Genomic DNA, 115,343 nt, shown 5'->3' with positions numbered 1-115,343 from the left:
CTGGCGACGCTGCCGCCCCCGACGCAGGGCGTGACGACGCTGCAAATCATGGGGATACTCGCGCGACTGGGGCTGCGCGATTGTGCGCATGGGAGCGCGACGTACTACCACCGGCTCGTCGAGGCGGTGAAGCAGGCGTTCGTCGATCGCGACCGTTATGTGGCGGACCCCGAATATGCCGATGTCCCGGTGAGCGCGATGTTGTCCGATGCGCATCTGAGCGCGGCTGCCGCGCGCATTGACGATCACGTCGCGCTCGACTGGCCGCATCGCTTTCGTGAAGGCGATACGGTCTATTTCGCCGCGACGGACGCCGCCGGGCGCGCCGTCAGCGTGTTGCAGACGATCTACTTCGATTGGGGCAGCGGCGTGATGGCGGGCGACACCGGGGTGCTGTGGCACAACCGGGGGGCGGCATTTCGTCCGGCGGGAAGTGCACATCCCAATGCGTTGACGCCGGGCAAGCGACCGTTCCATACGCTCAATCCCGGCATGTATCTGGAAGGCGGACGCCCTCGTCTGCTGTACGGCACACAGGGTGCGGACGGCCAGCCACAGACGCTATGCGCGTTGCTCACACGGTTGATCGACTATGGCATGAACCCGTACGAAGCGCTTTCGCAGCCGCGCTTCTTGCTGGGCCGCACGTTTTCGGACAGCCGGGACAATCTGAAGCTGGAGTGCGACGCGGGAGACGACGTGTTCGCCGCGTTGACGCAGCGTGGCCATGCGTTGGCCGCGCTGCCGAGGCACAGCCCGCTGGCGGGTCAGGCAGGGGTCATTGCGATGGATGTGGACGGACTGGCGACGGGGGCGCACGATCCGCGCAGCGATGGTGCGGCGTTGGCCGCCTAGCGGTGGGTCAGCGCGGGCCGTCGTTGTCGTCCAGATCCGAGTCATGCGCCGGGCTGGGTTCACCTCTGGTCGCGGCGCGTTTGTGTTTGACTTGGTAGGCGGTCATAACGAGGGTGGCGACCATATCGAGCGCGGGGCGCGTCTCGCCATTGCGGTCGGTCCACACCTTCGGCGTGAGCGAGCCGGATATCGACACGTTATCGCCGTCTTCGAGCGCCAGCAGCGCATTGCTGGCCGTCTCGCTAAACGCGATCACATTGACGAAGATCGCGTCGCCATCACCGTCTCCGCCCGTCGCGCGAACTTTGGCGGTGACGAAGGCGTGTCCATTCTGTCCCGTGCGCTGCGCTGCCTTGCCGTACAGTTTGCCGCCAACCAGACCGTCAATCATCGTATTTCTCCTGAGCGATTCGGCTGAGCGTCTCGCGAAATGGTGCATGTGTGATCGCCCCGGTATTGCCGGAGCGAGTTTGATGTGCGCTCATGTTGCCCTATGTTTCCCTGGCCGTCACGAAGACTTGTCAGCGGCGCGGAGAACAAAAAAACCGCGAAGAAGTGCTCGAGGCTCTTGCCTGCATCAGGGATGCGCAACATTTCACATAAAATATTCTTGTAGTTATCTCTACATTTTTGTAGAGTTAGTTGCATGAACAAAATCGACTGGCTCCTTCTCGTCCTGACCTTTCCCTCAGACAACGCTACCGCGCGCATGCGCTTTTGGCGTGCGTTGAAAGCGAAGGGCTGTGCCGTCCTGCGGGATGGGGCATATCTTTTGCCATTTTCGGACGAGCGACTCACTGAACTGGATGACTTGGCCGCTGGTATCAATGACGCGGGCGGTAATGCCCAATTGTTGTTGGTTTCCGCACGGGATGACGAGCAGAGGGGCTATTTGCGCTCACTTTTTGACAGGTCTGCCGAGTACGCCATATTCCAGCGAGACGTCGCGGAAGCGAGGAAAAGTCTTGGCGCTGCCGAAGCCGATGTCGAAAAGCAATTGAAGCGGCTGAAGAAGGACTTCGAGGCGATTCAGGCCATGGACTTTTTCCCCAACGAGGCATCGGTGGCGGGGCAGGCGGCGCTTCAGGAGTTCGTTGCGCTCGCCAACAAAGTGCTGTCACCGGGTGAGCCTCACGCGGAAGACGGTGTGATCCGTCCATTGCGGCGGGAGGACTATCAGGGCCGTACTTGGGCGACACGCCGACGTATGTGGGTCGACCGGGTCGCAAGTGCTTGGTTGATTAATCGATTCATCGATACGAAGGCCACTTTCATCTGGGTCGAATCACCCGCGACGTGTCCGGCAGATGCGCTGGGCTTTGATTTTGACGGCGCCGCCTTCACTCACGTTGGCGACATGGTGACGTTTGAAGTCTTGGTTGCAAGTTTCTCGCTGGAAGACGTTCCCGGAATGATTGCGCTTGGCCGGATGATCCACGCTTTGGATATCGGTGGGTTTGCGATTCCGGAGGCAGTCGGATTTGAAGCTGTTGTCGCGGGTGCACGGCAAAGGGGGCTTGACGATGAGGCCATGCTGACCGAACTGGGCAGTGTGCTGGACTCGATGCTAGCCCACTACGCAACACCTCAAAGGAAAAGCTGAACGGGGGGATCGTGAGTACTGTTGCGAAGACGACGGAACGGTATTCGCTGGCGCAGCTGGTCGGCTACATGCTTCGATTGGGCACATTTGGTTTTGGCGGTCCTGTTGCCCTCGCCGGCTATATGCGACGTGACCTCGTGGAGCGGTTGGGCTGGATTTCAGAGGCCGACTACAAGGAAGGGATAGCGCTCGCGCAGCTCGCCCCCGGGCCGATGGCAGCGCAACTCGCCATATATCTCGGCTACGTGCACTACCGGATTCTTGGGGCAACGCTGGCCGGCATTGCATTCGTCATTCCATCGTTCTTCATGGTGGTTGCGCTTGGCTGGGCCTACGCGCACTTCGGTGGACTCTCGTGGATGCAGGCCGTGTTCTACGGCGTGGGCGCGGCGGTCGTCGGAATTATCGCGATGAGCGGCTACAAGCTGACTCGGAAGACCGTGGGTTCCGACAAGCTTCTGTGGGCAATCTACCTCACGTTGCTCGTCACGACGTTCGTTACCGAAAGCGAAATCGCCTGGCTATTTATTGCGGCGGGCATCATTGGCTGGCTTTGGCGTGCGCCGCCGAAGTGGTTGAACAAAGGCTCCGTGAACGGGATTGCGGCGGCTTACGTTCCAGTGTCTTCAGGGCTGTTGAGCGGCATCGATGTGCCGCTGCTTGCGCAAATCGGCATCTTCTTCGCGAAGGCGGGGGCGTTTGTCTTCGGGTCTGGGTTGGCGATTGTGCCTTTCCTTTATGGCGGAGTCGTAACCGAGCACCACTGGCTGAATGAGCGGCAGTTTGTCGACGCCGTAGCGGTGGCGATGATTACCCCGGGCCCGGTCGTGATCACCGTTGGCTTCATCGGATATCTGGTCGCGGGGTTCGCTGGCGCATGTGTTGCGTCGCTGGCAACCTTCTTGCCTTGTTATCTGTTCACCGTTTTGCCGGCACCGTACTTCAAAAAATACGGGCACTTACCGGGCGTCAAGGCGTTCGTTGACGGCATTACGGCGGCTGCCGTTGGCGCTATCTCCGGTTCGGTTCTCGTTATCGCAAAGCGTTCGATATCTGATATCCCGACCGCGCTCGTGGCGGTTGTCACGGTGCTTCTGCTCTGGCGTTTCAAGAAGCTTCAGGAGCCGGTGATTGTCGTGGCCGCCGCCATCTTTGGTTTGATTGTCTATCCCATGATGCATTCGCATTGAAGTTGCGGGCGTACCGAGACGGAGGATGCAATGGAATCGCGTCGCAAGTTTGTCAGGCAGGCGAGTGTCGCCACGGCAGGCATCATGCTTTCAAGTGCCCATGCCGAGACGGCGTTGTCCAGCGGTGGTTACGTCGACACATTGGTAGGTGCGGACGGCAAGTATGCAGCGGCACCTCTGCCGTTTTCCCTTGACGCGCTTGAGCCACATATCGACGCGCGTACGGTTGAACTTCACTACAACTTTCACCACAAGCCAGCGGTGACGGCCGCAAACAATGCTGAAGCGGCGCTCGCAAAGGCGCGCGAGACCGGGGACTTTGCGCCGGTGAAGTTTTACGAGAAAGAACTAGCGTTTCAGTTGTCGAGCCACGTGCTGCATACCATTTACTGGACCAGTATTTCTGGCAAAGGTCAGGAGCCGACGGGAGAACTCGTCAGACTGATTGACCGTGACTACGGATCGTTCAAGCAGTTCAAAGCCCAGTTGCTTGCCGCAACGATCGCTGTGGAGGCGTCAGGATGGGGGGTGGTCGGCTTTCACACGGCTACCGGACGCCTCATGACGCTCCAGTGCGAAAACCATCAGAAGCTGGCTGTTTGGGGTGTTCAACCAATACTGGTGTTGGACGTCTTCGAGCACGCCTACTACCTGAAATATCAAAACCGCCGCGCGGAGTACGTCAAAGCGATCGCTGAGATACTGAATTGGGATAATGCGGCTCAGCGCTTATCGGCGATCAGCCTCGCGCGCCGTTGAGGCGGGAAACTCACGCCAGCGCTATGCGCCTACGCCGAATTTACGCCGAATAACCGGGGAAGTATTGCCAGATGAGGCTGTTTTGGTGCCCAGGGCGGGACTCGAACCCGCACGCCTCTCGGCGCTACCCCCTCAAGATAGTGCGTCTACCAATTCCGCCACCTGGGCAGGGGACGGCGATTGTAACGGGAAAATCGGATTTTGTGAACGCCTCGCATATGAAGCGTTCACATCGCCGCTCGGCCTTTTCCCCGATACCGCGCCGCCCTCGCCCTGTCCTCAAGCGGCCAGACGCTGCGACGAGCCCACCACCGACAGCGACGGCGCATGCGGCGCGCCAAAGCCGTGCGAATCGTTGCGATGCCCCTCGCGCAGACGGAAGCGTGCCACCGTTTCGGCAAGCATGCGGGCCTGTTCGCTCAGCATCGCCGACGCGGCCGCCGACTCTTCGACTAGCGCCGCATTCTGCTGCGTCGCCTGATCCATCTCCGAGACTGAACGGTCGATCTGGCTGATGCCAGCGCTCTGTTCGGTCATCGCCGCGTGGATTTCACTCACCAGACGCTGCACTCGCGTAATCCCGTCGACGATCTCGTGCATCGTCGTACCCGCAGCCTGTACGCGTTCCGTACCGCTCTTCACGTTGTGCACCGACGTCTCGATGAGCGCCTTGATCTCTTGTGCCGCAGCGGCGCTGCGTTGGGCCAGCGTGCGCACCTCACCTGCCACCACCGCAAAGCCACGTCCCTGCTCACCCGCGCGCGCCGCTTCCACCGCGGCGTTGAGCGCCAGAATGTTGGTCTGGAACGCAATGCCGTCGATCACACCAATGATCTCCGTGATGCGCTCCGACGACTGCGTGATCGCCGCCATCGTGCCCACGGCATCGGTGACAACCTGGCCGCCCCGCGCGGCGGCAGCGCTCGCCTCGTTGGCCAGACGCGTCGCGTGCTCGGCGGTGTCGGCCGTCTGCTTGACGCTGGAGGTCAGCTCCGTGAGCGCAGACGATGTCTCCTGCAACGACCCTGCCGACGCTTCGGTGCGCTGCGACAAATCGCGGTTGCCCATTTCGATCTCGCTCGTCGCCGAGGTCATCGACGACACGCCCGAGCGCACATCGAGCATTACCGTACTGATCTTGTCGACGAATGCATTGAACGACGTCGAAATCTGCGCCACTTCGTCGTGGCCGATGACGTCCAGGCGCTGCGTCATATCGCCGTCGCCCGAACCGATGGTGTCCATGGCGTCGCGCACGGTCGACAGACGCTTGAAAGCGCGCGACGTGAAGACCGACACGATGGCCAGCGAGATCAACGTCAGCACGATCAGCGTGATGGCCGTTGCACTCAGCACATGCGTCAGGCCGGCCGTGGCTTCCGCTTGGTCGAGCGCGACCACCAGATACCAGTCCGTGCCGGGAATGCGCTTGGCCTTGAGCAGCTTGGGGGCTCCCGAGAGTTCCATGGCGACCGGTGCGGCGTCGTCGGCGGTCATGCCCTGAAGCGAGTCGGCGGTGAGCGCGGCGGCCACCTCCGTCGACGGCTTGAGCGAGAACTTGTTGTCCGGGTGGGCGATCACCTGCCCGTCGCTTGCCACAACCAGTGCGAGGCTCGACGGCGTGGGGTGCACCGCCTTGACGATGTCCTGAACACCGGTGAGCGGCACGGCGCCACTGACCACACCGGCAGTCTGGCCGTCACGCACGATCGGCGCGGCAAAGGCCACGTACAGAATGCCGGTCCCCGAATCGCCATACGGCTTGGTGATGGCCAACTTGCCCGCCGCGACTGCGCTCTTATACCAGGGGCGGGTGGTCGGGTCGTAGCCCGGCGGCGTGGTGTTGGTGGTGGAGAAGAATGTCTTGTCCGACCAGCCGACGGTCGTGATCGGGAAGTCGTTGGTCTTGCCCATGAGCTTCACGAGGCTCGGGTCCCCTTTCTCGACGACCTGCGACGTCGCCACGACCGCCTGCGCCTTGTCGGCCGACCAGCGCTCAATGGCGCTTGCATTGCCGTTGGCTACGGCCGAGAGCGTGTGCGCAATGCTCGACATCATGCTGTCGCGCACGATCACGTAAGTCGTAATGCCAGAGAGAATAAGTGCCCCAACCACCGTCAAGCAGGTGATGAGCAGAATCCGGGTTCGCAACGAAGTGACTTTCATGGGCTTTCATCGGTAGGCTCGCAAGCGAGCCGTTGAATTGGGGGGTTACCGCTCCGGCAGTACCGCGGGTGCCATCGCATCGATACATGACTGCTTCACTCTTTGCGCTTACGGCGCATTGGGGCAGTAACTTTAACGAGTGCAGATCAAAGCGCATGCGGGCCCCACTCGCGTAACGCCAGCCGCCACGCCGGCAACATCGCGAGACTGACCCCGACAGCCAGGCCCAGCGCGGGGTACAGCCCGGTTTCCGCCGGCGGCACGGTGCCCGCGAGGGAGCCGAAGATCGCAACACCGAGCGCCGCACCCGCTTGCCTCGCAGTGTTCAGAACGGCGGCTGCGACCCCCGCCCGCGCCGGTGCAACCGTCTGCAACGCCGGTGCTGTTGCAATGGGTGAAACAACGCCGGACGCCGCACCGATGGCCAGCATGGGCAACACGGCGAACGCATACGGCACATTGGCCGTGACGAACGCCAGCCCGACGGCTCCCGCCGCGTAGGCGACGAACGCCCAAAGCACCGGACGCACCGGACCGAAGCGACCCGCCAGGCGCCCCGCCATCACCGCGCCCGCGAGACAGACCGGCACGTTCACCAGGAAGATGCTGCGCCAGCCGAGCCAGTGGATCAGCACGCCGCCGACGAGCGGGCCGGCGGCCAGTGCAACGCCGCCCAGTCCAACCCATCGGCCGATGGCGCGTGTCCGCTCGGCGGGGTCGGGCGTCGCCTGATGAATGAGCTTGAGCGAGCACGGCACGAGCAACGCCGCACCGATACCCTGAAGCGCGCGGGCGGCGATGAGCATCGACGGCGAGCGTGCGAGTGCGCAGCCGAGCGACGCCATCATGAAAATCAGCAGGCCGGCGAGATAGCCCCGCTTCGCACCCCATCGGTCGCCGAGTGTGCCGCCCGTGAGCAGCAGACTCGCGAACAGCAGTGTGTAGGCGCCGACAACCCATTGCAGCCCGGTCATCTGCACATCGAAGGCATGGGCTAGCGGCTCAAGCGCGACATTGACGATCGACGTGTCCAGCAGAACGACGACGTAGCTGACGCATGTGGCGTTCAGAATCCGCCGCATGTTGGACGCATCGTGTTGTACGGCGCTGATGCGCTCAGGAGATCGCGTGCCGCAGTCGGTATTCATGGTTTTCCAGCCGGTGATGACGATGGCCGGAGTCTAGGGGCGCGCGACGCGAGGATGTTTCGACGCGAGATGAACTATCGCGGCGCGCGCAAAGCGAAACGGTGTGTCAGATGGCGCGTTGGGGCGCGAAATCGGCGAAGGCGACCGTCGTGGCATGGCAGGCGCGTGTGAGATCCGGATCGTGGCTGGAAAAGAACACGCAGCGATCTTTACCCAGTGTGGTGAACAAGTCGATGAGGACAGCGCGCGCGGCGGCGTCCAGGCCGTTGCCGGGCTCATCCGCGATGATCACGCGTGGCGCGCCAATCAGCGTTGCGCTCAGGAAGAACTTGCGGCGCGTACCAAGCGACATTTGCTCGAAGCGCTTTTCCATGTGGGGTGCCAACCCGAAACGATGGGCGAGATCGAGCACGCCCGCATCGACGCTCGTCTTTTTGGTCGACGCCACGAGGTCAAGCAGCGCGCGCCCTGTCTGAAACGGATACGCGAGGCAATCGTCGGGCACATACGCGAGCACGGATTTTGCGGCCAGTGGCGCTTCGCGCAGGGAATGCCCATCGAGCCAGATATCGCCACCATCCGCATCGACGGTGCCCGCGAGCATGCCGAGCAGGGTGGACTTGCCGCTGCCGTTTTCGTCGTTCAACGCCACGCAACCTGCGTTTGCGTTGAAGTGCAGATTCTCGAAGAGGGTACGGGTGCCGAAGCGTTTGGTGAGATTAGCGAAGCGGAGCATGAGCGAAGGAAATCAGTGAACGAAGTACGGCCAGACGGCGGCGACCCACAACGCGGCAAGTGTCGCGCCAAGCAGCACGGACTGGCGTGGAGCAAATCGCTGCGGCAAGCGCAGCACTGCCACGAGCGGTATGCCAGCGAGTAAGAGCGGCGGCGTCTGCCAGAGCGGCATCGCGCCATTGATCGCGAGAAAGACAGGGCCGATGACCCCAAACACGAATGCAACACATAGCACCGTTGCGATATCGGCGAGCGTCTGCCAGATCGGCCGGCGTGGCAGCGAGCGGGTAAAGTGCGCCGCCCGGTGGTGGGCTTGACTCAACTCGCGGAAATGCATGGCGGCGATCACAAGGATCACGGCCTGAGCCATCAAGACGAGCGCCTTGGCACGGATGTCGAACGCCCAGAGCGCGCTGAGATAGCACGTCGCGGCGGCCGTCGCGGCCATCAGCGCGCCCCGGCCGGTAACCGTGCTCGCATGCGAGCGCAGTATCCCGACCTGCACCCACCCACTCGGGGAGAGCAAGCCCGCAGCAGGAGCGATGGCCTGCAGCGAGCCCAGTCGCCATTGGCGCGGCGCTGGAACGGCCGGCACGCGGATCAACGTCCACACCGAGACGCCCAGCGCACCTGCGAGCATTGAGAATGCCAGCGAGCCCGATGTTTGCAGCCCCGCCACGAGCAGCGCATTGGCCGTGACGAGCGGCACGGCGTTTCGCAGGCTTCGATTGAGCACCGCCAGTTGCGCGCCGAGTGTAATGAGCGTCAGATCGAGCACATAGAAGGAAGGGATGCCGTTCTCGGGTGTGAAGGCGAGCGCGACGAGCGCTGCCGCCACGCTGAGCAACAGCGGTGTGCTGGCGAGCGCCACCACCGCCGCATCGACACCCCGCAGGCGCCATGCGGGAACGGGCAGCGACCGGGTGAAGGTGGCGAACGAGCCGCCGGAGATGGCACGTCGCTGCGCGAGTACCCACAGCACGCCAACGGCTTCAAGCGCGTGCACCCAAAGGAACTGCCATTCGACGCCGCGCGCTGGGGCGAGCGTGGCGAGCACAGGGGCTCCGAGAATTCGCGCTTGCGCGAAAACCGGCATCGACGGGAGCACCAGCATGATTGTCAGGCAAAGGACTTGCCAGTGCCTGCGCAGCACTCGCGATGTCTCCAGGGCGTACCAATGCAATCGAAGGGACAGCATCACGCGCAACTCCGGCACACAGTGGGGGTTATTTCAGGTAGGCCTTGATGACATGCAGCACCGGGTCCAGCTCGGCCTCGCGATTCGCCAGTTCAGGCTCGTTGACGAGATGATCGACGAGATGCCCTTCGATGACGGCAGCCATCAGGCCGTTCACGGCGCCGCGAATGGCGGCGATCTGCTGCAGGATCTCGACGCAATCGCCCTCTTGGTCCAACTGGCGCTCAAGCGCCTGCGTCTGCCCTTGAATGCGACGAACGCGTGCCAACAGCTTGTTCTTGTCTCGAATCGTATGCACGGGCGGGTCGCGCTCCTGTTTCAGGTTGGCCAAATCGCGAAAAACTCTAACACAAAAATACTATAGGGGAGTATATTGGCGGCCGCCGTCCCTTCTCTTTTCCATAGTTCGTGAGATGTCACATGACCGAGTTCTCGACCCTACTTCAGCAAGGTAACGCCTGGTTGTTCGTCCCCAGCGCCATCTTGCTCGGCGCGCTGCATGGGCTGGAACCGGGGCATTCCAAAACGATGATGGCGGCGTTCATTGTCGCCATTCGCGGCACTGTGGGGCAGGCGGTGCTGCTCGGTCTGTCGGCGACGGCGTCGCATACCGCTGTGGTGTGGCTGGTCGCATTTGCCGGGCTGTACTTCGGACGCAACTGGGACGCCGACGCCTCCGAGCCGTACTTTCAACTCGCGTCGGGTGTCCTGATTCTGGCAGTCGCCGGCTGGATGCTCTGGCGCACGTGGCGCGACAACGCTCGGGCGCATGCGCACGACCATGACCATGATCATGATCATGATCATGATCATAACCACGGCCACGACCACAGCCACGACCACAGCCACGACCACGGCCATGACCACGGCCATGACCACGGCCACGCTCACGCGTCGCATTCACATTCGCATGGCGTCGACCTGTCCTCGGATGATTATCAGGATGCCCACGAGCGTGCCCATGCCCGGGACATTCAGAAGCGGTTCACCGGCCGCGAAGTCACGACCGGCCAGATTGTCATGTTCGGCCTGACGGGCGGCCTGGTGCCGTGTCCGGCATCGATCACGGTCTTGCTGCTCTGCCTGCAACTCAAGCGCTTTGCGTTGGGTGCGGGGCTAGTGCTGTGCTTCAGCATCGGGCTTGCGATGACGATGGTCGCGTCCGGTGCACTGGCGGCGCTCAGCGTGCGGCATGTGTCGCGCCGGTGGAGCGGCTTCGGCGACTTCGCGCGCAAGGCACCGTACTTCTCGGGCGGCCTGATCATTCTGGTCGGGCTGTACGTCGGCTATCAAGGCGCGGCTCATCTCTTCTTCAAAGGCTAGCCGGAACACTATCGCCGGCCGTGAGCGATTTCCCGGCAGCGTTGCCGTAGCTGTGCAAGAATCGATGCATCCCGTACCTGACCCACGAGGTATGCGCCATGACCGATCACAAAGCCATCGCCCCCGACAGCACGGCAGCGCGCGTAGCACTATGGCGTGCGCTGCATCTCGAAGTCGACGCCACGCCACACGTACTCACCGACGACATTGGTCTGAAGCTGCTTGAACCACCGGACGATTGGCGTGAGCGCGGCGACATGGACCCCGAGTTCACGCGCCCATTTCGCGCGTCCATCGTTGCCCGTGCTCGCTTCATCGAAGACCTCGTGATGGAGCAACTGCGGCACGGCGTCACCCAGTATGTGATTCTTGGCGCGGGCCTCGATAGCTTTGCGCAGCGGCACCCCGAACTCGCCGCATCGCTCACGATCTTCGAAATCGACCGCCCGGGGCCGCAACGCTGGAAGTACGACCGGCTTATCGCATTGGGTTATGGCGTGCAAGACTGGCTTCACTTCGTACCGGTGGATTTCGAGGCCGGACAGTCGTGGCGCGACGCCCTCTTGCAGCACGGCTTCGACGCCAGCCGGCCAGCGGTGATCGTCTCCACAGGCGTGAGCATGTATCTGACCCGTGAGGCGAATGCGTTGACGTTGCGCGAAGTGTCGTCGTTCGCGCCCGGCTCTACGCTGGCCATGACGTTTTTGCTGCCGCTGGAGATGGCCGACCCCGAGGTGCGTCCCGGCCTCGAGATGGCAGAAAAAGGGGCACGCGAGAGCGGCACGCCGTTCATCAGCGTCTTCACACCGCAGGACATGATGGCGTTCGCCCGGGAGAATGGCTTCAAAGACGCGTCGCATGTGTCGGCGGCGACCCTGACCCAACGCTATTTCTCGAACCGCGACGATGGCTTGCGCCCACCGGCCAACGCCGAAGAACTGCTTATCGCAACGACGTAAGCACGCGCCGGTCTCCTTCATCCTGTCGGGCGAAACCGGCAGGATCGCGATATGCCGCGCTGCGGAGTTCCCACAAAAATAACCACGGAGTCGTGTGGCATGACGCTGACCTTGCCGCTGCGCGGATGAGTGCCGGAGCGCCGATTACTCGCCCATCAGAAACGGCGGTCCGAAACGCGTGGCGATGTGCTCCGTCGACTCGAACAGTTCGCGCAGCACCTGGCTGGTACACGTCGGTTGCACGTAGAGATAGAACGCGACGTCGGGCAGGCGGGGCAGACCGTCCGCCTCCGAGAGTACGCGCATGTTGGCGTCGAGCAGCTCGGTCGTGCGGGCCGTGACACCGAGGCCCGCACTGATCGCCGCCTTGATGCCGGTCAGCGTCGGTGAGATGAAGCTCGTGCGCCAAGCGATACCCGCTGCGTTCAGACGTTCGATGGACAGCCGCCGGAACAGGCTCAACTCGTCGGCCATCACGAGCGGTACCGGGGCGGCCGAGTTGAAGATGAAATCGTCAGCGCAGATCCACACCATCGGCGACGTGCGCAGCTTGATCCCCGGAAATCCTTCGTCGTAACGTGTCGAGATCGCCAGATCCAGTTCCTTGTCGCGCAGCGCATCCATGAGGTGCGGGCTACGTCCGACGTTGATCTCCAACTGCAACTCCGCCGAGAGTTTCGACAGCCGTCGCAACATGCTGGGCAGGATCGAATCGGCCACATCGTGCGGCGAGCCGATGCGCAGTTTCTCCGCCGGGCCGCGCGTGTGCATGACCTGCACGGCCTGATCGTTGAGCGCAAGAATCTTGTTCGCATAGGCAACGAGCCGCATGCCGTCGGCCGTCATCGTCTTCTGCCGCCCCTGCTTCTCGAATAGCGCACACCCCATTTCCTGCTCCAGCCGCTGCATCTGCTGTGTGATGGCGGACTGCGTGCGACCCACGCGCGCGGCGGCCGCCACGAAGGTTTCGTGCTGTGCAATCGCCACGAAAGTACGCAACAGATCGATGTCGAGGTTTCGCATGGTCGTTTGGGCCGATACTTCAGAAACACTAATGTTTTTAAGATAAAAATTAAATTGTTCTCAGGAATTTTGGTCGATAACCTGCCTAACACTCAAGCAATATTTATGTGACCGGGGCGGAAGCCGGCGTTGACCGGTCCCCCGCTAATCGATTCGCCCCCTCAGGTCGAACTCAAGGAGACTCAGGATCATGTGGCAAAGACACCTTGCAGCCGCGCTGTTCGCGACACTCGCCATGACGGGCGTCGCGCGCGCCGACCAACTGGCTGACATCAAGGCTCGCGGCACGCTCGTTTGCGGCACGCAGAACGCCAGCGAACCGTATGCGTTCCCCGACGCCGCCACGCGCAAGATCGTCGGCTTCGACGTCGACGTGTGCCGCGCGATCGCCAAGGGGCTCGGCGTGAAGCTCGAACACCGTGCCCTGTCGACCGACGCCCGTATTCCCGAACTCAAGACGCGCCGCGTCGACGTGCTCGCGGCCGCTGTCGCCTGGATGCCTGCGCGCGCCGCACAGGTCGACTTCAGCGACCAGTACTTCGTCGCGCCGATCCGCGTGCTGGTGCGCGCCGACTCGCCGTTGCAAACGCTCGATCAACTCGCGGGCAAGAAGATTGCCGCGTCCGAGGGTTCCAGCTCGGCCGCCGTGTCCGTCACACGTCTGCCCGACTCGAACCTGCTGACCTTCCACGACATCTCGTCGGCGTTCCTCGCGCTGCAACAGGGCAAGGTCGAAGGTCTGGTGGCGGGTCAACTGATTCTGGCGCGCTTTGCCAACGAAGCGGCGGCCAAGGGCGGCCAGCAGTATCGCTTGCTCGCCAAGCCGGTCTTCGAAGAGCGCTGGGGCGTGGTGATGAACAAGAACGAACCGGCATTGCTCGCTGCTGTGAACAAGATCCTGCTCGATTACGACAAGTCGAACGGCTTGCAGGAGAGCTTCGACAAGTGGCTCGGCAGCAAGTCGGTCTACAAGTTCACGCGCGACTATAAGGTCGAGCCGATCAAGGTGCAGTAAGCGAGACGACGCGCAATGTTCGATCTCTCGTTTTTGCTCGAAGACGGCTACCTGAAGCTGCTTCGCGACGGTGTGCTGACCACGCTCCGGCTGTTCGTGGTGTCGGGCCTGCTGTCCATCGTGGTGGGCATCACGCTCACCACGCTGCGCGCCCTGCCGGTCAAGCTCTTCAAGGGTTTCGTGATCGTGGTGGTGGAGTACCACCGCAACGTGCCTGTGCTGGTGCAGATCCTCGTGTGGTATTTCGGCGTGCCGCAACTGCTGCCAGAAGGCCTGCGCGACTGGATCAACGCAGGCAACACCGAGTTCTTCTTCGCGACGATCGCGCTGTCGCTCAACGCCGGCGCGTTCATTTCGGAAGACCTGCGCTCGGGGTTGCGCGCGATTCCGCACACGCAACAGGAAGCCGCGTGGTCCATCGGTCTTACGTATTTGCAGTCGTTCCGTTACGTCATCCTGCCGCAGGGCATTCGCGTGGCATTGCCCGCATTGCTCAATCAGGCACTGCTGCTCTTCAAGAACAGTTCGCTGGCGATGGCGATCGGCGTGCACGAATTGCTGTACCGCACGCGTCAGATCGATAACCTGACCTTCCGCACCTTCGATGTGTTTCTGGTGGCGACGATCCTGTATCTGATCGGCACGCTGGCCTTGATGGCGCTCTCCGAGCACTTCGCCAAACGCCGCACGGCGCCCTCGGGAGTCTGAGACGATGTACGAGATTTTGCATGACTATCTCGCGTTGTTCCTCGTCGGGAGCTGGCCTAACGGCCCGCTCGGCGGCGTGGCGATCACGCTCATTCTCTCGGCGCTCGGGCTGGTGATCTCGTTCCCCATCTCGGTCGTGATCGGCATGGCGCAGGTTTCGCCGTGGCGCTGGATGCGTCGCGTGGCCGGCGTCTGGACACGGCTGGTGCGCGGCATTCCGCTGCTGATGATCATCTTCTGGGCGTACTTCGCCGTGCCGCTGCTCGTGGGCGCCGAGGTGTCGGCGTTCACCACGGCCGTGTGCGCGATTATCGTCTACGAAAGCGCCTTCTTGTCGCAGATCGTGCGCGCCGGCCTTGAGGGCTTGCCGCGCGGACAGATGGAAGCGGCGCGCTCGAACGGGCTGTCGTGGCTGCAAAGCATGCGTTACGTGCAATTGCCGCAGGCGCTCGCGAACATGCTGCCGTCCATCGTCAATCAGTTCGTGTCGATCATCAAGGCGACATCGCTGGCGTATGTGATTGGGGTGCCCGAGCTGACGTACTCGGCCGCACAGGTCAATACGATCGTGCTGACCAAGCCGCTGCAGACGTTCCTCGTGCTCGCAGCTTTCTATTTCGTGTTGTGTTTCGCCATTTCGCGCTTCGCTGGCTGGCTCGAGCGTCGCATCGCCCGTCAGCGCGCGGGGTTGGCGTGAACGCAGGATTCAAGAAGGAGAACGCGATCATGAGCATGCTCGCATTCGAGAATGTCGATAAGTTCTACGGCGAACATCATGTCCTCAAGGGCATCAACGCCACCATCGGACGCGGCGAAGTCGTTGTCGTTTGCGGGCCGTCGGGCTCGGGAAAATCGACGCTGATTCGCACCGTCACGCGGCTCGAAGCTATCCAGAAGGGACGTATCCTGTTCGAAGGCCAGGACGTCACCGCGCGCGACGTGAAGCTCAATCAGTTGCGCGCCCGTATCGGCTTCGTGTTCCAGAGCTTCAACCTGTTTCAGAACCTGTCGGTGCGCCAGAACCTGATTCTCGGGCCGACGAAAGTGCTGGGCATGTCGCGCGACGAAGCGGTCGCTCAGGCGCAGACGCTGCTCGCCAAGGTTGGCCTCGCCCATAAGATCGACGCCATGCCCGCGAACCTCTCGGGCGGTCAGCAGCAGCGTGTGGCGATCGCGCGCGCGCTCGCCATGAAGCCGCCGCTCATGCTGTTCGACGAACCGACGAGCGCGCTCGATCCCGAGATGGTGCAGGAGGTTCTGCAAGTCATGCGTTCGCTGGCCGGCGATGGCCTCACGATGATGATCGTCACGCACGAGATGGGCTTCGCACGCGATGTGTCGAGCCGCGTCTGGTTCATGGATCAGGGCGAGTTGCTCGAAGACTCGCCGCCCGCAGAGTTCTTCAGCCGGCCGAAGCATGCGCGCGCCCAGCGTTTCCTGCAAGACGTGCTGCGTCCGTCGCCGATGATCGGTATGCCGATCGATGCCGTGCCCGCCTGACGGCGAGCCCACAAACATACGACAGCGCCCCGAGCGGGCACTTCGCAAAACAAAGTACTACGGAGAAGACTCTCACCATGTCCACGCCCACCGTTTCCGAACAACGTCAGAGCGTCGTCAGCGACGCGATCAACGCCATGAAGGCCGCACTGGCGCCCGAGGGCGAGACGCGTCCCGCGCTGGCCGCCGTGCTCGATCAGGTCAAATCGCTCGCCGCGCGCACTGCGCTGTGGAGCGAGGCCGATTTCCCGCCGCCGACCGACGGTGAATTGCAAGCGCGCTATCTGATTCACGAAGATGCCGACAAGACCTACGCGCTGTATCTGAACGTCATGCGTCCGGGCAAGAAGATCACGCCGCATAACCACACGACGTGGGCCTGCATCGCGGCGGTCGACGGCGTGGAATACAACTACGTCTACCGTCGTACGGACGACGGCAAGACGCCGGGCGTCGGCACGCTAGAAGTGAGCGACACCGTCGTGGTCGATCCGGGCAATGGCATTGCGCTGGCCTCGGAAGACATTCATGCGGTCGAGATCAAGGGCGAAGCGCCGATTCGTCACCTGCACATGTATGGCCGCGCGCTGGAAACGCTCACCGAGCGCATCACCTTCGATCTTGCCAAGGGCACGTATCAAGTGATGGATATCGGTGTGAAGACTCGCCGCTAATTCCGCAGTGACCGCCGGAGAAGACCGGCGGCGAAATTCCTGACGGCGCGAACGGACTTCGCGCCACCCGCATCACATCGCCCCTGCGGGGGGTGCGGGCCCGCTCATCCCTACGCTTTGGCAATGGCCTGGCGAAACCTGACACCGACGCAACGCTATGACCTCGTTCACTCCTCAATTTGTGCCGTCCGCCCGCCTCAAGGAATGGCTGCACGATGGCGCCGAGATCGCCGTGTTCGACGTGCGTGAGCACGGCCAGTACGGCGAGGCGCATCTCTTCTACGGTGTGACGCTGCCCTACAGCCGGCTCGAAATCGATATCGTGCGGCTGGCCCCGCGTCGCGATGCCCGCGTGGTGGTCTACGACACCGACGCGAGTGTTGCCGTGCAGGCAGCGCAGCGTCTGGCCGCACTCGGCTACACCGGCGTGTACGTGCTCGAAGGCGGCACCGATGCCTGGCAACAGGCCGGCTTCACGTTGTTCGCTGGCGTGAATGTGCCGTCGAAGACGTTCGGTGAACTGGTGGAGATGGCGTATCACACGCCGCGCATCACGGCACGCGACCTGGCGGCGATGCGCGAGCGCGGCGACGACCTGGTGATTCTCGACGGCCGTCCCGTGAGCGAGTACCTGAAAATGACGATCCCGTCGTCGATCTGCTGCCCGAACGGCGAACTGGGCTATCGCATCCGTGAACTGGTGCCGAACCCCACCACGCCTATCGTCGTGAATTGCGCCGGCCGCACACGCAGCATCATCGGCGCGCAGACGCTCATCAACCTGGGTATTCCCAATCCGGTCATGGCGCTGGAGAACGGCACGCAAGGCTGGTATCTGGAAGACCTGCCGCTAGAGCATGGCAGCACGCGCCGCTATCCCGATGCGGTGGCGCCGTCCAGCCTCGCGCAAATGCGCGAAGCGAGTGGCGCGCTGGCCGAGCGGTTCGCGGTGCCGGAAGTCGATGCGTCGACCTTCGCGCAATGGGCATCGGACACGTCGCGCTCGTTGTTCCTGTGCGATGTGCGCACGCCGGAAGAGTTCGCCGCCGGGTCGCTGCCGGGCGCACAGCATACGCCGGGCGGTCAGTTGATTCAGGCGACGGATCAGTACGTGGGCGTGCGCCATGCCCGCGTGGTGCTGTTCGATAACGACGGTGTTCGTGCACCTATCGTCGCAAGCTGGTTGCGCCAGTTGGGCCACGACGCCTATGTGTTGCGCGATGGACTTGCCAGTGGCGCGTCGCTGCCGGTGCGTGCGCCGGCTGTCGAGACGACGTTGCCCGAGATCGATGTCGCTGCGCTTGCCGGTGCGCTGGCCGATGGCAGTGTGACCGTGGTCGATGTGCGTTCGAGCATGAGCTACCGCCGCGAGCATGTCGCTGGCGCGCAGTGGGCGATTCGTCCCCATCTGCCGAATCTGAGCGCGTCGCGTAACATCGTGCTCATTGCGGACGAGCGCGGCGTCGCAGAACTGTTCGCGGCCGATTGGCGCCGTGCGAATGCCGGCGACCCGCGTACGGTCTCGGTGCTCGCTGGCGGCTTCAAAGCATGGGCCGCGGCCGGACACCCGGTCGAGAGCACGCCCGACCTGCCGCCGGACGCCGAGTGCATCGACTATCTGTTCTTCGTGCACGACCGTCACGACGGCAACAAGGCGGCGGCGCGGCAGTATCTGGCGTGGGAGACGGGCCTTCTCGCGCAGCTCGACGAGAAGGAGCGCGGTGCTTTCCGTATTGGTGAGTCTGCCGCCGCGAAGTAAGCTCCGGCACTGGCGTGCGCGTTCTTTTGCGCACGCCACGACACGGCTTTCGAATCGTTCGAATCGTTTTCATCCACGCCCCCGATCATGTCCCGACAATCGCCCCCCAAACGTCTCGCCACCCGCTTAGTCAAGGGCGGTACACATACCACTGTCGTCGGCGGACGCGCCGTCAATCCGCCGGTGGTGCGCGCATCCACCGTGCTGTTCGACACCATGGACGACATGAACGATGCTCGCCGCCGTCGCGGTACAGAGCGCATGTTCACCTACGGCGCTCGCGGTAATCCGACCGGCTTTGCGCTGGAAGACGTCGTTGCCGAGTTGGAAGGCGGCTATCGCACGCGTCTCTTCCCGACGGGGCTCGCGGCGATCTCGATGGTGTTTCTCGCCTACGCGCGTCCGGGCGACCACGTGCTGATCTCAGACTGCGTGTATCAGCCGTTGCGTCACTTCGTAGAGACGTTTCTGAAACCGTGGGGCGTGCACGTGACCTACTTCCGCGCCGACGGCAGCGACGCCGAAGCGCACTTCACGGCGGGCACCAAATTGGTCTACGTGGAAACGCCGGGCTCGCTCGTCTACGAGATGTGCGATATCCCGGCACTGGCCGATCTTGCACACCGTCGCGGCGCGCTGCTTGTGGCCGACAACACGTGGGGCTCCGGCGTGCAGTGCCGTCCTCTCATGCTGGGGGCCGACGTCTCGATCATGGCCGCGACCAAGTACCTGAGTGGTCACTCGGACGTGATGATGGGCACCGTGACCACGACGCAGGAAGTCTGGCAGACGCTCTCCACCATGGCCGATGCGCAAGGGGTGGCGGTGAGTCCGGATGATGCTTATCTTGTGCTGCGCGGCACGCGCACGCTGGCGGCCCGTTTGCAGATGCATGAACGTCATGCGTTGGAGATCGCGCACTGGCTCGAAAGTCTTCCCGACGTCGCCCGCGTGTTCTGTCCGGCGTTGCCGACGCATCCGGGCCACGCATTATGGCAGCGCGATTGCCTCGGTACGAACGGGCTGATTTCGTTCGAGTTCGCCAATGCCACGACGGCGCAAGCGGATCGTTTCGTCGACGCGCTCGAGCTGTTCGGCATCGGCGCGTCGTGGGGCGGCTTCGAGAGTCTGGCGACGGTCACGAACATTGCAGGCACGCGCACGTGCGAGGACTGGACGTCGGCGGGGCCGATCGTGCGTCTGCACATCGGCCTGGAAGATCCGCAGGACCTGATCGAGGATATGACGGCGGCGCTCGAGCAGGTCTTCGGGAAGTAACGCGCAGGCGTCTTCAGGTGTCAGAACACCACAGGCGCTATCACTTTCGTGAAGCTGCGGCAGTGCGTGTGCCGCCGTCGAGCGTCGTCAGGATGTGATGCGCCGCGCGGATGCGCTCGCCCATCGGGTAGTTCTTGTTCGCCAGCAGCACGATGCCCATCTGCTTCGACGGAACGAACGCGACGTAGGTGCCGAAGCCACGCATCGATCCTGTCTTGTTGACCCATGCGGCGGGCGTCGGCGCCATGGGGGGCGAGAGTTCACGCGCGGGCGTTGATTCGCGCGCCATCCGGGCGGAGTTGCCTTCGAGTAGCGCATCCACGCTGACCGGATACGGATACTGCTCCCAAACCAGATCCTGCGTCATCGGCTTGTCGGCGAAATAGCCGGTGTGTGTCGCGTGGATTGCCTGTTGCAGTGAGTTGTCGCGCACGGGCGTTCCGAGGTTGGCTCGCACGAACCGCAGCAAATCGCTCGCGGTGGTTTTCACGCCGTAGGCTTCCTTTTCGAACACCGCTGGCGTGACGCGCACGGGCTTGTCGTCTTTCCCGTAACCCCATGCGTAATTCGCCTGTTGATCTTCCGGCACGCGGATGAAGGTGTGTTTCATGTCCAGCGGTTTGAAGACGTGCTCGGTGACGAGCGTGGAGAAGTCGCCATGCATGGCGCGCGCAGTGATCCAGCCGAACGCGCCGAGGCTCACATTCGAATAGGTGCGCACGGTGCCTGTCGGCTGCGCCGGTTTCCACGCCTTGAGGTACTGGAGGATCTGGTCGATGTTGTGGATATCGTCGGGCACCTGAAGCGGCATGCCGCCAGTGGTGTGCGTGCCGAGATTCACCAGCTTCACGTCACCGAACGGGGTGCCGGCGAGTTCGGGCACGAAGCGGCTGGTCTTGTCCGTGAGCGAGAGCGCACCGGTGGTTTGCGCGTAGGCCGCGAGCGTTGCGGTGAAGGTCTTGCTGACGGAACCGATTTCGAAAAGCGTGTCGGCTGTGACAGGCTTCTTGGTGGCTTTGTCCGCTACGCCATAGTTAAAGACATAGGTCCGGCCGTCGAAGACGACGCCGACCGCCATACCTGGAATGTTCTGCCTGGCCATGAGCGGGGTGATTGTCTTGTCGACGAGCGCTTTGATTTCGGCTTGCCGGGGCTCGGTGGGGGCTGCGGCACCGCGCTCGGCAGCGTAACTATGGGCGCTGAACGCCATCCAACCAATGGCGGTCGTCGCCGCGAGCGCGGCACAAAGGGTGAGGTAGGGTCTTGTCATCGAGGGTCGTCTCCGTGTGGGGAGGCTCTTCGGACGGAAAGGCGCCGAGGCGATTCAGCGTCACTGTAAAGCGGGGCGAGCCATGCCCGAAGCGTAATCGCATATGGGTGTCCATAGGCGATATGGCCTCGTAACGGACGTAACCGATGTAATGGATGCAACGCGGGGCGCATAAGGCGCGAGTGCATCATGCACTGCGCCTATCGGTCTGTGCTTCCCCGTTCGGGTGCTGCTTAATCGAACGTCAGGCGAATGTCCTTCAGCACTTCCACATCTCCCATACACAATTCGCAGACATCGCCAGATGTCGACGGGCAGCACCCGGGGTAGGTTCAGAGAGGCAGGAATGTGGGAGGCAATGCTCCACTGAATGCGGAGCGTTGTCAGAAGGGACAGATGATCGTAGACCAGGACGAATCGGGGATCGGGGATCGGGGATCCGTCCCGCCGGGTGCGGGTGCAGCGTCCTTGATGAAAACACGACTTCGCGGAGTACACCCCGGCAGCAGATCCGCGCGGGGTGCCGGTCGTCGTCTTACGCCGGTTCGAGTTCGCGGCTCAGCGATGCACGCATGACGCGAATGGCGTCGGCCGAGATCATCGCGTCGGCGTTGAGCGGCGGTACGTCACCGAATAGCGGGCGGTAGACGAAGTCGCCAACGTCGATCGTCTCACCCGTCAACGCACAAATGCCCGGATGATGCGCACGGCGAATGCGCCAGATCTGCGCACCGTAGTTGCCGCCCGTCGCGTCGTTCCACGACACGGTAATCGTCAGTTCGCTGGAGATCTCCAGCACCCGGACGCTGGGCGCGCGTCGCGTGTAGGGAATGACCGGCTGGCACACGACGGGCTCGGCATCGAGCATCGCAACGGTGTGCTGCCAGACACCCTGAGTCCGCAAGGCGCTGCGTGACGTGCGCGAGGCACGGGAGGTCGGGGATGTCCCCTGGGCGCGGCTGCTGCCGCTTCGGTTGGGGCAATTGGTTCGGTCGCTTCGCATGGTCAGGCCAGCCGGATACGCGGCCCGCGAAGGCCGCCGAGTTTTTCCGCGCCCAGCAGCACTGTAGCGCGGGCAAACCCGTGCAGTGCATGCTGATGGCGTCGGTACAACATGGCGTGGCTCCATTGCGCAAACTGTCCGCGCACGATGCCACCTTTGAAAAAACCGAAGCGCCCGAGCGTGCCGAACGCGTTGTAGTCAGACAGCGATACCAACGCACCAGGATCGCGATAAGCGAACGGCGGAATTGCGCGGCCTTCGAGCCACGCACCAAGGTGACGGCCCAGATGCGCCGCCTGCTGGGTCGCCACCTGCGCCGTCGGAGGCAACGGGCATTCGCCCTGCGCAAGCGTGAGCGATGCGCAGTCGCCGAGCGCGAAAATCCGCTCGTCCTGCGCGGTTTGCATCGTATTGCGCACCACGATCTGGTTGGCATCGTTGGTGATAAGCCCTCCGATGTCCCGCAGACAGTCCGGGGCTTTCACGCCCGCCGCCCAGACCAGCAGATCGCCGGGAATCAACTGACCGTCATCTCGATAGAAGCCGTCGCGGTCCGCACACACGACGCGTGTGTCCGTCAGTACACGAAAACCCAGACGTTCAAGCTGTGCCTGCGACGCCTCGGACACGTCGGGAGGGAACGCCCCCAGCACACGCGGGCCGCTCTCGACGAGCGTGAGCTTCAGACGCTCGCAAATCTGCGGATCGCCGTAACCGGCGGCCAAGGCAAACGTGCGACTCAACTCGACGGCAAGTTCCACACCCGTGGTGCCGCCGCCGGCGATCACGACACGCAACGCGTCGTCGCTCACGGCACTGCGTAACGCCTTGCAGCGCAACGCCGCATGGAAGGCCTCGGCCTGCGGCTGACTGTCAATGAAATGGCAGACGTCGCGCACGCCCGGCAGACCGGCATCGTCGGCTTGCGAACCGAGCGCGAGCACGAGCGCGTCGTATGGCACGCGACGCTCGCCCAGCAGACGCGAGCCGTCCGGCGCTTCCATCTCCCCCAGCACGACCTCCCGGCGCGAACGGTCCAGCCCGCACATGCGACCCGCCTGATACGTGAAGCCGTTGCTGCATGCATGGGCGAGATACGTCACCTGTGTGTGCGCGCCATCGCGCGTGCCGGCCGCCACGGTATGCAGCATCGGCTTCCAAAGGTGGGTAGGATGACTGTCGACAAGCGTCACGCGTGCAGCACCGGCACGCCCGAGCGTACGGCCCAGACGCGTTGCCAGCCTCAGGCCGGCGATACCGCCACCGACAATCACGATCCGGTTTGCGCGAGACATTTGGGGGGAAATGTCAAATTCAACAAGTGATGAATAAGCGCATAATAGCGAGCGTGGCCCGGGCGTGTCAAATAGCAAATGTCTGGGCAGGCAGGTGCGTTCGGGTCGGGTAGACTTGGCGCATTGCTGTTGCGAATTCGAACACCCCATCGCTCAATGACTCCGAACAAAGCCGTCCCGCAAGCCGCTCCGCCCCGCAAACGCGCACGTGGGCGCCCCACGTGCGATTGCACGCATGGTGCCGACGCGTTGTTACTCAACGCCCGGCGCATCTTCGCGCAGCGAGGGTTCTATGCGAGCAGCGTGCGGCAGATCGCGGAGGCATCCGGTGTCGACGCGGCGCTGATTTCGCACCACTTCGGCTCGAAGGAGGCGCTGTGGGTCGCAGTCGTCGATCAGATCGCATCCCTTACGCACTCGCTCATCGAGCAGACCGATGCGCTGCAGCACTCACCGCTGGGACCGGCCGAGCGTATCGAACAGGCGGTACGCGTGTTCGTGGATGCGGTATTCGAGAATCCCGACGTCGGCATGTTCTTCTCGACCGCAGCGACCGAAGAAGGCGAGCGGCTCGACGTTCTCACGCAACGGCTGGTGCGTCCGTATCGCAACGTGATGGTGCCGCTTGTGGCCGATTGGCTCGAAGCGCAGAAGCGCCCCGTGGCGGACGCCGACGTGATGTTCTTCATGCTCACGTCCGCCATCAGCAAGACGGTTTCGTACCGCCACATGATGGGCCCGTTCCTGCCGCCCGAAGGTATGGCCGATCTCAAGCGCACGGTGCTCGATTGCGCCATGGCGTTGATTCGGCAGTGATCCGGGGATGAAGGGGCGCGCAGGTGTCGTAGGCGTCGTATAAGATAGCGCCACCCGGGCCGACTCCCGGCCCGTTTTCTTCTTACGGTGCCCCCCTATGTCGAACGAAATCAAGCGTCTGCATACCAACGCTCGCATGAGCCAGATCGTGATCGCCAACGGCGTGGTGTATCTGGCCGGTCAGGTGCCGGACACGACCAACGTGCCGGTCACGCAGCAGACCACCGAAATCCTCACCCGTATCGATTCCTTGCTCGCCGAAGCCGGCGTCAACAAGTCGCGTCTGCTGACCGCCAACATCTGGCTGTCCGACGCCAAGCACTTCGCCGAATTCAACGCCGCGTGGGACGCCTGGGTGCCCGAAGGCCACGCACCGACGCGCGCCTGCGTGCAGTCGCCGCTCATGCGCGCCGGTCTTGATGTCGAAATCTCCGTCACCGCGCTGGCTTAATCGCACTGCACGAGCCAGACTCACCGCCGCGCACCTCGTTTGCATCGCGCGTGAGCCTTGCTGCGCCCCCCGCTCCCCCTGACTGTCTGACGCAACGCTCATGAGATTCGACGCGCTAGTGCTTGGTGCCGGAATCGTCGGTGTGTCCGTCGCCGTGCATTTGCAGCGGCGCGGTCTGTCGGTGGCGCTCGTCGACCGCAAGCCGCCGGGCAACGAAACCTCGTTCGGCAACGCCGGGCTGATTCAGCGCGAGGGCGTGTATCCATACGCCTTTCCGCGAGACCTCGGCACGCTGCTGCGCTACGCAGGCAATCGTTCGACGGACGTGCGATATCACCCCTCGGCGATGGCCACGATCGCGCCCTTTCTCGCGCGCTATTGGTACCACTCGGCCCCGAAGCGGCACGCGGAGATCGCGCGTCACTACGGCACACTCATCGCCCATTGCGTGACGGAGCATCGCGAACTCATCGCGGCATCCGGTGCGCAGGATCTGTTGCGTGAGGGCGGTTGGGTCAAGGTCTTCCGCACGGCTGCCGCGATGGATGCCGCCCAACGCGATGCCGAGCGGTGGCGCGAAGAGTACGGCGTGCCGTTCGAGCGGCTTGACGTCTCCCGTCTGCGTGACGACGAGCCCGCGCTCACGCACGCGCTCGTGGGTGGACTACGTTACACGGCGTCGGATTCCGTGAGCGATCCGGGCGCGTTGGTGGCGGCGTATGCACGCCACTTTGCGTCGCTGGGCGGCCGCGTGTTCAACGGTGACGCTACGACTTTGCAGCCGCAGTGGTCGGTGCAGACGCAGGAGGGGCACATCGAAGCGCGACGCGCTGTCATCGCACTCGGACCGTGGGCCGATACGGTGACGTCGGCGCTGGGCTACCGTCTGCCGCTCGCGGTCAAACGCGGCTATCACATGCATTACCGCGCACAACCGGGCGCCCGGCTCAATCAACCGGTGCTCGATGCCGAGCACGGTTTTCTCATCACACCGATGACGCGTGGCATCCGGCTCACCACAGGCGTGGAACTCGGCCTGCGCGACACGCCGCCCACGCCGGTGCAACTGGCCGCCGTCGAACCCCTCGCGCGTGAGACGTTCCCGCTCGGCGAGCGAGTTGACGCCGCGCCGTGGCTCGGCCGACGCCCCTGCACGCCGGACATGATGCCGATCATCGGCCCTGCGCCTTCTCATCGCGGACTGTGGTTCGCGTTCGGTCATGCACACCACGGTCTGACGCTAGGGCCGGTCACGGGCCGCCTGGTGGCCGAGATGATGACGGGCGAGACGCCGGTCGTCGACCCCGCGCCCTTCAGCGCGCTGAGGTTCTGAGTTGCGGGCCGGCGGCGTTGCGCTTATTGCGGCATCTCTTCCGGCGAATCGACGCCCGGTGCGTGTGGCGCGTCTGCGCCCGCCTCGGGAATGTCGCCGCCGATCACACTGATCTCGAACAACGACTTGCCCGCAAGCGAGCGCGCCCCCGGATCTTCCGGATAGGTCTTCAGCAGCGGCAGGATCACCGAGCCGCCGATGACGTCGCGCCGGCTGTTATCCGCCGGCGACAGCCCCCACACGTTCTGATAAGTCATCGGCACGCTTGCGCCGTCGCGCTGGACACTGCCCAAATACAACATGATGTGTCCGTTGATATGAATCAGCGTCATCAGCGCACGGCCGCGCTCGGTCAGCGTGCGCAGTCGCGTATCGATATCCGCCGCGCGCAGATCGGTGCGTTTCCCCGCGCGTAACTGATCCGACGAATGGCGGGGAAGCCACACGCCGAAGGGGGCGAAAAGACTGCGCGTTTCGGCGGAGCAGTCGTTGTAGAACAGCGTGTTGCCCCAGCCGTAAGGACGCCCGATCTGTTGTTTCATTACCTGCGCCATATGACGGGGGGTGAGCGTCCACGGCATCGGCACGATGGTCGACGTGTCGAGCACGGCGGTGCGAATCTGCGCCCGCCGATGGATGTCGGCCACGGGGAACATCGCCGCCTGCCGCCCGTCGCGCAACGACATGAGCGGCAGCACGGTGCCGATCGGCGCAAAGGTCCGGTAGACAGGGGGTGTGGTGCCGGACGATGTGTCGGCAAGTGCTGCGTCGGCGCGCACGATGGCGCCGAGGTTGCGCATTGCGGCGTCGCGCCAGGTCGCGACGAAACGCTCGTCAACCGACGCCACCGTGCGGGCATCCACCCAGCCGGTCAGATCGGGTGAATAGACGAGCAGCCACGCGCCATCGGCGCTGCGGGCGAGCGTGTACACCGGCGTGCCGGGCCGCAGTGCCGAGTCTTGCAGCGCGTCGAACGGATAGCCCTCGCCGGCCTGACGGAAATCGTAGAACGCCGGATCGTTGGTCGGCAGTTGGCGCACCAGCGCGTTGTCGACCGTGATGCCGCGCCGGCGCAGATCGTATTGCCAATCCGCGTGATCGGCAGTGAGTTGTGCCAGCGCCATGTTGGCTTCGATCGCACGATTCCACGCTGCGGTGTGCGGCTGGAAGTTCTCGCCGTAGGTCGTGCGCACGCCGGGGGCGCTGTTGTCGAAACGTCTCACGCGGTGGCCCTGCGAGTCGGCGATCTGCTGCGCACCGGCGGCATTGAGCAGCGATGTCGAGAGCCATGCGCCGTTCCACGGCGACGGGTCGCGCGGCGCGGTGCCGAAGTAGCGCGCACGGAAGGTGTCGAAGCGCCGGCTTTGTGCCTGCGCGGAAAGCAGCGGCTGATCGTAGCCGGGGGCGTCGGGCCGAATCCAGTGATCGACGTCCTGATCGTAATGCTCGATGGGGAAACGGTCGACGTTGTAGCGGGTGAGCGTCGCGGTTGCCGTTGGCGGCGACGATGCCGGGGGAGCATGCGGCGCGCTCGCGCAGGCGGCGAGCATGGTGAGCGGCATGAGGCATGCGAGGAAGCCGGCGCGAAGGCGCGCATTCCCCGGCGTTCGACCCGGCGGGATGTGTGTGGCGGCGTGCAGGATGGCACTGCGTGCGGCAAGGATTGCACCCATGGCGTGCGAAAGAGAGCCCGGAAGCCGCCATGCTACTCCATCGATGCGGGGGCAATCCCGGGCGTTCGAATTAGGAACACCGGTAATGGGGGAATCGATTATGCTGTACAAATATACAGTACAATCGCAGCGTGCCGGGCGAAGCGCAGGATGCTGCCAGCGACTGTCTTATCGGCCTGATACAGTAGTTCCCCCGAGGCGCGCATGCGCGCTGTCAGATGTCACGCTGTTTATCTTCACGCTGTTCATTGTCAATCAAGCGGCCCTGATACCAAGTGGACAAGTCATCCCCGAAACCCGACCCATCGGCAAACCACGCCATTCGCATTCGTGGCGCCCGCCAGCACAACCTCAAGAACCTCGACGTCGATCTCCAGACCGGTGAGATGACGGTCGTGACCGGTCCGTCCGGTTCCGGCAAGTCGAGTCTCGTCTTCGACACGCTGTTTGCCGAGGGCCAGCGTCGCTACGTCGAAACCTTCAGTGCTTACGCGCGCCAGTTCCTCGACCGCATGGATCGTCCGCAGGTCGACCATGTGGAAGGCGTTCCGCCGGCCATCGCCATCGATCAGACCAACCCCGTGCGCAGTTCGCGCTCGACGGTCGGCACGATGACCGAACTCAACGATCACCTCAAGCTGTTGTTCGCCCGCGCGGCGGCGCTGTTCGATCGCGAGACGGCGCAACCCGTGCGTCACGACACGCCTGAGACGATCTACGCCGACTTGATGGCCCGCACTGCCCAAGGCGATCCGCGTCTGGTTGTCACGTTCCCGGTCGAATTGCCGGGCAGCGTTACGGCGGATGAAGTCGAGCAATGGCTGTCGGCGTCGGGCTACACGCGCGTGCAGGCCGAGCGGGAAGTCGCAACGGCCGACGGCACCCGAAAGGTACTCGATGTCGTTGCCGACCGGTTCCGCTTGCAGAACACCGAAAAAGTGCGCGCGATGGAAGCCATCGAGTCGTCGCTCAAGCGCGGTCGCGCGCGGGTGAACGTCTACGTGCTGGCCGACGATGGCGAGCCCGATATCTGGCGCTACTCGCAGGATTTGCACTGCCCCGACAGCGACCTGCACTACGCCGACCCGCAACCGGCGCTCTTCTCGTTCAATTCCGCCTACGGCGCGTGCGAGGCCTGTCGCGGTTTCGGCCGCGTGATCGGCGTCGACCTCGGTCTGGTGATCCCCGACGAGCGCAAGACGCTACGGGGCGGTGCGATCAAGACCATCCAGACACCCGCCTGGAAAGAGATTCAGGACGACCTGCTCGAGTACGCCGGCCGTGCCGGCATTCCGCGCGATACGCCGTGGTCGAAGCTCTCGCCCGAGCATCGCGAGTGGGTCATCGAAGGCGATGCCGACTGGAAAGGCGAGTGGAACAAGCAGTGGTACGGCATTCGCCGCTTCTTCGGGTATCTCGAGTCGAAAGCGTACAAGATGCACATCCGCGTGCTGCTCTCGAAGTACCGCAGCTACACGACCTGCGAGACTTGCGGCGGCGCTCGCCTGAAGACGGAAGGCCTGCTGTGGCGCCTCGGCTCGAAAGAGAACGCCGACGCCGTGCTGCCGCCCGCCCAGCGCTTCATGCCGCGCGGGGTGTCGTGGTCGCGCGAGCAACTCGAAGCGCTGCCGGGCCTCACCATGCACGACCTGATGCTCATGCCGATTTCGCGCGTGCGTCAGTTCTTCGATTCGCTTACCTTGCCGTCGAGCCTGCTCGACGATGCCCTCAAGCTGTTGCAGGAGGAAGTCGGCACGCGTCTGAAGTATCTGTGCGACGTCGGCATCGGCTACCTCACGCTCGACCGCCAGAGCCGTACGCTCTCGGGTGGCGAAGTGCAACGTATCAACCTCACGACGGCGCTTGGCACGTCGCTCGTCAACACGCTCTTCGTGCTGGACGAGCCGAGTATCGGCCTGCATCCACGCGACATGGACCGTATCGTCGCCGCGATGCATCGTCTGCGTGACGCGGGCAATACGCTCGTGGTGGTCGAACACGACCCGGCGGTGATGCTCGCGGCCGACCGCGTGATCGACATGGGACCGGGGCCGGGCGAGCGTGGCGGTCAGATCGTCTTCGATGGCACGCCCGAGGAAGTACGTCACGCCGACACGCTGACCGGCAACTATCTGGGTGGACGAAAGCATGTGGCGAATGCGTCGAACTGGCGGGCGCGTCCGGTCGATGCCGGCACACCGCGTCTGACGTTGAGCGGGGCTCGCGAGCACAACCTCAAGCATGTCGACGTCGAGATTCCGCTCGGCCGCCTCGTGTGTGTGACCGGTGTCTCGGGCTCGGGCAAGTCGACGCTGGTGCAAGACGTGCTCAATCCGGCATTGGCGCGTCACTTTGGCAACCCGACCGAAGCGCCGGGCGCACACGACGAACTCCTCGGTGCCGAACAACTGTCGGGTGTGGTGTTCGTCGATCAGTCGCCCATCGGCAAGACGGCGCGCTCGAACCCGGCAAGCTACGTGGGCGCCTTCGACGAGATTCGCAAACTGTTCGCGGCCGAGCCGGTGGCGCTGCAACGCGGCTACTCCGCGAGCACCTTCAGCTTCAACTCCGGCAACGGACGCTGCCCGACGTGCGGCGGCTCGGGCTTCGAGCACGTGGAGATGCAGTTCCTGAGCGACGTCTATCTGCGTTGCCCGGACTGCGACGGCAAGCGTTATCGCGCCGAAGTGCTCGACGTGAAGATTCGACGCGCCGTGCCGGGCGAGGCGATACGCGAACTGAGCGTGTCGGACGTACTCGAGCTGACGGTCAATGAGGCCGTCAAGCTGTTTTCGTCGGATCGCGATGTGCTGCGGGTGCTTCAGCCGATCGTGGACGTCGGTCTCGAATACGTGAAGCTGGGGCAGCCCGTGCCGACCCTCTCGGGCGGCGAAGCGCAGCGTCTGAAACTGGCGGGCTTCCTCGCGGAAGCTGCGCAGAAGAAGACCGCGAGCGGACAGAAGGTCGCGCATCGCGGTCGTCTTTTCATCTTCGACGAGCCGACGACGGGGCTGCACTTCGACGACATCGCCAAGCTCATGCGGGCGTTCGGCAAGTTGCTCGATGGCGGTAACTCGCTGCTCGTCATCGAACACAACCTCGACGTGGTGCGTGCCGCCGACTGGATCATCGACCTCGGGCCGGAAGGCGGCGAAGGCGGTGGCGAAGTACTGTGCGCGGGCACCCTCGCGCAGGTGATCGCGTGCGAGGGTTCGCATACCGGACGCGCCTTGGCCGACTACGAACGCACGGTGGTCGCGCCGGGGCAAGCGGTGGCGGCGGCCAGACCTGCTGGCGACCCCGGCATGCCGCTGCAAACGGCGTTGCGTGCAGCGCGCGCGCATCGTAAGCCTGCGGGTGGCGATGATATTCGTATCGTCAATGCACGCGAGCACAACTTGAAGTCGCTCGACGTTGCGATTCCGCGCGGCAAGTTCAGTGTGATTACCGGTGTTTCGGGGTCGGGTAAGTCGACGCTCGCGTTCGATATTCTCTTCAACGAAGGGCAGCGCCGTTATCTCGAGTCGCTCAATGCTTATGCGCGGTCCATCGTGCAGCCGGCGGGGCGCCCGGAAGTGGACGCCGTGTACGGCATTCCGCCGACCGTCGCCATCGAGCAGCGTCTGTCGCGCGGCGGGCGCAAGAGTACCGTGGCAACGACGACGGAAGTCTGGCACTTCCTGCGTCTGCTGTACGTCAAGCTCGGCATTCAGCACTGCATTCATGACGGTGCGCCTGTCACAGCGCAGAGTCCGGATTCCATCGTTGCACAACTGATGCGCGACCGTCGCGGCCAGCACGTGGGCTTGCTCGCACCGCTGGTGGTGGGCCGCAAGGGGATTTACACCGATCTGGCGAAGTGGGCCAAGGCGCGCGGGCATTCGCACCTGCGTGTCGATGGCGTGTTCTTGCCGGTCGATCCGTGGCCGAAGCTCGATCGCTTCCGTGAGCACACGATCGAACTGCCGGTGGGCGACGTGGTGATCACGCCCGAGAACGAAGGCTTGCTGCGCACGTTGCTCGCGGCGGCGCTCGAGTTGGGCAAGGGTGTCATGCATCTGCTCGCCCCGCTCGACGGTCTCGGCGACACCATGTCCAATGAACAGCCGGGTGAAGGCGTGGGCGAGATCGAGGTGTTCTCGGTCAAGCGCGCGTGCCCGGTGTGCGGCACGAGCTATCCGGATCTCGATCCGCGCATGTTCTCGTTCAACAGCAAGCACGGCTGGTGTTCGACGTGTGTGGGCACGGGTCTCGCGCTTACGCGCGAGCAGCGCGAAGCGTTCGACGACACGGTGCTCAATCAGGACAACCGGGGGCGTGAGCATTCGCTGCCGTCGCAGGAGCAGGAGCCGGAAGACGTGGGCGATCAGCCGTGTCCGGATTGCCACGGTGCACGGCTCAATACCGTCGCGCGTGCGGTGACGTTCGACGAACACGCGATCTCCGACGTCGCGCAGTGGACCGTGAGCGACGTGCGCGCGTGGATTCAGCAACTCGAACTGCACGGGCGCGATGCGAGCATCGCGCGCGATCTGATCAGCGAGATTCAGGGGCGTCTGGAATTTCTGGAGGAAGTCGGGCTCGGCTACCTCACGCTCGATCGCGCCGCGCCGACGCTCTCGGGCGGCGAGTCGCAACGCATTCGTCTGGCGGCGCAGTTGGGCAGCAACCTGCAGGGCGTTTGCTATGTGCTGGACGAGCCGACCATCGGCTTGCACCCGCGCGATAACGGCATTCTGCTCGGCGCGTTGCGCAAGCTGGGCGATCAGGGCAACACGCTGGTCGTGGTCGAGCATGACGAAGATACGATTCGTCGCGCCGATCACATCATCGACATTGGTCCGGGCGCGGGCAAACGAGGCGGCACGCTCGTCGCGCAGGGCAGTGTGGCCGATCTGGCCGCCCACCCCGAGTCGCTCACCGGCAAGTTCCTGGCGCATCCGTTGCAGCATCCGCTTCAACCGCGCCGTGAGGTGAGGGCGTCTGCCAAGGGTGTCGAGGCGGTGCCGCCGAACTGGCTGGCGGTGCACGGTGCAACGCTGCATAACCTGAAGCACGTGACGGCGTCGTTGCCGTTATCGCGGCTTACGGCGATTACCGGTGTCTCCGGCTCGGGAAAATCGACGTTGGCACGCGACGTGCTGATGACGAACCTGCTCGATGCGGTGGGGCGTTCGGTATTGTCGTCACCGGCGGAGCGACGTGCGCGCAAGGGCACGGTGCGTCATGCAGTGAAAGCGGATGGCAAGCCGCGCGCGAAGTCGGCGGTACCCGCAGAACCGCGCCGTCCGGTGGTGCACGCGTGGCATGGCTGCGAGTCGGTGACCGGCTGGGAGGCGATTGATCGCGTACTCGAAGTCGACCAGACGCCCATCGGCAAGACACCCCGCTCGTGCCCGGCCACATACATCGGCTTCTGGGACACGATTCGACGGCTGTTTGCGGATACGCTCGAAGCACGTGCGCGCGGTTACTCGGCATCGCGATTCTCGTTCAACACAGGCGACGGCCGTTGTCCGGCATGCGAAGGACAAGGCGTACGCACCATCGGCATGAGCTTTCTTGCCGACGTGAAGGTGCTGTGTGACGTGTGTCACGGTCAGCGCTTCAATGCCGAGACGCTTGCCGTCACCTGGCGCGGCAAGAGCATTGGCGATGTGCTGACGATGGAAGTGGACGAAGCCGTCGAATTCTTCGCGTCGATGACGAGCATTGCCCATCCGCTGCAACTGATGAAGGACGTCGGGCTCGGCTATCTCACATTGGGGCAGCCGTCGCCGACGCTGTCGGGCGGCGAAGCGCAACGTATCAAGCTGGTGACGGAGTTGACCAAGGTCCGCGACGACATCACGCGGCGCGGGCAGAAGCCGCCCCACACGCTGTATGTACTCGACGAGCCGACGGTTGGCCTTCACATGGCGGACGTGGCGCGGCTCATCAATGTGCTGCACCGGCTGGTGAACGGCGGGCATACCGTTGTTGTGATCGAGCACAACCTCGATGTGATTGCCGAGGCGGACTGGATCGTCGACATGGGGCCGGAAGGCGGCAAGAACGGCGGGACAGTGGTGGCGGCGATGTCGCCCGATGCGCTGACGAAGGTTGCGGCGAGTCATACCGGTGTTGCGCTCAAACCGGTACTCGCGCAGACGGCGGCGTCCGGGGTATCGACAACGAAGTCGGAGGAAGCCGCCACGGCGAAGTAGCCGGTCGAGTCGACCCTCGGTTCGCGCAGTTCGCGGGCCACATACAGGACGCCTGATGGCGTCCTGTTTTTTGGGGAGGGCCATGGGCGTTCGCAGGACACAGCGGGAGGTGCCGGGGCGACGGATCTTGCGTTGTGCGCTTTCTTGATACGTAACTTGATGAGATGGGTGCTGACCCACAAGGGGGCGTCTGTGGACAAGTCTGTCGATAACACTGTGAGTAAGCTGTGAAGCCCTTGTGGGCAACCCTGTGGATAGCCAGGTGATAGCCGGTGGAAAGCCAGGGGATAAGTCGCCTGAGCAATACAGATAACCGGTGAATATCCTGTGGATAGGTGGTGGATATGCCGTGCACAACCCAGAGCAAGCCGGTGGATTTCCTGTGGATATCCCCGGCTTTTTTCATGAATAAGCTGTGGATTTCCAGTGGAAAAGTTTCGTCATTTCGCCTGGAAACGACCATGGGACGGGCACTTCCGGCCGATGTGGCGAATGCACTACCGAATTCGCTCGACAATTACTTCCCGAACGCTTTTGCAAGAAATGCTGTCACGCGCGCGATGGCATCGTCTCTGGCTTCCGGCTGGGTGCCGGTGATCGGCACGACGTGGGTGCGCGGGTTGGCGAATTCCGGTCGATTGCGTACGGGCAGATTGGGGTAGTCGAAGTCGTGCACCGCACCCGGATAGATGTGGAACGTGATCGGTGCACCCCGAGCGGTCGCGTCGTGCACGAAGGCGTCGCAGGGAACGGCTTTGGTCCAGACGTCGTCGGCACCGGTGAGGAGCAACAGCGGGATCGGCGTTGACCAGTCCGCGCCCTGCGCCTTCGTGTTGCACCAGCCGGGATAGAACGCGATGGCGGCGACAAAATCCGGCGCCGGTTGGGTGTCCTTGTCCCGCGTGCGTCCGGGGCTCTTGGGGCCGATAGAGAACAAAACCGTGCCGCCGCCGTGCGACCAACCCATCAAAGCGATGCGATCCGGGCGGATGTCCGGCAAGGCCTGAAGGTAGCGCAATGCGCCGTAGGCATCGCCGGGACGCTCCACCGAAGGCCGCACGGGGCCGTTGTTGGCGCACTCGCTGGGCTGCGCCCGCGAGGTGAAGCTATCCACCGCCAGCACTGCGTAGCCTTGCGCGTTCAACCGCCGCGCCCAATCGAGTTCGCGGCCGTCGATCTTGCCCTTGCGTGTGAACATCCCGTTGCAGCCATGCATGAAGACCACGGCGGGCGTGGGGCTGCTGGCGTTGGCCGCTCGAAACAAATAGGCGTCGATCATCACGGGCACGCCGTTGTTGCCGGTATCCAGCGAAGGGAGGCTCACCTTCTCCTGCGCGAAGGCGCTGCCAAGCCATCCGAACGAGACACAGGCAATTGCAATGGTGAGCCGAGATCTGACGCGCCGCGCAATTCGCAACGAGACGCGGCTCATACGATGCGTTTGGCGCGCAAGATCCATAAGGCTGAATAGCATGGCAATGCGTCTCCCGGAAGGTGCTGTGGCGGCGTGCGAACGAGTATAGCCAGCCGGTAGCGTGTCAGATAGCGCGCCCGTCGCATGTCGTATTACGAACGATTGCGGGATGTGCCTCGCTAAGCATCTGCCAATCGGAGATAAGCCAGGCGCGCGCTGCCGTTTAGAATGCCGTTGGATATCTAATCAAATCGTTCCACCAATGGAACATCACGTTTATCCGGAGACATTCGACATGACCGACAAGACCGACGCAACCCGGCAAGCCCCGCAATGGCGTCTCGAGACGCTGGCCGTACATGGCGGCTACCGGCCCGATCCGACCACGCGCGCCGTGGCGGTGCCGATCTACCAGACGGTGGCCTACGCCTTCGACGACACGCAGCACGGTGCCGATCTGTTTGACCTCAAGGTGCCGGGCAACATCTACACGCGCATCATGAACCCGACGCAGGACGTGCTGGAGCAGCGCGTCGCCGCGCTCGAAGGCGGGGTGGCGGCGCTGGCGCTCGCGTCCGGTCAGGCCGCTGTCACTTACGCCATTCAGACGATCGCCGAGGCCGGTGACAACATCGTCGCCGCCAGCACGCTGTACGGCGGCACTTATAACCTGCTGGCGCACACGTTGCCGCTCTCGGGCATCACTACGCGTTTCGCCGATCCGCGCGAGCCGGAATCGTTCGAGCCGCTCATCGACGCCAACACCAAGGCCATCTTCGCGGAGTCGGTCGGCAACCCGCTGGGTAACATCACCGATATCGCGAAGCTCGCGGAGATTGCGCACCGTCACGGCATTCCGCTCATCATCGACAACACGGTGCCGTCGCCCTATCTGCTGCGCCCGTTCGAGCACGGTGCGGATATCGTCGTGCATTCGCTCACGAAATATCTTGGGGGCCACGGCACGAGCCTGGGCGGCGCTATCGTCGACTCCGGCAAATTCCCGTGGGCCGATCACAAGGTGCGTTTCAAGCGCCTGAACGAGCCGGACGTGAGCTATCACGGTGTCGTGTACACGGAGGCGTTCGGTGCGGCAGCGTATATCGGCCGCGCGCGCGTGGTGCCGCTGCGCAATACGGGCGCAGCCATCTCGCCGTTCAACGCGTTCCAGATCCTGCAAGGCATCGAAACACTGGCCCTGCGGCTCGATCGCATCACCGAGAACGCCCTGAAGGTCGCGCAGTTCCTCAAGACGCATCCGAAGGTGGAATGGGTCAACTACGCGGGACTGCCGGAGCATCCGGATCACGCGCTCGTGGAACGGTACCTGTCGGGGCGCGGCCCGGGCATTCTGACCTTCGGTGTGAAGGGGGGACGCACAGCGGGCGCAGCGTTTCAGGATGCGCTTCAACTCTTCACGCGTCTGGTCAACATCGGCGACGCCAAGTCGCTCGCCACGCACCCGGCGTCGACCACGCACCGTCAGCTCTCGCCGGATGAACTGCGCAAGGCGGGGGTGAGCGAAGAGACGGTGCGCCTGTCGATCGGCATCGAGCACATCGACGATTTGCTCGCGGATCTCGATCAGGCACTGCGTGGTCTGGCCGGTTGATTGTCCCGCCGACTCAATACCTCATTTCCTGCCAATTCAGTCGGAGTATGATGCCGGGCAGCCGGTTGGGGGCAGGCAACCGGCTGCCCGGCGTCATGTGACTGTCACGAAAATGTCACGGATGCGGCGTACTGTCCTTGCCCATTTCTCAAGGATTACGCATGGATTATCTGCAAGTGCTTGTGCTCGCGATTGTGCAGGGCGTGGCGGAGTTGCTTCCCGTATCGAGTTCGGCGCACGTCATCATGGCCGAGAAGCTCATGGGGCTCGATCCGTCGGCGCCTGCCATGACGTTGTTGCTGGTCATGCTGCACACCGGCACGATGCTCGCCGTCATCGTCTATTTCTGGAAGTCGTGGAGAGAGCGCTACTTCTCGTCGAAGTACGATTTCATTCACAACGCCAAACAGGTGATCATCGCGACGGCCTTCACCGGGGTGATCGGGCTGGCGCTGATGTTCTTCATCGAGAAGGTGTTGATGCGCGGCACCGGGCATTCCGAGATCGAGCATCTGTTCGGCAACATGTACATCATCTCGGCCGGTCTCGCGATGGCGGGCATTCTGATTCTGATCTCCGGCACCCGGCGTCCGCCGATGGGCGATCGTCCGATGCGCGGCGCCGACTCCGCCTGGATCGGTGCGGTGCAAGGCATCTGCCTGCCCTTCCGCGGTTTCTCGCGCTCGGGCTCGACCATCTCCACGGGCATGCTGCGTGGACTCGATAAAGTTCGCGTCGAAGAATTCAGCTTCGCGCTGGCTGTGGTGCTCACACCGCCGGTGATCGTCAAAGAGGCCTATCGGCTGTACAAGTCCGGCGGCGCGCAGACATTCTCGGGCCACTTCATGACGGTGCTCACGCCGAGTCTCGTCGGCATGGCGTTCAGCTTCCTCGCCGGTCTGGTGGCGCTGCGCTGGCTGTCGCGCTGGCTCGAACGCGGCCGTTGGTATCTGTTCGGCGTCTACTGTCTCGTGGCCTCGGCCGTCGTGCTGGCCGCAAGTCAGTCTCTGTAAAGCGATGGACTTCGACGAGGGTAGCCCGTCAGGTGCTGCCTTCGCGATGACGCGAACCTATTGAGGGGAAGCGGGGGGAGTTGAGGAGGAAGCGAGCAGAACGTCCCGCGAACCGGGACCCCGGCAGGCCGGTGGATGACTCCCCGGCCTGCCGTTTTTTTTACAGACTTACTGACCGAAGTAGATCGATCCGGCGCGATTCACGCGGCCCGGCACTTCATACACCGGTGCGACCGTCGACGTTTGCACCGAGGCGGCCACAGGGCCCGGCTGGGCTTGCGTTTGCACCTGCGTTTGCGCTTGTGCTTGTTGCTGGGTTTGCTGGGGCTGTGCGGCCGGTTGCGACTTTTCGGCGGCGCTCACAGCACCTGCGGTAAGACATGCGGCAACAAAGGCCGAAGTGATCAGAACTTGTTTCATTTTCATTTCTCCTGTCTGGCGAGACGTCCACCGTGGGCGTCGTCATTGCCGACAATCTACGCTCGCAGGTGAAGGAGAAAAATGCGATCCCGAGGAAGGGCGCATTGCTGAAAACGAAATAATGAAACGTCTGAAAGACCGATTCATCGCGCGAAACGATAAGACCGCGCAAACGAACCGACGATACCTATGGGGAACGAGTTGACCGGTGAACCGGATCAGCGACGCGTCACTCGCGCCTGTTGACGGTGCGTACGAGCGGCACGGCTGCGCAGATACGAAGCGGTGAGCAGCGAAGCGCACGCCAGCAGAAGGAAAGAACCGAGGGCAGCCATGGTATTGCTCCTGTACGAACCGGCGTCGTTCGCGGTGCGGCGCACCTCGCGACTTACGATGCCGATTGACTTCATCATGAGGTCACTCTACTGCTGTCACCCCCCGCAAGAAACCCCTTTAGATCAAACAAGTCATTGCACATCGCGGCATTTCCCGTCGAGTCGCTGCCCGAGAAGTGCCATCTGTGCGCCATTTGCCCGATTTGTCGACGGTAACCGATTGATTTTCAATAAATTTTCCGAATCGGACGATCGGTTGCGTTTTGTAGACGCTCAGTTGCGAAAAAACCACGGGTTTTCCCTAAGATTCATCCATGCCAACGCGACGGACACCGCAACGCAGCAAAACGAAGTGCCTCAGGGCACCCATTGCTGCCGATGGCCCGAACGCTAGCTGATGAAGCCGTTATCAACTATTGACAGGAGTCTTACCATGAACGCCCGTATCCTTGCTGCCGTTGTCGCCGCCACTTCGTTCGTCTCGGCCTCTGCTTTCGCTGATGCCCGTTACGACAATAACGTTTCCGACCTGCAAGTGGCTGCCCAAAGCCAGGTCACTCGCGCCGAAGTGCGCAGCGAACTGGTGCAAGCCAGCGCCAGCGGTCAACTAAATCAAGTCGAAACCGGCACGCCGCTGGTCACGGCAACGCAAACGCAACAGGCTGCGCCGGCAGATTCGCTGACGCGCGCTGACGTACGTGCCCAACTGAACGACCGCAACCTGCTCGATCTGGACAACCGTTCGTAAGTTGCACTAACGCATCGACCCCAAGCGATGCGACACAGCCGGCCTGCTCAGGCCGGCTTTTTTGCGTTGTGGAAAACCGTGATGGCAACGCTTAGCGCGATGTGAGCGCGCGTGCGGCGTGGCACAAGAAAAATCTCTCGACGCGCTCGCGTGTGCCGCGCTGGATCGCAGCACAGCGAGCATCTGCCGGAATGCCGATTTTCCGAGGAACGCCTGAGCAAAAAAAGCCGCCCGAAGGCGGCTGAAGGTCGGGTGGGACCAAGGAAAAGCACAGTTGCAGCGGCGTCAGGCCGCCAGCGTTCGGGTAAGCGTGTCGTGTGCCGCGTCGAATTCCACAGCGAAGTCGCGGTGCCATTCGCGACGCATACTGTCGTCCATCCACGCGCCGTCGAGGCCGTTATGCATGAAGGCGCGCAAGTCGTCGAGCGAGAAGCCGAAGTGGCTGTACATCAGTTCCCATGCCTGTGCCGGGTTGACCTGATGCAACGTCGGATCGTCGGTATTCGGGTGAATCTTCAGGCCGAGGCCCGGCATGCGGCGAATCGGGTGATCCTGCGCCCAGCGCTCCGGTGTGAGCGTGCGCAGGTAATACGAATTGGTCGGTACCACGGTGAAGACGATGCCGCGCTCCGCGCACTCGCGCGCGAAGTCAGGGGCGTCGACGATGGTGTAGCCGTGATCGATGCGGTCGCACTTGAGCAGTTCGACGGCCGTCTCGACGTTCGTCCACGGCATACCGAATTCGCCCGCGTGCGCCGTCGTCTTGAAGCCCGCCAGACGCGCGTTGCGATACGCCTTCCAGAAAAGCTCGGGCGGCCGGTCGTTCTCGCGATAGTCGATGCCGATACCGATCACTTCGTCGGCACGATGCGCGCGCATCCACTCCACCATCTCGACGGCTTCGCGCGGATCGGCTTCGCGGTCGATGCTCGGCACGAGACGGCCGACGATGCCGTGATCGCGCCGGGCATCGCGAATGGCGGCGACGATGGCGTCCTGCGCGCTCACGTAAGGAATGCCTGACGTGCGCACGGTGCCCGTCGGGTTCCAGAAGAATTCGCTGTAGCGCACGTTGTGAGCCGCCGCGTCGGCCAGATATTCGTAGGCGATGCGATGCAGATCGTCCGGCGTGTTCAGCAGATGCTCGTCGAGGGCGCGCAGCACGCGCAACACCCCGATGGGCTTTTCGTCGCGCGTGTAAAAGGCATCGATCTCGGCGCGGGCAAGCGGCGCATTCGATTTCTGCGCGAGCGCCACGAACGTGTCGTGACGCACCGTGCCGAGCAAATGGCAATGCAATTCAACCTTCGGCATCGCATGGAAGAACGTGCGATGCGCCTCCTGAATCTGCACGCCGGTGCGTGCGGCGGGCATGTAGCCCAGTGTCTCTGTCATAACGTCTGGTCTTGTCTTGAAGCCACCGGCAGACGGGGTATCCGCCGGGCGAACAGGGGGCCGGTCAATGGCGTCCGACCACCGTCCAGAAGTAATACGCCAGCGGCAGTGCCAGCACGTACAGTCCCCACGGCAATTCCTTGAAGCGGCCCATCAGCGCCTTGACCAGCACGTAGCACAGCAGACCGCCCGCAATGCCGGTGCCGAAGCTGTTGGAGAGGAGCGTGAGCAGCACCATTGCCAGCACCGGGAACGCGTCGCTGAAATCGTCGAACGGCACATGACGGATCGTGCTGAACATCGACAGGCCGATGAGGATCAGCGCGGGCGCGGTGGCTTCCTTGGGAATGGCCAACGCGACCGGCACGAAGAAGCACATCAGCGCGAACATCACGGCAGCGGCAATCGACGTGAGACCGGTGCGGCCCCCGGCTTCGACACCCGCTGCCGACTCGACCAGCGCCGTCAGCGCGGGAATGCCCAGCAATGCACCGCCCGTCGCGGCAATCGAATCGACGAGGAACGGACGGTTGATGTTCTCCATATTGCCGTGCTCGTCGAGCAGGCCGGCCTTGCCGCCCACCGCGAGCGTGGTGCCCAGCGTCGAGAAGAACTCGGCGGCGAAGAACGCGAACAGATACGGCAGCGCCGCAATCGTGAGCGCACTGCTCAGGTCGAGCTGAAAGGCCACCGGCGCAATGCTGTGCGGCAGCGAGACGAACGACTCGGGCAACTTGGTCACGCCGAGCGGCACGCCCGCGACTGCGGCGGCCAGAATCGACCAGAGGATGGCCCCCGGCACCTTGCGGCCTTGCAGCAGCACGGCGGTGCCCAGACCGATCAGCGCGACGATCGTGCCCGGCTTGCTGAAGTCGCCCAGCGCGAACGCGTTGGTCTTGGCGTTGGCGACGACCATGCCGGCATTGCGCACGCCGAGTACGGCGATGAACAAGCCGATGGAAGCGCCCAGACCGAGCTTGATGGCCGTCGGAATCAGTCGCGCCACTACGCTGCGTGCACCGACGACAGTCAGCAACAGGAACAGCATGCCCGACAGGAACGCGATGGCGATGCCCGTCTGCCAGGCCACGTGTTCGGTGGCGGCAAGTGTGACCCCCACGATGACCGACCCGCCGATGCCCGGCCCGACGACGAACGGCAGGTTCGCGTACAGACCCATCAGCACCGAGAACAGCACGAAGACCAGCATGACGGCCGTGGTGGCCGCGCCGCGATCCATGCCGCCGGTGGCAAGCAGCGACGGAATGACAACGAGCAGATAGGCGGCGGCGAGGAACGTGGTGATGCCGGCCAGCACTTCGGTGCGTACGCTGGAACCGCGCCTGGCGATGGCGAAGCGGCGCTCGAGCCAGCCGCCCTGGGCGGGCGCAGTCTGGCCCAGGGGCGTCGCGCGAGCCGTCGGACGCGCCGTGTCGCGCTCAGGAGTAGAAGTCTGCATAAGCCAAGAATAGTGGGGGGTCTTTGCATGGCACTGTACGTGCACGCGACTATAAATAAAAAATGAAATTACTTATGATTCGATAATTCGAATCTATTCTTCACGAAGGCCGTGGATTCCTGAGGTATCCGGGGCTTCCGTGGTCTTGCGAAATCGTCGTCCTGTCCCCTCGTCAGGACACACAACAGGAACTCGCCATGGCGACTTCGTCCCGACGTACCCAGAACGCTGCGGCCAGTGCGAGCGAGCCGAAGGCATCCAGGGCTGCCCCAACGATAGCGGCGCCGGGTTCGCCGAACCCGGCGGTTTCGCAGGTGCCACCGCTGCCCGCGCTCACGTTGCGTCAGGTGCAGTACTTCGTGGCGCTTGCCCACTCGCGCAGTTTCACGCAGGCGGCGCACGCGCTCTCGGTCACGCAGCCGGCCCTCACGGCGGCGATCCGGCAGATCGAATTCCTGCTCGGTGGCCGGTTGTTCGAGCGCTCGGCGCACCGCCTGACGCTGACCGAAGCCGGTACGACCATCCTGCCGCTCGCCGAGCGTCTGCTCAACGCCGCGCGCGGCACATTCGACGACATGACGAGCACCTTCGCGCTGCAAGCCCAGACGGTGCGCATCGGCTTCATTCCGTCGGTCGCGGCGCGTCTGTTACCGGTGCTCGGCACCTTGCGCGAGGCCCATCCGAATGTGCGCTTCGCGCTGTCCGATCTGCCGAACAGCGAACTCGTCGCAGCCCTCGCGCGCGGTGAAATCGACCTCGGCGTCGGCGTTCGCGACGATGCCGACGAGGCCGGTCACGCCGCGCGTGCCGATGGCTTTCGGTGCGACGACCTGTTCGACGATGAGATCGTGCTCGTGGCGCGTCGCGACGACCCGCTCGCTTCGGTGGCGTCTGTCACATGGACGCAGCTCACCGAGCGCGACCTCGCGGTTTTCGTGCGCGGCAACGTCAGCGATTCCCTGCAACGTACCGGTGGCTCGCAGAATCTGCGGCTCGAACCGAAGTACCGCATGGAGTACACCGAGCCGCTTTACGCGCTGGTGCGCAGCGGGCTTGCCCTGGCGATTCTGCCCAGGCTCTACACCTTGCATCTGCACGACCCGGCGCTCGTCGCTCTTGAGGTCACGGCACCGCGCGTCACGCGCACCGTGGCGCTGATGTCGCTTGAGGGCAAGGAGCGCGGCCCGCAGGTCAGCGCCTGCCGCGACTGGATCGTGAGGCATCTCGCAACGTGATTGGCCGCGCGCCGTGTGTCACGCAAAAACGCGGCGGCCGTTCCGGGCCACCGCGTTATTTCTACGCCGACGTCTTCACGTCGACGAATTACGGCAGTCGTGCGATACGGGCGAGCAGCGTGTCGTAGAAGCGGTCGGCGTCCACATCGGTGATCCACGTGGCATTCACGGCGCGCTTCGAGCGGCCATTCCAGTCCACGACCGTCTCACCCAGCGTAAGCTGGCCCGTCGTCTCCACGGCTACATTCACACGGCGGCCGCCAAACATTGTCGGATCGACCAGATAGCCGATGGTGCACGGGTCGTACATCGGTGCGGATTCCACACCGCGACGTCCCTTCTGGTACGCCACTTCCGCCGCGAGAATGTCCGCGACGATCGGGCCGCAACGATTCTTCAGCGCGCGGAACGGGGCCACGCGCTCCGGCGTGATCGGTGCCTTCACGCAGACGTCGCGCGGTAACACCGTCACGGGCACGCCCGCGCCGAGCACGATGCTCGCGGCGTCCGGGTCGACATAGATGTTGAATTCGGCCGCCGGCGTGATGTTGCCGCGCTCGAACCACGCGCCCCCCATCAACACGATCTCGCGCAGGGCCTTGGCGCCTTCCGGCGCGGCGGCGAGAGCGGTGGCGATATTCGTCAGCGGACCGAGCGCCACGAGCGTCACGCTGCCCGGCGCGGCGGCGCGCAGGGTATCGATCAGATACGTAACGGCGTGCTGCGGAGCGAGCGGGCCGCGCGGCTCGTGCAGCGTCACGCCATCGAGACCCGTGCGGCCGTGCACGTTCGCAGCGGTAATCAGTTCGCGCATGAGCGGCTTCGGGCAACCGGCGTAGACCGGCAGCGTCGTCGTCTTGTCCGCCCAGTCGCGCACGATGCGGGCGTTGCGCTCGGTCAGATTCAACGGCACGTTGCCGCCCACGGCGGTGAGCGCCTTCAGGTCGATCTGGTCATGCGCGCCCAGGGCGAAGAGGATGGCGATCGCGTCGTCCTGACCGGGGTCGCAGTCGATGATGACGCTGCGGCGTGCGGTGCCGCCGGCCGCCAGACGGGTGGCGCCTTCGGTCGACGTGAGTTCTGCGAAAGCGCTGCCGGCGCCGGTCGAGCCCAACGTGGCGAGCGAGGTGGCGAGCGACGTGCGCAGGAAGCTGCGGCGGCTGCGATGGCGCGATGCCCCCGTGTCGAGCGGTGCGTTCGGTTCGTTCAGGTCGGCCATGGTGTCGAACTTGTTATGCATTGAGGAAGACAGCGCGCGTCAGAACGTGTGGCGCATGCCGAGCGTCACGGCCATCTGGCGCTTCGTGCTCGAGGCCGCGTAGCCGAAGAGCTGGGCGTATCGCGCATCGCCGGCGGCTTGCTGGGCGTTGAGCGTGAGCGCGATGTCCGTGCGCTTGGACAGCCAGTAATCGGCTTGCAGGTTCACCTGATGCCATTGCGGACGCGTATTGATCACATCGTACTTGCCCGATGTGAAGCCATACGCTGCGCCGAGCACGAAGGCTGGGGTGATGTTGTAGTTCAGCGTCAGGTTGTAGTTCTGCAGATGCAGGTGCGACGCATCGAGGTACGTATAACGCACGTCCGAGAACATCGCGCCGATGAGGGCCGGGCCCCAGCGGTAGAAGCCGCCCGTGGCGAAGATGCGCTGCTGGTTCGCGTAGACGTTCGCACGCGTGGCGCTCTTCGAGAAGATCAGCAGCGGGCTGGCGTAATCGTTGGCGATGGCGCCGTCGTTGTTCGTGCCGCTGAACGGGTTGTTGTACTGCGCGTAGGCCGCATTCCAGTCGAAGTCGGCGTACTTGTAGGCGAGGCCGAAGCTGTAAGCATTGTTGTTACGGAAGCCCGTGGCCGAGTTCGAGAAGCCGTATTGCGCCGTGCCGTGGAAGCCGCCGAGCGTCGGGCTCACCCACTTCACGGAATTCTGCATGCGGATATCGTTGTATCCGTTGTCGTTGTCGCCGATGTTCACGCCGTTGCTCGAGATGATGATCGGGCCGACGTAATCGTGAATAGTGTCGTACTGACGACCCAGCGTGAGCGTGCCCCAGGTGTTGTCCGACAGACCGACGAACGACTGACGGCCGAAGGCGCGGCCGTTCTGGGCGCCCGTGCCATTCACGATGCTGAAGCCGGCTTCGAGCGTGAAGATGGCTTTGGTGCCGTTACCGAGATCTTCCGAGCCTCGCAAACCCCAGCGCGGATTCTGGTTGGTGCCCGAGAGCGCCTGCCACGTCTTATTGCCGCCCTGATTGCTCACGTAGCCCACGCCGCCCGAAATCAGGCCGTAAATGGTGACGTTGCTTTGCGCATGCGCGGTGGTCGCGGCAAGGCTCACTGCGGCGCATGCGCCGGCAAAGCCCATACGGGCCAGAATCGTGGTCTTCATGAGGTGTGGCGTTCTCTAGGGTATTCGGGAAGCATCTGCGCGCTTGCGAGAGACGGCGCGGCTGGGACCGAACTATAGGGAACGAGGTTGTATAAATATAATTTTGATTTTTTATATATCGATAAATTGAATCGATATAAACGGGGAAGCCGCGTGGCGTCTCGGGAAGGCGGACGCCGGGCGAGTGTCGTGACCCGCGGCCTTAGCGTTGCGCGAGGCAGACACCGGCCTGAGCGGTGGTGTCTGCCGGGCTGCCGGAGGGGGCGTCGTCAGTGGGCGCGCGCGAGAAGCACCGGCGCTTGCGCGATCAGATACAGCACCGCACCGATCAGTCCGCCGACGAGGGTGCCGTTGATGCGGATGTATTGCAGATCCTGCCCAACGCTCAGGCGAATCTGCCGGGACAGATGCTCGGCGTTCCAGCCATGCACCGTCGAGCGGATGTGATCCGTCACGAAGTCGGCGAAGCCCGGCGCCATGCGCTCGGCGGCGTCGAGCAATTGCGCGTCGAGCGCTTTTCGCAGCGATGCGCTGCGCGCCAGTTCCTGACCGATCCACGCTGCCGCGCCGGTGATCTTGGCGCCGATCACCGAATCGTCGCGTGCAAGATCGCGCTTCACCCAGCTTCGCCATTCGTTCCACAGGCCGCCTGCGTAGGCGTTCAGCGCCGTGTCGCCCTTGAGTTGTGTCTTGAACGTCTCGAGCTTCGCCTGAAATTCGGCGTCGTGCTTCAGCCGTTCGATCAGCCCCGCCACCGCACGATCGAATGCCTGACGGAGTTGATGCGACTCGTCGGCCTCCATTTGCGCGAGCAGGCGGGTGACGGCCGCCGAGATCATGTCCGAGCCCTTGTCGCCGAGCCACGCTGACGGCAGCACTTTTTCCTTCTTCGGATGATCGGTCTTGAGCCAGTCGACGATGCGTGCCGAGATGAATTCGCGCGTCTGCGGCTCGTTGAGAAGTTCGACAAGATAGTCGAGCGTCTCGTCGAGCAGTGCCTGATGGCGGCCGTCGCGCGTGAGCGTGTCCAGAATGGCGGCCGCCGATTGCGACAGGTCCAGCCGGTCGATCATCGTGTCGAGCGCGCGGCGGATGAAGGCCTGCACGTTGCGCTCGTCCATCACGTCGAGCACGCCGCTCGCCACTTTCACCAGCACCGCACTCAATTGGCGCGTGTTCTCGTGCGAGCCGAGCCAGTGCGAGACGGCATCCGCCGGATTTTGTTGCTGGATGAGCCGTACGACCGACGGCGTGTCGAGAAACTTCTCGCGCACGAAGCGGGCGAGGCCGTCGCCGAGGGCGTCCTTTTTTCGGATCAGGATGTTGGTATGCCGGGCGAGGCCGGGGATCGGAATGCGCCGGAACAGCGCTTCGACCGCAAACCAGTCGGCCAGTCCGCCGACCATCGCGGCTTCGGCCGCCGCGCGAATCCAGCCCGTAGCGAAGTGCACGGGCATGAAGAGCGTAGCGATGAAAATCGCCAGCGCGACCAGCAGGAAGGACAGGGCACGCCGTTCGGCGCGTTGCAGGGCGATGGCGGGGTCCATGCGCAGGCCGGCTCCTGAAAATACAAACGCCCGACAGGTTACCCCGTCGGGCGTCGGATGATAAGTCCTGTGCGGCTTTGACTTATCGTCGGGCGATCACCTCAGGCGATTATCCGCGTTGCTTGGCCTTCAACTCGAGACGGTACTTGTGCAGCAGCGGCTCGGTGTAGCCGTTGGGCTGCGTCAGACCTTCGAATACCAGCGCGCTTGCGGCCTTGAACGCCAGCGAGTCGTCGAAGTTCGGCGCCATCGGACGATACTGCTTGTCGCCGGCGTTCTGCTTGTCGACCACGGCGGCCATGCGCTTGAGCGTCTCTTCGACCTGCGCGCGCGTGACCACGCCGTGACGCAGCCAGTTCGCCAGATGCTGGCTCGAAATGCGCAGCGTGGCGCGGTCTTCCATCAGGCCGATGTCGTTGATGTCCGGCACCTTCGAGCAACCCACGCCCTGATCGATCCAGCGAACGACGTAGCCAAGAATGCCCTGCGCATTGTTTTCGATTTCCTTGCGGATCTCGTCGGCGCTCCACTCGGCCTTGGCCACGACCGGCACGGTCAGCAGACCCGTGAGCAGCGTGTCGCGTTCCTTGGCGTAATCGATCTTCTCGAGTGCCTGCTGGACAGCCTGCACGTCGACCATGTGGTAGTGCAGTGCGTGCAGCGTGGCGGCGGTCGGCGACGGCACCCAGGCCGTGTTCGCGCCGGCCTTCGGATGCGCGATTTTCTGCTCGAGCATGGCGTGCATCAGATCCGGCATGGCCCACATGCCCTTGCCGATCTGTGCGCGGCCGCGCAGGCCGGCGGCCAGACCCACGAGCACGTTGCTCTTCTCGTAGGCGGTGATCCATGCCGACGACTTCATGTCGCCCTTGCGCATCATCGGACCGGCTTCCATCGCGGTGTGCATTTCGTCGCCCGTGCGATCCAGGAAGCCCGTGTTGATGAACGCGACGCGCGATGCGGCGGCGGCGATACAGGCCGAGAGGTTCACGCTGGTGCGGCGCTCTTCGTCCATGATGCCCATCTTGAGCGTGTTGCGCGGCAGGCTGTACAGGTCTTCGACGCGGCTGAACAGCTCGTCGGCGAAAGCGACTTCGGCCGGGCCGTGCATCTTCGGCTTGACGATGTAGATCGAGCCGGTGCGCGAGTTCAGTTGATGCTTGCGGTCATGCAGCGAGGCGAGCACGGTGACCACGCCGTCGAGAATGCCCTCGGGAATCTCGCGGCCTTCGCGGTCGGTGATCGCCGGGTTGGTCATCAAGTGGCCGACGTTGCGGATGAACAGCAGCGAGCGGCCATGCAGCTTCACGGGCTTGCCATCGGCACCGGTGTACTCGCGGTCGGCGTTCAGGCGGCGGGTGAAGGTCTTGCCGCCCTTCGACACGTCTTCCGTGAGCGTGCCTTGCATCAGGCCGAGCCAGTTGCGGTACAGGTCGACCTTGTCGTCGGCATCCACGGCGGCGACCGAGTCTTCGCAGTCGATGATGGTCGTCACGGCGGCTTCGACGAGCACGTCCTTGACATGGGCCGCGTCGGTCTTGCCGATCGGGTGCGTGGCGTCGAACTGGATCTCGAAGTGCAGGCCGTTGTGCTTGAGCAGCACGGCGACCGGTGCGGCAGCGTCGCCCTGATAGCCGATGAATTGGGCAGGCGTCGCCAGTGCGGTCTTGCCGCTCTTGGTCGCAATGACGAGCTTGCCGTTCTCGACGCTGTAGCCGGTGGTGTCCTTGTGCGAGCCGTCGGCCAGCGGCGCGGCCTGATCGAGGAAGCCGCGCGCAAAGGCGATCACGAGTTCGCCGCGCTTCGGGTTGTAGCCGGTGCCCTTCTCGGCGCCGCCCGTTTCGGCGATGGCGTCGGTGCCGTAAAGCGCGTCGTACAGGCTGCCCCAGCGCGCGTTCGCGGCATTCAGGGCGTAGCGGGCGTTGGAGAGCGGCACGACGAGTTGCGGGCCGGCCTGTTCGGCGATTTCATAGTCGACGTTGGCCGTGGTGGCCTTGACGCTGGCCGGTGCCGGCAGCAGGTAACCGATCTTTTCGAGAAACGCACGGTAGGCGGCGGCGTCGGCAATCGGGCCCGGGTTGGCGCGGTGCCAGCCATCGAGTTCGCCTTGCAGGCGGTCGCGCTCGGCGAGCAGGGCGCGGTTCTTCGGGGCGAGGTCGTGGACGATGGCGTCGAAGCCTTTCCAGAACGCCTCCACATCGACGCCGGTGCCCGGCAGGGCTTCCTTTTCGATGAACGCGATCAGATTGTCTGCGACCTTCAGGCCGCCACGCTGGGAAGTGGAAGTCATGATGCTGTACTCGAGTTTGAAAACCAGTTTGACGCGATGTCGTCCGGCCCCGGCGCGCGTAACGGCATATTGTTTGCCGGAAAGCGCTTCGCCAGGACAGACAGAACAGACGATAAGGGGCAGTCTTATATAAGAGTTTGAGTGTAATCCTTCTCCGGGCGATCGGAAACCCAGGATTGCGATCCGTCAGACCCCCCGTAGCTTATAGGTGGCATATGGGTTGGCATATGACACCCGTGACATAAGGCTTTGCGCCCGGTGCTCGATTTCTCGTGTGCGATTGCAGCATTCGGTATGACATTTCACTTCATGAGAAGCGTGGGCGTCGCAAATGCGAAATGGCGATGTCTACGATTGGCAGGGGAACGCGTGGGCCGCCGGGTACACTCTTTGTCTGCACCGAATGCACGCTGTGCGCCGGAACCCGGCCGCACCCCCGAGAACATCTGCCCAGGAGGCATGAGTCGTGAAACAGATCTTGATGATGAGCAGCTCCCGCAAGGGCAACCTGGGCTTTCTGGCGCACGCCGGCGATCAGGTGCACGCGGTGCTCAGGGGGCGCGTGAAAAGCGTCCTGTTCGTGCCCTACGCCGGGGGCATCACCTTCAGCTACGACGAGTACGAAGCGCGCGTGAAACCGACGTTCGACCGACTGGGCTACGTGCTCGAATCGATTCATCGCCACAAGGACGCGCGGGCGGCCATCGAACAGGCGCAAGCCGTTGTGGTGGGGGGCGGCAATACGTTCGCGTTGCTCGACCGCATGTACAACGCGGGGATCGTGGGTCTGTTGCGCGAGCGTGTGAACGCCGGCATGCCGTACGTGGGATGGAGCGCCGGGGCGAACGTCGTCTGCCCGACCATTCGCACGACCAACGACATGCCCATCGTCGAGCCGCCGACACTCAAGGCGCTCAACCTGATTCCGTTTCAGGTGAATCCGCACTTCATCAGCGGCAAGCCGGCCGGGCATAACGGCGAGTCGCGCGAGGAGCGTCTCGCCGAGTATCTGGCGATCAATCCGGACGAGAGCGTCGTCGGTATCCCCGAAGGCACGGCACTGCACGTGCAGGGGGAGAACGCCACGGTGCTCGGCGAATTCGACGCGTTGCACTTCAGGCAGGGCGGCGCCGTCGACAAGATCGCGACGGGCAGTACGTTTGCGCTGGCGTCGATCTGAGTTGTGCGGATTCGATGCGACTGCGCATCTGACGGATGACGCCGTGAAAGATCAGTCATCCGAAAATTCTGAATTCTGACTTTTCGCACCCGATCGCGTTCCGCTGGCGTACTTCCGCTGGCAGAATGCAAGGTCAAACTGGATGCGCGCTTTCCCCTCGGAGCGTGAGATGGGATGACGGGAGATGGGGATGCCCCTCAACCGTCGTCGGCATGTTCGATGGGGGGAGCATGGTACGCAAATACACGAATCTCGAACTGACCCGAGACCAGAAGCGCAGCATCAAAGCACTGTGCGAGCGAAACAATTACCGAGGGGTTGTTTCCCTTGTTTCCGACTACGTCTGGATCCTTGCGGCTTGTGCGCTGTCGCTAAAGGTACATCCGTTGCTGTACCCCTTGTCGATCCTGATTATCGGGACACGACAGCGCGCATTGGCAAGTCTTTTTCATGACGCATCGCACGGAACCTTATTCAGATTCCAGGGATTGAATCGCGTTGCGGGCCGAGTCTTTTGCGGCTGGCCAGTCATGCAATCCATGCTGGCTTATCGCCGATCCCACGTGATCGCACACCACGCCCGATTGGGCGATGCCGTTCGCGATCCGGATTTCCGGGAATTGAACGACGCGGGAGTGTATGAGACCCCACGAGGTCCGCGCTTTTTCCGGCGATTCGTTCTAAGCGCGATAGGCGGTCGTTTGACGATCCGGTACATCAAATCTCTCCTCCTGAGTCGCTTGTCGTTCTCATCCCGGCCGAATGAGACGCAGATCGAGTCTTGGTTGATCGTCGCCTTTCATGTGTCCATCGCTGCCACTGCCTACGCTTACGGCTGGTTGGGGAGCCTGATGCTCTTTTGGTGGATCCCTTTGGTTCTGGTCTTTCCCCTCGTCGGCTGGTTCAGCGAGTTATCGGAGCATTACCCATTCATGGAGGCGGCCAACGAGTGGCCATTCAGCTCGCGAAACCGATATTCCTTCTGGGTCGAGCGCCTGTTCATCGGCATGCATGGTGACTCGTTTCACCTGACACATCATCTGTTGCCCGGCGTTCCCCATTGGCACCTCGCTGCCGCGACCCGGATTCTCAGGGCAGACCGTGCATTCGCGGAATGGGACGACAGGTGGGGCGGCATCTTCTCGTCGGACCGTAAAAGCCGAGTGTCCTTTATCCACTTCGTGAAAACACCCTCGACGCCCTGACGGTGCCGTTTCACCGCCACCGCAAACGCCATATTCGAAATGCGCTTCTTCGCTCGAACGAGCTATGGGCCCGAGGCCTGTGCGCTGCTCGCCGCTCTCTTGAACGGCACGATCGGTGTATTGACGCGCACCGGATTCGATCAAGGGGCAACGCCCGGCTTGATCGCCTTCTGGAAGTGCTTCGGCGCATTCGTATTGGTCGCTGGACTCTGCGCATGTCGACCGCAGCTAAGGCAGCAAACCGTCAGTCTCGTCAGACGCTGGCCGCAGTTTGCGTGTCTTTCGCTACTGGGTATCTTCGGTCTTTACTCCTTTGAAACGAAGGCGTTCGCGCAGGCGTCGATTCCGCTGGTTTCCTTCCTCACCTATGCCGCAGGCGGTGCCACTATCGCGTTATCCGGCCTGTTGCTTGGGGAAAAGGTCACGCGCCAGAAGATTATCGCCTTCGCTGCGATCGTCGTGGGTGTGGGATTGATGAGCCTGTTCGAGCACGGCGTGACCGGCAGTTTGTCCGGCATTGTGCTGGCGTTGGCTGGCGGGTGCGGCTATGCGCTGTTCATCTTCCTTTCCAAGTGGTTCAGGATCGGTTCGGGATTGCCTCAACTGGTATGGCTCTTCGGATTCGGAAGTCTGTTTCTGCTGATGCCGCTTCTGCGCGAGGGCTTCGCGATACCTGAGGGTTCCACATGGATAACCTTGTGTGCGCTCGTCTTGCTTCCCACCATCGGTGGCTTCTATTTCACAACGCGGGCGGTGGAAGGCGGGCAAGCCAGCAAAGTGCAGATCATCGAGACCAGCGATCCCCTGTTTGCCACGCTTTTTGGATTCGCGCTGCTTGGCGACCGATTGAGCGATGCGGGGATGCTTGGCGCAGGTTTGATTGCGGTGGGACTCCTGATCGCGGTCTGGCATCGGCCCGACCGATGTTTGCATAGCGCATCAGCCGAGTGACCAAACAAAACCGCCGCCCGGGCGTGAGCCTCGGGCGGCGGTCGGTCGGCACGCGTCATGAGGGAGTGCGGCGATGCCGTCCCTCGTGCTGGCAGTGTCGATCCGGTATCAGGCGTCGTCGTCGAGCCACGGCACTTCGACGTCGGTCAGGAAGGCGACCATCGCGAGCGGACGCGCTTCATGGCGGCCCATCTTGCCATCGGCGCGATGCCACACCACCCGGAACGTCTCCGGATACTTGTCGGCGATCAACTGCACGGTGCGCAGCTCTTCTTCTTCGGCTTCGTCGATGGGGCCGTCGAACGACAGCACGAGTGCCTGCGGCCACACACCGTTTTCCGGGTCGTAGACCTTGTCGCCGTTAGGCACGTCTACCACCGCTTCGACGCCGATCGTTGCCGACGCCGCCACGATCATCTCGCCAAGCGCGCGCAGTAGCGCAGTTGCACGGGCAGAGTTGATCTGGCGCATGGCGAGATCGCCGCGCGTCAGCGCTTGTTCCAGCTTGGGATCGGTTTTTTGTTTGGACATGCGGTTCCTCGGTAAAACGTTAGCCACCACGTAGCGGTCGTGCCATGTCGCTGCGACACCGGCGTCATACGTGGGGTTCCGATGCTACCACCGTCGCGCACGCCGGGGCGCATTACAATGCGGGTTTTCGATATTTCCGGTTTTCCGCACGCCGCCGCTCTTCGGCCTGCGCTGCCCTGGAGCCACGCTGTCATGGATTCGCCAAAGTCGCCAAAGCCCGCCCAAGCCGGTCAGTCGCCGCAAAACGCCACGCCGGGGGCGAGCGATGTCTATATACGCCTGCTCGGCGAAACTGCCAAGATCGACTGGAAGGATCTGGAGTCCTTTTTCGCGCGCGGCGTGCTGCTATACGTTGCCCCCGGTGTTGATCTCGTGTCGGTCGCCGAGGCGGTTGCCAACGACGATAAGGACACCGTGTCCCAATGGCTTTCGTCGGGTACGGTGCAACGTATGCAGGCCGAACACGCGACCGATTTCGCCGCGCGCACGCCGGCGTTGTGGGCCGTCGTCGTGGCGCCCTGGGTGCTGGTGCAGGAGCGCGGCATCGTCGCGTAATGAATCGGCGTTGCGGCCGCTCCCGATGCGGCGTGATGCCTCGCGGTTATTCTGTAACCCCCGCCTCGACGAGGCGTCGCGTGCAGTCTTCCAGCAGATCTTGCGCGACGACCGACGCGTACGCGTAGTCTGCGTCGAGCGATTCCATCATTTCATGCGCGGTGTACAAGCCAGCTTCGCGAGAGAGTGAGCCGGCCAGCTCGCGCGCGAAGTCGTCGCTCAGCGTCGAGAGCAGACGCCGTTCTTCCAGCGGCAATTGCAGCTTCGAGCGCGATAGCCACATTTGCGCGAGTGTGGCGCCCTGCTTGTCCGTCATCCACTGTCCATGCTCGTAGAACGCCGACAGACGCTCGGCCGTCAACGCGAACAGCAGCGCGCGGCGGGTGTTGAAATTCAGACGAATCGGAGTGGCTTCCGGCATGACGGCAACCGCATTAAGCGGACAAAATCGGGATCAGGGGGCAAAGGTATCACGCGAAGAGCCGCAACAGCGCATTGCGGGCGTGCCGGATCAGATCGGTTTCGTCGGCGCGTCCGGGCAGCAGGTGGAATTCTGCGCGCGGCAGCGGCGGCAGACCGAGGGACGGCGGGCACACGATGAGATCGGACGTGAGCGCCGATTCGTTCAGGCACGAGATGCCCAGCCCTGCACCGAGCGCCAGTTGCATGCCGGCCACGCCCGCGGCGGAGTGAGAGACGCGGTAAGGCACTTTGTGTCGCTCGAGCACGCCGAGCACGAGGCTTTGCAGCGCGCACGACGGCGGCAGCGTCACCAGCGGCAGCGGTTCGCCGACGGGCTCGGCCAGCGACGACGACATCGCCCACACGAGACGCTCGCGGCGCACCAGCGTGCCCGGCGTTCGATAGCCCAGCGCTTTGGCGCCTCGGCCGACATCCTCGTTCATCAGGCGTAACGCCAATCCCACATCGAAGTGTTCGCCAGTCAGCGCGGTGCGCTCGATCTGCGCACTTTGCATGGCGCTCACATGCAGGCGCAGGCGCGGATACAGACTCGTGAACCGTTTGAGGACACGGCCAACGTCGTGCGGACGGTAGTAATCGGTGATGGCGATGCGCAACTCGCCATCGAGCAGCACGCCTTGCAGGTCTTCGAACGCCGCCTCGGACAGCGCCGAGATCTGCCGTGCATAGGCGAGCAGTCGCGTGCCGGCGGGGGTGGGTCGCATGCCTTTGCGCGAACGCACGAGCAACGGCTGTCCGGCACGCGCTTCGAGCTTCTTGAGCTGCTCGCTGACCGTCGATTGCGACAGAAAGATCTGCTCTGCGGCTGCCGAAATGCTGCCGGCGTCGTGAACGGCGATAAAGGTACGCAACTGCGTGAGATCGAAGGCGCGGGCGTTCATGGTGGCTCTTGGAAAGTCTCGCTTTTGAAGAGGCGTCGGAGGCGCGCACCGCACACCGCCTACATTCGGAGTTAATCCGGAAAAAACGATATAAGGCATCGAATTTTCCCGCTTTTCCGATGGATTGTCTATCCGTAGGATGCGGAGCATGGCGTCTTGAACCCAGGCTTCACGGGGAGATGGACGCCGCGACTTCTCTCCTCTGAGCCGCGTGCCTGCGGGCCGCGCACCGTGTCACACATGAATGAACGCCTATGTACTGCCCCTGCTACCGCCAATCAGGCGCCACCTGTTCCGGCCGTTCCGGCTGTGCCATCCGTCACCCACGCCCTCGGTCGTAACCATCGCTGGAAGGTATTGGGCGTCGGCGTGGCGGCCAACGGTAGCTTTGCTGCCGCCATGGGCGGCATTCCCGCCACCGCCGTGCAGATGCGCAGCGCTTACGGGCTGGCTAACAGTGATCTTGGCATCGTGCTCGGCATGATCGGCCTGGGTATCGCCATTTCCGAATTGCCCTGGGGCATGCTCACCGATCGCTGGGGCGACCGGCGGGTGCTGCTTGTCGGGCTGCTGGTGACGGCGGCGGCGCTCGCCGGCCTGGCGTTGTGGGGGGTGCCGACGGCACATTTCGTGCCGTCGATGCCGATGCTCGCAGCGGGGATGCTGGCCATCGGCGTACTCGGTGGCAGTGTGAACGGATCGAGCGGGCGCGCGATCATGCGCTGGTTTCATGATAGCGAGCGCGGTCTGGCGATGAGCGTGCGGCAATGCGCCGTGCCGATGGGCGGCGGCATCGGTGCGCTGGTGTTGCCGGGCACGGCGCTGTATTTCGGCTTCCGTGCGGTGTACTTCGAATTGGCGCTCGCGTGTGTCGCCGCCGCATTCATGGCGTGGCTGTGGTTGATTGAGCCGCCGGAGGAACCGCACGAACCGCATGACAAGGCGAGCACGACAGCCCGTGCCGCGAGCGCTACGGGCGGGCGTCCCGCCGCGAGCTACACCCCGTTGCGCGACGCGCGCTTACTGAGCACTGCGCTGGGCATGGCAGTGCTCGTGATGCCGCAAGTCGCCGTATTGACGTTCGGCACCGTGTTTTTGCATGACTTTGTGCACGTGAGCGTGGCGACGATCTCGTTCACGCTAGTCGCTGTGCAAACGGGGGCTGCGATCACGCGTGTGTGGAGCGGGCGTTATACGGACAAGCGTCGTAATCGCCCGCTGTATTTGCGCGTGTGCACGATTGTCGTTGGCGTGGTTTTCGCGCTTCTGGCACTGCTCGTGACGGCGCTCGCGCATCGCCCCGATTGGCTCGCACACGGCACACCGTGGTTGATCGCGCTGTTGATTGCGGGCGGCGTCGTTGCGTCGGCGTGGCACGGTGTCGCGTTCACGGAGCTGGCAACGCTCGCGGGCGCCTCACGTGCCGGGACAGCGCTCGGCATCGGTAACACAGGCGTCTTCCTGACGATGTTCCTCACGCCGCTCACGATCCCGCTGCTGCTGTCGATTGGCGGTTGGGGGCTGGTATGGGCGGGGGGCTTGATTTGCGCCGCGCTGGCGTGGCCGCTCTTTGTCTGGTCGCATCGCGACCGGTCGCGCGGCTGAGCCTTGTCGAAAGTCATAAGCGCGGTCATCGGGAGTCGACATGGCTGAGGGGGATGCGTTGCGTGGCCTATTCGTTGGTCGCGAAGCGGCGCGAGCGCTTTCGCATCCCTAGCCCTTAGGGGGGGGCGTCAGGACATCGCCAACGGGCATCTTGAGCGCTGCAGCGAGAGGCCCCATCATGAGCATCGATTCATACGTGTGAAATTCTGGAACGCTCACCGAGGAAGCGATGACATGAGAGATCTGCCGCCTACCGCCACTTTGCGCACTTTTGAGGTCGCGACACGGCACGCGACGTTTACCTCTGCGTCAGAGGAGCTGCACATCACCCAAAGTGCGGTCAGTCATCAGCTAAAGCACCTCGAAGACCTGTGGGGGTTGCAGCTGTTCGAGCGAGGCAAGTCATTACGCCTGACACCTGCAGGTGCAGCCCTCGCGCCGATCGTGCGCGAGTTTTTCATGAGTCTGGGGGCAACGCTCGCCGACCTGAGAGAGCAAAAAGGCCGAGTCCGGCTGAGGGTCAGTACGACGTATTCCTTTGCCCTGAAATGGCTGTTGCCCCGGCTGCCGAGTCTGTCCCGGCAGCACCCGGAAATTCTGGTCACGCTCGAAACCACCGACACTGCCATCAAGTTTTCGAGCACGGAACCGGAGGTTGCGATCCGTTTCGGTAGTGGAAACTACCCGGCACTGCATTCGGATTTCATGTTCAGGGAGCAGATTTTTCCGGTGGCCAGTCCCGATCTTCTGAACCGCTTTGGCGTACCGTGCGAACCTGTCGAATTATTACGCTACCCGCTGCTCACGCGTGATGGTTCCGATCTGGTGCCGAAATGGGCGCTTTGGTTTCAACACGTCGGGGTGGCCATATCGGCGCTCAAGGAAAGCGTCAGATTTGCCGACACCAACATGACGATTGAAGCGGCGCTGTTGGGGCAGGGGATTGCACTGGCAAGAAGTGGACACGTTGAAGCCGAGATCGGCGACGGCAGTCTGGTCCGACTGTTTGACGTCCCATTCCCTTCTCCGGTGGCCTACTACTTTGTCTGCCCGAAGGGCGTCGAGTCACAGCCCCACATCGTCAACTTTCGCCACTGGCTGCTGGCGGAGTCCGGCAAGGCTCAGCAAAGCTATTGGTAACCCATGAGGATTGACTCATCATGCAATGAGGAGACTTCGCTTAACCAAGGGGCCGACGATGCTTAGTATGGCGCATGCCTTTTCACATCGTTCTCCTGGTACTGATGGCGGCCCTTCTGCACGCCAGTTGGAATGCGCTGCTGCGTGGCGGGGCCGACCGGCTTTGGTCGATGACGATCATGTGTGTGGCCGTTGCGATCGCCAGCGCCACAATCGCCCTGTTTCTGAAGCCGCCAGCCGAAGCCAGTTGGGGGTATGCCGTGCTTTCCGCGGTGCTGCACGTTGGCTATAACCTGTTTCTTGTCAGGAGCTATCGCGCGGGCGAACTCGGACAGACCTATCCAATTGCACGAGGCTCCTCCCCCGTGATGATCGTCGTCGCGGCATCGGCGTTCGCTGGAGAGAAAATCGGGATCGATGCCCTGCTCGGCGTTGTGCTGGTGTCAGGCGGTATCGTTTTCCTGGCCTTCAACGGGCGCGGGCTTGCGGTCACCAGCCTGCCGTACGCCTTGGGAACCGGGTGTTTCATTGCTGCCTATAGCGTGGCAGACGGCATCGGCGTGCGCCTGTCCGGCGCTCCGCTGGCCTACACGGTCTGGATGTGCGCCTTGTGGGGCATCTTGATGCCAGTGGTGTACATCGGGCTGCGCGGCGCAGGTAGTTTGCTGGCCATCCGCCCCGGATTCACCCAGGCATTTGTCGGCGGGTTGGTCTCTCTTCTGGCCTACGGGATTGTGATCTACGCCATGGCTGGCGCGCCCATGGGGGCGGTATCGGCGCTGCGCGAAACCAGCGTGCTTTTCGCAGCGTTGATTGGGTATTTCTTCCTTGGCGATGCGTTGACCGTTCGGAAGATGCTGGCGTGCACCGTCATTGCCATCGGGGCGGCGATCATCGGATGACGCTCACATTAACGAGCGTCGCGCACTCGTATGACCGGAATGACAAGACGACAGGAGAACCACCACGATGTCTGAGAATCCATCCGTTGCCATCCTGGGCCCAGGGGCAATTGGCACGACTGTCGCTGCTGCGATGCATGCGGTTGGACGCACGCCGGCGATATACGGCCGTACGATGCATGAGCACCTGGTGCTGCGTATCGATAGCGATCGCATTGTGGTTCCTGGTCCGGTGCGGATTGATCCTGTCGAGATCAGGGACACATTCGATCTGGTGTTCGTCGCGGTCAAGTCGACACAGGTGGCGGCAGCCGCCTCCTTGCTTTCGGCACTGTGCGACGCAAGGACGGTGGTCTGCGTGCTGCAAAACGGCCTTGAGCAGAAAGCGCTTGTTGCGCCGCACTTGCATGGGGGGCCAGTGCTGCCCTCGGTGGTCTGGTTTCCCGCACAACGCGAACCGGATGCCTCGGTTTGGCTGCGTGGCCAAGCGCGCCTCACATTGCCTGACGCGCCGGGGACCCGCCTGGTGCTCGAGGCTTTGCGTGGCACATGGTGTTCGGTCGACGTCGCGACGGATTTCACATCCGTCGCCTGGCGAAAGCTCCTACAGAACGCGGTAGCAGGGTTGATGGTGCTGACAAATCGTCGCGCAGGCATGTTCTCCCGAAGCGACATCGCCGGGCTGGCGCTCGCCTATCTACGGGAGTGTCTTGAGGTGGCTCGTGCGGCGGGTGCAACACTGGGCGACGACGTCGCGCAAGCGATCGTGGATCAATTTGCCCATTCCCCGCCCGACTTGGGCACGTCGATCCTCGCCGACCGGCAAGCCGGGCGCCCGCTCGAATGGGACAGCCGAAACGGGGTGGTGCAGCGATATGCGCGTGCGCGCGGCATCCCTACGCCAATCAGCGATCTGATCGTGCCACTTCTGGCTGCGGCCAGTGACGGGCCCGGTTAAGTCGCGGAGTCAGGGAAGGAGGCAGAATCTCTGCGGGTTCAGGGCAGGTGAACGTTGGCCACGAGAAAGTCGAGAAACGCGCGCACGCGCGCGGGCAAGTGGCCGCCCTGCCCGACATACACCGCATGCACCGGTTCCAGATCGCCGGGATTGTAGTCTTCCAGCACGGTGACGAGCCGTCCCGCACGCAAATCGGCATCGATGTGATAGCGCGAATGGCGGGCCAGACCCAGCCCCTCGATCGCGAGCTTGCGCATGGTATCGCCGTCGCTCACGGCCATGTTGCCGATCTGCGGATAGTGCGTGATACCGCCGGCGCCGTCGAGAAACGGCCACCCTTGCACCTGACGGTCGAAATTGAAGGCCATGACGTTGTGATGAATCAGGTCGGCTGGCGAGCGCAACGGGCCGTTGCGCGCGAGATACTCGGGCGACGCGACCACATGCAGGCGGCTCTCGCCGAGCTTGCGGGCCACCAACCGCGAGTCACGCAGCGGACCTGCGCGCACGGCAACGTCGGCACGCTGTTCCAGCAGGTCGACAACCGTATCGGTGAGTGTCAGATCCAGACGGATCTCGGGGTACTGCGCCAGAAATGCCGGAATCACCGGCAACAGATAGAGCGAGCCGATCGGTACGCTGGAATTCACGCGCAGCAGGCCGCGCGGCACGGCCCCGGCCGCGGCTTCGCGCTCGGCCGCTTCGATGTCGGCCAGCACGCGCAACGCGCGCTCGTGGAACGACGTGCCCTCGGGCGTGAGTTGCAGACGACGCGTCGAGCGATTGAACAGGCGCGCTCCCAGGCGAGACTCGAGCCGGGCAATCAGCTTGCTTACGGCAGACGGTGTCATATGCAACGCGCGCGCCGCCGCCGAGAAGCCGCCATGCGCCACGACCCGCACGAAAACTTCCATATCGCCTGAGCGATTGACGTCCTGTCGACCCATCGAATGTGTCCCTGTCCCTTGCCACAACTGGCTTTACGCGACGCTGTGACGCCAAGTCACAAATCATTTTCCTTCGCGCAGTCTATTTCATCAATGCGAGGGCGTCTATATTCCGCACATCGGTTACGGCTGTCACCTCGGCGGCGTGACCTTTCCTTATATTCAGACAGGAGTCTTCCGTGCCCATCGCCCTCTACGCCCTGACCGCCGGTGCCTTCGGCATCGGCGTGACGGAATTTGTCATCATGGGTCTGCTGCTCAACGTCGGCGCCGATTTCGGTGTCTCGATCGCGGCCGCAGGCTTGCTTATCTCCGGTTACGCGCTGGGTGTCGTCGTTGGCGCCCCGCTCATGACAACCGCCACCGCCCGCTGGCCGCGCAAGACGGTGCTGCTGGTGCTCATGGCGATCTTCACCATCGGTAACGCCGCGTGTGCGCTGGCGCCGAGCTACGGGGCGCTGATGGCTGCCCGCGTGCTGACGTCGTTCGCCCACGGTACATTCTTCGGTGTCGGTTCGGTCGTCGCAACCGGTCTGGTGCCGCGTGAGCGCCGTGCGTCGGCCATTGCCGTGATGTTCACGGGGCTGACCGTCGCCAACATTCTCGGCGTGCCGTTCGGTACGTGGCTGGGTCAGCACTTCGGCTGGCGCGCCAGCTTCTGGGCGGTCACGGTCATTGGCGCACTCGCGTTCCTCGTGATCGCCTGGTTCGTGCCGAAGATTGCAGCACCGAAGGATGCGGGTGACTGGCGTGCCGATCTGCGTGCACTGGCACGCCGTCCGGTGCTGCTCGGCTTGCTTACGACGGTGCTCGGTTGGGTAGGGGTGTTCGGCGTATTCACGTACATTGCCCCGCTGCTCACCGAAGTCACCGGTTTTGCCGAAGGTGCCGTTTCGCCGATTCTGCTGATCTTCGGCGGCGGCCTGGTGATCGGTAACCTGCTTGGCGGCAAACTCGCGGATCGTCGCGTGGTGCCGACCGTGTTGGGCAGCTTGCTGGCGCTCTCCGTCGTTCTCGGGCTGATGACCTTTGCGCTGCACTCGCACTGGCTGGCCATCGTGTTCGTGGCCCTGCTTGGCGCGGCAGCGTTCGCGACAGTCGCACCGCTGCAACTGTGGGTGATGGAAAAGGCCTCGGGGGCGGGGGAAAGCCTCGCATCGAGCTTCAACATCGCCGCCTTCAATCTCGGCAACGCCATCGGCGCGTGGCTGGGGGGCTTCGTCATCGACCACGGTCCGGGTCTGGCGGCGGTGCCCTGGGTGGCCGCGCTCGTGCCGCTGGCCGGCGTGGGTGTTGCGTTGCTCAGCCTGCGCCTGGACCGTCGCGATGCGAGCCTGCAAGTCGCGACGAACTGAGAAACGCCTGCGCTGTAACGTGCTCGATGGCCTGACGCCCTTGCGTCAGGCCATCACGCCCACAATCACACTGGCGGCCGGGAATACGGCTGTTGCGCCAACGCCTTCCGCCAGTCCCCGAGCCGCCAGCGTCTCGTGCGGCATGACGGCGGCGAGCCGGCTGCCACCGGGCAACGCCAGCATGATTTCGGCTTGTCCGGCGTCGTCGGTGATGGCGTCGACCGTGCCCGAGAGCCGGTTTGCCGTTGGCAGTCCTGCGAGATCTGCGCCGCGCGCGATATCGATCCATGGCGCCTTGATGAGCGCGAACGCATCGCCACCGATGGCAAGCCCCAACGTTTGCGTGCTGTGATGCGTGAGTGACGCCGTAATCGCTTCGCCGCCGGGCAAGGTCAGCGTGACTTCGTCGTTCACACCACAGCGTCGAATGTCGGTGATGGTGCCGTGCAACTGATTGCGTGCACTCGTTTGCAGACCGAGCCGGGCGATCACGGGCCACTGCTCGTCGAAATGTTCCAGATCGTTGGCCACGCGCGCGAGGAATTGCCGTTGGGCCGCTTCTACCGCCCGAAAGGCCGCCACGAGTTTCGCGCCGCGCGCGGTAAGGCGTGTGCCGCCACCGCCGCGACCGCCTGTGCTGCGCGCGACCAACGGCTCGCCGGCAAGCTGATTCATCGCATCCACGGCATCCCATGCCGCCTTGTAACTCATGCCCGTGGCCTTTGCCGCCGCAGTGATCGATCCGTGTGCGGCAATCTGTTCGAGCAGTGCAATCCGGGCCTGACCACCGAGCGACGAGTTGCCGCGATGCAGCCAAAGCGAACCGCTCACTTGCAGGGCGTCATTCATTTCGTCGTGTAAAACGCCGTCCGGCATTGAAGAAGGTTCGGAAACCATAGTGATTTTCTCGATCAAACGCAGCAGGTGACCGCATTGTAGAAGGTGGGCGAACCAGCGAAAACCGGCGCTGGACGCGGAAGTGTTGCGGCGCACCAACGAAGCGCACTTCGGCCGCCCTTTTGGGGGACGAATGGGGGACGTTTCTCCACTACATTGAATTTCGCCGCATGCCCCCCCAGTGCCGGTCGGCGTCGCGTCAGGCTGAAGTTCAGGTTTGATGCGGCTTGACCGGGAATGCGACGTTTGCCGAAGTGCCCACTCACCTGACACAACAGAAACGGGGTGAAATGATGCGCGTCAGGAATATCAAGGAAACGGTTGACGGGGCTCGATACTATCGTCTGGTTCGCACGCTGCCCAACGGCAAGCGACATCAGATGCAAATCTCTTTCTCCGCGGGTGAAATGCGCTTCAGACGTTTCGTCGCACAGCGATTGTGGTTGCTGCGCGCCGAAATGAGGGATAGCACGCGTGCGGCAGCTATGCCCGCACCGCGCAACAATATGCCGCAGTTGGTCTTCTGACCTCTTCGCAGTACCGTCAGGCAAAACGCCTGGCCGGTTGTGTTTCCCGGTCAGGCGTTTTCGTCGTGCGTTGCGCTGGTGCTCAAACCGCCTTGGGTTGCGTCAGGGGCGTGATCGGTGTGACTGTCGCAGACACCTGCTTCACCGTCGCGCCCGCATGGGCCACCGCAAACGGCACCAATTCGTCGAACGAGATCGGCCGCGCGAACAGGTATCCCTGTGCGTAGGTGACGTTGCGCTCGCGCAGATAATTCGCCTGCATTTCGCTCTCGACACCCTCAGCAACGATCGTCATCCCCATGCGCTCGGCCAGATCGATGATGGAGTCGCAGATGTTGCGCGTGACCACGTCGTCTTCGGTAACCGGCAAGAACTCCTTGTCGATCTTCAGATAGTTGAAGTCGTAGCGCTTCAGGTAGCCGATGGAGTTGTTCTCGGCGCCGAAGTCGTCCAGTGCCGTTTCGATACCCCGGCGCTGGAGTTCCGCCATCACGTTGCGCGCGGCTGCCGAGTCGCGAATGACATAACGTTCGGTGATCTCGGCGATGAGCGGATAGGTGTCGTTCAGCGACCCATAAATCCGTTCGATATCCTGCACGATGGTGTTATCCCGCAAGTGGCGCTCGGCGAGATTGATCGCAATATGAAAGCCTTGCGGTAACGCGCCCTTCGCAACGTCGTTGCGAATCAGCTTAAGCAACGAACGTGTGAGTTCGATAATCAGACCGTTGCCCTCCGCGATGGGAATGAAGGCGTCGGGCCGGACCAGACCGGCCACGGGGTGATGCCAGCGCACCAGCGCCTCGGCACCGGTGCAGCGTCCCGTCGCCAGCTCCATCACGGGCTGGTAGTACACCTTGAATTCGTTGCGTTTGATGCCGAGTGCGATCTGTCGCCGCATGAACTGCGCCGGGCTGAGATGGCGGAACGTCAGAATGCCCAGCAAGACCGCGATCACGGCGCCGAAGGATAGAAAGATGGGGGTGTAATTGGCAATCAGCCTGCGGGTCAACGACGGGCTACCCGCGAGCGACGTCGCGAAGAGTTCCGAGGTGAGTGTAGTTTGCGCGCCGCGCGTGGCGACATTGGCGGATTCCAGCGTTGGCGCCTCGGACGTCAGCGATAGCTTCCCGATGGTCATCGCCGTCCATTCGAGATTGTTGTTCTTCACGCTATGTAAAGACTCGGTGAGGTACACCCCGTCGACAAATCCCAGCACGCCGTCGGTGGCGGAGGTGGGAACGAAAATCGCCAACGCAGGGGCGTCTCGAACATAAGGCGTGCTGGCGACAAAAAGGGCGCGCGTTCCCGTGAGTAACGGCACCAGTTCGTTCGGCAGCGGCATATCGATGGCCTCGTTCGTGCGAAGCACCGACGAGCAATACATCTTGCCGTGAGACACAAGCCAGATGGAACGAAAGTAAGGGCTGAGCGTACCTTCGGCCTGTAGCGCGCTGTTGACCTCGCTACAGTTGCGCCCGACCCAGGCGGTGGCACCCTGAAGCGTGGTGTCGGCGCGGTCGACAATGCGCTCGAGCGCATCGCGTTGGCGTTCGGCCTCTTCCTGCAAAATCGTTTGCGATGCGCCGACGACGCGTAACCAGCCGAGCAGGAGAACAATAAGAAGCGTGACCGTCACCACAAGCCCGGTCACCAGCCACTGCACGACTCTGGAATGTTGAATCATGTTTTGCCGCGAACCAAGGAAGGAGTAGGGCCCTTGTGCTTTGTGCTGCATGGCACAACTCGTCAATCGACTCTACACGAATCCCTGACGCCGACCAACGCCCGATAAACCCGCACAAACCCTTGCGATAAAGGGCCGGGCCGGCTCGTCGGTGGTATATCAGGGGCCAGATCCGCGACCACCTGCCGAGCCCCTCTTGTCGTTTTCTACAACGCATGCAGCGGTGGGCTGGGATGGCGGAATCGCGACAAAACTTGGCGTAACGACGATTTACGCATGCTCTACACTTCACTTATTCAATTTTCGGCAGAAAATGGGATATATCCCAACTTTCATGCATATCTGCACGAAAGCCGCCGGAAAGTTCGATTTTCCAAAGCCTTTGACGTAAATCCTCATCCCATGTCGAGTCAACCTGCAACGTCCCTTCCCGGCGCCTCCTCGCCGGCTGCGCAGGGCACGGCGTTTCGCGTGCTGTCTGCGATCAGCTTCTCCCATTTGCTCAACGACATGATTCAGTCGTTGATCCTGGCCATCTATCCGCTGCTCAAGGCGAGCTTTGACCTGAGCTTCGGCCAGGTCGGTCTGATCACGCTCACGTATCAGATCACGGCGTCGTTGTTGCAACCGGTCGTCGGTCTCTATACCGACAAGCATCCGAAGCCATATTCGCTGCCGGTCGGCATGGGTTTCACGCTTGTCGGCCTGCTGTTGCTGGCGGTCGCACCGAACTTCGGCGTGCTGCTGGTCGCGGCTGCGCTCGTCGGCATGGGCTCGTCGGTGTTCCATCCGGAGTCCTCGCGCGTCGCACGCATGGCCTCGGGCGGACGCCACGGCATGGCGCAATCGTTCTTTCAGGTCGGCGGCAACGTCGGCTCGTCGCTTGGCCCGTTACTCGCCGCGCTGATCATCGTGCCGCATGGCCGCGGTAGCGTGGCGTGGTTTTCCGTGGCGGCGCTCGTGGCGATTGCGGTGCTGTTCCAGGTGAGCCGCTGGTATGCCTCGCAGCGCGCCGCGAGCAAGGGAAAGCCGGCGACGCGCCGGGGCGGTCACGCGCACCTGTCGCGCGGCAAGGTGATATTTGCCATCGGCATTCTGTTGGTGCTCATCTTCTCGAAGTACTTCTATCTCGCGAGCATCAGCAGCTACTTCACGTTTTATCTGATCAGCAAGTTCCACGTGTCGGTGCAAAGCGCTCAGGTGCATCTGTTCGTGTTCCTGTTCGCTGTGGCGGCGGGCACGATGATCGGCGGGCCGCTGGGCGACAAGATCGGCCGTAAGTACGTGATCTGGGGTTCGATCCTCGGCGCGGCACCGTTCACGCTGATGCTGCCGTACGCGAATCTCTTCTGGACCGGCATTCTGACGGTTGCGATCGGCCTGATACTCGCCTCGGCGTTCTCGGCCATTCTCGTCTATGCGCAAGAGCTGATTCCGGGCAAGGTCGGTACCGTGTCGGGGCTGTTCTTCGGCTTCGCGTTCGGGATGGGAGGCGTGGGTGCCGCCGTGTTGGGGCAACTCGCCGACTCGACGAGCATCGACTTCGTCTACCACGTGTGCGCCTATCTGCCGCTGCTGGGTATCGTGACGATTCTGCTGCCTGATGTCGAAGGCAAAAAGAAGATGGCTGCGGCCTGAGGCCGCTGCTTGCAGGATTCGCCGGTGCCTGTACACCTGCGACGCAATGAAAAACGCCGGCCCGGGATTTCGGGGCCGGCGTTTTTCTTGTCTGATGCCGCGAAGGCAAAGGGGATTACTGCGTGCCGCGCTTTTGCAGTTCCCAGCGGCCGGTGTCGCCATTTTTGCAGGCGGGGAGCTTGAGCAAGACTTCCTGACCCTTCGCGCCGAGCAGCACGTTCAGGTCGCGGCAGGTCTTGGTGTCGTCCTTCTGGGTATTGGTCGGCGTGAGGTGAGCCGTGATCGCGACCGAGTTGTGCGTGCCTTTGTTGGTCCACTCGACGGTTTCGTTGTCCTGCTTGGTGGATAGGACCTCGTCGGCGGCTTTGGCGAACGACTCGTTGTCGGCCTTTTTCATGTAGGCCAGCGGCGAGTTGCTCATGAACATGAGATTGGAAGCGGCAAACGCGGGGGCGGCCAGGCTGGCGCCGATGACGAGCGCCGTGCCGAGTGCGACCCGGCGGGCACGCGACAGATGAGAATGCGACATTCGGAGTCCTTGAGATTGTCGACAGGGGATGAGTCCTGCATAAGGCCGTGCCGGGACTTGCGTCGACGGTCCGGCCGCAGGGAGCACGTCGATCATAAAAGAAACTGCGCGTGGCGTCATCCCGGCGCGTCGCTGGCGCACGTCACAACTCACGCGTCCGGTTTGGTGCGCTCGCCGCTGGCAGCACTGTCGCCGTCTGCGCCCGGCCTGACGTAGGCGCCGGTGCCGTGCAACTGGTCTTCGGCCAGCGCCAGCGCGCGCACCGCGCCGCGCCCCTTGCGGGCGAGCAGCATTTCCACAAGCGTCTCCACCACGGCGATGCCCGCAGTGATCGAGGGGAAGAACGACGGGCTTTCGTGCGAGAAGAGCACCGTCACGTCGGCGTCGAGGGCGAGCGGCGAGACCGTGGAATCCGTGAGCGCGAGCACGCGTGCACCGGCGGCCCGGGCGGCGCGGGCGACAATCAGTGCTTCATTGGAATAGGGCGCGAAGCTGATGACGACGACCACATCGCGCGCCGAGAGCGCGCGCAACTCCATCTCCAACGTGCCGGCCTCGCCGCGAATCAGGTGCACCGTCGGCCGGAACAGCCGATAGACGTACTGAAACGTGAACGCGATGGGGAAGCACGCGCGAAAGCCTGCCACATGGACGGTGCCCGCATTGGCGAGCAGATCGACGGCAGAGCCCAGCGACGCATTGGCGCCTGCCTCGGTCAGGTCGAGGTTGTTGTGTTGCACGCGGAACATCTCGGGCACCATGCGCGCAGCGTCGCCTTCGCGAATCACCTGACGTGCGCGACTCGCATACGGCTGCGGCCCGAGCCGGATCGATTCGAGAAACAATTCACGCAAGCCATGCCAGCCTTCGAAACCGAGATGTTGCGCGAGCCGCACGAAAGTGGCGGGTTGGACACCGGCCTCGGCGGCAATTGCCCGCATCGAACTGATCGGTACGCGCTGCGGATGATCGAGCAGGAAACGCGCGCCCGCCTGAAACTGCGGGCTGAGCTGGGGATAGCGCTCACGCAACTGCGCGTTGAGTTGATCGAGCGTCTGTGGCAGCGCTGGGGCTTCTGGCATTGGGGGATCGCAACACGGCAACGAAAGAATGTAACGATTGTTGCATGAAATGCCCCAGCCGCGCACGTGCTTTCCCCCCGATGCTCGTGGGCTTCGCGGAGACATCGAAGGTGGTCAGGGGATTGCGCGAAGTGTTGCGACGGCAAAATGCATGAAACATATGTTGCAAACGAGCGGAGATACGCCTACACTTGGCGACATTGTTCGCATGCGGGTGGTTGGGGCCATCGCGCGACGCACCATCTTTCCGTCAGGGGTTCAGGCATGACTCATGTGTTTCACCGCAATCCGCGCCAAACGTTGCCCGTCGCGGTCGGCGGCCAGGGAATCGAGCTGATCGACAGCACCGGCAAGCACTATCTCGACGCCTGCGGTGGCGCGGCGGTCTCGTGTCTTGGGCACGGTCATCCCCGTGTGATCGAGGCGATGCAGCAGCAGGCGGCCCAGTTGGCGTACGCGCATACGTCGTTCTTCACGACGGAAGTCGCCGAGCATCTGGCCGACATGCTGGCCGCGAGCGCGCCCGGCGATCTGAACCACGTGTACTTCGTGAGCGGCGGGTCGGAGGGCGTGGAGGCGGCGCTCAAGCTGGCGCGGCAATACTTCGTCGAGATCGGACAGCCACAACGCCGGTATTTCATCGCGCGCCGTCAGAGCTATCACGGCAACACACTCGGTGCGCTGGCCATCGGCGGCAACGCATGGCGACGCGAGCCGTTCCTCCCGCTGCTGGTGCCGGCACACCACGTCTCGCCCTGCTTCGCGTATCGCGAGCGGTTCGAGGGCGAAAGCGATGCGACGTACGTGCAGCGTCTGGCCGACGAACTCGAAGCGAAAATTCTCGAACTCGGCGGCGACACGGTGATCGCGTTCGTGGCGGAGACCGTCGTGGGCGCCACCGCCGGTGCCGTGCCGCCGGTGGGCGACTACTTCAAGCGCATCCGCGCTGTGTGCGACAAGTACGGTGTGCTGCTGCTGCTCGACGAAGTCATGTCGGGCATGGGCCGCACGGGCTATCTGTTCGCTTGTGAAGAAGACGGCGTGGTGCCGGACATTCTGGTGATCGCCAAGGGGCTGGGCGCGGGTTATCAGCCGATCGGGGCAATGCTGTGTTCCGACAAGATATTCGACGCCGTGGTCGGCGGGTCGGGTTTCTTCCAGCACGGTCATACCTATCTGGGCCACGCGATGGCCTGCGCGGCGGCGCTGGCCGTGCAACGCACAATTGCACAAGAGCATCTGCTGGAGAACGTGAAGACGCGCGGCGAGCAACTGCGCGCCCGTCTGCGCGAAGTCTTCGCCGATCACCCGAACGTGGGCGACATACGCGGCCGGGGGCTTTTCGTCGGTGTCGAATTCGTGGCCGAGCGTGCCACCAAGCAAACGCTGCCTACGGCTGACAAGACCCATGCGCGTCTGAAGGCCGCCGCCAAGGAGCGCGGGTTGCTCATCTATCCGATGGGCGGGACGGTCGACGGCGTGCATGGCGACCATGCGCTGATCGCGCCGCCGTTCATCTGCGGGCCGGACGACATCGATCGCATCGTCGAACGGTTGGCGCTGGCGGTGGCCGATGTCACCGGCGTGAAAGCCGCAGGTGCCGCATGACGCGAGCCTTTGCCCTGGCTGTGGCGCCCAACGGCGCGCGTCGCACGCATGTCGACCATCGCGCGCTGCCCATGACGCCGGAAGCCCTTGGCGCGTGCGCGAAGGCGTGTCTGGACGCCGGCGCGGCGATGATCCACCTGCACGTGCGCAAGGCCGACGGCACGCACAGTCTCGAAGTGCCGGACTACACGGCCGGCATCGCCGCCGTGCAGCGAGCCGTGGGCAACGAACTCGTATTGCAGGTGACGACCGAGGCGGTAGGTATCTATTCGCCGGCGCAGCAGATCGCGACCGTGTACGCGCTGCATCCCGAAGCGATTTCGGTGGCATTGCGCGAAGTGTCGCCCGATGCGGCGCACGCGCCGGCGGCCGAAGCGTTCTTCTCGTGGCTCTGGCAGGAGAACATCACCGCGCAATACATCCTGTACGACACCGGAGACGTGGCGCACTATTGGCGTCTGCGCGCGAGCGGGGCGATCCGGGCGGGCCGCCATTGGGTGTTGTTCGTGCTGGGCCGGTACAGCAAGGGGCAGTTGTCGTCGCCCTCCGATCTGCTGCCGTTGCTCTCGGCCTGGCAGAACGGCGTGCAAGCGCTGGGCGAAGCTGCCGCCGCCCCCCCTTGGGCGATGTGCGCCTTTGGCCCGCGCGAGGCCGAGTGCGCGCTGGCGGCAGTGTTGCAGGGCGGCCACGCGCGCATCGGCTTCGAAAACAATCTCCACCTGCCGGACGGCAGCGTTTCGCCGGACAACGCGGCGTCGCTCGCAGCACTGACTGCGGCGGCAACCCCGCTCTCGCTCGTCCCCATGACGGCGGACGCCTTGCGCGACCTCACCCGCTGAGCGCAGGCCCGAGCCCCGCTTGCATTGGCCGGTCCGCCGAAATCGAAAATAAACCCAAATACATGGCCTGACCGGCGTTGCCCGGCCGGGCCGCTGTAATAGAATCGGCGTAACCTCAAAGAGGCCCGCGTCGCCCTCCCCCGGCACCGGGCGTGAACAACGAACGGGAGCGCGGCGTGAAACACTGGTCGATCCGACATCGCATTCTGGCCAGTTTTGGCCTGATCCTGGCCCTGATGGCTCTTATGGCGGGCGTCGCCTATACCCGGCTGGCGGCCATCGAGCAGGAGGCGCACAGCGTGGAGACCGATTCCACGCCGGGGCTGTACTACAGCACGATGCTGCGCGGCGCCTGGTTCGAGAGCTACCAGTTGCTCCAGCAAGTCGTGGCCATCGACGAGAACGACAAGACCCGCGCGATCGATCTCGACGCGCTTCGTACTGCGGATACGACGATCGATGGCTGGATCAAGGACTACGCCACCACCGTCAACCGCGCTGTCGATCGCATGCAGTACGACGAGGTGAGCGGTATTCGCCAGCAATACGGCCGCATCAGCAATCAGGTGCTCAAGCTGGTGAGCGATGGCCAGATGCCCGCCGCGCGCGCGATGCTATCGGATCAGCTCCTGCCGGAATGGGGGCGCGGGCGCTCCGCCATCCAGCGCCTGGTCGACACCAACAAGACCTTCGCCGACGAGTCGACTCGCAACATTGCCGAAGCGGTGAGGGCGGCCAAGGCGACATTGCTCATCACGCTGGCCGTGGCATTGGGGTGCGCGGTGTTGTGCGGCTGGTTGCTGTTCCGGGCGATCAGCGTGCCGCTCGCAAGCGTGATGCAGATTCTGGAAATCATGCGCTCGGGCGATCTGACCAAGCGTCTCGATCTGGCACGCCGCGACGAATTCGGCGCATTGGAATCCGGTTTCAACCGGATGACGGATGAGTTGACGGGGCTCGTCGGGCAGGCGCAGAAGTCGGCGTTGCAGGTGACGACGTCGGTGACCGAGATTGCCGCCACGTCGCGTCAGCAGCAGGCCACGGCGTCGGAGACGGCGGCGACCACGACGGAGATCGGCGCGACGTCGCGCGAGATCTTCGCCACGTCGCGCGATCTGGCGCACACCATGACCGAAGTGGCGGGGGTGGCCAACCACGCAGCTTCGCTCGCGGGCACCGGCCACGTCGGCCTCACGCGCATGGAAGACGCCATGCGCCATGTGATGGACGCGGCGGGCTCGGTCAACGGCAAGCTGGGCATCCTCAACGAGAAGGCGGGCAACATCAATCAGGTCGTCACCACGATTACGAAGGTTGCCGACCAGACCAACCTGCTCTCGCTCAACGCAGCCATCGAGGCCGAGAAGGCGGGCGAGTACGGACGCGGTTTTGCCGTCGTGGCCACCGAGATCCGGCGTCTGGCCGACCAGACGGCTGTCGCCACCTACGACATCGAGCAGATGATCAAGGAGATCCAGTCGGCGGTGTCGGCCGGCGTGATGGGCATGGACAAGTTCGCCGAGGAAGTGCGGCGCGGCATGGACGAGATGCGTCAGGTCGGCGATCAGCTCGCACAAATCATTGCGCAGGTGCAGACGTTGCCGCCGCGCTTCCAGGTCGTCAACGAGGGCATGCAGGCGCAGGCCACCGGTGCCGAACAGATCAATCAGGCGCTGGTGCAGCTCTCCGAGGCGGCACAGCAGACGGCCGAATCGCTGCAACAGTCGAGCCAGGCCATCGAAGAACTCAATCACGTCGCCAACGGCCTCAAAAGCGGCGTGTCGCGCTTCAAGGTGCTGGCCCTGCCGCCCTCGGGGCTGGTGTGAAGTAACGGCCCTCTTCGTCATTCGCGGACATCGCCATGTTGTTCCTGCGTTTCGCCATCGCGACCGATCATTACGTCATCGAAGCCCAACATGTGGCCGAGGTGCTGCCGTGGCTCGCGCTCAAGCGCATGCCCGCCGCACCGGCCTGGGTGGCGGGGGCGTTCAGCTATCGCGGCGAGCCGGTGCCCGTCATCGATCTGACGCGGCTCGCCACCGGCGCGGTAGCGCCCGAGCGCCGGTCGACGCGTCTGGTACTCGTGCACTACCCGGCGCCCGGCCCCAACGCGCGTCGCCTCGGCATCCTCGTCGAGCGCGCGACGGATATGCTGCGTGCCGACGCTTCAGCCTTCCAGGCAAGCGGCGTCGATCTGCCCGAAGGCCGCTACCTCGGCCCGGTGCTCGATACCGATGAGGGACTCGTGCAGTGGGTGCGCGTCGATCAATTGCTCACCGACGAAGCGCGCGCGTTGCTGTTCGATGCGTCGCGCGACGCCTTGGCCGAAGCGCCGGAGGCGTCGTCATGAGCCATGTGCGAAACATCGAACGTTTGCTGCGCGACACCATGGGCCTCGACGCACAAACGCTCGGGGCGAATGCCATCGAGCGCGCCGTGCGTGCCCGGCTCGCCGCGCTGTCGCCCGACCTGCATGACTTGCACGATGCGTCCTCCTATTCGCAGTACTGGCAGCAACTTCAACAATCGCCGCAGGAGCTTCAGGCACTGATCGAAGCGGTGGTGGTGCCCGAGACCTGGTTCTTCCGTCACCGCGACGCCTTCACGGCACTGGCGCAAATGGCGCGCGACGAACGAAATGCACGAAGCGGGACGATGCGCGAGGGGCAGGCGTTACGACTGCTGAGTCTGCCCTGTGCCACCGGTGAGGAGCCGTACTCCATCGCCATGACGATGCTGGACGCTGGCTTCGCCGCGAATGAATTCACCGTCGACGCGCTCGACATCAGCGAACGTGCGCTCGCCGTGGCCCGCGAGGGGGTATACGGGCGCAATTCATTTCGCGGGCCGCCCGCATCGATGCAGTTTCGCGAGCACTATTTCACGAAGGAAGACGACAGCTTTCGCATCGCCGATGCACTGCGTACGCAGGTGCGCTGGCATTCGGGCAATCTGTTCGACGCGTCGCTCGCCGACCGGCTTGGCACGTTCGACTTCGTGTTCTTCCGTAACGTGTTGATCTATTTCGACCGCGAGGGCCAGTGCCGTGCGATTGCCGCGCTCTTGCGTCTCATGCGTCTGGGCGCGACGCTCTTCGCCGGACCGGCCGAAGGCGGCACGCTGACCAGCAACGGGATGACGTCGACCGGGCACGTACAGGCGTTTTCGTTCCGTGCAACCGGGCCCGTGAGCGATGTGGCGCCCTCGTCCGCCGGCATATCTCATATCGCCGGGACACTCGGCTCGTTCAATACGGCACTGCCGGTGAGTCCCGTCGATGCGGCTGCGCAACGGCGCACGCCGGCGATTCGCGTGGCGCCCGCCGGCCCCGCCCGCGCCTTCGTGCCGTTGCCACCAACGCCACCGGTGACCCCGCCAGTTGTGCCGAGCGTTGCCGCCACCGCCGACATTCGCGAACAACTCGAGCAGGCGCGCGTTGCTGCCGATGCGGGCGATTTCGTCCGCGCGGCGGCGTTGTGCCGCCACGTGCTCGCGACGGAGCATGCCAATGCGCAGGCGGAATATTTGCTCGGACTGGTCGAAGACGCGCGCGGCGACGCGCAAGGGGCGCTCATTCACTACCGTCGCGCGTTGTATCTCGATCCGGCACATTACGAAGCGCTCGTGCATTGTGCTGCGCAGCTCGATGCGCGAGGCGACGCCGACGGTGCCAAACGGATGCTCGAACGCGCCGAACGCATACAAGGCACGGCAGGCACGGCTGGCGCCTCGGCCACCGAACCTCATGACCACGCACATCGCGATGGGACTCGACATCGATGACAAATCGCGAAATCGCGCGTGAGACCGGTCTTGCCCCCGGCGAGCGCGACCCGAATCTCAGGCTGAACGCCGACACGCATGCCTTGCATCGGCAGGCGGCCGAGTTGCTCGACCGGTTGCCGGTCGTGCCCGTCGACCCATCGCCCTGGCGCGCCATTCCCGGGGAGGACGAAGCGGCGCGCGGCCCGTCGCTGCTGCTGTTCCGTGTGGCCGACGAATGGCTGGCGTTACCTGCCTCGACCATCGAAGAGGTGGCGCCGATGCGTGCCTGGCATTCGGTGCCGGGGCATCGTCAGCGAGCCCTGCTTGGGCTGGTCAACTTGCGTGGCGCGCTGGTGCCTTGCCTGTCGTTGGAGAAACTGCTCGGTGTGCAACCCGCACCGAAAGCTCAGGCCGCGCCCTCGAGTCTCTTGCGCACGAGTACGTCGCGTCTGCTGGCACTGCGTCATGGTCACCATCTGAGTGTGTTTCCCGTGACGGAAGTCCACGGCACCGTCACACCGGCAAAAACGGCAATGGGGTCTGTGCCTGCTACGACGCTGGGTGCGGCCGACGGTTTCGCCGTCGCGGTACTGCGCTGGCGCGAACATGTCGTTGGCGTGCTCGATCCGTTGCGCGTTGGTGCGGCGTTCGACCGGAGTCTCGCATGAGCGACGATCTGCAGAACGCCACATTGCTCGACCTGTTCCGTATGGAGACTGAGGCGCAGGCGCAAGTGCTTGGCGATGGGCTGTTGGCGCTGGAGCGAACACCAGCCGACGCGTCGCGCCTCGAAGCCTGCATGCGCGCGGCGCACTCGCTCAAAGGCGCGGCGCGCATCGTTGGCATCGAGGCCGGCGTCTCGCTCGCGCATGTGCTCGAAGATGCCTTCGTGGCGGCGCAACGCGGCGCGCTGGTTCTTGATGTGGCGATCATCGACCGCCTGCTGCAGGGCGTGGATCTGCTTATGCGGCTGGCGCATCCGCCGGGCCGCGATGCGCTCTGGGCGCAAGGCGCCGGCAAGGCAGAGATCGACACCTTCGTTTCCGCACTCACCGAACAACTCGCCACGCTGACGAGCGGTGCGACGCCGGAAGCTGCCACCTCACACGCGCCCGAGTCGTTCGATTACGCCGGCTATGGCATGGAGACGGCGCAGCCATCCGTTGTGTCCGGGCCGGTGCCTGGGGGGACGGAGGAGCCGCCGCTTGCCCCCGCGTCGCACGACACGCGCGATACTCGTCCCGCCGACCCCGAATATCACGCGCGAGAAGACGATGAAGGTACGGATCACGCCTCGCGCGCGCTGCGCGTATCGGCCGATAGCCTGAACCGGCTATTGCGGCTGTCGAGCGAGGCGTTGGTGGCCTCGCGCTGGTCGCAGCCGTTTGCGCAATCGCTGCAACGGCTCAAGCGGCACCAACACGAAGCGGGCGATGCGCTCGACCGGGTAAGCTCGGCGCTCGCGCGAGCGGCAGATCGTTCCGACGAAGATCGTCAGCAGCTTCTCGCGGCACTGGCCGATCTGCGACGTGCACTCGGTGTAGGCGGATCGTTGCTGGCCGAGCAGATCCACGAACTTGACCAGTTCGACCGGCGCTCGACACAACTGTCGCAGCGGTTATACGACGAAGCGCTCGCTTGCCGTATGCGGCCGCTCGACGACCGGCTGGGCGGATTCGCGCGCATGGTGCGCGATCTGGGCCGCGCGCTCGGCAAACCGGCGCGGCTGGAAATTCGCGGCGCAGACACGCAAGTCGACCGCGACATTCTCGATCAGCTCGAAGCGCCGCTGGGCCATTTGCTGCGCAACGCCGTCGACCACGGACTGGAGAGCCCGGCCGAGCGTGCTGCGGCAGGCAAACCTGCCGAGGGTGTCATCACGCTGAGTGCGCGGCACAGCGCGGGTCTGCTGCTCGTGAGCGTGGCCGACGACGGCGCAGGTATCGATCTCGAGCGCGTGCGGCGGTCGGTCATCGCACGCGGGCTGGTTGCGCAAGACACCGCGCAGCAGCTCGACGACAACGAACTGCTCGAATTCCTGATGCTGCCCGGCTTCACGCTGCGCGATACAGTGACGGATGTCTCGGGCCGAGGCGTCGGCCTCGATGCGGTACGGGCCATGGCGGCGCTGGTGCGCGGCACGGTGCGTATCGAGCATGCGCCGGGGCGCGGCACGAAGTTCATCCTGCAATTGCCGCTGACGCTGTCGGTGGTGCGCAGCTTGCTGGTCGAGATCGACGGCGAGCCGTATGCGCTGCCGCTGGCGAGTCTGTCGCGCACGTTGGCGCTGCCACAGGAGAATATCGCCATGCTCGAAGGCCGCCCGCACTTTACGCTGGACGGCAAACAGATCGGGCTGGTGAGTGCGCAGCAGGTGCTGTGCGGCAGCGAACCTGTTGCGGCGGCCGCAGACCAGCCGGTGGTCGTGTTCGGCGAGGGCGATGCGCGCTACGGTTTGACCGTCGATAAATTCCTCGGCGAACGTATGCTCGTTGTACAGCCTTTGGATACGCGGCTGGGCAAGGTGCCCAACATCGCTGCCGGTGCGCTCACCGAAGACGGCTCGCCGCTGCTCATCATCGACACGGCCGATCTGGTGCGCTCGATTGCGAAGGCCGTGGAGATGGGGTCGCTCGAACGGCTGCCGGTGAGAGCCGCACAGGCGAGCGGGCGCGGCCGCAAGCGCGTGCTGGTCGTCGACGATTCGCTGACCGTGCGCGAACTCGAGCGTAAACTGCTCACCGCGCGCGGCTACGACGTCAGCGTGGCCGTCGACGGCATGGATGGCTGGAATGCCGTGCGCAGCGAAACCTTCGACATGGTGATTACGGACGTCGACATGCCGCGCCTGGACGGCATCGAACTGGTCTCGCTCATCAAGCGCGACGCACGCACTGCCGATGTACCGGTCATGATCGTTTCATACAAGGATCGCGAGGAAGATCGCCAGCGCGGACTCGACGCGGGCGCGGATTATTACCTTGCGAAAGGCAGCTTCCACGACGACACGCTGCTGCGTGCCGTGGTGGATCTCATCGGGGAGTCGGGCTCATGAAAATCGGGATCGTGAACGATTCGATCATCGCCGTCGAAGCGCTGCGCCGCACGCTCGCGCAACGCCCGGGATTCGACGTGGCCTGGGTGGCGCACGACGGCGCGCAGGCGGTGGCGATGTGCGCACCTGTGCCGCCGGATCTCGTGCTGATGGATCTTGTCATGCCGGTGATGGACGGCGTGGCCGCCACACGCGAGATCATGCGCCGCACGCCCTGTCCGGTTCTCATCGTGACCTCGGACGTCGGCCATCATGCGAGCCTCGTGTTCGACGCGATGGGGGCAGGTGCCGTGGACGCCGTCGACACGCCGGTGCTCGGGGCGTCGGATCTGGCGCGCCCGGCGTCGTCGCTGCTCGCGAAGATCGACGCCATTGCTGCGCAGCAGGCCGACGCGCGGGTGCCGCAACCCGTGATCGCACCCGTCGCCGCTACGAGTACCGACGCGCTGGTGGCCATCGGTGCGTCCGCTGGCGGGCCGGCCGCGCTCGCCACGCTGCTTGGACGGCTGCCCGCGAACTTTGCCGCGGGCGTGATCGTCGTACAGCATGTGGACGATGCGTTTACCCCCGGCATGGCGACCTGGCTCGATCAGCAAACACCGCTCACCGTGCGTCTGGCACAGGCGGGCGAGCGCCCGGCGGCGGGGGTGGTGCTGCTCGCGGGCGGCAATCGTCATCTGCGTGTCGAGGCGAGCGGCCGTTGCGTGTATACCGACGATCCCAAGGACGCCGTGTATCGGCCGTCCATCGACGTCTTCCTGCAAAGCGTGGCCGAGAACTGGCGCTCGAGCGCGGTGGGCGTGCTGCTCACGGGCATGGGGCGCGATGGTGCGTCCGGGCTCGGCGCCATGCGCGCGCGAGGCTTTATTACGATCGCTCAGGATCGCGCGACGAGCGCCGTGTACGGCATGCCCAAAGCGGCAGCCGAAGCGGGCGCGGCGTCGGAGATTCTGGCGCTACCGACCATTGCGCCACAATTGGTGGCGTTGTTTGGAACTGTATGACAGGACGTAAATCATGACGACCACCCCACGTCAACCGAAGCCGGTGGAGCAAACGCTTGGCGCCGCGAGTAGCCTGAACGATTCGTCGGCGATGGTATTGCTCGTCGACGATCAGGCGATGGTCGGCGAAGCGATCCGGCGAGCGTTGGCCAACGAGCCGAATATCGACTTCCACTACTGCGCGAATCCCGACGACGCAGTGCGCGTGGCGGAACAGACGCGTCCTACCGTGATCCTTCAGGACCTCGTGATGCCGGGCACCGACGGTTTGTCGCTGGTACGACAGTATCGCGCCAGTCCGCTCACGCGCGACATTCCGATCATCGTGCTCTCGACGAAGGAAGAGTCGACGATCAAGCGCGAAGCCTTCGCGGCGGGGGCCAACGACTATCTGGTGAAGCTGCCCGACACCATCGAGCTGGTGGCCCGCATTCGTTACCACTCGCGCTCGTACATGAACCTGCTTCAGCGCGATGAGGCGTATCGTGCGCTACGCGAGAGTCAGCAGCAGTTGCTGGAAACGAATCTGGAGTTGCAGCGGCTGACGCATTCCGACGGCCTCACCGGATTGGCGAACCGCCGCTATTTCGACGAGTATTTCGGTGCGGAATGGCGTCGCGCGTTGCGTGAGCAACGCGAGATGGCGTTGCTGATGATCGACGTCGACAACTTCAAGATCTATAACGACACGTACGGCCACATCGCGGGTGACGATGTGCTGCGCCGCATTGCCAGCACGATTGCCGATGCTGCGTCGCGTCCGGCCGATCTTGCCGCGCGCTTCGGCGGCGAAGAGTTCGTGATGGTGCTGCCGAATACGGCGGGCGACGGCGCGGCAGTCATCGCCGAGAAGGTGCGCGCGCAGATCGACGCGATGGCGATTCCCCACGTGGGTTCGGCCAACGGCCGCCACGTGACGATCAGCCTCGGCGGCGCCGCGTTGGTTCCGCGCACTCACATGGCGTCGACGTCGTTGATCGAGTCGGCGGATCTGGCGCTCTATCGCGCCAAACAACGGGGCAAGAATCGCGTGGAGATGCAGCCGGGCGCTTCCTGAAGCCTGAGGGGGGGGACATGACCTTCGAACTGTTCTATTGGCCGGGCCTGCAAGGGCGCGGCGAGTTTGTCCGCCTCGCCTTCGAGGCCACCGGCACGCCGTATGTCGAGATCGTGCAGGGCGAGCCGCCCGGTCAGGGTATGGACGGCCTGCTGCGCACGATGGACGATCCCCTGTGCACCGACCCGCCCTTCGCGCCGCCCTTTCTGCGCGTGGGCGACGAACTGATCGGGCAGACGGCAAACATTCTGGCGTATCTCGGACCGTTGCTCGGCCTCGTGGGCGCGTCGCCCCGCGCGCGCCGCTGGGTCAACCAGTTGCAACTGACGCTGGCCGATCTCGTGGCCGAAGTGCACGACGCTCACCATCCCATCGCGGGTCGTCTGTACTACAGTAATCAGCGCACGGAAGCGCGCAAGCGCACGGCGGAACTGATCGACTACCGTCTGCCGAAGTTCTTCGAATACTTCGAACGCGTGCTAGCGAACAACCCACACGCCGGTGGCTGGCTTTCCGAAGGCGAAATGTCGTATGCCGACCTTTCGCTGTTTCAGGTCGTCGAGGGCCTGCGTTACGCGTTCCCGCGTGCGATGTCGGAATTCGCCAAGGCGTTTCCACGCTGTCAGGCGACGCATGACGCCGTGGCGCGCGTGCCGCGGATCGCGGCGTATCTGAAGTCATCGCGCCGCATCGCGTTCAACACTACCGGCATCTTCCGCCACTACAAGGAACTGGATCGCGCCTCGCCGTTTTGACGCGGCGGGCGGGTCAGGCCGGCAGCGTTGTGTCGCCCGCGCTCAGCGGCCGTTGCATGAGCACGGTGTCGATCCAGCGGCCGAACTTGAAGCCGACGGATTTGAGCACGCCCGCCTGCACGAAGCCGCACGCGGTATGCAGGGCGAGCGATGCCGCGTTGCCGCTGTCGCCGACGTTGGCAATCAACTGCCGCCACGGACCGCCTTCGCACTGCGCGATGAGTGTGAGCAGCAGCGCGCGGCCCACGCCCTGCCCGGTCGCATCGGCGGCAATATACACGGAGTCTTCCAGCGTGAAGCGGTAGGCCGAACGCGGCCGGTAATGCGTGGCGTACGCGTAGCCGAGCAGCTTGCCGTCGCGCTCGGCGACGAGATACGGCAGCCCCGCGTCGAGCACTTTCGCGCAACGGGTGCGCATTTCGGCCTCGTCGGGCGGCACTTCCTCGAACGATGCGGTGCCGGTACGCACATGATGGGCGTAGATGGCCGTGATGGCCGGCAGATCCTCGTCACACACGGCGCGCACCGTGCATGCGCTGCGCGCCAGTTCGACGCCGACGCGTTGCGGTGCGCCGGGAGCGGAGGAAGGTGAGGAGGACGACGGCATACGAACAGACCAGGACGTTGAATTTCACGACGGGCCGGTGTTCCGGCCCAGGACTGTCAGCAGTTTGCGCTTTGTCCGTTCATAAGAAAAGCTGGTGCTGATTATGAATCGCATAAGCATTGCTTTGAGATGCTCAAGCGCCCTGCACGCTTTCCTCGCCTCCGGCAGCGCTCGATTCTGCATTCATGGTGTCGAGGCGCTGACGCACGAAGCCGATGTGTTCGCGCAGCACATAGAACTGGTCGGCGTAGGCGAGCGGAATCTTCAGACGATTGACGGCGGCTTCGATGGCGTCGAGCCGGTGGCGAAGGTTCCGGTACTCGACGTGCGCGTCGTTGGCCAGCGCTTCGCGTTCCAATGCGATGAGCGCCCCGTACCAGCGATATAACCGTGATTTCACGCGCCAGCTATACAGCGACGGCACCAGCCGGAATGCCGGAATCAACACCACGATGATCGGCACGAGCAGTACGACGATGCGGTCGGCGAGGCTCGCGATCCAGAACGGCAGATGCCGGTACAGGAAGCCCTTGCCCGACTGGTAGTAGCGCGCGGCGTCGTCCGAGATCGGGAATTCATGCACCTGCGCCGACGGAAATTCTCCGGCTCGCTGCAACAGATTGGCTTTGCCGTGCACTTCCTTGGCGGCTTCGATGAGCAGGTCCGACAGCGCCGGATGCAAGCTGTCGCGCGCCACGAGTTCGACTGTCGGGCTGATGACGTGCACCGGGTGCGCCGGGAGATTGCGTCCGAGATCGAAGACCCCGCGCGGTAGCGTCAATTGATTCAGATAGGTGAAGCGGCGCGTGTACGCGTCGGCTTGCGCGAAATCCATCAGATGCACGCCGGGGGTGCGCATCAACTTGCCCATCGTCGGCCCGGTGGCGGTGTCGCCGGTGAGCATGGTGGCGTCCACACGGCCGTCGATCAGCGCTTGCGCGGCCTCTTGTCCGTCGTAGGCGGTGAGCGTGGTTGCACCGCCCGGCTCGATGCCGTTCGCCTTGAGCAGCGTGAGCGACAGCGTTCGGGCGCCGCTGCCCTCGCGGCCGATGGCGATGCGCTTGCCCGTCAGGTCCGAGAGCTTGGTCACGCGCGCGCCGCGATAGAACACGGAGATCGGGGCGTAGAACACGCTGCCGAGCGACACGAGACCGTCGACGCCGAGACCCTGCGATACGCCGCCCTGCACCAGTCCGAGGTCGACATCCTGCGTTTCGTCGGCGAGCCGCTCGACGTTCTGGCGCGAGCCTTCGGAGGTGAGTACGTTGAGCGTGATTCCGTCGCGCGCGAGGATCGTCTTGTAGCGTTGTGCGGCGTTCCAGAAGGAGCTGCCTTCCGGGCCGGCACTGAGCGTGACGGTGCGCGGCGGCGCTGGTTTCACGAGCCATACCGCGAGCCAGACGGCCGCAATCGCGATGAGCACCACGGGGCCGAAGGACACGGCGAGATCGCGCCAGGAAATGGCGACGAAGCGCGCACGGAGTCGCCGGTGGGCGGGTGGGTTCGAGTCGGTTGTCATCTAACAGGCAGGCATATCCAGCACCCGGCCGATCATACGCCATCCGCGGCAACTGGCGACGCCGCGCGGGCAAATCAGCGATGTGCGAGGCTTTGCGCGAGTTGTTTCCAGAGGTGGTCGGCAGCGGGCGACAGACGCCGTCCCACGCGCGTCATCATCTGGCTGGAGAAGCCCATCGCAATCGGGTGGTCGATGGGCACGGCCACCAACTCGCCGAGTTCGATGCCGCGCCGCGCCGTAATGGCCGACATGAAGGCCACGCCCAGGCCCGCCGCCGCGAGTGTTTGCGCTGTGTTGAACAGATCGACGCGATAGGCGGGCGTCACGTTCAGACGTGCCGTGTCGAGCACCGAGTGCACGAAGTGCTGCACACCGTGCGCCTCGGTCATGAAGATGAGCCGCTCGTGCACCAGTTCCGAGGGCGGCACGCTCGTCATCCTGGCGAAGCGATGCGTGGGCGCGACCACGGCGCAAAGGGCTTTCGGTGCGAACGGGTGTATGCGCATGGCGGGATCGTCCGCCGAGCGCGCGCACAGGCCGATATCCACCACGTCGTCGCGCACCAGCGAGAGCACCGTGGGCGTCGGGCCGGAGCGAATCTCGACGAGGATGTCCGGATAGCTCATCGAGAATCGTTGCAATGCCTGCGCGATCAGGCGGCCGATGAAACCTTCCCCGACCCCGATAGCGACCCTGCCGCGCTTCAGATGCCGGTATTCCTCCAGCCGCGCCGACAGGTCGTGCTGACGGCGTTGACCGTCGCGGTAATAGTCGATGAGCACCTGACCGATCTCGGTGACGCTCACATTGCGTCCGCGCCGCTCGATCAACGGGAAACGCAGACGCCGCTCAAGTGCCGCGACCTGCCGGCTGACCACGGACGGATTCACGCTCAGCGCTTCGGCGGCCATGCGCACGCCGCCCGTCGCGGCAATTTCGGCGAGATATTTGAGCGGACGCTCGCCAATGTCGTCCATCCACGACTCGTTTGCCATGTTTGCTTCACTGTTACGTTCGAGCGAATACGCCGGTCCGCCCCGGCGTTGACCCGGTGGCCGCCGCCGGACGCGTCCAATGCGCCGGTGATTCTCTGTAAGCCATTGAATTGGAAATGATTTGTGCCGTCGATGCCGGTATTTACCTATCGTGACAGCGAGTCCAATTGTTGACTTGAGAGCAACATTTTGCCGTGGTTTACGTCATGGGTGGGGATTTTCGTCGGTGCAATACTCCGCGATATTCAAAAAAATGAGGAGTCCCCGATGAGCGAGATTCGCTATTGCGAAGTGGGTGATCTGGCCGATGCCCGCGAGCAACTGGCCGACATTCGTCACCATATCCACCAACACCCCGAGCTGTCCTACGAGGAAGTCGACACGTCGCGCTACGTGGCGGAGAAGCTCGAGAGCTGGGGTTATCAGGTCACGCGTAACGTTGGCGGTCACGGCGTAGTGGCCTCGCTCACCGTGGGCACGAGCGGTCGCACGGTGGGGGTGCGTGCCGACATGGATGCGCTGCCGATTCACGAGCAGACCGGTCTCGCGTATGCCAGCGTGCACGACGGCAAGATGCACGCCTGCGGCCATGACGGCCATACGACCGTGCTGCTCGGCGCGGCGCAACATCTGGCGAAGACGCGCAATTTCGACGGCACCGTCCATTTGATTTTCCAGCCGGCGGAAGAAGCCGGTTCGAACAGCGGCGCCGAGCAGATGATTGCCGACGGCCTGTTCGAGCGCTTCCCGTGCGAAGCGATCTTCGGTCTGCACAATCACCCTGGCGTGGCCACGGGCACGTTCGGTTTTCGCGCCGGTCCGCTCATGGCCGCGTGCGACACCGTCAAGATCCGCATTCACGGCCGTGGCGGCCACGCGGCGCGCCCGCACCTGGCCATCGATCCGGTGGTGATCGGCAGCAGCCTCGTGATGGCCTTGCAAACCGTGGTCGCACGCAATATCGACCCGACAGAAGCCGCAGTGGTCACCGTCGGCACGTTCCATGCCGGTTTTGCCCCCAACGTGATTCCCGAAGACGCCACGATGGAACTGAGCGTGCGCTCGTTCTCTGCGAAGGTGCGCGCCACGCTCGAAGCGCGTATCCGCGCGCTGGTGACGTCGCATACGGAAGGCTACGGCGCGAGCGCCGACATCGAGTACATCCGCGGTTATCCGGTGCTGGTGAACAGCGAGGCAGAGACGGAATTTGCGCGCGGCGTGGCCGAAGCGCTGGTCGGTGCCGAGCACATCATCTCGCCGTTCCCGCCGATCGCGGGCAGCGAGGACTTCGCCTACTACCTGCAGAAGGTGCCGGGCTGCTTCATTCGCCTGGGTAACGGCGAAGGCAAGCCGATGCTGCACAACGCCAAGTACGACTTCAACGACGACAATCTGACCATCGGGGCCGCCTTCTGGACGCGACTGGTCGAACGCTTTCTCAGCAAGGATCGCGCATGAGCATCGCAACGCAATCGTTCCCGGTTGACGGCGCACAGCCGTCGACAATGAGCCCGGCGCAGCAGCGCAAGATCGTTTTCGCCGCCGTCATCGGCAACCTGCTGGAGTTCTTCGACTTCACGGTCTACAGCTATTTCGCGCTGACCATCGGCAAGCAGTTCTTCCCGGCGGACGACCCCATCACGTCGTCGCTGCTCGCGTTCGCCGTGTTTGCCGTGGGCTTCGTGATGCGCCCGCTGGGCGGCATCGTGATCGGCCGCTATGCCGACCGTGCCGGGCGCAAGCCGGCGCTCACGCTCACCATCGGTCTGATGGCACTCGGTTCGGTGGCCATCGGCCTTGCGCCGACGTATGCGCAGATCGGTCTGGCGGCACCGCTGCTGATCGTGGCGGCGCGTTTGCTGCAAGGCTTCGCGCAAGGCGGCGAGTTTGGCGCGGCGACGGCCACGCTGCTGGAAATGGGGGGTGCGAAGAGCCGTGGCTTCCGTGCAAGCTGGCAGTTGGCGAGCCAGGGCGCGGCCGCGCTGCTCGGCTCGGGGCTGGCCGCAAGCCTCGGCTTCCTGCTCTCGGACGACACCATGCATAGCTGGGGCTGGCGTATCCCGTTCCTGCTGGGCACGCTGATCGCGCCGGTCGGTATCTACCTGCGCCGTCACATTCAGGAAGAGCCGCCGAAGCCGAAGACCGTTGCCGGTCGCGACGATCCCAAGCATGGCCTGTACGTGCGCAACTGGTTCCTCACGATCTTCTCGATCATGGGGATGTCGGTGTCGACGTACGTGATGATGTACTACATGCCGACGTACTGCATTCAGTACCTGGGCCTGCCGCCGAAGATGTCGATGCTCGCCGGCGTTGCCGCCAGCACGATCTCGCTGGTGATGTGCCCGATCTACGGCGCGTTGTCGGACAAGATGGGCCGCCGCAAGCCGCTTACGATTGCCGGGCGCGTGGGGCTCATCGTGCTGCTGTATCCGGCGTTCTGGATCATGACGCACTTCCCGTCGCTGCCGGTGGTGCTTGCCGCCCTGATCGTGCTGATGCTCTGCTACACGATGGGCTCGGCCCCGGCTTACGCGCTGATGCCGGAGAACTTCCCGAAGCATCTGCGTGCGGGCTACATGTCGAGCGCGTATGCCATCGCGGTGTCGGTGTTCGGCGGTACGGCGCAGCTCGTCGCGGGCTGGCTGATTCGCACGACCGGCAACAAGATGGCGCCGGCCTGGTACATGATCGCCTGCGTGGTCATCTCGCTCATCGCCGTATCGATGTTCGAGGAAACCGGCAACAAGGCGCTCGACGAGTAATCGTCCGAGATAGGTGGCCCCGTGCGAACGCCGTGCCAATCAGTCTCGCTGCATGAAGGCCGACTTCACCGCCGATCGAGGACCTTCACCACCAGCGCGGCGGCGGTCGCGCGGGTTTCCACGTGGAGCTTTCGGAACAGGTGTTCGAGGTGCTTGTTGACCGTGCGGGGCGCCATGCCGAGGATGTCCCCGATGTCGCGATTGGCTTTGCCGCGCGACACCCACAGGAGCACTTCGGCTTCGCGCGCGGTCAGGCCGAAGCGCAGGGCAAGCGCCGTGCAGTAAGCGGTGTCGTCGGCTTCCGTGAGCGTGACGATCCACTCACCGCTCTTCGGGGCCGGGGCAGCCGTGGCGGAACGGCGAACGTTCTCGAGTACGCATTCATGGACGACGTCCGCCGGCGCGCCGTGCGCAAGCCAGGTTACGAACCAATGCAGCAATGGCGCGGGCAAACGCGGTTCGACGACGTCCTCGTGCGTCGCCCCGTAGGCCGCGATCTGCCGCGCCGCCTGAGGACTCTGCCAGCGGATCGCGCCGTCCTCCGAGACGATGAGCGCCGCGCGTGCGTCGAGCGAGAGCGCCGCTTGTGCATAGGATTGCGCGCGCGAGCGCACCACATGCGCGCCAATGCGCGCGCACACCTCTTCCGGGCGCACGGGTTTCGTCACGTAATCGATACCCCCGACGCGAAAGCCACGCACGACATGCTCGCTTTCCGTCAGTGACGTCATGAAGATGACCGGAAGATGCTCGTGACGCGGGTCCTGTTTGATCCGCGTGCAGGTCTCGAAGCCGTCCATCGCGGGCATCATCGCGTCGAGCAGCACGACATCCGGCGTGACCCGCGACAGACACTTCAATGCCGCCTCGCCGCTTAACGCGACGAGCACCGCATAACCGTTCGCTTGCAGGGTATCGGAGAGAAAGGCGAGATTGTCGGGCGTGTCGTCCACGATGAGCACGACAGGACGGTTTCCCAGCCACTCCGGCGGGTCGCTCGCCTCCGTGCGTACGTCATGCACCGGTGGCGCGGGGCAGGTGGACAAGCTCATTTTCAAGTTCCCTTAGCTGAAAGCGTTCGGCAAGTGCGCGTAGCGTGTCGATCTGGGCGGACAACGCCGGGTGGACGCGACGCGCCTCGTCGAGTTGCTCGACGACCCCCTGCACATAGCCGACGTCGAGATGCTCGCGGATACGCTGCAAGACCCCCTCGGGCAGCGCGAGCTGGATGGCGCCGGACGTCGCCGCCGATGTTTCCGCCCGCGCCCGGCTGGGCGGCGCCGTCGGTTCCGACGCAATCCATTCCAGCGAAAGCAGTTGCGCGAGCTTGTCGAGCAACAGATTCACCTGCAACGGCTTGGCCAGATAGCCTGCGCAGCCGGACGCGCCGGCACGCTCGCGATCGTCGGCGAAAGCGTTGGCCGAGAGCAATACGACGGGCGCCTCCGAGAGCTGATTCTCGCGAATCAGGCGGCTGGTTTCGTAGCCATCCATCAACGGCATGGAGATGTCCATGATGATCGCGTCGGCGGTGTGGGTGCCGAGCCATCGCAACGCGTCGGGACCGCTGGCGACTTCGGTCACGTCGAAGCCCAGCGGCGTGAGCAGTTGGACGACGATCCCCCGCTGATCGGCCAGGTCGTCCACCACCAGAATCGTGCGGCGCGGACCGGCGTACCCGCGAATGCCCGCCAACTCGGTGTAGACGTCGGGTGCGCTTCGCACCGCCGGTGCGAAGAGTTTCACGATGAAGCGCGTGCCGCGTCCGACCTCGCTGTGTGCGTCCAGACTGCCGCCGAGCGCATGCGTGAGCAATCGGCAGATCGTCAGTCCGAGGCCCGCGCCGTGATCGTTCGCATGGGCGGCGTCGCCGCGCTCGAACGGCAGGAAGAGACGCGCCATTTCCTCAGGGGCGATGCCGGGTCCGGTATCGATCACTTCGAACTTCAGCGTGTCCAGCGCGTGACTCACGCGCAGCGTCACCGTCCCTGCCGACGTGAAGCGAATCGCGTTGCCGATCAGGTTGGTGAGAATCTGCCCGAGGTACTTCTGATCGCACTTCACCGTCCCCGGAATTCGACCGACGGTCTGGACATCGAAGGCGAGCGCCTTTTCCATCGCCAACGGACTCATCATCGACGACACGTGAGACACGAAATCGGTCAGCGACACTTTCGTGATGTTCAATTGCAGCTTGCCGGCCTCGATGCGCGCGACGTCCAGCAGTCCGTCGACCAGCGCAAGCAGATGCTCGCCGCTGCGATGGATGGTGCGAACCGCGTTGTAGCGTGTTGGGGACAGTTCTTCCTTCGCCTGCATCAGAAGCTGCGCATAGCCGAGGATGCTGTTGAGGGGCGTCCGTAGTTCGTGACTGAGGCCCGATACATAACGGCTCTTGGCCTGATTCGCCGACTCGGCGGCTGCGGTCGCGCGCTTGAGCGCCTCGTCGGTCTTCTGGTGCGCTTCGATTTCCTGCATCAGCAATTCGTTCTGCCGTTGCGATTCCTCTTCCGTGACGCGGCGGCTCTCGCGCTCCAGCACGAACCACCACGCCGCGATGCAGCCCACGAGGGCGAGCGAGAAGAAGATCTTGAGGAAGCTGCTGCCTATGACCCCGACTTCCGCCGCGCTGATCGACGCCACACTCTGCGACCAGATCAGAAGCAGAACGCCGGCCAACACGATAAGGATGGCCAGCACGAGGCTCGCATAGCGAATGAGCCGCAACGCGGCCGGCCCCAGTCGCAGGCGCGGAAACACGGAGTGCAATGCGCGATCGGCCTGCGCGGAGAAGCGCGCGTGCGGCTTGCAGCGATCGTGGCAGCGGGAGTCCAGCGAGCAGCAAAGCGAGCAGATCGTGCCGCCATATGCCGGACAGTGGGCCGTGTCCTCCGGCTCGAATGCGTGCTCACAGATCGCACAGCGCAGCGATCCGGCGTCGCCGGTCGATTGCGGCTCGCGCGCGAGGTAGTACTTGCCGCGTGTCGCGATGGCAATGATCGGCGCGCAGACGAACGCCACGCCGAAGGCGAGGAACAGCGACATCGCCTCGCCAAGCTCGCCGAAGACGCCGGCCCGGGCCGTGAGGGCCGCCACGACGCCCAGCAACATCGCGCCCAGCCCGACGGGATTCACATCATAGAGATGCGCGCGTTTGAACTCGATGTGACGCGGGCTGTATCCCAATGGTTTGTTGATGACGAGATCGGCGCACAGCGCGCCTATCCAGGCCACGGCGACATTCGCATACAGCGAGAGCACCTTGCCGATCACCTCGAAGACACCGATCTCCACGAGCAGCAACGCGATCATCACGTTGAAGACGAGCCACACCACGCGCCCCGGATGACTGTGCGTGAGACGTGCAAAGAAGTTCGACCAGGCCAGCGATCCTGCATACGCGTTCGTCACGTTGATCTTGAGTTGCGAGACGATGACGAAAAGCGTCATGGCCGGCAGCGCCCAGCTAGCCAGCCCTGCCGGATCGAGCAGGATGTGATACGCGACGAGATACATCTGCGTGGGCTGCGCGGCTTGTGCGACACCCACTTCATGCTGGATCGCCACGAATGCGAGGAAGGCGCCGCCGAGCATCTTCAGCGCACCGGGTACGATCCAGCCCGGACCGGCGGACAATAGCGCGAGCCACCAGCGCTTGCGGTTGCGCGCCGTCAGCGGCGGCAGAAAGCGCAGATAGTCCACCTGTTCGCCGATCTGCACGATCAGCGCGAACACGACCGTCGACGCCTGCCCGAACGCAATGAGACTGAACGCCCGGCCTTGCGGGGCGAATCCCGCGAACGTGGTCCACTCGCGCATCATCCCAGGGTGGTGCCACAGCACTGCGGCGTAGGGCAACACGAACAACACGATCCACAGGGGCTGCGTCCAGCTTTGCAGCCGGTTGATGAGCGTGATGCCGAACATCACCAGCGGAATCACGACGAGCGAACTCACGACATACGCGAGCGCCAGCGAGATGTGGAAATAGAGCTGTAACGCCAGCGCCATGATGGCCGCTTCGAGCGCGAAGAACAGGAATGTGAAGATGGCGTAAAGGAACGACGTCACCGTCGAGCCTATGTAACCGAAGCCGGCGCCGCGCGTGAGCAGATCCATGTCCACGCCGTAGCGCGCCGCGTAATAGCTGATCGGCAGGCTCGTCAGGAAAATCAGGATCGAGACGGCGGCGATGGCCCAGACCGCGTTGGTGAAGCCGTAATTGATGACAAGGCTGCCGCCGATGGCCTCCAGCACCAGAAACGACACGCCGCCGATTGCCGTGGTCGCGACGCGTAATTCCGACCAGCGGCGAAACGAGCGCGGGGTGAAGCGCAGCGCATAGTCTTCCAGCGTCTCGTCGCCGACCCAGGCGTTGTAATCCCGCCGCACCTTCACGATGCGCTGAGTGCTGAGCGCGCTGACTGAACTTTGGTGCATCTTGGCCATGAAGACGTGAAGACGATCCGGATTGGTGCAAAAAAGCGTCGGGTGTAAAGCCCAAAGCAAATTACATTCCACCGCCCCACCCGGGGAATACGTCAATCGACGTATTCCGATCGTCAAATTGGCTCCCTACATTGCGTTCAAACCCGTGAAACCCGCCCGCCGCGCTTCTCGCACAGGGCCTATGATCAGGAGAACGTGATGTCCGCAGACGATCGATTCGAAGATGACGAGCGCATGGCTTCGCCGTTGCGCAGGCGGTTGCTCGGCGGCCTCGCCGCGGCCCCGCTCGTGGCGCTGGGCCTGCCGCGAACGTCGTTCGCACAGGTGCCGCCGACGGCCAAGGTGAACACCACCGGCCTCGCCGTGACCGACACCACGGTCACGGTCGGCCAGTTGCACTCGGCAACCGGCACGATGGCGATCTCCGAGACGGGCTCGATTCAGGCAGAGCGTCTTGCCATCGAACAGATCAATGCGATGGGCGGTGTGCTCGGACGTAAGATCAACATCATTCAGGAAGACGGTGCATCCGACTGGCCGACCTACGCCGAGAAATCCAAGAAGCTGCTCGAGAACGACCACGTCGCGGCCGTTTTCGGTTGCTGGACGTCGGCCTCGCGCAAGGCGGTGCTGCCGGTGTTCGAGAAGGACAACGGCTTGCTGTACTACCCGACGTTCTATGAAGGTCTGGAGCAGTCGAAGAACGTCTTCTATACCGGTCAGGAAGCCACGCAGCAGATTCTCTGGGCGCTCGACTGGGCGTCGAACACGAAGAAGGCCAAGACGTTCTTCCTGATCGGCTCCGACTACATCTGGCCGCGCACGTCGAACAAGATCGCGCGCCGTCATATCGAGCAGCATCTTCACGCGAAGGTGGTCGGCGAAGAGTATTACCCGCTCGGCACGACCGAGTTCAATTCGCTGATGAACAAGATCAAGCTCGCACGTCCCGACTGCATTTTCGCGACGGTGGTGGGGGGCTCGAACGTGGCGTTCTACAAGCAACTCAAGGCAGCGGGCATCACGCCCCAGAAGCAATTCCTGCTGACCCTTTCCGTCACGGAAGACGAAGTGCTGGGTATCGGCGGCGAAAACTTCGCAGGCTTCTACTCGTCGATGAAGTACTTCCAGTCGCTGGATAACGACAACAACAAGAAGTTCGTCGCCGCATTCAAGGCGCGCTACGGCGCGAAATCGGTGATCGGGGACGTGACACAGGCGGCCTACCTCGGCCCCTGGATCTGGAAGGCCGCGTGCGAGCGCGCGGGCAGCTTCGACGTGAACAAGGTGGTCGCCGCGTCTGCGGGCATTGAACTGCCCAACGCACCCCAGGGCTACGCGAAGGTCGATCCGAACCATCACCTGTGGAGCCGATCGCTGATCGGCGAAGGGCAGGCGGACGGACAGTTCAAGGTCGTGGCGAGTTCGCCGGAGCCGATCCATCCGGATCCGTTCCCGAAGGGCTACATGTAATCCCTCAACCCGCACAGGCGCGACGACCGGACGGTCGTCGCGCGAGGAGCGTCAGATGTCCGCCAACGACATTTTCAATATCACGCTGATGCAAGGCTTTGCGGGACTGCGCCTGTTCAGCGTTCTGCTGCTCATGGGGCTCGGACTGGCCGTGATCTTCGGGCAGATGGGCGTCATCAACATGGCGCACGGCGAATTCATGACCATCGGCGCCTATACCGTCTACATGTTCTCGTGGGTCACCCAGAACGTCTGGCCGGTATTCGCGCCCGTGTATTTCTTCTTCGCCATCGTCGCTGCCTTCGTGCTCGCCTTCGGGGCGGGATGGCTGGCGGAATGGGCGCTGATCCGGCATCTGTACCGGCGTCCGCTCGACACGTTGCTCGCTACCTGGGGCCTGAGTCTGGGCATGCAGCAAGTGTTCCGTTCGACGTTCGGACCGAAAGAAGTCAGCCCGGCGCTGCCCGACTGGCTCATGGGGTCGTGGGAGCCGGCACCCGGTCTCGACATTCCGGTGAGCGGCATGTTCGTGATGGCGCTCGCGCTCGTCATGACGGGCGGCCTGTTGCTGGCGCTGTACCGCTCGCGTTGGGGGCTGCGTGTGCGCGCGACCGTCGCCAACCGGCCGATGGCAAATGCGGCGGGCATCAATACCCGCCGCACCGACCGGATGACATTCGCGATCGGCTGCGGCATCGCCGGCGTCGCCGGTGCGGCGTTCACGGCCATCGGGTCGACAGGGCCGACCAGCGGCTCGCTCTATATCGTCGATTCGTTCCTGGTGGTGACGTTCGGCGGTGCGGCGAGCCTGCTCGGCACGGTGGCCTCGGCCTTCGGCATTGCGCAGATGCAGTCGATCAGCGAGTTTTTCCTTTCCGGTTCGATTGCCCGCGTGGTGACGCTCCTCACCGTAGTGGTCATTCTAATGCTGCGCCCGCAGGGCCTGTTCGCCTCGAAAGTCCGGCGCGTGTGATTCGCCGGTGCGCCGGTGTCCCGGTCGTCGACCGATTCCTCTGTATGGAGAGATGTACATGGAACCCATCCAAACCTCGGCGGGCGGCGTCTCCCTCCGAGCCGAGGCCCCCGTCCCGCCCGTCGGCTGGCGCGCAATGCTGGCGCGCTTCGATGCTTCGGGCTACGCGGGCATCGTGATACTGGCCGTGCTCATCGTCGTCGTGTTTCCGCTCGCGCTCGACGCGTTTCGCCTGAACCTCATGGGCAAGTACCTGACGTATGCATTCGTCGCCGTCGGACTGGTGATCGCATGGGGTTACGGCGGCGTGCTCAGTCTCGGGCAGGGCGTCTTCTTCGGGCTTGGCGGGTATGCGATGGCGATGTTTCTCAAGCTCGAAGCGTCGAGCGCCGCAGCCACGAGCACGCAGACCACCCCGGGCATTCCGGACTTCATGGACTGGAATCAGCTCACCGCGCTGCCGGATTGGTGGAAGCCGTTTCACTATCTGCCGTTCTCGATCCTCGCGGTGCTCGTCGTGCCGACGGCGCTTGCCTTCGTGATCGGTTACGCGATGTTCAAACGGCGGGTCGGCGGCGTGTATTTCGCCATCATCACGCAGGCCGTCGCGCTGATTCTGTCGGTGCTCATCATCGGCCAACAGGGATATACCGGTGGGGTGAACGGCATCACCGATCTGCGCACGCTGCTCGGCTGGGACATTCGCACGGACCACGCGAAGCTCGTTCTTTACTTTGTCAACGCGGCGTTGCTGATCGTCGCGTTGCTGCTGTGCCGGTGGGTGCAGCGCGGCAAGCTCGGTACGCTGCTGCTGGCCATGCGAGACAAGGAGGACCGCGTGCGGTTCTCGGGCTACGACGTCTCGATGTTCAAGGTGTTCTCGTTCTGCTTCGCCGCGTTGCTCGCTGCGATCGGCGGCGCGATGTTCACGCTTCAGGTCGGTTTCATGTCGCCGTCGTTCGTGGGCATCGTGCCGTCCATCGAGATGGTGATTTATGCGGCGGTCGGCGGACGTATGTCTCTTGTCGGCGCGGTGTACGGCGCGATTCTCGTCAATCTGGGCAAGAGCTGGTTCTCCGAGAGTTTCCCCAACCTCTGGCTGTATCTGATGGCGGCCATGTTCATCGGCGTGGTGATGGCCTTCCCGAACGGTCTGGCCGGTCTTTTCGATGCGCATGTGCGCCCGCGAATTCGCCGTTTTCTCGGCGCCGGGAGCAAGGCAGAAAGGGAGCGTAAAGCATGAGCAACACCGACTTTCTTCTGGCGATAGAAGATCTCACTGTTTCGTTCGATGGGTTCAAGGCGATCGATTCCCTGAATCTGTATCTGGAGCGTGGTGAGTTGCGTGTCGTGATCGGTCCCAACGGCGCCGGCAAGACGACGCTGCTCGATCTTATCTGCGGCAAGACGAAGGAGACGGCGGGCAGCATCAAGTTTCGCAACGAGGAAATCACGCGACTGGCCGAGTTCAGACGCGTGCACAAGGGGATAGGCCGCAAGTTTCAGACGCCGTCGATCTACGAAAACCTGAGCGTCGCGCAGAACCTCGAAGTGTCGTTCCCGCGTGGGCGCGGCGTGTTCGGTGCGCTTTTCTACCGCACGGATAGCGAGGTTGCGGATCGTGTCCGATCCGTTGCTGAAGAGATCGGTCTGTCGGCCTTGCTCGACCTCGAAGCCGGTTTGCTGTCGCACGGACAGAAGCAGTGGCTGGAAATTGGTATGCTTCTTATGCAGGATCCCGAACTTTTAATGCTGGATGAGCCGATTGCCGGCATGAGCGTGCGCGAGCGCGAGCTGACGGCTGAGCTGCTCGATCGAATCTGTCGCAACCGCTCAATGATCGTCATCGAGCACGACATGGCTTTCGTCGAGCGGATTGCGCACAAGGTCACCGTGATGCATCAGGGAAAGATTCTCGCCGAGGGCCCGATGGCCAAGGTGCAATCCGACCCGCGTGTGATCGATGTTTATCTCGGACACTGATCGGAGGACACATCATGTTGGAAGTCGATGATCTTGTCGTCAGCTATGGCCAGAGCGAGGTGCTGCACGGCATCGGCTTTTCCGTCGCCAGCGGCGAAAGCGTTGCGGTGATGGGCCGCAACGGGATGGGCAAAACAACGTTGTTCAAGTCGTTGATCGGCATGTTGCCCGCGAATCGCGGCACCGTTCGTGTGGACGGTGTCGACGTGTCGAGGGAGGAGAGCTTCCGGCGCGTGGCCAAGGGGATCGGTTACGTTCCGCAGGGCCGCCAGATTTTTGCATCGCTCACCGTCGAAGAGAACATCCAGACCGGGCTCGAGAATGCGGCGAGTCAGTCCGTTCCCGACGATCTCTACGCGTTGTTTCCCGTGCTGTTCGACATGCGCCGCCGCAAGGGCGGCAATCTCTCCGGCGGACAGCAGCAACAACTCGCCATTGCGCGCGCGCTCGCGACCAATCCCAAGGTACTGCTGCTCGACGAGCCGACCGAGGGGATTCAGCCGTCCGTCATCAAGGACATTGCCCGGGCGCTCAATCACATTCGCGCGACGCGCAACATCGCCGTGGTCGTCTCCGAGCAGGTGCTGAGTTTCGCGATGGACGTGGCGGACCGACTGTTCGTTATCGAGGGCGGGCGCTTCGTTCATCAGAGCACGCGGGACACCGGCGATGCCGGGCGCGTACGCGAATACCTCTCCGTGTAATCCGACGCCGCGTGGCGTCATTGATCGCCGGTGTCTGGCACCGGCATTTGAAACCAGGAGCGAGTGCAATGGCCGAAACTCTCATCAAGGTCGACCTGAACCAATCCGCGTATGAAAACGAGCAGGTGCATAACCGTTGGCATCCGGACATCCCGATGGCGTGCTGGGTGAATCCCGGCGACGACTTCATTCTCGAGACATACGACTGGACCGGCGGCTTCATCAAGAACGACGACAGCGCCGACGATGTTCGCGATATCGACCTGTCGATTGTGCATTTTCTCTCGGGGCCGGTGGGCGTGCATGGCGCGCAGCCCGGCGATCTGCTGGTCGTCGATCTACTCGACATCGGCGCGAAGCAGGACAGTCAGTGGGGCTTCAACGGCTTCTTCTCGAAGACGAACGGCGGTGGCTTTCTGACCGATCATTTTCCGCATGCGCAGAAGTCGATCTGGGATTTCCACGGGCTTTACACGAGTTCGCGGCATATTCCGGGCGTGAATTTCGCCGGACTGATTCACCCGGGACTGATCGGCTGTCTGCCGGATCCGAAATTGCTTCAGACGTGGAACGAGCGCGAGGTCGGCCTGATCGCGACGGCGCCGGACCGCGTGCCGCCGCTGGCCAACCCGCCGTTCGCCGCGACGGCGCATATGGGCAAGCTGACGGGCGACGCGCGCAACAAGGCTGCCGCCGAAGGCGCGCGCACGGTGCCGCCGCGCGAGCATGGTGGGAACTGCGACATCAAGGATCTCTCGCGCGGCTCGAAGGTTTTCTTCCCGGTGTATGTCGATGGCGCAGGGCTGTCTGTGGGCGACCTTCACTTCAGTCAGGGGGACGGTGAGATCACGTTCTGCGGCGCCATCGAGATGGCGGGGTGGGTGCACATGCGTGTCAACGTGATCAAAGGCGGCATGGCCAAATACGGCATTCGCAATCCGGTGTTCCAGCCGAGTCCCATCACGCCGGCGTACAACGACTATCTGATCTTCGAGGGTATCTCGGTCGACGAGCAGGGCGGGCAGCACTATCTGGATGTCACGCTCGCCTATCGTCAAGCGTGTCTGAACGCCATCGAGTATCTAAAGAAGTTCGGCTACTCGGGGGCACAGGCGTACTCGTTGCTCGGTTGTGCGCCGGTGCAGGGGCATATCAGCGGCGTGGTCGACATTCCGAATGCGTGTGCGACGTTGTGGTTGCCGACGCAGATCTTCGACTTCGACATCCGTCCGAATGCCGACGGACCGATTCGTCATGTGACGGGTAGCGTCGACATGCCGTGTTCGCCGGATCTGGTGAAGGGCTGACGCGGCGTGCGTCACGCGCATCACTCACGAGATAGGACAACAGGAGGCGGAGATGCCGATTTACGACTTCGAATGTGCGACGTGCGGACCGTTCGCCGTCATGCGGCGCATGGCAGATCGCGACACGCCGTGCCACTGCCCGGATTGTGGGGGTGAGGGCACGCGCGTGATGACGGCGCCATCGCTTGCGTTGATGGGAAGTGCGAGTCGCGCGGCGCACGCCACGAACGAGCGGGCTGCACATGCACCGCGTCATTCGGGCGACGGGCCGTCGTCGCGTCATCGACCGGGGTGCAGTTGCTGCACCGGCGGCAAGGTGTCGCTGGCGGGGGCGGGTGGGCAGACGTCCACGGCAACGGGCGGGCTGAAGCGGCCGGCGGGAAGGCCCTGGATGATCAGCCACTGATTCTCTTGGAAGGGTTCGGTACGGCCCGGGGTCTGCGGGCCGTGCGTCGGGACCGCCGAGTTTTGAAGGAGAAGGAATTCATGCGACATGGGGATATTTCGAGTAGCCGCGACTGTGTGGGCGTTGCGGTCGTCAACTACAAGATGCCGCGTTTGCATACGAAGGCTGAGGTATTGGAGAACGCGCGCAAGATCGCCGACATGGTCGTCGGCATGAAGCAGGGGTTGCCCGGCATGGATCTCGTGATCTTTCCCGAGTACTCGACGCACGGGATCATGTACGACCGTCAGGAGATGTTCGACACCGCAGCGACGGTGCCGGGCGAAGAGACGGACATTTTCTCGGCGGCATGTCGCAAGGCGAACGTGTGGGGCGTGTTTTCGCTCACGGGGGAGCGGCACGAGGATCATCCGAACAAGGTGCCTTACAACACGCTGGTGCTGATCGACAATCGCGGGGAGATCGTGCAGAAGTACCGCAAGATTATGCCGTGGACACCCATCGAAGGCTGGTACCCCGGCGAGCGCACTTACGTGACGGAGGGGCCGAAGGGGCTGAAGATCAGTCTGATCATCTGCGATGACGGCAACTATCCGGAGATCTGGCGGGATTGCACGATGAACGGTGCGGAGCTGGTGGTGCGTTGTCAGGGGTATATGTATCCGGCCAAGGATCAGCAGGTGCTGGTGGCGAAGGCGATGGCGTGGATGAACAACACGTATGTGGCTGTCGCGAACGCGACGGGCTGGGACGGTGTGTATTCGTACTTCGGCCACTCGGCGATCGTCGGCTTCGATGGCCGCACACTCGGTGAGTGCGGCGAGGAGGAGATGGGCGTGCAATACGCGGAGCTGTCCGTGAGCGCGATTCGTGACGCGCGCAAGAACATGCAGTCGCAGAACCATCTGTATAAGCTGCTTCACCGCGGATACACCGGGACGATCCATTCCGGCGAAAGCGCGAACGGTGTCGCCGATTGCCCGTTCGGGTTCTACCGCGATTGGGTCACCGACCCGGAAGGCACGCAGCGCAAAGTCGAGGCCATCACCCGCTCGACACCCGGGACTGAAGAATGCCCGATTGACGGGATTCCTTGTGGGGGAGGTTGAGTGGGGGCGGGCCGTGAAGGCCCGCCACCGCATACTTATCCGCCGAACTTCACCTCCCGATCCAGCGGATACACCGGACGGTTCAGGTGCGAGAACGGGAACAGCGCGTAATTCGAACTCGTCACGCCGTCGCTATCGCATTCGACGAGCCCTGCCGAGATCGGCACGAACACCGGACGGCAATACATGCGCGACTTGAGCAGCAGGAAGCGTTCGCTGCGCGGATCGAGGCCAACGCAGGTGAAGACGCCGTGGTCCCACGCCTCGTGCGTGCGTTCCGTCACGACAATACGCGCCGGACCGATATCGAACAGCACCGTGCGTCCCATGTAGCAGCGCTGGCCCGTGTACGTCGGTCCGGTGACGACGTATTCGCCATCGCCGATCTTGCGCACGATGCCCGTGAGGACCGGGGGCGTCTTGGTAATGCCCAATTGCGGCATCGGCCGTTTGTTGCCGACGGCCAGCGTGACTTCGGCGCCCTCGCCTGCGGCGATCAACGTCGCCACTGCTTCCGGGTCGCACAGCGGACCGACGCCGATGCCCGTGAGGCCACCCGCGAGTGCGGCTTCGAGCACGTCCATCGTGTCGCAGGTGCCGCCCGACATGCAGTTGTCGCTGTGATCGAGCAGCAGCACCGGCTTGTCGGCACCGTCGGCCATTTGCTTCGCTTGCGCAATCGATTCGGCCAGCGGTGCGCTGCGATAGACGAAGCCGTCGCGTTCGTCCCAGATCTGTGCCGCGATACGGTCCGCGACAGCCTGCGCACGCGCCACGCCCGCCTCGCCGTCGTCCGCCGTGACCACGACGCTGATGCACGGCGCCGGTATATCGGCGAGCGAGAAGCCGGAGAACACCGACACCGCCGGGATGCCCTCCTCGGCTTCGGCCCGCCGCGCGGCGTCGAGGGCGCGTTTCATCGCGCCGCCGTGACTGGTGCTGCGCAGCGTGTGCACCATCAGCGGCGGCTGTTGCCACACCACCTTGGGGCGGCGCTTGCCTGCGAGCCTCTCAAAGAGAAGCCGTCCGGCGTGCTCGCCGGTTTCGTACATGTCGATGTGAGGGTATGTCTTGAAGCCCACGACGATATCGGCATGGGTCACGATCTTCGGTGTGATGTTCGAATGAAGGTCCAGGGCCACGGCAATCGGCGTGCCGGGCGCCACTGCGCGCACGCGTTCGAGCAAATCGCCTTCGCCGTCGTCGCTGTTCTCGGCGACCATCGCGCCATGCAGATCGAGCAGGATGGCGTCGACGCCGCTCGCCGCCGCCACGATCCGGCGGCACAGTTCGTCATAGGCGCTGGCCGCCACCGGGCCACTCGGATTGGCGCTGGCGGAGACGGGCGTCACCATTTCGGCGCCTGCGGCTTCGGCCAGGTCGATGAACGCGGCCATCGCCGTGCGCATGCCTTTGTTGTCGCGATAGGCGGCCTCGTCGTACGTCGGTCCGTGATTGCCGAAGGCTTCGAGCGGTGTGGGCACCGGCGAGAATGTGTTCGTCTCGTGATTCATTCGCGCGATCATGACCTTCATGCGGCACCTCCCGCGCGTTGCAGCATCGCCTGCAACAGCACGTTGCAACCGGCTTCGAGGTGCGCCGGATCGGCATCTTCGATTTCGTTGTGGCTGATGCCGTCCTTGCACGGCACGAAGATCATCGCCGTCGGGGCCACGCGCGCCAGATAAACCGCATCGTGCCCGGCACCGCTGATGGCATCCATCGACGACAGGCCGAGCGCTTTGGCGCCATCGCGAATCGCGTCCACGAGTGCCGGCGCAAACGGTTGCGGCGGGAAGTACACCACCTGTTCGATGGCGACGTCGATGCCCTTCGTGCTCAACGCAGCGCACTCGGCGCGCAGCTTGGCGTTCAGGGTGTCGAGCGTGGCGTCGTCGGCCGCACGCAGATCGACGGAGAGCTTCACCCGGCCCGGAATGACGTTGCGTGAGTTCGGATAGTTGTCGACCCAGCCGACGGTGCCGCGTGCGTGCGGTGCGTGCTCGCACGCGATGCGATTCACTGCCTGAATCAACTGGGCAGCGGCGAGCAACGCGTCGCGACGCAATTCCATCGGTGTGGGGCCCGCGTGCGCCTCCATCCCGGTGACGGTAACGTCGTACCAGCGCTGCCCCAATGCACCCTGCACTACGCCGATGGTTTTCTCATGAGCTTCGAGCACCGGGCCTTGTTCGATGTGGGCTTCGAAGTACGCCCCGACAGCCCCTGTCTGACCGACTGCCGATGCCGCGCCGGCATAGCCGATGGCGCGCAACGCTTCGGCGACGCTCACGCCGTCGTGGTCTTTCTGTGCGAGCGCGTGCTCCAGCGTGAAGGCGCCGGCATAGACGCCGGACCCCATCATCACGGGGACGAAGCGCGACCCTTCCTCGTTGGTCCAGACGGCAACTTCGAGCGGCGCTTCGGTCACGATGGCGTGGTCGTTCAGCGCGCGCAGCACCTCCAGTCCGGCGAGCACACCGTAGTTGCCGTCGAACTTGCCGCCGGTCGGCTGGGTGTCGATGTGGCTGCCGGTCATGACGGGCGGCAATGCGTTGTTGCGTCCGGCGCGGCGCGCGAAGATGTTGCCGATGGCGTCGATACGCACCGTGCAACCGATCTCCTTTGCCCACTTCACGAACAGATCGCGGCCCTGGCGGTCGAGTTCGGTCAGCGCCAGACGGCAGACACCGCCCTTGGCGGTCGCGCCGATTTGCGCGAGTTGCATGAGGCTGTCCCACAGGCGCGCGCCGTCGACGCGCACTGCGGCAGCCGGTTGATCGAGACGTTCCATGTTCACAAGTCCTTCAGAGCGTGCGCCGCGCGGTTCACGATGACGCATGCGTTGGCAGAACGGCGCGCTCGCCTAGCGGCTTGACGACGCGCGCCGGGGGAATGCGGGACGCGCGGATCACGCCACGCCCACGCCGAGATAACGGTCCTTGACGACCTCGTCGGCGAGAAACGCGGCGTTGTCCGCGCCATACACGATGACGCCCTGCTCGACGATGTAGTGCCGGTCGGCGAGTTGCGTGCAGACTTCCAGATTCTGTTCGACGAGCAGGATGGCCACGCCCGCCTGCTTGATGAGCTTCAACTGCGCCACGATCTCTTCGACGATCACGGGGGCGAGGCCCTCGACCGGCTCGTCGAGCATGAGCAGGCGCGGATGATTCATCAACGCGCGGCCGATCGCGAGCATCTGCTGTTCGCCGCCGGAGAGTTGCGCACCGCCATTCTTGCGACGTTCCTGCAGGCGCGGAAAGATGCGGTAGATGTCGGCAAGCTGCCACGGCGAATCGCGCCGCGCGCCGAGCTTGAGATTCTCTTCGACGGTGAGCAGCTTGAAGATGCCCCGATGCTCGGGCACGAAACACACGCCCTTTGCCGCGATGCGGTGCGCGGGCTGCCCGGCGACGGGCTTGCCCAGAAACGAGATGCTGCCGGCCTTGGGCGTGACCACGCCGGCGATGGTCTTCAGCGTAGTCGACTTGCCCGCGCCATTGCGGCCCAGGAGCGTAACGAGTTCGCCGTCGCCGACGCTCAGCGACACGCCTTGCAGGATGTGGCTCTTGCCGTAATAGCTGTGAATGCCTGCGACGTCGAGAATCATGCGCGGCCTCCGGTAATCATGTTGCCGAGATAGGCGGCGCGCACGCGATCGTCGGCGCGAATGGCGTCCGGCTTGCCCTCGACCAGTACGCGGCCTTGTTGCATGACGGTGATCGTGTCGGAGATGTCCATCACGATGTTCATGTTGTGTTCGATGAGCACCACGGTGTGATCGTCGCGCAGGCCGCGGATGAGTTGCTTCATGTCGTCGAGATCGTCGATGCCCATGCCGGACGTCGGCTCGTCGAGAAAGATGGCCTTGGGACGCGCCGCCAGCGCCATGCCGACTTCGAGGCGGCGTTGCTGCCCGTGCGAGAGCGCCCCCGCCGCAGTGTCGGCGTGACGCGTGAGGGCGAGCCGCGTGAGCACGTCGTCAACGACGCTGGCGCAGGCGCGCGGGCCGTCGGCCTTGCGCCAGCACGAGAGCGCATGGCGCGGCGTGACACCCAGCGCAGCCAGTCGCAGGTTCTCGCGCACCGACAGGTTCTGGAACAGCGCCGTCACCTGAAACGAGCGGGCGATGCCGCGTTGCACACGCCGGTAATCGGCTTCGGTCGTCACGTCGTGACCGTCGAACAGGATGCGCCCGCCTGAGACAGGCACGGTGCCGGTGAGCATGTGGAACAGCGTGGTCTTGCCTGCGCCGTTCGGGCCGATGACGGAATGCACCGTGCGCGGGGCCACGCGCAGATCCACGCCATGCAGCGCCGTGAACTTGCCGTAGCGTTTGACGATGCCGCTGGCTTCAATAAGCACGTTAGGCGCGCCGCTCATGTCGCATCTCCTTGCGTATCCAGTTTGCCGTTGGCGTCGCGGCGTTTGCCGGTGATGCGGTACCACAGCGATTCCCCCACGCCCCACAGGCCGCGATGCATGAACAAGCTCACGGCGATGAGCAGCAGGCCGAGCAACAACAGCCAGCGCGGCCAGAGCGTGGAGAGCCAGTCGGCGGCGAGTACGTAGAACGCTGCGCCCAGCACCGAAGCGAACAGATTGCCCGTGCCGCCGATCACCGTCATCACCAGGATCATTTCGCTCGTGTGGTATTCGATGTTGGACAGCGGCGCGATACCCGTCATCAGCGCATGCAAGGCACCGGCGAGCGCCGTGACGGCGCCCGAGATGGCGAACGCCACGAGCTTGAACGTCTTCACGTGATAACCGATGGCGGCGGCGCGGGTTTCGTTGTCGCGAATGGCGAGCAGCGTGCGGCCGAACACCGAATCGGCTACGCGCAACAGTGCCGCGAAGACGATCAGGAAGATGACGGCGACGAAGGTGTAGTACTGCCACGGCGTCTCGAGCGGGATGAGTGTCTTGCCGCCGATAGCCAGCGACTTGCGCGGGATGTCGAGCAGCCCGTTGTCGCCGCCGGTCCAGTCCGTCGCGGTGTAGGCGAGGAAGTAGAACATCTGCGCGCACGCGAGCGTGAGCATCACGAAGTAGGTGCCCTTCTGGCGGATCGCGAAGCTGCCGACGACGGCCGCGATCACCGCGCCCAGCACGATCGATGTGACGACGGCGAGCGGCATGGGCAACGCCGTGCGTGTGAGCATGATGCCCAGCGTGTAGCTGCCCAGGCCGAAGAAGATGCCCTGACCGAACGAGAGCAGGCCGGTATAGCCGAGCAGCAGATTGCAGCCGAGCACGGCGAGCGCGTAGACGAGGACTTCGGTCGCGAGCGTGCCCGACGACAGCGTGACCGGCAGGATCAGTGTGACAGCGGCGGCGAGCAGCCAAAAACGGTAACGTACCAGCATCATCCCCTCCCGAGCAGGCCGTGCGGACGCATGAGCAGCACGGCTGCCATCGCCACATAAATCATCAGTCGTGCGCCTTCCGGCCAGATCGTGCTCATCAGACTCTGCACGATGCCGATGACGAGACCGCCCACGAGCGCGCCGGCGAAACTGCCCATGCCGCCGATAACGACCACCACGAAGGCAATGCCCAGCGCTTCGATACCCATGAACGGTTCGACGCCGCGCACCGGTGCGGCCAGCACGCCAGCAAGCGCAGCCGTGCCCGCACCAAGCGCGAAGGCGAGACTGAACACCCGGAACACATTGATGCCGAGCAGCGACACCATCTCGGACGACTCGCTGCCCGCGCGCACCGCACTGCCCAGACGCGTGCCTTCGAGCAGCCACCAGAGCACGGCGGCGAAGACTGCGGTGAAGCCGATGAGAAAGAGCCGGTATTTCGGATAGATGAAACTGCCCCACATCACCACGCCGTCGAGTACCTCGGGCACGGCGACGTTATCGCCCAGCGGCCCCCACACGATGATGACCAGTTCCTGCACAACCAGTGCGAGGCCGACCGTGACGAGGATATGGAATTCGTGCGCCTTCTCGTAGATATGCGAGAGCAGCACCTTCTCGGCGATCCACGCGAGCGCGCCCACGACGATCGGACAGACGATCAGCGCGAGCCAGAACGACAGCCCCCATTGCAACGCCTGATAGCAGAAATAGGCACCGAGCAGATAGAAGGCGCCGTGCGCGAAGTTCACGAAGCGCAGCAGGCCGAAGATGATCGATAACCCGACGGCGAGCAGGAAGTACAACATCCCGATCCCGACGCCATTGATGACTTGCAGCAAATAGACGTTCATGCGCGTCCCGGAGAGCTTGAGTGGACGTGGAGCACCGTGCGCCGCCCGGCTTTCGCCGCGCGGCGCAGACGACACATGCGGGGACGGCAAGGCGTCCCCGCGAGCGACACTTCAGACAGCGATGGCGTTGCGCGGCTTCGTCAGGCCATCTTGCACTCGGTCTTGTCGAGTGGCAGGAACGATTTCCCGGCGCTGACGATGTCGGCGTAGTCGTCGGGATTCTTCATCTTCGACTTGGGCTTGCCCTTGAGCAGATAGTAGTTCTTGAGCACCTGATGGTCGCCCTTGCGGATTTCCTCCGGACCGGTGAGACCGTCGTACTTCATGCCTTCCATCGCAGCGATGACCGCCTTCGGATCAGCACTGCCCGCCTTGACCATGGCGTCGAGCATGAGCTTGGTGCAGATGTAAGAGCCCGCGAGGCTGTAGTTCGGGTTCTGCTTGAAGCGGTCCTGCGTGCGTTTGACGAGATCGAGATTCAGCGGCGAGGCCACGGCGTGCCAGTACTGCGCGCCGAAGTACACACCGTCGCACAGATCGGCGCCGAGTGTCTCGAACTGTTCCAGGCCCGACGCCCACGCCATCAGGATCGTGCAGTTTTTCTTCATACCGAAGCTCACCGCCTGACGCAGTGTGTCGGACGATTGCGAGCCGAAGTTCAGGATCAGCAGCACGTCGGGCTTGGCGGCAGCCGCGTTCGTGAGATAGCCCGAGAACTCTTTCTCCGTGAGCGAGTGATAGCTATTGCCCACGTGCTCGATGCCCTTCTCCTTGAAGATGTTCTTCGCGGCAGTGAGCAGGCCTTCGCCGAACACGTATTGCGGCGTGATCGTGTACCAGCGCTTGGCCTTGGGCATCGATTCGATGAGCGGACGCACCGTTTGCTCGATGGCGCCAAAGGTCGGCACCGACCAGCGGAACGTGGCGCTGTTGCAATCCTTGCCCGTGATTTCGTCGGCACCGGCCGTGGTGATGAAGATGCCGCCGGCCTTCTCGGCTTCCTTGCCCATCGCCAGCGCCTCGGACGACAGAATGCCGCCGGCGAAGAAGCGCGCGCCCTTCTGCTGTGCGATTTCCTGCACACGGCGGATGGCCGTGGCGGGTTTTCCCTCGGTGTCGAGTGTGGTGTAGGCGAGCGGGCGGCCCAGCACTTTGCCGTACTGCTCGACGATGAGCTTCATGCCGAGATCGGCGAATTTGCCGTTGGCGGCGAACGGCCCGGACATCGGCACCGGACATGCCAATTGAATGGCGCCGGTGCTTTGCGCGAACACGTCGCGAGCGGTGAATAGGGAGCCAGGCAGAGACGCCGCAGCGGCGAGCTTCAACAGTTCACGACGATTCAATTGGGTCTCCAGCAAAGAGAGCAATCGTTCATGGGGTGCCAACGTGCAGCGCGTGACACGCCGACCGGCCGCAGACCTGAAAAAATAGATCCGGGGCAGCGACCTGACGGTAACGACTTGCAACGTCCGGGGCCTTATCCCTATCCGTCATATTTATAATGATAAATAGGATGGATTTGATCGTAGGTATAATGCTTTGGAGTGTCAATCGGAAAAAATTCCGAGGCGGCACCGTCGGAAATTCGTGTGAACAAGACCTTTTTGAGGCGCTACATGGCATTGGATGCGCAAATGGTGCGAGAGCCGTTGGAAATCAAACAGCAAAAACGCGGCGATCTCGTTGCCGAAGCCATCAAGCGCCTGATTACCGAGGGCAATCTGTTGCCCGGCGATCGTTTGCCGCGGGAAGTGGAGCTGCAGCAGATGTTCGGGGTGTCGAAGAGCACCATTCGCGAAGCGCTCAAGTCGCTCGAAGTGCAGGGGCTCATCAAGGTGAGCACGGGGCCGTCGGGCGGTGGCATGGTAGTGGAGGTGCCGCTCGAGCGCACGTTCCAGCTCATGCAGAACTATCTCTTCTTCAAGGAAGTGAGCATCGACGACATCTATACGGTGCGTCAGTTGCTCGAACCGGAGCTGGCTGCCGGTGCCGTGCCGCATCTGACCGAGGCCGACTTCGAAGCGCTGGAGCAAAACATGGCGTGTTGCAGCCCGGCGTCGCACGATCGCCGCGAATTGCTGCGTCAGCGTCAGGCCGATGTCGACTTTCACGACATTCTCGCGGCCGCCAATCCCAACAGTTTTTTGCGTTTCACCTGCGAACTCGTCAACGAGATGATTCGCCAGTTGATCGTGTTCGGCAACGAGACGCCGCGCCGCGAGCATGAGAAGTTCGGCACGGCGAACGTCAACATTCATCGCGAGATTACCGATGCGGCGCGCGCAGGCGACGCCGAGCGCGTGCGCGAACTCATGCATTTCCATATGCAGGAGGCGCGCACCTATATCAAACGGATGAACGGGAAGCTGCGCGGCCGCCTGATTCTCGATTCGGATATCGCCGATATGCAGCAGCGCGTGCGCTCCCAGCTTGGGGCTGGTGCGCCGCAGATACCGCGTCGCAAGTCTGCGGCGGTGAAGATGTCGCCGGAAGCCACCACCGTGCCGCCGAAGCGGGCGGTGCGTAAGGCGGCAGGCGAGGGGGCGGTTCTTGCGAAGACTGCCGGCAAGTCGCAGGCGAAGCCGAAGACGGCGGCCCCGCGCAAGCGTCGTGTGGTGTCGAGTTAAGACGGCCTGATGGCTCAGGGCCGCGCGGCGGCCGGTTGTTGCTGCGTGCAACAGTGAATGCCGCCGCCGCGCCGGGCAATCCCGCGAAGCGGCAACTGCACGACGTGTCTGTCGGGGAATGCCTGTTTCACGATGTCGTGCGCATGCGCATCGGCCGCAGGATCGCCGAACGACGCCATGACAACCCCCTCGGGAGGCATGCGCCAGCGGCCGATGGCGTTCTTGCCTGTCGAGTCTGAATTGCGATGAGATGCCGTCATGGTTCGCGTCACCGTGAGAAGCGTGCCACCAGTGTCGGTGGCGCACGGTCGCTGCGAAGGGGCTCAGCGCGTGAGCGGATCGGCCAGATGGACGAAGAGCCGCTTGAGGGCTCGTACCTGGCGTAGCGCCACGCGCAGGTCGCACGTTGAAATTAGGCCGATGCCTCCTTCGTCGTCGCCAAGCGGGAGGCCGTCGCGTTCATAGACGACGAGCGTGCCGATACCCACCGGCGTGTTGTACAGCTCGTGCCACGAGAACAGGACGGTGTAGCCGTCTGCCCCTTGCGCCAATACGAACGCCCGCGTGAAATCGCGCGCTTGCGGCAGATGCAGCCGTGCGACGTCGAGCAGCGCGGTCAGCCGCACGCCTTTGTAATCGCTCGCACTTCGCACTTTCCGGCCAGACAGACAGACGACGTCGAGCGGCCCGGTCAGTTGCGTCGGCAGACGCATGAGCGAACAGAGATCGAACGAGTGATGGCGACTGACGCAGCCGGAGACGACGACTTCGCGCGAGACGAGCGGGGCAGGGGCCGCGTGTACGGCGCTCACCCGCGTGAACGGCGCGTTGCTGGCGGTCGGGCGACTGTCCGGCGAAGGGCCGGACGGCATACGCATGGGGTCGATGGGCATGTCGGATGGGTTGGGGGCACCGGTCGCTTCAATATAGCGGCCGGGCCTCCGGCGGACATACGACGTGCCTGATAGCGCCTATTCGCAGGGCCTGAGCGGGCCCCGCGCCGGCAACGGCTTGCCGGTGCGCGCGGTCAACTTCCGTAGCGGGCGGTGCGGCGTGCGGGCTGCGGCGCCGACATGTTGGCAATCAGGGTGCGTGCCTCCTGTACGTCGGCAAGCGTCTCGCCGCCTTCGAGCGCGTCGAGCGCCTCGCGCAGTACCCGCACCCGATCGTCGTCGCCTGGCGCGTTGCCCCCACTCAGGCGCAACAGGCTGAGCGTCGCACGCAAGATGAGCGACGGCGACGCCTGCGCCTGTGCGATCTGCAAGGCTTGTTCCAGCCAAGGGCGCACCGCGTCGTCGGGATGATGTCCGGCGCGCAGGAAGTCGCCCTTCTGACGCAGGAATTCAGCTTGCCAATGGGCGTCGCTGCGGCGCGCCGCCACGTGGGCACCGCGCTCGGCCGCATGCAGCCCGAGCGCGATGTCGCCCGTTCCCGCGCATGCTTCCACGAGCAGACCGAAGAATATGCCTTCGACGCCACCCATGATCTCGCTCAGACGGCCCACGCTGTCGGTAATGCGCTCGAGACCGTTCACGTCGCCGCGAGAGGCGAGTGCCCAGCCACGAATCGTCTGTCCGGCGAGCGCCCAGAGAGCCACGCCCGCCTCCGTCGCCACTTCGGTCGCCTCGCTCGCCAGTGCCTCGGCAGACGCCACTTCACGACGCAAGCGTCGCAACATCGCCGCAAACACCAGCGCAAACGAGAAGGAGTACCGACGGCCTTGCTGACGTCCCATCGCCAGCGCTTCCTCACTGGCGGCGATCGACGCGTCGTGACGTCCGGTGAACCAGTACGCCCACGAGAGGAACGACAGTCCGGTGATGCGGGCGTCCTCGCCGAGCCCCGTGTCGGCGTGTTCGGGCCGGTAATGCGCGAGCCCGGTTTCCAGCGCCGTTACCGCACCGTTGAAGTCGCCGTAGCAGCACAGGCTGTTGCCCAGCGCGTAGTACGCGTGCGCGAGCAACGGCCCGGTATCGGCCTGTTCGGCGATGAGGATGAGTTTGCGGGCGAGGTCGATGCTTCGATCGAAGTCGCTCCACGAACTGGAGCCGAGCCACAGCCCCCAGTAGACAGGGAACAGCGCGATGTCGTCGCCCATCGGCTGCGCGAGCGCGAGCGCCGTTTCGAAATTGTGACGCGCAGGCTCCGAGCCATAACCATGCAGCGAGACGAGCGGCACGCCGAGCGCCATGCGCAATTGCAATTCCTGCTGCGCGGTCTGGGCGTTGGCGCCCGTCTGCCGCAAGACATCCAGTGCGCTTTGATAGTGCGCGCACGCTTCACGGAATGCCTGGCGCCCCGTCGCGAATTCGCCTGCAAGACGGTAGTGCTCGATGGCCGCCTGCGGCTCGTCGGCCTGACGGAAATGCCAGGCAAGCACTTCGGGCTCGGTCTGCACGGCCGACGCGTCGTGCTCGCGCATGGCGAGCGCGATCCGGCGGTGCGCATCCTGGCGGCGTTCCTGCGGCTGCGCATCGTAGGCGGCCTTGTGCAGCAGCGCGTGACGGAAGACGTAGCGGCCACTGTCCTGACGTTGCACGAGGGCGCAGGCAACGAGCGTGTCGAGCGCGCGCTCGACGAGCGCCATCGAACGTCCGCTTGCGACGGCGAGTACGTCGGCCTGAAACTCCGGGCCGAGGCACGACGCAAAGTGAGCCACTGGCTTCGCGCTGCCGGCGGCGTCGATGCGCGCCATCATCAATTCCTGAAGGCTGGCCGGCATTGGCATGGCGCCGACCGGACCGCGTCCGCCTTGCTGTGCGGCGGTAGCCCGCGCCAGCTCTTGCAGGAACAACGGTACCCCTTCGGCGAGATGCACGATGCGCTCGCGCATGGCCGCTGGCAGCGCCACGCGTGGCGTCGCCGCGCGCACGATGGAGGCGGCGGCGCCCGCATCGAGCGGCGCCAGGTCGATGCGGCACAAGCTCACCGTGTGATGCCATGGCAGCTCGAATTCGGGGCGCGCGCATACGACCAACAGACGGCCGCGCGGCGGATTTTCCGCCATGAGCGCGAGCAATTCCTGCGTGGACGGATCGGTCCAGTGGGCGTCGTCGAGCATCAGCACACCGCCGTCGGGTAGCAGCGCGGCGAGCAGGGCGGGGGCTTCGTCGAGCACGACCTGCTTCCACGCGTGCGGCACGTTGCCGTCGGCGTGCATGTCGAACAGCGCTCGCAGGCGCCGATGCGCGAGCAGGGCGGGTTGCGGGAGTTGCGAGGCGTCGGCTGCGGACTGCGTGCGCAGCCAGCGGGCAATCGGATGGAACGGCGTGCCCGCGCCGTCTTGTGCGCAGGCCAGATCGATCGCGCGCAGGCCGCGCGTTTCGATGAAATGACGCACCAGCGCCGTCTTGCCGATACCGGCCTCGCCGATCACCAGCGCGAGCGTGCCCTGACCGGTAGCGGCGTCGCGCATGGCCGCGTGTGCACGGGCGAGTTCGGCCAGCGCCGCATCGCGGCCGAAGAGCATGGCCGCACGCCGGCGCGAGCGGCGCTCCGGGGTGGGGTCGGGATTGACCCGAAACACCGGGATATCTCGATTCGCATGGCGCTCGCGCACACTGCCATGGGGCGTGGTCGCGATGGCGACACCGATGAGGCGCTGCGTGGCATCGCAGATCACCACTTCGCCGGGCAGCGCCATGTCGGCCAACTGCGTTGCGGAGCGTGAGACGCGCCCGCCGGTGTCGGGGCTGTCGTCGGCGACCGAACTGATGACGAGTCCGGTGTGAACGCCCACACCGATGCCCACGCGTGCGGTGCTTGCCTGCACGCAGCGCATGGCGGCTTCGACGGCGTGGCGTCCGGCGCCTTCCAGTGCGGTGGGATATCCGAAATAGCCGAGCAGGCCGCCGGTTGGCGTGCGCATCGTGTAGCCCCACGACTGACGCAGGATCGTTTCACATTGCACGAGTGGCGGGCGCATCACACCCACGAGTTGATCGGGATCGTCGATGCCGTTGGGCGCGAATTCGATGGCCACGACCGTCAATTGGCGGCGCTCGGGCCCCGTGGCGCGCTGTTCCATTCGCGCGGGTGGTGTTTCCAGCAACTGCGTGAGCGCCGCGCCGGGCGTCTCATCAAGTTCTTCGCGCAGGATGTCGCACAAGCGGCGGTATTCGGTTTCGGCCTCGTCGCGACGTCCCGCGCGCAGCAGCAGTGCAAGCAGGCACTGCCAGCACGATTCGTCGAACGGGGCGAGCGCCACGAGCTGTCGTGCGTGAGCGAGTGCCTGATCGAGATCGCCCAGACGGGCGTAGCCGTCGGCGAGCAGTCGTTCGCCGAAGACGCGCCGGCGCTGGTATTCGTCGCGTTGCAACTCGATCCATTGCTCGAGATCGGGCGTGTCGCGTACCGACAGGCCGTGCAGGAAAGGCCCCTGGTAAAGGGCGACGGCATCGGCCAGATGTTGGAGATGCGCCGCCAGATCCAGACCCGTGACGCCGTCGAGCGTGCGATCGGCCTGCTCGATCATGTTCGCGAAGACGTGGGCGTCGATCCACAGGCCCGTCTCGGGACGCAAGCGCACGACTTGGCGATCCGATTCGAAGAGTTCGTCGCCGAGCGTGTCGCGCAGGTGAAAGAGCATGCGCTTGAGTTTGTCGCGACCGCCCTGGCCGTCTTCATCCGGCCAGAAGAGGTCGGCGAGTGCGCCGCGTGTGTGATAGCCCGGTTGAAGCGCGAGATAGGCCAACAGCCCGCGCGCTTTCGTGTATTTCACGGCGCATGCCTGTTTGCCTTTTTCGACCCGCATCGGTCCGAGCAGGTAGAGCGATCTGGTGACTTGCATTATCCCTGGACGGCGAATAGGCAACACCGGCGCACACTTTTACGTGTTGCACCGGTGTGCGAATTTCATGATGTCGTCGAACCAGACCGACGTTTCCGGAAGGCAGCGAGGGGCTGCCGTCGGCGCCGAGTCGGCAATCTGGCGAGACGCCAAGGCCGTTCCGGGGGGGCTCCGGCCGAATGCTTCAGGTATTACATACTGAAGTATAAACACGTGTATGAATTCCGTTGGGAATACCTGAGAAATTCACACGATATTGTGGGAATTACGCCATGGCGACGCTTTCCTGACCGAACTATCAGTTTTGCTAGGTATTGCGCCGCGTGTCGCAGCGCTCAGGCCGGCGGTTGCCAGAAGGTGGCATCGGCGGCGTCGACCCGTCTGGGCAGCAGACCCGCTTGCGTGAAGGCGTCGGCAATGCGCTGCTGCTCGGCGATGGCGTCGCGCACCACCGGTTGCACGTCGTAGCTGCGGCGCCTGTTGGCGGCTTCGACCGTGGCGGTATCCAGTCCCCAGAGGGGGGCGAGCTGCGCTGCGGCATCGCGCGGGTTAGCACGTACCCACTGACCTGTCTCGCGCAATGTCCGGTAAACCTCGCGCAGCACGGCGTCGTGATCGCGGGCAAACGCGGGGGTCGCGAGGTAGTAGCGTTGATAGCCCGCGAGCCCGCGCGCGCTCGTCAGCGTGCGCACCTTGTCTTGACGCTCGATGCCCGCCAGGAAGGGGTCCCACGTCACCCAGGCGTCGACGTTGCCACTGGCGAACGCCGCGCGTGCGTCCGCGGGCGTGAGGTAGGCCGGCTGCACGTCGTTGATACGCAGACTTACGCTTTGTAACGCCGCGATCAGCAGGTAATGCACACCTGCGCCCTTGGTCACGGCAATGCGCTTGCCCTTGAGATCCGCGAGCGTCTTGATCGGCGAGTTTTGCGGCACCAGAATCGCTTCGGCATCCGGCGAGGGCGTCTCGCGCGCGACATAGGCGATGCGCGCGCCCGCGGCCTGTGCGAACACCGGCACCGTATCGGCCACGTCGGCCGAAAAATCGATGCTCCCGACGTTGAGCGCCTCGAGCAGCGGTAGCCCGCTCGTGAACTCGTGCCACGTGAGCGTGACGTTGTGCGGCGCGAGCGCGTGCGCCAGCGTGCCGCGTGCCTTGGCCAGCACGATGAGCGTCGACGACTTCTGATAGCCAATGCGCAGTGTGAGCGGCGAGGTGGCCGCACGGGCATCGTCACCGAGTGTCAATGCGCTCGCGGCACCGAAGACATGCACGGCGCCCCCCGCGAACATCGCCGTCCCTGCGCGCTGAAGAAAGCGGCGGCGCTGAGGATATGGCGGTGCCGTTTCGGAGACGCGATGCGTTTGGGCGGGCAGGAGGCAATCGATCTGACGGGACATGGCGAAGCGAGAGTGCTGAAAGTCGTGACAACGCGGCGAAAGCGCCGGGCATGCAAGGCAAGTGATTCCTTCTTGTATCGCGATGCCAGCCGCTCGCGCCAATAAGCGATTCGTCTTTGCATAGCGAGGCCGCCGTCATATCGATATGACGCAAGCCGGATCGCCAATATCGCCAGCCGAAACCCGCGCAGTCGACGCCTGGGTCGACGGACTCGCGCCGGCGGGCATGCTCGCGTTAATAAAAAACGCCCGGCCCTGCACGACGGCAGGGGGCGGGCGTCTCACGATATGCCGGGCAGTCGAGCGCCGGCGGCGCCGGCCTCGTATTTACGCGGTTATTGCGCCTGACCGGCCGGCGCTTGCATCGCCGGCGCACCCATGGGCATCTGGCCGCGATGCTGCATCGCCTTGTCGTGCCAGGTCTTCATCCTGGACCAGCGCGCCTTGACGGCGTTGCTCACGAGGATCTTCTGATCGTTGTTCAGCCCGTTGTAGACGTTCAGCCAGGCATCTTCCGTTTGGCTGTGAAGCTGACGGTTCTGATCGAATACCTTTTCGCGTGCGGCGCGCATGCCGGCCAGATCGAGCACTTGCTGATCCTTCGCCTGCTCGATCATCTGATGGAACTGTTCGCCATTCTTGCGCATGGCGTCGTGGTTCTGCTTCGACGTGTTCACGGCCTGCTGCCAGGCTTGTTCCTGCTGCGCGTTGAGCTTGAGCTGATCGTGCAGCTTGCGAATGTCGCCGAGCCCCCAGGGACCGTGATCGCCGCGCATCTGGTGCATGGCGGCATGCGGACCCGTGGCCGGCGCGGTGGCGTCTGCGGCATGGGCGACGCCGAACATCGAGGTGGCGACGAGGATTGCCGACGCGGCGGCGATCTTCAGTTTGCGCATGGTGTTGACTCCTGTTGATACTGCCGGAATTGGCAGTTTCAGAGTACGCCATCGCCACGCGGAACAAGTTGCAAAGTGCAACCGCTGTATTACCCGACGTTACCGGCGCCCGCGTATGCAATACGCCGAAACGACTCGGCCCGCGCCTGCCGCCCATCGATAGGGGCGGCAGGCGC

98 protein-coding genes and 1 tRNA gene (1 of these 99 cut by a window edge) are annotated in these 115,343 nt (G+C 63.8%); 53 read left to right on the top strand and 46 right to left on the bottom strand.

What is annotated here, in order from left to right; all coding sequences use genetic code 11:
- Positions 1 to 855: the 3' portion of a gamma-glutamyltransferase family protein gene (locus C266_RS21105; protein ID WP_010806790.1), read on the top strand. The gene continues 792 nt to the left of window position 1, outside the view; only the last 855 of its 1,647 coding nucleotides appear in the window; its start codon lies off the left edge, out of view; its stop codon occupies positions 853 to 855.
- A gap of 7 nt (positions 856 to 862) precedes the next feature.
- Here C266_RS21105 and C266_RS21100 read toward each other — a convergent pair whose 3' ends face one another.
- Complete coding sequence (locus tag C266_RS21100; RefSeq protein WP_010806789.1) at positions 863 to 1,246, bottom strand: single-stranded DNA-binding protein; 384 nt, start codon at positions 1,244 to 1,246, stop codon at positions 863 to 865.
- Between the two features lie 255 nt (positions 1,247 to 1,501).
- Here C266_RS21100 and C266_RS21095 point away from each other — a divergent pair, with 255 nt between their 5' ends.
- The 3 genes from C266_RS21095 (at position 1,502) to C266_RS21085 (ending at position 4,407) form a co-directional block, all read left to right on the top strand.
- Positions 1,502 to 2,458 carry a chromate resistance protein ChrB domain-containing protein gene (locus C266_RS21095; RefSeq protein ID WP_010806788.1) on the top strand — a complete coding sequence of 319 codons (957 nt, stop codon included), beginning with the start codon at positions 1,502 to 1,504 and terminating at the stop codon, positions 2,456 to 2,458.
- A gap of 68 nt (positions 2,459 to 2,526) precedes the next feature.
- Positions 2,527 to 3,648, top strand: coding sequence for a chromate transporter (locus C266_RS21090; protein ID WP_144265905.1), 1,122 nt, complete (start codon positions 2,527 to 2,529; stop codon positions 3,646 to 3,648).
- 30 nt (positions 3,649 to 3,678) lie between these two features.
- Positions 3,679 to 4,407 (top strand): superoxide dismutase, encoded by a 729-nt coding sequence (locus C266_RS21085; RefSeq protein WP_010806786.1) that lies wholly within the window; start codon positions 3,679 to 3,681, stop codon positions 4,405 to 4,407.
- A gap of 83 nt (positions 4,408 to 4,490) precedes the next feature.
- Here the strand turns inward: C266_RS21085 and C266_RS21080 are convergent.
- From C266_RS21080 to C266_RS21055, 6 genes are all read right to left on the bottom strand, one after another.
- Positions 4,491 to 4,575: transfer RNA gene (locus tag C266_RS21080), tRNA-Leu, on the bottom strand.
- A 111-nt stretch (positions 4,576 to 4,686) separates the two neighbouring features.
- Entirely contained in the window at positions 4,687 to 6,573 is a 1,887-nt protein-coding gene (locus C266_RS21075) for a methyl-accepting chemotaxis protein (RefSeq protein WP_010806785.1), read from the bottom strand.
- Between the two features lie 146 nt (positions 6,574 to 6,719).
- Positions 6,720 to 7,721, bottom strand: coding sequence for an MFS transporter (locus C266_RS26385; RefSeq protein ID WP_010806784.1), 1,002 nt, complete (start codon positions 7,719 to 7,721; stop codon positions 6,720 to 6,722).
- A gap of 106 nt (positions 7,722 to 7,827) precedes the next feature.
- Positions 7,828 to 8,457: an ABC transporter ATP-binding protein gene (locus C266_RS21065; protein WP_010806783.1), complete on the bottom strand. Its 630-nt coding sequence runs from the start codon at positions 8,455 to 8,457 to the stop codon at positions 7,828 to 7,830.
- Between the two features lie 12 nt (positions 8,458 to 8,469).
- On the bottom strand, positions 8,470 to 9,657 hold the full coding sequence (locus C266_RS21060) for a hypothetical protein (RefSeq protein ID WP_144265880.1): 1,188 nt from the start codon (positions 9,655 to 9,657) through the stop codon (positions 8,470 to 8,472).
- 25 nt (positions 9,658 to 9,682) lie between these two features.
- Entirely contained in the window at positions 9,683 to 9,952 is a 270-nt protein-coding gene (locus C266_RS21055; protein WP_036663987.1) for a metal/formaldehyde-sensitive transcriptional repressor, read from the bottom strand.
- 122 nt (positions 9,953 to 10,074) lie between these two features.
- On the opposite strand from C266_RS21055, the gene C266_RS21050 reads away from it, so the two are divergent.
- Positions 10,075 to 10,977: a nickel/cobalt efflux protein RcnA gene (locus tag C266_RS21050; RefSeq protein WP_010806780.1), complete on the top strand. Its 903-nt coding sequence runs from the start codon at positions 10,075 to 10,077 to the stop codon at positions 10,975 to 10,977.
- A 98-nt stretch (positions 10,978 to 11,075) separates the two neighbouring features.
- Positions 11,076 to 11,936, top strand: coding sequence for a class I SAM-dependent methyltransferase (locus C266_RS21045; RefSeq protein ID WP_010806779.1), 861 nt, complete (start codon positions 11,076 to 11,078; stop codon positions 11,934 to 11,936).
- A gap of 144 nt (positions 11,937 to 12,080) precedes the next feature.
- Here C266_RS21045 and C266_RS21040 read toward each other — a convergent pair whose 3' ends face one another.
- Positions 12,081 to 12,959, bottom strand: a complete 879-nt coding sequence (locus tag C266_RS21040; protein ID WP_010806778.1) for a LysR substrate-binding domain-containing protein — start codon at positions 12,957 to 12,959, stop codon at positions 12,081 to 12,083.
- Positions 12,960 to 13,149: 190 nt separating this feature from the next.
- Here C266_RS21040 and C266_RS21035 point away from each other — a divergent pair, with 190 nt between their 5' ends.
- From C266_RS21035 to metC, 7 genes are all read left to right on the top strand, one after another.
- Positions 13,150 to 13,974, top strand: coding sequence for a transporter substrate-binding domain-containing protein (locus C266_RS21035; protein ID WP_010806777.1), 825 nt, complete (start codon positions 13,150 to 13,152; stop codon positions 13,972 to 13,974).
- A gap of 15 nt (positions 13,975 to 13,989) precedes the next feature.
- The gene (locus tag C266_RS21030; RefSeq protein WP_010806776.1) at positions 13,990 to 14,682 is read left to right on the top strand and encodes an amino acid ABC transporter permease; all 693 of its coding nucleotides are present in this window, start codon (positions 13,990 to 13,992) and stop codon (positions 14,680 to 14,682) included.
- Between the two features lie 4 nt (positions 14,683 to 14,686).
- Entirely contained in the window at positions 14,687 to 15,379 is a 693-nt protein-coding gene (locus tag C266_RS21025) for an amino acid ABC transporter permease (protein WP_010806775.1), read from the top strand.
- Between the two features lie 29 nt (positions 15,380 to 15,408).
- Positions 15,409 to 16,182: an amino acid ABC transporter ATP-binding protein gene (locus C266_RS21020; RefSeq protein WP_010806774.1), complete on the top strand. Its 774-nt coding sequence runs from the start codon at positions 15,409 to 15,411 to the stop codon at positions 16,180 to 16,182.
- A 77-nt stretch (positions 16,183 to 16,259) separates the two neighbouring features.
- On the top strand, positions 16,260 to 16,856 hold the full coding sequence (locus C266_RS21015; RefSeq protein ID WP_010806773.1) for a cysteine dioxygenase family protein: 597 nt from the start codon (positions 16,260 to 16,262) through the stop codon (positions 16,854 to 16,856).
- A 157-nt stretch (positions 16,857 to 17,013) separates the two neighbouring features.
- On the top strand, positions 17,014 to 18,615 hold the full coding sequence (locus tag C266_RS21010; RefSeq protein WP_010806772.1) for a rhodanese-like domain-containing protein: 1,602 nt from the start codon (positions 17,014 to 17,016) through the stop codon (positions 18,613 to 18,615).
- Between the two features lie 87 nt (positions 18,616 to 18,702).
- A complete protein-coding gene (metC, locus tag C266_RS21005) occupies positions 18,703 to 19,893 on the top strand; it encodes a cystathionine beta-lyase (RefSeq protein WP_010806771.1) in 1,191 nt (396 codons plus the stop codon).
- A gap of 40 nt (positions 19,894 to 19,933) precedes the next feature.
- Here metC and blaPNC read toward each other — a convergent pair whose 3' ends face one another.
- From blaPNC to C266_RS20990, 3 genes are all read right to left on the bottom strand, one after another.
- The gene (blaPNC, locus tag C266_RS21000; RefSeq protein ID WP_010806770.1) at positions 19,934 to 21,163 is read right to left on the bottom strand and encodes a PNC family class C beta-lactamase; all 1,230 of its coding nucleotides are present in this window, start codon (positions 21,161 to 21,163) and stop codon (positions 19,934 to 19,936) included.
- A gap of 535 nt (positions 21,164 to 21,698) precedes the next feature.
- Positions 21,699 to 22,031, bottom strand: a complete 333-nt coding sequence (locus C266_RS27810; protein ID WP_010806769.1) for a DUF3331 domain-containing protein — start codon at positions 22,029 to 22,031, stop codon at positions 21,699 to 21,701.
- A 137-nt stretch (positions 22,032 to 22,168) separates the two neighbouring features.
- Positions 22,169 to 23,461, bottom strand: a complete 1,293-nt coding sequence (locus C266_RS20990; RefSeq protein WP_010806768.1) for an NAD(P)/FAD-dependent oxidoreductase — start codon at positions 23,459 to 23,461, stop codon at positions 22,169 to 22,171.
- Positions 23,462 to 23,617: 156 nt separating this feature from the next.
- Between C266_RS20990 and C266_RS20985 the strand changes: the two genes are divergently transcribed.
- The 3 genes from C266_RS20985 (at position 23,618) to C266_RS20975 (ending at position 26,061) form a co-directional block, all read left to right on the top strand.
- Positions 23,618 to 24,277 (top strand): TetR/AcrR family transcriptional regulator, encoded by a 660-nt coding sequence (locus C266_RS20985; RefSeq protein ID WP_010806767.1) that lies wholly within the window; start codon positions 23,618 to 23,620, stop codon positions 24,275 to 24,277.
- Positions 24,278 to 24,374: 97 nt separating this feature from the next.
- Entirely contained in the window at positions 24,375 to 24,728 is a 354-nt protein-coding gene (locus C266_RS20980; protein ID WP_010806766.1) for a RidA family protein, read from the top strand.
- 100 nt (positions 24,729 to 24,828) lie between these two features.
- A complete protein-coding gene (locus C266_RS20975; protein WP_010806765.1) occupies positions 24,829 to 26,061 on the top strand; it encodes an FAD-binding oxidoreductase in 1,233 nt (410 codons plus the stop codon).
- A gap of 23 nt (positions 26,062 to 26,084) precedes the next feature.
- On the opposite strand, the gene C266_RS20970 is transcribed toward C266_RS20975, so the two are convergent.
- A complete protein-coding gene (locus tag C266_RS20970; protein WP_010806764.1) occupies positions 26,085 to 27,734 on the bottom strand; it encodes an SH3 domain-containing C40 family peptidase in 1,650 nt (549 codons plus the stop codon).
- A gap of 275 nt (positions 27,735 to 28,009) precedes the next feature.
- On the opposite strand from C266_RS20970, the gene uvrA reads away from it, so the two are divergent.
- The gene (gene uvrA, locus C266_RS20965) at positions 28,010 to 33,940 is read left to right on the top strand and encodes an excinuclease ABC subunit UvrA (RefSeq protein ID WP_010806763.1); all 5,931 of its coding nucleotides are present in this window, start codon (positions 28,010 to 28,012) and stop codon (positions 33,938 to 33,940) included.
- Positions 33,941 to 34,457: 517 nt separating this feature from the next.
- Here the strand turns inward: uvrA and C266_RS20960 are convergent.
- Positions 34,458 to 35,219, bottom strand: coding sequence for a dienelactone hydrolase family protein (locus C266_RS20960; RefSeq protein ID WP_246831207.1), 762 nt, complete (start codon positions 35,217 to 35,219; stop codon positions 34,458 to 34,460).
- A gap of 430 nt (positions 35,220 to 35,649) precedes the next feature.
- On the opposite strand from C266_RS20960, the gene C266_RS20955 reads away from it, so the two are divergent.
- Together C266_RS20955 and C266_RS20950 are read left to right on the top strand one after the other, a co-directional pair.
- Positions 35,650 to 36,966 (top strand): O-acetylhomoserine aminocarboxypropyltransferase/cysteine synthase family protein, encoded by a 1,317-nt coding sequence (locus C266_RS20955; protein WP_010806761.1) that lies wholly within the window; start codon positions 35,650 to 35,652, stop codon positions 36,964 to 36,966.
- Positions 36,967 to 37,127: 161 nt separating this feature from the next.
- Positions 37,128 to 37,979: an undecaprenyl-diphosphate phosphatase gene (locus C266_RS20950; RefSeq protein WP_010806760.1), complete on the top strand. Its 852-nt coding sequence runs from the start codon at positions 37,128 to 37,130 to the stop codon at positions 37,977 to 37,979.
- 168 nt (positions 37,980 to 38,147) lie between these two features.
- On the opposite strand, the gene C266_RS20945 is transcribed toward C266_RS20950, so the two are convergent.
- A complete protein-coding gene (locus tag C266_RS20945; protein WP_010806759.1) occupies positions 38,148 to 38,399 on the bottom strand; it encodes a hypothetical protein in 252 nt (83 codons plus the stop codon).
- Between the two features lie 218 nt (positions 38,400 to 38,617).
- On the bottom strand, positions 38,618 to 38,812 hold the full coding sequence (locus C266_RS20940; RefSeq protein WP_010806758.1) for a hypothetical protein: 195 nt from the start codon (positions 38,810 to 38,812) through the stop codon (positions 38,618 to 38,620).
- Between the two features lie 355 nt (positions 38,813 to 39,167).
- Here C266_RS20940 and C266_RS20935 point away from each other — a divergent pair, with 355 nt between their 5' ends.
- Positions 39,168 to 39,482 (top strand): DUF4148 domain-containing protein, encoded by a 315-nt coding sequence (locus C266_RS20935; RefSeq protein ID WP_010806757.1) that lies wholly within the window; start codon positions 39,168 to 39,170, stop codon positions 39,480 to 39,482.
- 285 nt (positions 39,483 to 39,767) lie between these two features.
- Here C266_RS20935 and C266_RS20930 read toward each other — a convergent pair whose 3' ends face one another.
- Both C266_RS20930 and C266_RS20925 read right to left on the bottom strand, forming a co-directional pair.
- Positions 39,768 to 40,877, bottom strand: coding sequence for an adenosine deaminase (locus C266_RS20930; protein WP_010806756.1), 1,110 nt, complete (start codon positions 40,875 to 40,877; stop codon positions 39,768 to 39,770).
- Between the two features lie 64 nt (positions 40,878 to 40,941).
- On the bottom strand, positions 40,942 to 42,336 hold the full coding sequence (locus tag C266_RS20925; protein ID WP_010806755.1) for an NCS2 family permease: 1,395 nt from the start codon (positions 42,334 to 42,336) through the stop codon (positions 40,942 to 40,944).
- Positions 42,337 to 42,533: 197 nt separating this feature from the next.
- On the opposite strand from C266_RS20925, the gene C266_RS20920 reads away from it, so the two are divergent.
- On the top strand, positions 42,534 to 43,571 hold the full coding sequence (locus C266_RS20920) for a LysR family transcriptional regulator (RefSeq protein ID WP_010806754.1): 1,038 nt from the start codon (positions 42,534 to 42,536) through the stop codon (positions 43,569 to 43,571).
- Between the two features lie 88 nt (positions 43,572 to 43,659).
- Here C266_RS20920 and C266_RS20915 read toward each other — a convergent pair whose 3' ends face one another.
- From C266_RS20915 to C266_RS20900, 4 genes are all read right to left on the bottom strand, one after another.
- Complete coding sequence (locus C266_RS20915) at positions 43,660 to 44,790, bottom strand: nucleoside hydrolase (RefSeq protein ID WP_051126488.1); 1,131 nt, start codon at positions 44,788 to 44,790, stop codon at positions 43,660 to 43,662.
- A 39-nt stretch (positions 44,791 to 44,829) separates the two neighbouring features.
- Complete coding sequence (locus C266_RS20910) at positions 44,830 to 45,960, bottom strand: porin (RefSeq protein ID WP_010806752.1); 1,131 nt, start codon at positions 45,958 to 45,960, stop codon at positions 44,830 to 44,832.
- A 269-nt stretch (positions 45,961 to 46,229) separates the two neighbouring features.
- Complete coding sequence (locus tag C266_RS20905; RefSeq protein ID WP_010806751.1) at positions 46,230 to 47,507, bottom strand: DUF445 domain-containing protein; 1,278 nt, start codon at positions 47,505 to 47,507, stop codon at positions 46,230 to 46,232.
- Positions 47,508 to 47,616: 109 nt separating this feature from the next.
- The gene (locus C266_RS20900; RefSeq protein ID WP_010806750.1) at positions 47,617 to 49,797 is read right to left on the bottom strand and encodes a malate synthase G; all 2,181 of its coding nucleotides are present in this window, start codon (positions 49,795 to 49,797) and stop codon (positions 47,617 to 47,619) included.
- Positions 49,798 to 50,263: 466 nt separating this feature from the next.
- Here C266_RS20900 and pepE point away from each other — a divergent pair, with 466 nt between their 5' ends.
- The 3 genes from pepE to C266_RS20885 all read left to right on the top strand — a co-directional run bounded on the left by pepE (position 50,264) and on the right by C266_RS20885 (position 53,133).
- Positions 50,264 to 50,977, top strand: coding sequence for a dipeptidase PepE (gene pepE / locus C266_RS20895; RefSeq protein ID WP_010806749.1), 714 nt, complete (start codon positions 50,264 to 50,266; stop codon positions 50,975 to 50,977).
- 230 nt (positions 50,978 to 51,207) lie between these two features.
- Positions 51,208 to 52,182, top strand: coding sequence for a fatty acid desaturase family protein (locus C266_RS20890; protein WP_168162940.1), 975 nt, complete (start codon positions 51,208 to 51,210; stop codon positions 52,180 to 52,182).
- Positions 52,183 to 52,221: 39 nt separating this feature from the next.
- Positions 52,222 to 53,133: a DMT family transporter gene (locus C266_RS20885; protein WP_010806747.1), complete on the top strand. Its 912-nt coding sequence runs from the start codon at positions 52,222 to 52,224 to the stop codon at positions 53,131 to 53,133.
- A gap of 108 nt (positions 53,134 to 53,241) precedes the next feature.
- Here C266_RS20885 and C266_RS20880 read toward each other — a convergent pair whose 3' ends face one another.
- A complete protein-coding gene (locus C266_RS20880; protein WP_010806746.1) occupies positions 53,242 to 53,664 on the bottom strand; it encodes a hypothetical protein in 423 nt (140 codons plus the stop codon).
- A gap of 192 nt (positions 53,665 to 53,856) precedes the next feature.
- On the opposite strand from C266_RS20880, the gene C266_RS20875 reads away from it, so the two are divergent.
- The gene (locus tag C266_RS20875; RefSeq protein ID WP_010806745.1) at positions 53,857 to 54,219 is read left to right on the top strand and encodes a DUF2288 domain-containing protein; all 363 of its coding nucleotides are present in this window, start codon (positions 53,857 to 53,859) and stop codon (positions 54,217 to 54,219) included.
- A gap of 46 nt (positions 54,220 to 54,265) precedes the next feature.
- On the opposite strand, the gene C266_RS20870 is transcribed toward C266_RS20875, so the two are convergent.
- Both C266_RS20870 and C266_RS20865 read right to left on the bottom strand, forming a co-directional pair.
- On the bottom strand, positions 54,266 to 54,640 hold the full coding sequence (locus C266_RS20870; protein ID WP_010806744.1) for a hypothetical protein: 375 nt from the start codon (positions 54,638 to 54,640) through the stop codon (positions 54,266 to 54,268).
- Between the two features lie 49 nt (positions 54,641 to 54,689).
- The gene (locus C266_RS20865; protein WP_010806743.1) at positions 54,690 to 55,583 is read right to left on the bottom strand and encodes a LysR family transcriptional regulator; all 894 of its coding nucleotides are present in this window, start codon (positions 55,581 to 55,583) and stop codon (positions 54,690 to 54,692) included.
- Between the two features lie 240 nt (positions 55,584 to 55,823).
- Between C266_RS20865 and C266_RS20860 the strand changes: the two genes are divergently transcribed.
- The 4 genes from C266_RS20860 to C266_RS20845 all read left to right on the top strand — a co-directional run bounded on the left by C266_RS20860 (position 55,824) and on the right by C266_RS20845 (position 60,188).
- Positions 55,824 to 57,188 (top strand): MFS transporter, encoded by a 1,365-nt coding sequence (locus tag C266_RS20860; RefSeq protein WP_081636338.1) that lies wholly within the window; start codon positions 55,824 to 55,826, stop codon positions 57,186 to 57,188.
- Between the two features lie 234 nt (positions 57,189 to 57,422).
- Positions 57,423 to 58,328, top strand: a complete 906-nt coding sequence (locus tag C266_RS20855) for a LysR substrate-binding domain-containing protein (protein ID WP_010806741.1) — start codon at positions 57,423 to 57,425, stop codon at positions 58,326 to 58,328.
- 74 nt (positions 58,329 to 58,402) lie between these two features.
- Positions 58,403 to 59,230: a DMT family transporter gene (locus tag C266_RS20850; RefSeq protein ID WP_010806740.1), complete on the top strand. Its 828-nt coding sequence runs from the start codon at positions 58,403 to 58,405 to the stop codon at positions 59,228 to 59,230.
- 67 nt (positions 59,231 to 59,297) lie between these two features.
- Positions 59,298 to 60,188 carry an oxidoreductase gene (locus C266_RS20845; protein WP_010806739.1) on the top strand — a complete coding sequence of 297 codons (891 nt, stop codon included), beginning with the start codon at positions 59,298 to 59,300 and terminating at the stop codon, positions 60,186 to 60,188.
- Between the two features lie 38 nt (positions 60,189 to 60,226).
- Here C266_RS20845 and C266_RS20840 read toward each other — a convergent pair whose 3' ends face one another.
- Positions 60,227 to 61,135 (bottom strand): LysR family transcriptional regulator, encoded by a 909-nt coding sequence (locus C266_RS20840; RefSeq protein WP_036663516.1) that lies wholly within the window; start codon positions 61,133 to 61,135, stop codon positions 60,227 to 60,229.
- A gap of 179 nt (positions 61,136 to 61,314) precedes the next feature.
- Between C266_RS20840 and C266_RS20835 the strand changes: the two genes are divergently transcribed.
- Positions 61,315 to 62,490, top strand: coding sequence for an MFS transporter (locus C266_RS20835; RefSeq protein WP_010806737.1), 1,176 nt, complete (start codon positions 61,315 to 61,317; stop codon positions 62,488 to 62,490).
- Between the two features lie 45 nt (positions 62,491 to 62,535).
- Here the strand turns inward: C266_RS20835 and C266_RS20830 are convergent, their stop codons facing one another.
- Positions 62,536 to 63,339, bottom strand: a complete 804-nt coding sequence (locus C266_RS20830; RefSeq protein ID WP_246189718.1) for a TOBE domain-containing protein — start codon at positions 63,337 to 63,339, stop codon at positions 62,536 to 62,538.
- A gap of 275 nt (positions 63,340 to 63,614) precedes the next feature.
- Here C266_RS20830 and C266_RS20825 point away from each other — a divergent pair, with 275 nt between their 5' ends.
- Complete coding sequence (locus tag C266_RS20825) at positions 63,615 to 63,914, top strand: hypothetical protein (protein ID WP_144265878.1); 300 nt, start codon at positions 63,615 to 63,617, stop codon at positions 63,912 to 63,914.
- 82 nt (positions 63,915 to 63,996) lie between these two features.
- Here C266_RS20825 and C266_RS20820 read toward each other — a convergent pair whose 3' ends face one another.
- Complete coding sequence (locus tag C266_RS20820; RefSeq protein ID WP_168162939.1) at positions 63,997 to 65,601, bottom strand: EAL domain-containing protein; 1,605 nt, start codon at positions 65,599 to 65,601, stop codon at positions 63,997 to 63,999.
- 402 nt (positions 65,602 to 66,003) lie between these two features.
- On the opposite strand from C266_RS20820, the gene C266_RS20815 reads away from it, so the two are divergent.
- On the top strand, positions 66,004 to 67,239 hold the full coding sequence (locus C266_RS20815; RefSeq protein ID WP_010806733.1) for an MFS transporter: 1,236 nt from the start codon (positions 66,004 to 66,006) through the stop codon (positions 67,237 to 67,239).
- 115 nt (positions 67,240 to 67,354) lie between these two features.
- Here C266_RS20815 and C266_RS20810 read toward each other — a convergent pair whose 3' ends face one another.
- Complete coding sequence (locus tag C266_RS20810; protein ID WP_010806732.1) at positions 67,355 to 67,768, bottom strand: hypothetical protein; 414 nt, start codon at positions 67,766 to 67,768, stop codon at positions 67,355 to 67,357.
- Between the two features lie 149 nt (positions 67,769 to 67,917).
- Complete coding sequence (locus C266_RS20805; protein WP_010806731.1) at positions 67,918 to 68,850, bottom strand: MurR/RpiR family transcriptional regulator; 933 nt, start codon at positions 68,848 to 68,850, stop codon at positions 67,918 to 67,920.
- A gap of 264 nt (positions 68,851 to 69,114) precedes the next feature.
- Between C266_RS20805 and C266_RS20800 the strand changes: the two genes are divergently transcribed.
- The 10 genes from C266_RS20800 to C266_RS20755 all read left to right on the top strand — a co-directional run bounded on the left by C266_RS20800 (position 69,115) and on the right by C266_RS20755 (position 80,933).
- Entirely contained in the window at positions 69,115 to 70,458 is a 1,344-nt protein-coding gene (locus C266_RS20800) for an aspartate aminotransferase family protein (protein ID WP_010806730.1), read from the top strand.
- Entirely contained in the window at positions 70,455 to 71,297 is an 843-nt protein-coding gene (locus C266_RS20795) for a 3-keto-5-aminohexanoate cleavage protein (protein WP_010806729.1), read from the top strand. Before C266_RS20800 ends, C266_RS20795 begins: the two co-directional genes overlap by 4 nt.
- A 152-nt stretch (positions 71,298 to 71,449) precedes the next feature.
- Positions 71,450 to 73,123 carry a methyl-accepting chemotaxis protein gene (locus C266_RS20790; protein ID WP_010806728.1) on the top strand — a complete coding sequence of 558 codons (1,674 nt, stop codon included), beginning with the start codon at positions 71,450 to 71,452 and terminating at the stop codon, positions 73,121 to 73,123.
- Positions 73,124 to 73,158: 35 nt separating this feature from the next.
- Positions 73,159 to 73,647 carry a chemotaxis protein CheW gene (locus C266_RS20785; RefSeq protein WP_010806727.1) on the top strand — a complete coding sequence of 163 codons (489 nt, stop codon included), beginning with the start codon at positions 73,159 to 73,161 and terminating at the stop codon, positions 73,645 to 73,647.
- On the top strand, positions 73,644 to 75,080 hold the full coding sequence (locus tag C266_RS20780) for a CheR family methyltransferase (protein WP_010806726.1): 1,437 nt from the start codon (positions 73,644 to 73,646) through the stop codon (positions 75,078 to 75,080). Before C266_RS20785 ends, C266_RS20780 begins: the two co-directional genes overlap by 4 nt.
- Entirely contained in the window at positions 75,077 to 75,730 is a 654-nt protein-coding gene (locus C266_RS20775) for a chemotaxis protein CheW (RefSeq protein ID WP_010806725.1), read from the top strand. The genes C266_RS20780 and C266_RS20775 overlap by 4 nt, the downstream gene beginning before the upstream one ends.
- Positions 75,727 to 78,117, top strand: a complete 2,391-nt coding sequence (locus tag C266_RS20770) for a hybrid sensor histidine kinase/response regulator (RefSeq protein ID WP_010806724.1) — start codon at positions 75,727 to 75,729, stop codon at positions 78,115 to 78,117. Before C266_RS20775 ends, C266_RS20770 begins: the two co-directional genes overlap by 4 nt.
- Complete coding sequence (locus C266_RS20765; protein WP_010806723.1) at positions 78,114 to 79,121, top strand: chemotaxis response regulator protein-glutamate methylesterase; 1,008 nt, start codon at positions 78,114 to 78,116, stop codon at positions 79,119 to 79,121. Before C266_RS20770 ends, C266_RS20765 begins: the two co-directional genes overlap by 4 nt.
- 13 nt (positions 79,122 to 79,134) lie before the next feature.
- Positions 79,135 to 80,178, top strand: a complete 1,044-nt coding sequence (locus tag C266_RS20760) for a diguanylate cyclase (RefSeq protein ID WP_010806722.1) — start codon at positions 79,135 to 79,137, stop codon at positions 80,176 to 80,178.
- A gap of 17 nt (positions 80,179 to 80,195) precedes the next feature.
- Positions 80,196 to 80,933: a glutathione S-transferase gene (locus C266_RS20755; protein WP_010806721.1), complete on the top strand. Its 738-nt coding sequence runs from the start codon at positions 80,196 to 80,198 to the stop codon at positions 80,931 to 80,933.
- Between the two features lie 13 nt (positions 80,934 to 80,946).
- Here C266_RS20755 and C266_RS20750 read toward each other — a convergent pair whose 3' ends face one another.
- From C266_RS20750 to C266_RS20740, 3 genes are all read right to left on the bottom strand, one after another.
- Positions 80,947 to 81,540: a GNAT family N-acetyltransferase gene (locus C266_RS20750; protein WP_010806720.1), complete on the bottom strand. Its 594-nt coding sequence runs from the start codon at positions 81,538 to 81,540 to the stop codon at positions 80,947 to 80,949.
- Positions 81,541 to 81,673: 133 nt separating this feature from the next.
- The gene (locus tag C266_RS20745; RefSeq protein ID WP_010806719.1) at positions 81,674 to 83,059 is read right to left on the bottom strand and encodes a TAXI family TRAP transporter solute-binding subunit; all 1,386 of its coding nucleotides are present in this window, start codon (positions 83,057 to 83,059) and stop codon (positions 81,674 to 81,676) included.
- Between the two features lie 74 nt (positions 83,060 to 83,133).
- On the bottom strand, positions 83,134 to 84,054 hold the full coding sequence (locus tag C266_RS20740; protein ID WP_036663513.1) for a LysR family transcriptional regulator: 921 nt from the start codon (positions 84,052 to 84,054) through the stop codon (positions 83,134 to 83,136).
- A 267-nt stretch (positions 84,055 to 84,321) separates the two neighbouring features.
- On the opposite strand from C266_RS20740, the gene C266_RS20735 reads away from it, so the two are divergent.
- Complete coding sequence (locus C266_RS20735; protein WP_010806717.1) at positions 84,322 to 85,512, top strand: M20 aminoacylase family protein; 1,191 nt, start codon at positions 84,322 to 84,324, stop codon at positions 85,510 to 85,512.
- Positions 85,509 to 86,819, top strand: coding sequence for an MFS transporter (locus C266_RS20730; RefSeq protein ID WP_010806716.1), 1,311 nt, complete (start codon positions 85,509 to 85,511; stop codon positions 86,817 to 86,819). The genes C266_RS20735 and C266_RS20730 overlap by 4 nt, the downstream gene beginning before the upstream one ends.
- 65 nt (positions 86,820 to 86,884) lie before the next feature.
- Here C266_RS20730 and C266_RS20725 read toward each other — a convergent pair whose 3' ends face one another.
- On the bottom strand, positions 86,885 to 87,871 hold the full coding sequence (locus C266_RS20725; protein WP_010806715.1) for a response regulator transcription factor: 987 nt from the start codon (positions 87,869 to 87,871) through the stop codon (positions 86,885 to 86,887).
- Positions 87,834 to 91,259 (bottom strand): ATP-binding protein, encoded by a 3,426-nt coding sequence (locus tag C266_RS20720; RefSeq protein ID WP_168162945.1) that lies wholly within the window; start codon positions 91,257 to 91,259, stop codon positions 87,834 to 87,836. Before C266_RS20720 ends, C266_RS20725 begins: the two co-directional genes overlap by 38 nt.
- Positions 91,260 to 91,466: 207 nt before the next feature.
- Here C266_RS20720 and urtA point away from each other — a divergent pair, with 207 nt between their 5' ends.
- The 8 genes from urtA (at position 91,467) to C266_RS20680 (ending at position 99,223) form a co-directional block, all read left to right on the top strand.
- Positions 91,467 to 92,741 (top strand): urea ABC transporter substrate-binding protein, encoded by a 1,275-nt coding sequence (urtA, locus tag C266_RS20715; RefSeq protein WP_010806713.1) that lies wholly within the window; start codon positions 91,467 to 91,469, stop codon positions 92,739 to 92,741.
- Between the two features lie 55 nt (positions 92,742 to 92,796).
- Positions 92,797 to 93,714, top strand: coding sequence for an urea ABC transporter permease subunit UrtB (gene urtB, locus C266_RS20710; protein WP_010806712.1), 918 nt, complete (start codon positions 92,797 to 92,799; stop codon positions 93,712 to 93,714).
- 58 nt (positions 93,715 to 93,772) lie between these two features.
- Complete coding sequence (gene urtC / locus C266_RS20705) at positions 93,773 to 94,957, top strand: urea ABC transporter permease subunit UrtC (protein WP_010806711.1); 1,185 nt, start codon at positions 93,773 to 93,775, stop codon at positions 94,955 to 94,957.
- Positions 94,954 to 95,697 carry an urea ABC transporter ATP-binding protein UrtD gene (gene urtD, locus C266_RS20700; RefSeq protein WP_010806710.1) on the top strand — a complete coding sequence of 248 codons (744 nt, stop codon included), beginning with the start codon at positions 94,954 to 94,956 and terminating at the stop codon, positions 95,695 to 95,697. Before urtC ends, urtD begins: the two co-directional genes overlap by 4 nt.
- Before the next feature lie 14 nt (positions 95,698 to 95,711).
- Positions 95,712 to 96,401 carry an urea ABC transporter ATP-binding subunit UrtE gene (gene urtE / locus C266_RS20695; protein ID WP_010806709.1) on the top strand — a complete coding sequence of 230 codons (690 nt, stop codon included), beginning with the start codon at positions 95,712 to 95,714 and terminating at the stop codon, positions 96,399 to 96,401.
- A gap of 68 nt (positions 96,402 to 96,469) precedes the next feature.
- Positions 96,470 to 97,708, top strand: coding sequence for a formamidase (gene fmdA / locus C266_RS20690; protein ID WP_010806708.1), 1,239 nt, complete (start codon positions 96,470 to 96,472; stop codon positions 97,706 to 97,708).
- Between the two features lie 52 nt (positions 97,709 to 97,760).
- The gene (locus C266_RS20685; RefSeq protein ID WP_010806707.1) at positions 97,761 to 98,114 is read left to right on the top strand and encodes an FmdB family zinc ribbon protein; all 354 of its coding nucleotides are present in this window, start codon (positions 97,761 to 97,763) and stop codon (positions 98,112 to 98,114) included.
- Between the two features lie 80 nt (positions 98,115 to 98,194).
- The gene (locus tag C266_RS20680; protein ID WP_010806706.1) at positions 98,195 to 99,223 is read left to right on the top strand and encodes an aliphatic amidase; all 1,029 of its coding nucleotides are present in this window, start codon (positions 98,195 to 98,197) and stop codon (positions 99,221 to 99,223) included.
- Positions 99,224 to 99,258: 35 nt separating this feature from the next.
- On the opposite strand, the gene C266_RS20675 is transcribed toward C266_RS20680, so the two are convergent.
- From C266_RS20675 to C266_RS20645, 7 genes are all read right to left on the bottom strand, one after another.
- Positions 99,259 to 100,758, bottom strand: a complete 1,500-nt coding sequence (locus tag C266_RS20675; protein ID WP_010806705.1) for a M81 family metallopeptidase — start codon at positions 100,756 to 100,758, stop codon at positions 99,259 to 99,261.
- Complete coding sequence (locus C266_RS20670) at positions 100,755 to 102,017, bottom strand: Zn-dependent hydrolase (protein WP_036663941.1); 1,263 nt, start codon at positions 102,015 to 102,017, stop codon at positions 100,755 to 100,757. The genes C266_RS20675 and C266_RS20670 overlap by 4 nt, the downstream gene beginning before the upstream one ends.
- 117 nt (positions 102,018 to 102,134) lie before the next feature.
- Positions 102,135 to 102,836 carry an ABC transporter ATP-binding protein gene (locus C266_RS20665; protein WP_010806703.1) on the bottom strand — a complete coding sequence of 234 codons (702 nt, stop codon included), beginning with the start codon at positions 102,834 to 102,836 and terminating at the stop codon, positions 102,135 to 102,137.
- Positions 102,833 to 103,609, bottom strand: a complete 777-nt coding sequence (locus C266_RS20660) for an ABC transporter ATP-binding protein (RefSeq protein WP_010806702.1) — start codon at positions 103,607 to 103,609, stop codon at positions 102,833 to 102,835. Before C266_RS20660 ends, C266_RS20665 begins: the two co-directional genes overlap by 4 nt.
- A complete protein-coding gene (locus C266_RS20655) occupies positions 103,606 to 104,595 on the bottom strand; it encodes a branched-chain amino acid ABC transporter permease (protein WP_010806701.1) in 990 nt (329 codons plus the stop codon). The genes C266_RS20660 and C266_RS20655 overlap by 4 nt, the downstream gene beginning before the upstream one ends.
- Entirely contained in the window at positions 104,595 to 105,452 is an 858-nt protein-coding gene (locus C266_RS20650) for a branched-chain amino acid ABC transporter permease (protein ID WP_010806700.1), read from the bottom strand. The genes C266_RS20655 and C266_RS20650 overlap by 1 nt, the downstream gene beginning before the upstream one ends.
- A gap of 140 nt (positions 105,453 to 105,592) precedes the next feature.
- A complete protein-coding gene (locus C266_RS20645) occupies positions 105,593 to 106,798 on the bottom strand; it encodes an ABC transporter substrate-binding protein (protein WP_010806699.1) in 1,206 nt (401 codons plus the stop codon).
- 273 nt (positions 106,799 to 107,071) lie between these two features.
- Here C266_RS20645 and C266_RS20640 point away from each other — a divergent pair, with 273 nt between their 5' ends.
- Positions 107,072 to 108,082, top strand: a complete 1,011-nt coding sequence (locus C266_RS20640) for a FadR/GntR family transcriptional regulator (protein ID WP_010806698.1) — start codon at positions 107,072 to 107,074, stop codon at positions 108,080 to 108,082.
- Positions 108,083 to 108,096: 14 nt separating this feature from the next.
- Here C266_RS20640 and C266_RS20635 read toward each other — a convergent pair whose 3' ends face one another.
- The 5 genes from C266_RS20635 to C266_RS20615 form a co-directional block, all read right to left on the bottom strand.
- Positions 108,097 to 108,342 (bottom strand): agmatine deiminase family protein, encoded by a 246-nt coding sequence (locus C266_RS20635; RefSeq protein WP_010806697.1) that lies wholly within the window; start codon positions 108,340 to 108,342, stop codon positions 108,097 to 108,099.
- 63 nt (positions 108,343 to 108,405) lie between these two features.
- Complete coding sequence (locus C266_RS20630) at positions 108,406 to 108,975, bottom strand: molybdopterin-dependent oxidoreductase (protein WP_010806696.1); 570 nt, start codon at positions 108,973 to 108,975, stop codon at positions 108,406 to 108,408.
- Between the two features lie 134 nt (positions 108,976 to 109,109).
- A complete protein-coding gene (locus C266_RS20625; RefSeq protein WP_010806695.1) occupies positions 109,110 to 112,871 on the bottom strand; it encodes a BTAD domain-containing putative transcriptional regulator in 3,762 nt (1,253 codons plus the stop codon).
- 335 nt (positions 112,872 to 113,206) lie between these two features.
- On the bottom strand, positions 113,207 to 114,163 hold the full coding sequence (locus tag C266_RS20620; RefSeq protein WP_036663938.1) for an aliphatic sulfonate ABC transporter substrate-binding protein: 957 nt from the start codon (positions 114,161 to 114,163) through the stop codon (positions 113,207 to 113,209).
- A gap of 443 nt (positions 114,164 to 114,606) precedes the next feature.
- Complete coding sequence (locus C266_RS20615) at positions 114,607 to 115,167, bottom strand: periplasmic heavy metal sensor (RefSeq protein ID WP_010806693.1); 561 nt, start codon at positions 115,165 to 115,167, stop codon at positions 114,607 to 114,609.
- Between the last annotated feature and the right edge of the window lie 176 nt (positions 115,168 to 115,343).

The organism is Pandoraea sp. SD6-2, from assembly GCF_000389825.1.
In the GTDB taxonomy this organism is placed as follows: Bacteria; Pseudomonadota; Gammaproteobacteria; order Burkholderiales; family Burkholderiaceae; genus Pandoraea; species Pandoraea communis.
The sequence above is the reverse complement of the archived record's forward strand: the minus strand, read 5'-3'. Positions and strand labels throughout refer to the sequence as shown.

Bases quoted from the DNA above. Each gene is read 5' to 3' on its own strand.
- C266_RS21050 (WP_010806780.1), top strand. From the start codon at position 10,075: ATGACCGAGTTCTCGACCCTACTTCAGCAAGGTAACGCCTGGTTGTTC.
- C266_RS20985 (WP_010806767.1), top strand. From the start codon at position 23,618: ATGACTCCGAACAAAGCCGTCCCGCAAGCCGCTCCGCCCCGCAAACGC.
- C266_RS20720 (WP_168162945.1), bottom strand. From the start codon at position 91,259: ATGCACCAAAGTTCAGTCAGCGCGCTCAGCACTCAGCGCATCGTGAAG.
- C266_RS20845 (WP_010806739.1), top strand. From the start codon at position 59,298: ATGTCTGAGAATCCATCCGTTGCCATCCTGGGCCCAGGGGCAATTGGC.
- C266_RS20850 (WP_010806740.1), top strand. From the start codon at position 58,403: ATGCCTTTTCACATCGTTCTCCTGGTACTGATGGCGGCCCTTCTGCAC.
- C266_RS20875 (WP_010806745.1), top strand. From the start codon at position 53,857: ATGGATTCGCCAAAGTCGCCAAAGCCCGCCCAAGCCGGTCAGTCGCCG.
- C266_RS20905 (WP_010806751.1), bottom strand. From the start codon at position 47,507: ATGGACCCCGCCATCGCCCTGCAACGCGCCGAACGGCGTGCCCTGTCC.
- C266_RS20770 (WP_010806724.1), top strand. From the start codon at position 75,727: ATGAGCGACGATCTGCAGAACGCCACATTGCTCGACCTGTTCCGTATG.
- C266_RS20915 (WP_051126488.1), bottom strand. From the start codon at position 44,790: ATGGCCGACCTGAACGAACCGAACGCACCGCTCGACACGGGGGCATCG.
- C266_RS20670 (WP_036663941.1), bottom strand. From the start codon at position 102,017: ATGGAACGTCTCGATCAACCGGCTGCCGCAGTGCGCGTCGACGGCGCG.
- C266_RS20650 (WP_010806700.1), bottom strand. From the start codon at position 105,452: ATGAACGTCTATTTGCTGCAAGTCATCAATGGCGTCGGGATCGGGATG.
- C266_RS21095 (WP_010806788.1), top strand. From the start codon at position 1,502: ATGAACAAAATCGACTGGCTCCTTCTCGTCCTGACCTTTCCCTCAGAC.
- C266_RS21085 (WP_010806786.1), top strand. From the start codon at position 3,679: ATGGAATCGCGTCGCAAGTTTGTCAGGCAGGCGAGTGTCGCCACGGCA.
- metC (WP_010806771.1), top strand. From the start codon at position 18,703: ATGTCCCGACAATCGCCCCCCAAACGTCTCGCCACCCGCTTAGTCAAG.
- C266_RS20740 (WP_036663513.1), bottom strand. From the start codon at position 84,054: ATGGCAAACGAGTCGTGGATGGACGACATTGGCGAGCGTCCGCTCAAA.
- C266_RS20785 (WP_010806727.1), top strand. From the start codon at position 73,159: ATGTTGTTCCTGCGTTTCGCCATCGCGACCGATCATTACGTCATCGAA.
- C266_RS20890 (WP_168162940.1), top strand. From the start codon at position 51,208: ATGGTACGCAAATACACGAATCTCGAACTGACCCGAGACCAGAAGCGC.
- blaPNC (WP_010806770.1), bottom strand. From the start codon at position 21,163: ATGACAAGACCCTACCTCACCCTTTGTGCCGCGCTCGCGGCGACGACC.
- urtD (WP_010806710.1), top strand. From the start codon at position 94,954: ATGAGCAACACCGACTTTCTTCTGGCGATAGAAGATCTCACTGTTTCG.
- C266_RS20980 (WP_010806766.1), top strand. From the start codon at position 24,375: ATGTCGAACGAAATCAAGCGTCTGCATACCAACGCTCGCATGAGCCAG.
- C266_RS20625 (WP_010806695.1), bottom strand. From the start codon at position 112,871: ATGCAAGTCACCAGATCGCTCTACCTGCTCGGACCGATGCGGGTCGAA.
- C266_RS20955 (WP_010806761.1), top strand. From the start codon at position 35,650: ATGACCGACAAGACCGACGCAACCCGGCAAGCCCCGCAATGGCGTCTC.
- C266_RS20935 (WP_010806757.1), top strand. From the start codon at position 39,168: ATGAACGCCCGTATCCTTGCTGCCGTTGTCGCCGCCACTTCGTTCGTC.
- C266_RS20860 (WP_081636338.1), top strand. From the start codon at position 55,824: ATGAATGAACGCCTATGTACTGCCCCTGCTACCGCCAATCAGGCGCCA.
- C266_RS20900 (WP_010806750.1), bottom strand. From the start codon at position 49,797: ATGACTTCCACTTCCCAGCGTGGCGGCCTGAAGGTCGCAGACAATCTG.
- C266_RS20865 (WP_010806743.1), bottom strand. From the start codon at position 55,583: ATGAACGCCCGCGCCTTCGATCTCACGCAGTTGCGTACCTTTATCGCC.
- C266_RS20795 (WP_010806729.1), top strand. From the start codon at position 70,455: ATGACGCGAGCCTTTGCCCTGGCTGTGGCGCCCAACGGCGCGCGTCGC.
- C266_RS20755 (WP_010806721.1), top strand. From the start codon at position 80,196: ATGACCTTCGAACTGTTCTATTGGCCGGGCCTGCAAGGGCGCGGCGAG.
- C266_RS21015 (WP_010806773.1), top strand. From the start codon at position 16,260: ATGTCCACGCCCACCGTTTCCGAACAACGTCAGAGCGTCGTCAGCGAC.
- C266_RS20830 (WP_246189718.1), bottom strand. From the start codon at position 63,339: ATGAATGACGCCCTGCAAGTGAGCGGTTCGCTTTGGCTGCATCGCGGC.
- C266_RS20975 (WP_010806765.1), top strand. From the start codon at position 24,829: ATGAGATTCGACGCGCTAGTGCTTGGTGCCGGAATCGTCGGTGTGTCC.
- C266_RS20630 (WP_010806696.1), bottom strand. From the start codon at position 108,975: ATGCCCATCGACCCCATGCGTATGCCGTCCGGCCCTTCGCCGGACAGT.
- C266_RS21010 (WP_010806772.1), top strand. From the start codon at position 17,014: ATGACCTCGTTCACTCCTCAATTTGTGCCGTCCGCCCGCCTCAAGGAA.
- C266_RS20635 (WP_010806697.1), bottom strand. From the start codon at position 108,342: ATGACGGCATCTCATCGCAATTCAGACTCGACAGGCAAGAACGCCATC.
- C266_RS20655 (WP_010806701.1), bottom strand. From the start codon at position 104,595: ATGCTGGTACGTTACCGTTTTTGGCTGCTCGCCGCCGCTGTCACACTG.
- C266_RS21075 (WP_010806785.1), bottom strand. From the start codon at position 6,573: ATGAAAGTCACTTCGTTGCGAACCCGGATTCTGCTCATCACCTGCTTG.
- C266_RS26385 (WP_010806784.1), bottom strand. From the start codon at position 7,721: ATGAATACCGACTGCGGCACGCGATCTCCTGAGCGCATCAGCGCCGTA.
- C266_RS20620 (WP_036663938.1), bottom strand. From the start codon at position 114,163: ATGTTCGCGGGGGGCGCCGTGCATGTCTTCGGTGCCGCGAGCGCATTG.
- C266_RS20940 (WP_010806758.1), bottom strand. From the start codon at position 38,812: ATGATGAAGTCAATCGGCATCGTAAGTCGCGAGGTGCGCCGCACCGCG.
- C266_RS20675 (WP_010806705.1), bottom strand. From the start codon at position 100,758: ATGAAGGTCATGATCGCGCGAATGAATCACGAGACGAACACATTCTCG.
- urtE (WP_010806709.1), top strand. From the start codon at position 95,712: ATGTTGGAAGTCGATGATCTTGTCGTCAGCTATGGCCAGAGCGAGGTG.
- C266_RS21045 (WP_010806779.1), top strand. From the start codon at position 11,076: ATGACCGATCACAAAGCCATCGCCCCCGACAGCACGGCAGCGCGCGTA.
- C266_RS21100 (WP_010806789.1), bottom strand. From the start codon at position 1,246: ATGATTGACGGTCTGGTTGGCGGCAAACTGTACGGCAAGGCAGCGCAG.
- urtA (WP_010806713.1), top strand. From the start codon at position 91,467: ATGTCCGCAGACGATCGATTCGAAGATGACGAGCGCATGGCTTCGCCG.
- C266_RS20970 (WP_010806764.1), bottom strand. From the start codon at position 27,734: ATGGGTGCAATCCTTGCCGCACGCAGTGCCATCCTGCACGCCGCCACA.
- C266_RS20730 (WP_010806716.1), top strand. From the start codon at position 85,509: ATGAGCATCGCAACGCAATCGTTCCCGGTTGACGGCGCACAGCCGTCG.
- C266_RS20665 (WP_010806703.1), bottom strand. From the start codon at position 102,836: ATGATTCTCGACGTCGCAGGCATTCACAGCTATTACGGCAAGAGCCAC.
- C266_RS20945 (WP_010806759.1), bottom strand. From the start codon at position 38,399: ATGAAACAAGTTCTGATCACTTCGGCCTTTGTTGCCGCATGTCTTACC.
- C266_RS20870 (WP_010806744.1), bottom strand. From the start codon at position 54,640: ATGCCGGAAGCCACTCCGATTCGTCTGAATTTCAACACCCGCCGCGCG.
- C266_RS21020 (WP_010806774.1), top strand. From the start codon at position 15,409: ATGAGCATGCTCGCATTCGAGAATGTCGATAAGTTCTACGGCGAACAT.
- C266_RS20735 (WP_010806717.1), top strand. From the start codon at position 84,322: ATGAGCGAGATTCGCTATTGCGAAGTGGGTGATCTGGCCGATGCCCGC.
- C266_RS20950 (WP_010806760.1), top strand. From the start codon at position 37,128: ATGGATTATCTGCAAGTGCTTGTGCTCGCGATTGTGCAGGGCGTGGCG.
- C266_RS20680 (WP_010806706.1), top strand. From the start codon at position 98,195: ATGCGACATGGGGATATTTCGAGTAGCCGCGACTGTGTGGGCGTTGCG.
- C266_RS20990 (WP_010806768.1), bottom strand. From the start codon at position 23,461: ATGTCTCGCGCAAACCGGATCGTGATTGTCGGTGGCGGTATCGCCGGC.
- C266_RS20960 (WP_246831207.1), bottom strand. From the start codon at position 35,219: ATGATCGACGCCTATTTGTTTCGAGCGGCCAACGCCAGCAGCCCCACG.
- C266_RS20820 (WP_168162939.1), bottom strand. From the start codon at position 65,601: ATGATTCAACATTCCAGAGTCGTGCAGTGGCTGGTGACCGGGCTTGTG.
- C266_RS21090 (WP_144265905.1), top strand. From the start codon at position 2,527: ATGCTTCGATTGGGCACATTTGGTTTTGGCGGTCCTGTTGCCCTCGCC.
- C266_RS21065 (WP_010806783.1), bottom strand. From the start codon at position 8,457: ATGCTCCGCTTCGCTAATCTCACCAAACGCTTCGGCACCCGTACCCTC.
- C266_RS21035 (WP_010806777.1), top strand. From the start codon at position 13,150: ATGTGGCAAAGACACCTTGCAGCCGCGCTGTTCGCGACACTCGCCATG.
- C266_RS20765 (WP_010806723.1), top strand. From the start codon at position 78,114: ATGAAAATCGGGATCGTGAACGATTCGATCATCGCCGTCGAAGCGCTG.
- C266_RS21025 (WP_010806775.1), top strand. From the start codon at position 14,687: ATGTACGAGATTTTGCATGACTATCTCGCGTTGTTCCTCGTCGGGAGC.
- C266_RS21040 (WP_010806778.1), bottom strand. From the start codon at position 12,959: ATGCGAAACCTCGACATCGATCTGTTGCGTACTTTCGTGGCGATTGCA.
- C266_RS20885 (WP_010806747.1), top strand. From the start codon at position 52,222: ATGCGCTTCTTCGCTCGAACGAGCTATGGGCCCGAGGCCTGTGCGCTG.
- C266_RS20815 (WP_010806733.1), top strand. From the start codon at position 66,004: ATGTCGAGTCAACCTGCAACGTCCCTTCCCGGCGCCTCCTCGCCGGCT.
- C266_RS20930 (WP_010806756.1), bottom strand. From the start codon at position 40,877: ATGACAGAGACACTGGGCTACATGCCCGCCGCACGCACCGGCGTGCAG.
- C266_RS20920 (WP_010806754.1), top strand. From the start codon at position 42,534: ATGGCGACTTCGTCCCGACGTACCCAGAACGCTGCGGCCAGTGCGAGC.
- urtC (WP_010806711.1), top strand. From the start codon at position 93,773: ATGGAACCCATCCAAACCTCGGCGGGCGGCGTCTCCCTCCGAGCCGAG.
- C266_RS20640 (WP_010806698.1), top strand. From the start codon at position 107,072: ATGGCATTGGATGCGCAAATGGTGCGAGAGCCGTTGGAAATCAAACAG.
- C266_RS20775 (WP_010806725.1), top strand. From the start codon at position 75,077: ATGACAAATCGCGAAATCGCGCGTGAGACCGGTCTTGCCCCCGGCGAG.
- C266_RS20750 (WP_010806720.1), bottom strand. From the start codon at position 81,540: ATGCCGTCGTCCTCCTCACCTTCCTCCGCTCCCGGCGCACCGCAACGC.
- C266_RS20660 (WP_010806702.1), bottom strand. From the start codon at position 103,609: ATGAGCGGCGCGCCTAACGTGCTTATTGAAGCCAGCGGCATCGTCAAA.
- urtB (WP_010806712.1), top strand. From the start codon at position 92,797: ATGTCCGCCAACGACATTTTCAATATCACGCTGATGCAAGGCTTTGCG.
- C266_RS27810 (WP_010806769.1), bottom strand. From the start codon at position 22,031: ATGCTCGATGCCGAGCCCGTCGTGTGCCAGCCGGTCATTCCCTACACG.
- C266_RS20805 (WP_010806731.1), bottom strand. From the start codon at position 68,850: ATGCCAGAAGCCCCAGCGCTGCCACAGACGCTCGATCAACTCAACGCG.
- C266_RS20615 (WP_010806693.1), bottom strand. From the start codon at position 115,167: ATGCGCAAACTGAAGATCGCCGCCGCGTCGGCAATCCTCGTCGCCACC.
- C266_RS20925 (WP_010806755.1), bottom strand. From the start codon at position 42,336: ATGCAGACTTCTACTCCTGAGCGCGACACGGCGCGTCCGACGGCTCGC.
- C266_RS20745 (WP_010806719.1), bottom strand. From the start codon at position 83,059: ATGACAACCGACTCGAACCCACCCGCCCACCGGCGACTCCGTGCGCGC.
- fmdA (WP_010806708.1), top strand. From the start codon at position 96,470: ATGGCCGAAACTCTCATCAAGGTCGACCTGAACCAATCCGCGTATGAA.
- C266_RS20810 (WP_010806732.1), bottom strand. From the start codon at position 67,768: ATGTCGCATTCTCATCTGTCGCGTGCCCGCCGGGTCGCACTCGGCACG.
- C266_RS20685 (WP_010806707.1), top strand. From the start codon at position 97,761: ATGCCGATTTACGACTTCGAATGTGCGACGTGCGGACCGTTCGCCGTC.
- C266_RS20880 (WP_010806746.1), bottom strand. From the start codon at position 53,664: ATGTCCAAACAAAAAACCGATCCCAAGCTGGAACAAGCGCTGACGCGC.
- C266_RS20780 (WP_010806726.1), top strand. From the start codon at position 73,644: ATGAGCCATGTGCGAAACATCGAACGTTTGCTGCGCGACACCATGGGC.
- C266_RS20840 (WP_036663516.1), bottom strand. From the start codon at position 61,135: ATGGGTCGACAGGACGTCAATCGCTCAGGCGATATGGAAGTTTTCGTG.
- C266_RS20725 (WP_010806715.1), bottom strand. From the start codon at position 87,871: ATGAGCTTGTCCACCTGCCCCGCGCCACCGGTGCATGACGTACGCACG.
- C266_RS20800 (WP_010806730.1), top strand. From the start codon at position 69,115: ATGACTCATGTGTTTCACCGCAATCCGCGCCAAACGTTGCCCGTCGCG.
- C266_RS20760 (WP_010806722.1), top strand. From the start codon at position 79,135: ATGACGACCACCCCACGTCAACCGAAGCCGGTGGAGCAAACGCTTGGC.
- C266_RS21030 (WP_010806776.1), top strand. From the start codon at position 13,990: ATGTTCGATCTCTCGTTTTTGCTCGAAGACGGCTACCTGAAGCTGCTT.
- C266_RS20910 (WP_010806752.1), bottom strand. From the start codon at position 45,960: ATGAAGACCACGATTCTGGCCCGTATGGGCTTTGCCGGCGCATGCGCC.
- C266_RS20855 (WP_010806741.1), top strand. From the start codon at position 57,423: ATGAGAGATCTGCCGCCTACCGCCACTTTGCGCACTTTTGAGGTCGCG.